The sequence below is a fragment of the Bacillus sp. UNC41MFS5 genome (assembly GCF_000686805.1).
The window spans coordinates 229646-344988 of record NZ_JMLP01000010.1 but is presented as its reverse complement, the minus strand read 5'-3'; the positions used below and the strand labels follow the sequence as shown (position 1 = coordinate 344988).

The following is a 115343-nucleotide window of genomic DNA, read 5'->3' as shown; positions in this document are numbered from 1 at the left end:
AACTTCCATTAAGAGAGACATTTGCTGACCTTGGTGCAACTGTTGCAGACAATTTCAAAGTCAAATTACCTAACTACGGAAAAAGCTTTTTAAATGAATTGAAATAAAAAGGGGTATTAAAGATGAATATTGAAAAAATTCAAAATGCTTCAAGCTTTTTAAAACAGAAATATGCAAATACACCTAAGATAGGGCTTATTCTAGGCTCTGGACTAGGGGTACTAGCAGATGAAATTGAGAACCCAGTAAAAATTCCTTACAATGAGATTCCTGACTTCCCTATTTCAACTGTGGAGGGCCATGCAGGTCAACTAGTGTTTGGATTATTAAGTGGTGTAGAAGTTGTCGCCATGCAAGGGCGTTTCCATTTCTATGAAGGTTATAGTATGGAGAAAGTAACCTTCCCTGTTCGCGTCATGAAAGAGTTAGGCGTAGACATGTTAATCGTGACCAATGCTGCAGGCGGAGTTAATGAAAGTTTCTCTGCAGGTGATTTAATGATTATTTCAGATCATATTAATAATATGGGAACAAATCCATTAATCGGACCAAATGATTCTAAGCTAGGTGTTCGTTTCCCTGATATGTCAGAGGCGTATACGAAAGATTTACGGGTTGCGGCAAGAGAAATTGCGAGCCGACTAAATATCAATGTCAAAGAAGGAGTTTATTTCGGTAATCCAGGACCTGTTTATGAAACACCAGCTGAAATTCGGATGGTACGAGCGATGGGCGGAGATGCAGTCGGAATGTCCACTGTCCCTGAGGTAATCGTTGCCCGTCATAGTGGCATGAAGGTACTTGGTATTTCATGTATTTCAAATATGGCGGCGGGTATTCTTGACCAGCCACTTACCCATGATGAGGTGATTGAAACAACTGAAAGAGTTAAAGCTGACTTCCTTCAGTATATAAAAGAGATTGTGAAAACAATTGCTAAGTAAATATTTTTCGTAAAGTGGTGATTTAGATGAGAATGGTTGACTTAATAGAGAAAAAAAGAGATGGACAAGAACTATCCGCAGATGAAATAAAATTTATTATAAAGGGATATACCGACGGATCAATTCCAGATTACCAAGTCAGCGCCTTAACTATGGCTATCTTTTTTAAAGGGATGACTGAACAGGAAAGAGCCGACTTGACCATGGCAATGGTTGAATCAGGTGACCAAATTGATTTATCGCAAATTGAGGGAATTAAAGTGGACAAACATTCTACCGGCGGTGTGGGTGACACAACAACGCTAGTGCTCGGACCACTTGTTGCGGCACTTGATGTGCCTGTTGCCAAAATGTCAGGGCGCGGCTTAGGTCACACCGGAGGTACAATCGATAAATTAGAAGCGGTAACAGGCTTCCATGTTGAAATTGAAAATGAAGAATTTATTGACCTTGTCAATAGAAACAAGATAGCAGTAATTGGGCAAAGTGGAAATTTAACTCCTGCAGATAAAAAACTCTACGCACTGAGAGATGTGACGGCAACAGTCGATAGTATTCCACTAATCGCAAGTTCAATCATGAGTAAAAAAATTGCAGCTGGTGCTGATGCGATTGTTCTTGATGTAAAAACCGGTGCAGGTGCATTTATGAAGACACTAGAAGATTCTCGCGAACTTGCAAGAGCAATGGTGCGAATTGGAAATAATGTCGGCAGAAGAACAATGGCTGTTATTTCTGACATGAGCCAACCGCTAGGTTTTGCGATTGGGAATGCCCTTGAAGTGAAGGAAGCTATTGATACATTAAAAGGTGAAGGTCCTGAAGATTTAACGGAATTATGTTTAACTCTTGGCAGCCATATGGTTTATTTAGCGGAGAAGGCGGACTCATTAGCAGAAGCGCGGACCAAGCTTGAAGGCGTAATTAAAGACGGTTCAGCGCTTGAAAAGTTAAAAGTATTTTTAAGCTCACAAGGCGGGGATGCGTCCATTGTTGATGATCCTTCGAAAATGCCCCAAGCAAAGTTTATCATTGAACTTGAAGCTAAAGAGGATGGCTATGTATCTGAAATCGTGGCAGATGAAGTCGGAACAGCTGCGATGATTCTTGGTGCTGGAAGAGCAACTAAGGAATCTATCATTGATTTAGCTGTGGGTCTAGTTTTAAGAAAGAAAATCGGTGACCAAGTGAAGAAAGGTGAATCCTTAGTAACCATTTACAGCAATTTCGAAAATGTCGAAGAAGTAAAAACAAAACTCTATAACAACATCAAAATTTCAGCAACAAAAATAGACGCACCAATTCTGATTCATGGGGAAATAACCGAATAAATCGACCCTAAAGGGTGTCAGGCACCATGTGAAAAATTCACATGGTGCCTGACACCCTATTTTTATTTTGTTTACAAGGGAATAACTGTATAAAGTTATTAATTTTGGAAAAAATGGATGCTATAAAGAATGGAGGGTTATGCGAATGAAACGATTTGTCTCTTTGATAGTGACAATTTTTTTACTTACAAGTTTATTTAGTACATCAGCGTTTGCTGCTGAAGAAAAAAAGAATGCTGATATCGTCAACAATGTAAAATCCGCTATTTTAATTGAACGTGATACAGGAAAAGTGATTTATGAGAAAAACGGGAATGAAGAGTTACCGCCGGCGAGTATGACCAAAATTATGACCATGCTTTTAATCATGGAAGCCGTTGATAAAGGAAAACTGTCTTGGAATGAAAAAATCCGTGCAAGTGAGTATGCAGCATCGATGGGTGGTTCACAAATTTTTCTTGAACCTGGTGAAGAAATGACCACCAAGGAAATGCTAAGAGGAATTGCAATTGGTTCTGGAAATGATGCATCTGTGGCTATGGCTGAAAGAATTGCTGGCTCAGAAGAAGCGTTTGTTGACATGATGAATAACAAAGTGAAAGAACTTGGTTTAAAACATACTTTCTTTAAAAATACAACGGGACTTCCAGTTAGTGGTCATTTCAGCACTGCAAATGATATGGCTATGATGGCGAAAGAACTATTAAAATATGAGGACATTACGAAATTTACTGGTATGTATGAAGCATACCTTCGTGAGAATACAGACAAAAAATTCTGGCTTGTTAATACTAATAAATTGGTGCGATTTTACCCTGGTGTAGACGGACTTAAAACAGGCTTTACTGCGGAAGCAAAATACTGCTTAACAGCCACAGCTCAAAAGAATGGGATGCGTGTCATTGCGGTTGTGTTCGGAGCACCTACTTCAAAGGAAAGAAATGCCCAAGTAACCAAAATGCTTAATTATGCTTTTAACCAATATCAAACACATCCAATGTATAAACGAAACCAGATAATCGCCAAAGCAAGATTAAGTAAAGGACAGGAGAAGACGATTGAGGCTGTAACAAGTGAGCCGATTTCACTGCTTACAAAAAAAGGTGAAAAAACCGAGGAAGTCAAACAAAAAATAAAGATTAATAAAAATCTCCAAGCTCCCATTAATAAAGGCGATAAGATAGGAACCATTCAATTAATAAAAGACGGAAAAGTCTTTGTAGAAAGTCCTTTATTAGCAAGGGGAACCGTAAAAGAAGCAGGATGGTGGACCCTATATAAACGTTCATTTGGGATGTTCACAAAGGCCGGTAAATAGAAAAGCGAAAGCGCCAAGGCACTAGAGCGATAGTTATCTAAGTTACCTAGGTTGTGTCGAATCTTCCGAATAAATCACTTCTTTTAGCGAATTGCAACTAGTTTTGTATTTACAGAAGGATATTAACAGCCCGAAAGAGAATTGTCTCACTATACCAGATTAAGGAGGACGGGATAGTGAGTCTTAATATTGATATGGAAACAAAGCATGACGTTCTGTGTATTCGTTTAAGCGGTGAATTAGACCATCACACCGCGGATGAACTTCGCGAAAAAGCGATAACTGTGATTGAAAAAAATGAAATTCGTCATATTGTCTTAAATCTGGAACATCTCGCGTTTATGGACAGCTCTGGATTAGGTGTAATCTTAGGCAGATACAAACAAATTAAACAGGTCCACGGTGAAATGGTGGTATGTGCGATTTCCCCAGCGATACAAAGATTATTCGATATGTCAGGTTTATTTAAAATCATCAAAATGGAACCGACAGAAGAATTTGCATTGCAAAGATTGGGGGTGGCCTGAATGAAGAACGAAATGAATCTTCAATTCAGTGCACTAAGTCAAAATGAGTCATTTGCCCGAGTAACCGTTGCCGCATTTATCGCCCAGTTAGACCCTAATATGGATGAGTTGACTGAAATTAAAACAGTTGTATCAGAGGCAGTGACCAATGCGATTATTCACGGATATGAGAATGATCCTAATGGAATTGTTTATATTCAAGTAATCATAGAAGATAGTTTAATTGATCTAACTATTAAAGATGTTGGATTGGGAATTGTAGATGTGGAAGAAGCTCGTCAGCCATTATTTACAACAAAGCCGGATTTAGAGCGATCCGGAATGGGTTTTACTATCATGGAAAATTTCATGGATGAGGTAGAGGTTCATTCACAGCCAGGTCGAGGAACCGAAGTTAGATTACGAAAGCATTTACAAAACCGCAAAATGCTTTGCAATTAAGGAGACTTGCCAATGGATGTGGAGGTTAAGAATGATAAAGGTCAAACATATTTAAAGGATCATGAAGTAAAAGAGCTCATTAAAAAGAGCCAAGATGGAGACCAAGAATCAAGGGATCTAATTGTTGAAAAAAATATGCGTCTTGTTTGGTCTGTTGTCCAACGGTTTCTTAATCGAGGGTATGACCCTGATGACCTGTTCCAGATTGGGTGTATTGGATTATTAAAATCAGTGGATAAATTTGACCTTTCCTATGATGTAAAGTTTTCGACTTATGCGGTCCCTATGATTATTGGTGAGATTCAGCGATTTATCCGTGACGATGGAACGGTTAAGGTTAGCCGATCATTAAAAGAAATGGGAAACAAAATCCGAAAAGCAAAAGACGAATTATCAAAAGTGCTTGGCAGAATACCAACGGTTAACGAGATATCAGCCCATCTTGAACTCACACCAGAGGATGTCATTCTCGCACAAGAAGCCAGCAGAACACCTTCTTCGATTCATGAAACTGTATATGAAAATGATGGAGATCCAATTACTCTACTGGACCAAATTGATGATGGTAATGAAGGAAAATGGTTTGATAAAATTGCGTTGAAGGAAGCTATCCGGGAATTAGATGAGCGCGAAAGACTCATTGTCTATTTGAGGTATTATAAGGACCAAACACAATCTGAGGTCGCTCTTAGGCTTGGAATATCCCAAGTGCAAGTATCACGACTTGAAAAAAAAATATTGCAGCAAATGAAAGGCCGTATGGATCTCTGATTCATACGGTTTTTTTGTGGTGATAACCTGGTATTTTTTGGATTTAATGAAAAAGGTGCTTATTACTCATACTATTTATACAGGAAATCATTGTTTGGGAAGTGAATGTTTTGGAAGAAACAATATATATCCGTATGCGGAATCGTGTTCAGGCTCCGCCCCAAGAAAAGGTATTGTTAAATGATATTGCCCAAGTCATTGCACCAGACGAAGTTCTTTCACGACTACAAACAATGATCATTCATCAATTAACAGTTACAGATCAGAATATCGTCATTATCGATGTCATGAAAGTCATCCACTTAATTAAAAATGAATTTGAAAGAATGGAAGTTCAAACGATTGGACCCGCCCAAACCATCATTGAAGTCATGAATAAGAAAAAGGGAGTTCACTTGCCTTTTTTCCTTTTAATTTGGTTTCTCTTATTTTTCGGCTCAGCCTTGGCAATAATGAATTTTCATGATGATGTAAGTATGAAAAGTGTCCATGAAAAAATATATACGATTATCACTGGAAAAAAAGATTCAAAACCATTACTGTTTCAAATTCCCTATTCAATTGGATTAGGCATGGGAATGATTCTTTTTTTTAATCATGTCTTTAAGAAACGTATAAATGAAGAGCCCAGTCCCCTTGAGGTAGAAATGTTTAATTATCAAATGGATTTAGATAATTACGTAATTATCCACGAAAATAAAGAAAGTATAAAAAAAATCAGTGACGATTAAGATAATAGCCATCCTTTTTTTAGGTGTAGCGAGTGGACTGGCAGTAGGTTCTGGTTTTGTGGCTTTTCTAACGGTATTAGGGGTTATCCCGAGACTGACGCAACTAAGTAAAACAATGAAAATGATTCAGCACTATGAATGGGCAGTTGTGTTAGGCGCACTCGCTGGGGTAGGCGCAAGTTTGAGAGATCCTATTTTACATATTCCTTCTATTTCATTAATTCTTCTCGGAATTACAGGTGGAATATTTTATGGGATGCTCGCTGCAGCCCTCACCGAGGTATTAAACGTTTTGCCTATTCTTGCCAAAAGAATCCGCTTGGATGGTGAGATTGTTATATTAATCATGGCAATCGTATTAGGAAAAATTGCGGGGTCAATTTTTCAATGGGTTTATTTTGTACATCATTAACCCTTTGGGGAAGAGTTTTCAACTTGGGCCAAGAAAGGACATCACACAATGAGCATTCGGAGGCGTGTTATTTTAATTACTGACGGTGATGAATATGCTAAGAAAGCAGTCCAGCATGTTGCCAAAGAAATAGGAGGCAGATGTATTTCTAGTTCCCAAGGGAATCCGTCAACCTTAACCGGCGAGAAAATAGTCCAGTTAATAAAAAAGACCCTTCACGATCCTGTATTAGTGATGTTTGATGATAGTGGCATAGTTGGAGAAGGTGCTGGTGAGAATGCTTTGAAATATGTAGCCGGGCATGAAGACATTGAAGTTCTAGGCATTATTGCGGTAGCCGCGAAATCAAGACATGAAGAATGGTCAAGGGTGGATGTAAGTATCGATCGTGATGGAAATTTAACTCCATATGGAGTAGATAAATTTGGTATACCTGAGCTTGAAATCGGGAGAATAAATGGTGATACAGTATACTGCCTTGATGAATTGGAGGTTCCTGTCATCGTAGGAATTGGTGATATTGGCAAGATGGCTAGACATGACTCCTACAAAAATGGTTCCCCGATAACGAAAAAAGCAGTGGAGCTTATACTTGAAAGGAGTGGCTTCCATGTCAAGAAGTAACGAACAAAAATGGCCAATCCCTGAATCAGTAACTGAAGTTGAAAACTATATGAAACAACGGGTTGGTCTTGGGAAAAGCTTTGATTTTGGTGTGAGGAAATTAAAAATCCTCAAAAAAGACGTACATATCTACTATGTAAATGGCTTATGTGATTCCCGCTTCGTAATTGAATTAATTGAAGAATTAGTTGAAATCAATGACCATGAAAAATTATCATCAGATTTCTTTAAGGTAATTGAAAATAGGCTAATTAATCAATCGGTTGAACAAGCCACCACACTTGATTACATTGTTGATAAGGTTTTGTCCGGATTAGTTGCTGTAGTAATGGAAGGGGAAAATACAGCTTTTGTCGTGGATGTCAGAAGTTATCCAGGAAGGCAGCCTCAAGAACCTGATACAGAAAAGGTGGTTAGAGGGTCCCGAGATGGGTTTGTTGAAAATATTATTTTGAATACTGCCTTAACGAGGCGGAGAATTCGAGATGAACGTCTTCGCTTTGAAATGCTAAAGGTAGGAGAACGGTCAAAGACGGATGTGGCTTTAGGCTATTTAGAGGATGTTGCAGATCCGGATATGGTAAATGTGATCCGTAAAGAAATACAAGGGATTAAAACAGATGGTATTCCTATGGCCGATAAAACGATAGAAGAATTCATCCTGAAACAGGGATGGAATCCATTTCCGCTGGTTAGATATACAGAGCGTGCGGATGTTGCTGCTACACATATTCTTGAAGGGCATGTTGTGATTTATGTCGACACTTCTCCAAGTGTTATTATTACTCCTACAACATATTTTCATCATGTACAGCATGCAGAAGAGTTTCGTGAATCTCCAGCAATGGGAACGTTTGTACGCTGGACACGTTTTTTGGGTATCATAACATCTATTTTACTACTTCCTTTATGGATGTTATTTGTATTAGAACCTTCTTTATTGCCTGAAAAACTTTCATTTATTGGACCGAATGAACAGACAAATATACCCATAATCGTTCAAATATTTTTAGCGGATTTTGGGATTGAATTTTTACGATTAGCGGCAATTCATACACCCACACCGCTTTCAACAGCAATGGGCTTAATCGCATCAATATTGATTGGGCAAATTGCGATTAGTGTAGGTCTATTTGTTCCAGAGGTAATCTTGTATGTCGCCGTTTCGGGGATTGGCACTTTTACAACTCCTAGTTATGAATTAAGCGTAGCAAACAAAATTGGCCGATTAACATTGTTGATTTTTGTTTCGTTATTTCATCTGCCAGGATTTGTCATTGGAGCGACAGTATTTTTTCTCTTCATTGTTAAAATACGTGCCCTTAATACACCATACCTATGGCCTTTCCTACCTTTTGAGCCAAAAGGATTTTTGCAAATTATTGTACGCAGAGCGATACCAGGTTCTATCCTTAGACCAAGTATTGTTCATCCTAGAAACCGTTACCGTCAACCGCCTAAAGCTAACGAGAAATAATTGCACTTTTCTAACAGGTATGCTAAAGTATTTTTAATTAAATAAAGGGATAAAGCATGAAAAATAGGCAGTATCTTTTGTAGATTCTGTCTATTTATTATTATCTTTTATGATTGTCCGCATAAACTATAGTGAGTGATTGGGAGAGAGGGAAGGGTATGTATTTTTACGGGACAACAGGCGTAAACAAAAACGGAAATTTAGAAATAGGCGGGGTCGATTCTATTGAGTTGGCGAAAGAATATGGAACTCCTCTATATGTATATGATGTAGCATTAATGCGTGAAAGGGCCCAATCCTTTAAACGGGCATTTGAAGAACAAGGAATCAAGGCGCAGGTTGCCTATGCTAGTAAAGCCTTTTCAACCATTGCAATGATTCAGCTCGCCGAGGAAGAGGGATTGTCACTAGATGTAGTATCTGGCGGCGAATTGTATACTGCTATCGCTGCAGGGTTCCCTGTCGAGAGAATTCATTTTCACGGCAACAACAAAAGCAGAGAAGAATTAGAAATGGCATTGGAACATGAAATTGGCTGCATCGTTGTGGATAATTTTTCAGAATTGGAGCTTTTGAAAACCATTACTAAAGAGAAAAATGCTCATGTTAGCATCCTGCTGCGAGTGACCCCTGGTATCGAAGCCCATACGCATGATTACATTTTAACTGGGCAGGAAGATTCTAAATTTGGGTTTGATCTTCAAAATGGACAAGCGGAAGAAGCACTAATAATGGCACTAAAAAATGATAACTTTGAAGTCCTTGGTCTCCATTGCCATATTGGATCACAAATTTTTGAAACAACTGGCTTTTTATTAGCAGCTAAAAAGATTGTCGGAAAAATGGAAGCATGGAAAAGAGAGCATTCCTTCGAAGCAAAAGTATTAAATTTGGGCGGGGGCTTTGGAATCCGCTATACAAAAGAAGATGAACCCATTCAACCTTCTCAATACGTGAGTGAAATTATTCGGGAAGTAAAAATATTAACTGATAGCTATTCTTTAAAAATGCCGGAAATCTGGATTGAGCCAGGGCGTTCGCTTGTTGGGGATGCCGGAATTACTCTTTATAAAGTGGGTTCATCCAAAGAGGTTCCTGGTGTTCGAAAGTATTTAGCAGTGGATGGTGGAATGAGTGACAATATTCGACCAGCCCTTTATCAGGCGAAATATGAGGCTGTTCTTGCGAATAAACCATTAACGAAAGCGAAAGAAACTGTATCAATAGCTGGGAAATGCTGTGAATCAGGTGACATGTTGATTTGGGATTTACCGTTACCAGATGTAGGGGAAGAAGATATTCTCGCCGTTTTTTGTACAGGTGCCTACGGCTATTCAATGTCGAATAACTATAACCGCATCCCGCGTCCAGCAGTGGTATTCGTAGAAAACGGAATAGCAACCCTTGTGGTTAAGAGAGAGACATATGAGGATTTAATAAAACACGATTTGCCGCTTAAATAAGAAAAGCGCAAGCGCCCTGGTCAGCGGCGTATGGCCTGGAGCGCTCCAACTGAGATAAAGGAAACACGAAGAGCCGGAGGCGCATTCGTGCTTGACTTATCGTAGGGCGGAGAGCGAAGGACACTAGCCGCTAGGGCGCTGGAGCTAGACAGTAATCTAAGTTCAAAAACTTATACTTTCTTATCATTTAAAAAGCTGCCGCAGAATTTTCTGCGGCAGCTTTTCTATTAAGAGAATATCGACTTAATCGTATCAATCAGCCAGTTGAAAAATTGTTTTAACTTATCTAAAAAACCTTGCCCTTCTTCTGACTTAAGAAAATTAGAAATTTGATCCTTAGCTTTATTTAGTTGGTCGCTAACTTGATTCCAGTCAATGTTTAAATCCTTTAGCTTGTTAAAAAAGTCTATTAACCGCTGCATTTCTTCATCTGTAAGCTTTACATTTAATTCCTTCGCGGCTTGTTCGATAATATTTTGTAATTCTTGTTCATTTTTTGGTTTATTCTTTGCAATTTCTTCTTTAATTTTTGCAATTAATGCGGCCGCATTCTCATCACCAATGGAGTCACCTAGTTTCGCAGTTTCAACCATTTCTTGATTTGCTGCCTGTTTCACTTCTTCCGGAATGGTCTTATCAGCAGATATCTCGTAGGCTTTTATAATCCCTGTTAATGCTGCAGTTCCAGAAACCGTAATCGGGGCCGTTATATAAATTTTTGCATCCTTTACCCCGGCAGTTATTAGGGCATTGATGTACATCTCGTCCGTAACCCAATTAATATTCTTCGTTTCAACCGTGACACCCGCACCTTTCGGTTGGATGGTTATCGCCGATGATGAAATAGCTTTTGTCCCGATAAGCGATTTTGATACATATTTCCCTAAATACTGGTGTTCTTCCTCGTTTGTGACAGTGACAATCTGAACATCATCAGGAGCACCCATTTCTAATAAAAGTGCCTTCTTCTGACTTTCAGTTAAATTTTGACCTAATGTAACAATCATGTCACCTTCTGCTACATCAGCAAAGGTGCGAATTGGATTGAAAATTAAAAAAGCCAACATGAAGTAAATAATCGTTTTTTTCATAGTTTCCTCCTTGGAAGTTACAGGTAATCATGAAAGTGTAGAGACTCTGTTATTATAATATAACCGAATTCAATAATAATAACGAAAATAACAAGCTTGAAGTTTCATAGAAAGTAGAATTTGCTCGGAAAAATGTAGAATATGTAAGTAGAATAGCTTATTTTTGTAAAATAGTGTAGAATGTAGGTCAGTACAACATCTTCAATATTCTTTTGGAGGAAATATTTTAATGAAGAAAAGCAACTGGGTTATATTTTGTATTCTTATTGGTGTGTCGATTTTATGGGGAGTTATCTATTGGATTTTTATCGGACCGAAACACTAATAATAATTTTCATTGATGATTGACCATTTATTATGTATCATGGTGATTGATGAAACATAATAATTTTCAATACATATAATGGATAGTGTTTAATATTCAGTTACTTGGTAAAAATATACTATTGTTAAACCATCAAGTTTATCGGTTTATTTAATATAATGAGGGATCAAAATGTTAATTCGTTATAAGAAAGCTTTCGAAAAAATAGCCATGGGATTATTGTCTTTTATGCCCACCGAAAAGGACTTAAAAAAGCTTCAGCAAACAATGAAGGAATATGAAACCGAAGAGCAATTGCAGCTATTTCTTTGGAAAGAAGAAGATATCATCGGTCTGTTAGGCGTCTTAATTCATAATGATACCAATTCTTTAGAGATTTTACACATCTCCGTTAATCCCTCACATCGGTTTCAGGGAATCGGTAAAAAGATGGTTAAAGCTCTAAACGAAATGTATGCTGAAAAAGAAATTACTGCTAATGAAAATACAGCCGCTTTTATCGAAAAATGTGAATTTTGCTAGTCTTACCTTCAAAAAGGCAGTGAATAATAATTTATTCGCTGCCTTTTCGCGTCTTTAATGACTGCAATCTTTCTTCGATTATGCTGGTTCTGTCGCGTAATTTATGACGGTCAATAATGAATTTATTTGTCATATCACTTTGGTTTCCCCAAATAAACCCTTTTTGTTCACATGTTTTTATTGCTAATTCAGTTAAGGAAGTGTCACAAATCGGGATTGAAATGCTTCGATATGATTCACCATTCTGAAGTGACAATAATTTTTCATGTAATAAATGGATAAGCCCCACGGGGTTTACTCCAAGTTTAGTAATAGAATCTGGCTGTAATTCAAAAATTTTAATTGCTTTAGCTAACGTCCGCTTTGCACCGCTAAAATTTTTTCGGCGATGATGATAAAGAGAAACGGATAATAATATGAAACCAACCCAGATGGAATCTTTGTTTCTCGAATCTGTCTTTTTCCAATAGTCTTCAAGAAGTTCATGGCATTCGAAATAATCACGGTCTCCATGAAAATGGGCTAAAAAATGGATATACTCGCTAGGGTACAAGCAATTTCCCCCTTACACAATAATTATGTATAGTTTATCACAGTTGTATGCTGTCGCGGGTAAATAAAAAAACCCGTCATGGAAGACGGGTCCAGTAGGTCTAACGTTAATGGCTGTCTTAATGAACTGGTTTTGTGGTAGTTCCTTCAGCCTTCCTGTTTAATTAATAAACCCAGGAAGCACCAACGATAATTAACAAGATAAATAGAACTACAATTAAAGCAAATCCGGATCCAAATCCATGTTCAGACATATTCACTACCTCCTAAAAATGATGTTTTGTTCTTTTCCTTGTCATCATATGTAGGATATTTGTCCATTGTTATGGGCAAACATCATGATTTGATAATATTCCCTCGCGGAGTTATTTTTCTATTGGATAACCTCGTTTAATCCTCTATACTATTAATAGTCGAAGTGGATAATCAACAACTTATTTTTAAAGAATTTTGGTGAAGTACAATGCCATACCAGGTGAAAATTGATGCATTTGAAGGACCGTTAGATTTGTTGCTCCATTTAATCAATGGGCTTGAAATTGACATATATGATATTCCAGTTGCCCAAATAACCGAGCAGTACTTAATGTATATTAAGACAATGAATGAACTTAAGTTAGATGTAGCAAGCGAGTTTTTGGTGATGGCAGCGACATTACTTGTAATAAAGAGTAAAATGCTTTTGCCCAAGCATGAGGAAGTTCTTGATCATGAGGATCCTGACATGTTATATGAAGAGGATCCAAGAGACGAACTTGTTGAGCGTTTAATCGAATATCGAAAGTTTAAAGAAGCAGCTCATGACTTAAAATCTATGGAAGTAGAGCGTGGGCTTATGTATACAAAGCCGCCAAGTGATCTCTCCGAGTACACAAAAGAGAGCCAGCCTGAAAAAGCAGAGCTAAATGTTTCATTATATGATATGCTGGCGGCTTTTCAAAAATTAATGCGACGGAAGAAGCTTCAGCGCCCAATGGCTACGAAGATTGCTCGCCAAGAAATATCGATTGATACCAGAATTACAGAAATTATGGCTGAATTAAAGCAGCTAAAGGGTCGGAAAAACTTTAATGATTTATTTCCTTATCGAACTAAAGACCACATTGTAGTTACTTTTTTGGCGATTTTAGAGCTAATAAAAAGAAAAGAAATCGATGCACAGCAACAAGAGAACTTTGGAGATATTTATATTGAAGCGGTAAAGGAAGGGGCAGAAATGATTGGACATCATTAATTGGAACAGCATTCTAGAGAGCCTTTTGTTTGCTGCTGGAGATGAAGGTCTTTCATTAAAACAACTAGTAGAGGTCCTTGAAGTAAGTGAATTAAAAGCAAATGAAATCATCGATGATTTGAAAAAACAATATGACCATGATACTAATAGGGGAATTATGATCGTTCAGCTAGCGGGAACATACCAGCTTGCCACGAAAAAAGAAAATGCTGCCTATTTAAAAAAGCTAGTTGATTCCCCGCATACGTCTACATTGTCACAAGCAGCATTAGAAACGTTAGCAATCATTGCCTATAAACAGCCAATAACTCGGGCTGAAATCGAGGAAATACGTGGTGTCAAAACAGAGAGACCGTTGCATACCCTGATGGCAAAAGCATTGATCAAAGAGGTTGGTCGTGCGGAAGGGACTGGAAGAGCCTATTTATATGGGACGACAAAAGAGTTTCTTGATTACTTTGGTCTAAAGAGTATTGAAGAACTTCCAAAGCTTCCCGAAAAGGGAGAAGAGGAATTTATTCAAGAAGAGGCAGATCTATTTTTTGAGAGATTTCAGGACACGATTAATTCTTAATTTTCAAATACTTATCCGAATTTATGATAAAATGAATCTAAGTAAATTATTCAATTCTTTCTCAGGTGAGTTGAATAGATTTATTTGCCATATTTTCATTGGCCAAGGAGTGAAATTAATTTGATAATTAAAGAGTGTAAAGGGTTTGAATTAGAAAAAGAAAAATCAAATACTTCTGAGGATTTTTTTAACAGAAGCATCGTTACCTTTTATGAAGATGGAGAGGAAAAAACACTTCATGTTCTATACGTAAGGTATTTTGATGAAATTCGTCATGAATTTACACCATACCAGCAAGACCCAATTTTTGTTCAGCAAGATGATGAAATTGCCTTTAAAGATATTGTAGCGCTAGTCTGTCTCGTGAAAAACCCAGGCCTGCGCAGCCGGAAACGACTTTATATTAATTCTAAGCAGGAATTTGCTTCGTATTTTCAAGATATCAATTATAATAAAATACCTGAAATTTTTCTTTCTTTAAATCAAAAGAAAGAATATGAGCTTCGTTCTCCGCTTGAATTCATTATGCAGCAACAATAAGTATAATAAACGAAGTAAAAAACTAGGGGGTACACAATGGGTAATACATTGGTAAAAACACAATTAAATGATGTAAAGATTTTTCTAGGAAAATCCATTTCAACATTAGAGAATTTTTTAAATGAAGCAACTATTTCACAATTAAACTTAGAAAATGAAGAAGATCTTAACTATAATAAATTGATCTTCGCAAATTTACGAAAATTAGTAGTTTATAGCGAGGAAGGGTTAGATGCATGCTCCGTTATTTTGCAGGGCAGCCCTTTTCAAAAAGCTGCAGCGGAAAAGACTCTTTATAAAATTTATCATCAATGTATTGAAGAGTTCTTCTCACCGAAGAATGATGCTTGGTATGAGGACAGCAGGTCAGCTTACACTGGAAGAAATTCCATTAAGTTTTATCGCCCTGTATCAGAAAATATCGTTCAGTTGGTTAAAAGTTTAGAAGGTGACTTTCAACGAATCAGGGAAGAACTTGAGTATTATGAAACAGACTACAGAACAAAAATGATTCAATCAAAATAACCATGATCTCTTAAAGGCTGCCCTTACTAGGGCAGCTTTGTTTTTTGTTCTTATTAAACCGTATCACTCATACCATTTAGGTAGATTACATATTAACAAGTCAGGAATGAGGGATGGTATGGTATGGATAAATTTAGTCAGTATGTAAACGAAATGTTTGAGTGGAATGAGCAAATGAAGCAGTTTCTTCAATCGGAAAAAGAGGGCAGTAGCTCAGAGTTATGGGAACAACTGGATAGTTTTACTGAGTTAATCGAAAGCACAAGAACGCAGTTATCCAATGAAGAACTACTAACATTACAAGCTAAGGCTGAAAATATCCATGAGCAAATGGAACATTACTTTAAAAGAAAACAAGCGAGCGGTGACATTTGGGTGGCAGAGAAAAGAGTTCCTCTAGGTGGGCATATACTGCCCAACCTCCCCTATCCCTACAATGCTTTGGAACCATATATTTCAGAAGAAATTATGAAACTCCATCATGACAAGCATCACCAATCATATGTTGATGGATTAAATAAAGCAGAACTTAATCTTAAAAAAGCAAGGGAAACGAATGACTTTTCATTAATTAAACACTGGTCAAGAGAACTTGCCTTTCACGGCTCAGGGCATTATCTTCATTCGATTTTTTGGAAAAACATGAGCCCGCATGGAGGCGGGAGTCCACAAGGACCGTTGAAAAGTGAAATAGAAAAATACTTTGGCAGTTTTTCGGCATTTAAGAAGCAATTTACTGAAGCGGCTAAACAAGTTGAAGGGGTAGGCTGGGCCATATTGGTTTGGTCACCTCAAGCAAGACATTTGGAGATTTTACAATCTGAACGACATATGCTTTTGACCCAATGGGATACCATTCCACTCTTGGTATTAGATGTTTGGGAGCATGCATATTATCTTCAGTACAAGAACAAAAGACCTGAATATGTAGACAATTGGTGGAACATAGTCAATTGGCATGATGTAGAAATGCGCTTTGAAAAAGCAGCAGACATGAAATGGACAGCAATGTAATTAGGGAAATGATTATTGAGCAGACGGCACATTGTCGTCTGCTTTCGTTTTTATTCAGCAAGTTGTCATAACAAGCCTTGTCCTGCATAAACTTGTACAAGAAAAATGAAAAGCAAAAAGCGCATTGACTCAGGGAGAAGATAACTTTACAAGGGGACGAGGTAAATCTAATGAGAATGATTTGGAAGCTAGTTATGTATTCCCTCATAGTCTTACTATTCATTGCTAACATTCCTCAAAAGGTGGAAGCTTCTGTTTCCGTAAGTGCAGCAAGTGCTGTTTTGATAGAGCAGAAATCAGGGCGAATCCTTTTTGAGAAAGATGCCCACACAAAAAGAAGAATCGCGAGTATTACGAAAATAATGACTGCGAAGCTAGCAATTGAATCGGGGAAAATGAATGAATATGTAAAAGTAAGTGAACAAGCAACTCGTGCGGAAGGATCATCTGTTTATTTAAAACCAGGTGAAAAAATTAAACTTAAAGATTTAGTCTATGGATTGATGCTCAGGTCTGGAAATGACACTGCTGTAGCAATCGCCGAATATGTGGGTGGAAGTGTAGAGGGTTTTGCCTATCTAATGAATCAAAAGGCAAAGCAAATCGGGATGTTAAATACCCATTTTTCCAATCCTCATGGCCTTGATGATCATGAAAATCATTACTCCACAGCCTATGACATGGCTGTGTTAATGCGTTATGCCATGCAGGATAAAACCTTTAAAAAAATCTCTGGAACAAAGGTTTATCGAGCACCAAATCCTACGGAAGATTGGGACCGTGTTTGGAAAAATAAAAACCGTTTGCTAACAAAATATAAATATACCACAGGTGGAAAAACAGGGTACACCAAACGGGCAAAACGAACCTTGGTAACAACGGCAACAAAAGGGGATATGAGTTTAATTGCAGTCACTTTAAACAGTCCAGACGATTGGAATGACCATATTTCTATGTATGAAAGTGGTTTTAAAGGGTTTGATATGGCTGAGGTATTAGCTGAGGGGAAAATTGATGGTATTAAGAATAAGGTTTATAAGAATCACCTTTATGTAAAGAAAACAATTGTCTATCCGGTTACAAGCGAGGAAATGGATTTATTTTCTATAAAATATAAGCTTAATAAACCGACCCAAAAATTTGATGATGATAAGAAGAATGATGTAGTCGTGGGTAAGGCTGCAGTTTACTTAGACGGTCGAGTTGTCCAAGAAACCCCCATTTACTATCAAAGAGTGCCTGAAAAGAAAGAAGGATTGTTTGAATTCGTAAAGAAAATTTTTCTTATCTTCTGTGGTGTGAAGGACAATGGTTAATTATATCTGGGTGTTTATGTTCATTGTTGGTTTTATTTTCGCACTAATCAATGGAACAATGGCTGAAGTGAACAAAGCAATCTTTGATGGGGCGAAAGAAGCGGTGACACTTTGTATCGGACTTATTAGTGTCCTGGTCTTTTGGCTTGGAATGATGCGGATTGCGGAGGAGTCGGGCCTTCTGGAACGTCTATCTAGATTTTTTCGACCGCTTGTTAAACGACTTTTCCCGGAGGTACCAGTTAACCATCCAGCGATGGGATATATATTATCCAATATGATTTCTAACATGTTTGGATTAGGGAATGCCGCCACCCCCTTAGGAATTAAGGCGATGGAAGAATTAAAAAAATTAAATGGAGGAAAGGATTCAGCTAGCAGATCCATGGTCACCTTTTTAGCAATTAATACGGCAAGTATTACGATTATTCCCACTACTGTCATTGCGATTAGAATGAACTATCATTCAGCATCTCCTACGGAGATTGTCATTCCAACAATCATTGCAACTATTATTTCCGCACTAGGTGCGATCCTAATTGATCGTTATTTCTATTATCGCAGAAACAGAAAAGGATGAAGATGCATGGAACTCATTTCGGTAATTTCATTAACATTTATTCCATTACTCATTGGGTTAATTCTATTATATGGTACGATCAAACGAGTCTCTACTTATGAAAGTTTTGTTGAGGGCGGAAAGGAAGGCATTAAAATTGCCGTATCCATTATTCCCTTTCTTGTTGGTATGCTTGTGGCTATTTCCGTCTTCCGAGCATCTGGTGCACTAGAGGCTTTAATGAATTGGATTCGTCCACTCATGAAAACAATGGGAGTACCTGCTGAAATTGTGCCTTTACTCATCATAAGGCCAATTTCTGGGAATGCAGCACTTGGGATGACAAGTGATTTAATTGCTGTTTATGGTCCTGATTCATTTATTGGCCGTCTAGCATCTGTTTTGCAAGGGAGTACTGACACGACTTTTTATGTGTTAACCGTTTATTTTGGAGCCGTTGGTATTAAAAAAATGGGGGATGCTTTAAAAGTAGGACTTCTCGCGGACGTTGTCGGCATTATAGCGGCGATTGCAGTTGTTGCATTAATCTTTGGTAGTACAAAATAAATTTACATGAATGTAGCATGTTCTTTGGACATGCTATTTTATTTTTCTGTAATAATGTCCGTTACTTTGAAAAGTGAAGGAATTGTGTCATAATTCATAAGGATAGGATGCAGTTTGCTGCTGTCAAATCGTTTTATATAGATAAATTCGAGGTGGAATAATGGAAAGATTACAAAAAGTAATTGCTCGGGCGGGCATTGCTTCTAGAAGAAAAGCGGAGGACCTAATAAAAGAAGGGCGCGTAAAGGTTAATGGAAAGGTTGTTACAGAACTTGGCCTGAAAGTTTCTACATCTGATAGGGTAGAAGTAGATGGAATTCAGATTGAGAAAGAAGAACCTGTTTATTTCCTTTTATATAAACCAAGAGGAGTCATCTCAAGTGTTAATGATGATAAGGGCAGAAAAGTAGTCACGGATTTCTTTCCGCATTTAAAAGAAAGAATATATCCCGTTGGCCGTCTTGATTACGATACATCCGGTTTATTAGTGTTAACCAATGACGGGGAGTTTGCTAATTTACTGATGCATCCTAAAAATGAAATTGATAAGGTTTATGTAGCAAAAGTAAAAGGAATTCCCTTAAAGGAGAATTTAAGGAAACTAGAAAGGGGTATCCGTCTAGAAGATGGAAAAACAGCCCCTGCAAGAGTGAAATTGCTCTCGGCAGATAGTAAAAAACAAGCTGCAATCGTTGAAATAACCATCCATGAAGGTAGAAACCGTCAGGTTAGAAGGATGTTCGAAGCGATTGGCCATGAAGTGTTGAAATTAAAGCGTGAACGCTACGGTTTCTTAACATTAAGTGGCTTAAGAACAGGTGACGCTCGAGAACTGACACCACATGAAGTAAAGCAACTTAGAGCAATCGGGATGGGATCAGCCAAAAAAAATTCATAAAACCGTCACAAATTTTGTTCTGTGTAAACACTGTGAATATATTGGAAAATGCTATAATTAGACAAACTGTGTCAAGTGGTTATGGGAGGGTTTTTTTATGAAAAAACGGCGATTAGTTATGAGATCCATCATCTTACTTTTACTAGGTGCTGCCGTTGTTTATACGTTATATGCAAATTTTACAAAAGATACTAAGCAAAAAGTTGCGGTGGGTGCACAGGCTCCTGATTTTGCATTGGTCGATATGCAAGGAAAAAAGCATCAGCTTTCAGATTATCGTGGACAAGGGGTATTCCTGAATTTCTGGGGAACATGGTGCCCGCCATGTAAAAAGGAAATGCCTTATATTAATAATCAGTATCATCAGTATAAAGACAAAGGTGTTCAAGTCTTGACAGTAGATATTCAAGAATCTGAACTCGCAGTTAATCAATTTGCAGAGCGTCTAAAACTGGATTTTCCGATTATGATTGATACGGATAAAGAAGTCATGAGTACTTATGGAATTGATCCGCTTCCAGCTACATTTTTGATTGATAAGAATGGCGAGGTCGTAGAGTATTATACAGGTGAACTTACGGAAGAAAAAGTAAGGGAGTTTATGGAGAAAATTAAACCTTAAGGTTGTAGGGAGTTTTTTCGAATGAATGATGTTAAATGTGAATGTGGGCATGTGAATCCCCATGGAACCGTTTTATGTGAAGCATGTGGAAAAGAGCTGATCATTCAAACTAATACAGATCAGCTTATTGATATGCGCTATGAAGGGAGTGCACGCCGTTCACAAACATACAATAAAACGATTATTGATAAAATATGGAACTTTTTTTCATCAGTAAAAGTTGGAGTTTGGTTGATTATTATTACCTTAATTGCCTCATCTCTTGGTACCATTTTGCCTCAAGAAATGTATATCGATTTACCTGCAGATGTATACTACGAGCAAGAATATGGCTGGTTTGGTAAATTATATTACCAATTGGGATTTAATAACCTATATAGTTCTTGGTGGTACTTAGTCTTGATTGCGATGATTGGAATATCACTAGTCATTTGTAGTCTTGATCGAGTTGTACCATTATATAAGGCCCTGAAGGCCCAAAGAGTAACTCGACATGAAGGCTTTTTAAAACGCCAGCGTGTTTTCGGTGTGAACGAAGTAGCGAGTGAAAGTGATTTTTCGACCGTTAAGAAACATTTACAAGCACGGCGATACCATATTCGTGAAGAAAATGGCGATATTTTAGCGGAAAAGGGTCGGTTTTCTCGCTGGGGTCCATATGTAAACCATGTTGGATTAATTATTTTCTTATTCGGTGGTATGCTGCGCTTTATTCCTGGTATGTATGTAAATGAAGACCTTTGGGTGCGGGAAGGTGAAACAGCTGTTGTTCCAGAGACGGATGGACAGTTCTATCTTCAAAATAACAAGTTCATTCTGGAGCATTACGATAAAAATAAAGATAAGACCTTTGAAAAGGCGATTGATAAGGCCGGGGAAGTTGTAAAAAATTATCAATCTAACGTTGTTCTATATAAACGGGTTGGACAAAATCTCCCTGGTGAGAAACCAACACTTAAGAAGATTGAAGATTATAAGGTACGTGTAAATTTACCACTCACATATGAAGGCTATTCGGTTTTCCAAGCTTCATTCAGGAATGAATTAAATAAAATGTCATTTGGTTTGACAAATAAAAAGACAAATAAATCCATGGGCGAACTTACAATTGACCTAAGAGACCCAAAGATGAAGTATGACCTCGGAAATGGCAATTCGGTGGAAATACTAAACTATTTTCCTGACTTTGAATTTGCAGACAATGGCGAGCCAACCACTAAATCACGTGTACCCAACAACCCTGCTTTTGTCTTTCGAATGGTGACTCCTGATAAGCCAAAAGGAGAAACAAGTTTTGTAGCCATCAAGCAAACAATTGAACCATTTGGTGCTAACCAATATAAGATGTCTTTCAAAGGAATCGAAACAACAAATGTTTCAGGCTTTATTGTTCGTAAAGATTCAACCCTATGGGTAATTATTATAGGCGGAATCATCTTTATGATTGGTGTTATTCAAGGTGCCTATTGGAATCATCGCCGCATTTGGCTTCAAAACAAAAACGGCGAAGTCTGGATTGCTGCGCACACAAATAAAAATTGGTATGGACTAAAACGAGAAATTGAAGGTGTATTGGCAGGTACGAATCTTAAAATGCCAAGCGATCAAGCGCAATTAGAAGAAACGGATAAGGGGGGAGTCTAATTGGCAACATTAAGTAGTAATTTATTATTTATATCTTTTATTCTTTATTTAGTTGCAACCCTATTTTTCGGAGGGTCGATTAAATCAAAGAAGCCAGGTAATGAAAAGGAAGGAACCAATAGATGGGGCAAAATTGCTGTCCTGTTAACGATTGTTGGTTTTATTTCACAACTGGGTTACTTTATTACTAGATGGATTGCTGCGGGACACGCTCCCGTGAGTAATATGTTTGAGTTCACGACATTCTTTGGAATGGCTCTTGTGGGTGCATTTATCGTTATTTATTTTATTTATCGGACCACCTTACTGGGATTATTTACAATGCCAGTAGCTATACTGGTTATTGCTTATGCTAGTATGTTTCCAAAGGATATTACACCATTAATACCGGCTTTACAAAGTTATTGGCTGCATATTCATGTAACTACCGCGGCGATTGGGGAAGCTATTTTATCCATTAGCTTTGCGGCAGGACTTATTTATCTTGTAAAGGCAATTGATCAAACAAAATCCAGCAGACAAACATTTTGGCTTGAAATGGTGATGTTTGCATTAGTGACCGTTCTCGGTTTTGTTGCCGTAGCTTCGATTTTTTCTGGTTTGGGTTTTCATGAGAAATTTAATTGGATCGATAAACATGATAATGTGGCAAATGTTGAATATACGATGCCTGCCCTTTCCGGACCACATGAAGGGGAACTATTAACTAAAGATGGATTCAAACCATTGTTTGAGGTTCCTGCCTTCATTAATGCAAAAAAATTAAATACTGTCATTTGGTCATTGATGGCGGGACTTGTTATTTACGGATTAATTAGATTAATTTTAAGAAAGCGAATTGCTGCAGCCCTGAAACCGATTGTTAAAAACATTAAACTAGACTTTGTTGATGAGATTAGCTACCGGTCTGTATTAATTGGTTTTCCGGTTTTTACTCTTGGCGCACTCATTTTTGCTATGATTTGGGCACAAATGGCTTGGTCTAGATTCTGGGGATGGGACCCAAAAGAAGTATGGGCATTAATTACCTTTTTATTCTATGCAGCATTTTTACATCTCCGTCTTTCAAAAGGGTGGCATGGAGAAAAGTCTGCATGGCTTGCAGTAATTGGCTTCATAATAATAATGTTTAACCTTGTTGCTGTTAATCTTATTATTGCTGGACTTCATTCATATGCTGGTTCTTAATTTAATAATTGATAACTAGAAATTTTATAGCCTTCACTTTTAAAAAAGTGGGGGCCTTTTTAAAACTTTAAATGTTTTTATGGTTTGTCAAAATATTGTCACTTTTTAAACGGGAAATTAGCAGGAAAATATAGCATAAAACAATAGTGTTTTGTAAAATAAACTCCATGGGGGGATTAATAATGGATAAAGACGTAAAAATTTTAGTGGTAGATGATGAGGAAAGAATTCGTCGCTTATTAAAGATGTACTTAGAGCGAGAAGATTATATAATTGATGAAGCAGAAGATGGGAATGAGGCATTAGCGAAAGCATTTGCTAATGATTACGATGCCATTCTCCTCGACCTAATGATGCCCGGCAAGGATGGAATTGAAGTATGTCGAGAATTAAGAGAAAAAAAGGCAACGCCAGTAATCATGCTGACCGCAAAAGGTGAAGAAATCAATCGAGTTCAAGGATTCGAAGTGGGAACAGACGATTATATTGTTAAACCATTCAGTCCTCGAGAAGTTGTCTTACGGGTTAAGGCCTTGTTAAGAAGATCATCACAAACTAGTTACCTGCAAACGGAAACAACAACGAAGGACGTCATTGTATTTCCGCACTTAACAATTGATAATGATGCACACAGAGTAACAGCTGATGGAAAAGAAGTTAGTTTAACTCCAAAAGAATATGAATTACTTTATTTCTTATCGAAAGCACCAGATAAAGTTTTTGACCGTGAACAATTACTTAAAGAAGTCTGGCATTACGAGTTTTTCGGAGATCTACGTACAGTAGATACGCATGTAAAGCGTCTCCGTGAAAAATTAAATAAAGTTTCCGAGCAAGCAGCAAGAATGATTGTTACAGTATGGGGTGTAGGCTATAAATTTGAGGTTATTAATGAATGACCTTTTTAAGAAGTGTTGTAGGAAAGCTATGGTTAACGATCCTTTTATTAGTTTCAGTTGTGCTATTCATCTTAACAATCATGCTTCTCGAATTTTTCCAAAACTACAATACTCTTGGAATGAAAGAGGATTTAACCAACACAGCCGAGAAGATTGCTAACGTTTTAGAAGGACATACTAATGGAGAATTATCACTTGGATTAGAGATATCATGGGAAATTATCGATAAAGTGAATAATGTAGTCATCATCAAAAATGATAATGAAATCTACTACTCTCCAAACACAGAAAAGACGAAAAGATTATCATTGACAGATATTAAGAATGACCCCAATTTATCACAAGTCTTTAAAAGAGACGTTAATGTAGAAAAGGTTTCCACACTTACGTTCAATGAAAATGATGATGATGATAAGGGAACTAAGTTTTCAATTATCGGTGTACCTTTGCATCTTCCTGGGGAAGAGCATAGTGCCGTCTTCATTTATCAATCAACGGAAGTCATGCAGGAAACAACTCATGAAACAACCAAATTTATTCTACTTGTGGCAGGCGTCGCAATTATTCTTACAACCATTTTTGCATTCTTTTTATCTACAAGAATTGCTGCTCCGTTAAGAAAGATGAAGGAAGCAGCATTTGAAGTGGCTAGAGGGAAGTTTGATACCAAAGTTCCCATCCTTACTCATGATGAAATTGGTGAATTAGCAACTGCGTTTAACCAAATGGGCAGACAATTGAAATTCAATATGAGTGCACTGAGCCAAGAAAAAGAACAGCTATCAAGTATCTTAAGTAGTATGGCAGATGGAGTTATTACTTTTAATCGGGACGGTACAATCTTAATTACTAATCCCCCAGCTGACCGTTTTCTACAATATTGGTATTATGAAATGGGTGGATTTAGTTCTGATTCTGAGGCTATCCCAACAGAGGTAATGGATCTTTTTCAACAAGCAGTAGATACTGAGTCAGAACAAGTTGGTGAAATTTCGTTTCAAGGCAGGCATTGGGTCATCCTAGTAAGCCCATTATATAGTAACCGATTTATCCGCGGTGCTGTTGCTGTTTTAAGGGATATGACAGAGGAACGGCAGTTAGATAAAATGAGACAAGACTTTATTGCGAATGTTTCACATGAACTTAGAACTCCTATATCGATGTTACAAGGGTATAGTGAGGCGATTGTAGATGATATTGCTGAATCCCAGGAAGAGAAAAAGGAAATGGCAAAGGTCATTTACGATGAATCATTGCGGATGGGCCGGCTTGTAAATGAGTTGCTGGACCTGGCGCGAATGGAAGCGGGTCATCTCCAATTAACAATGGAAGAAATTAATATTTCTTCATTTATTAATCGTATAATCCATAAGTTTCAGGGATTAGCTAAAGATAATGAAATTCAATTGTATACTGAAATTGAAAATGGAATCACCTCTATTTCTATTGATCCTGATCGAATCGAACAGGTACTCACTAATTTAATTGATAATGCAATCAGACATACACCTAAAGGCGGAGCAGTTAAATTAAGAGTCACATCAGACGAAAAGGGAATCATGATTAGAGTACAGGATTCTGGCTCTGGTATTCCCGAAGAAGACTTGCCGTTCGTTTTTGAACGCTTTTATAAAGCCGATAAAGCCAGAACTAGAGGAAGAGCAGGGACAGGCCTTGGACTAGCCATAGTTAAAAATATTATTGATGCACACCATGGTCATATTTCGGTTCAGAGTAAACTCGGACATGGGACGACATTTTCCTTCTTAGTACCTCGAAAATAGTAAAATGAACAAGTTTTTTGCCGATTGTTCTTGATACACGGGAAACATTTAAAAGCGGAAGCGACCGTTTAGCGCACGACAGGATTGGAACCGCTCCGCATGAGATAAAGGAAACACGAAGAGCGCCAGCGATTCGATGTTGACTTATCGCAAGGAGGAGAGAGCCAATCCACTAGTCGTTGGTCGCTGGAGCTAGATATCATAAAACTCATCCATTAAACTGGATGAGTTTTTTTATCAAACCTTTAGGAAATCAATTCCAAATTATACCTTTCATTTTGTCACAAAAAAGTCTATATTTATAAGGTGAAACTTTTTATACATATAAATCGACTAATATTTTGAACGGGGAGGGGAATGGATGGACTCCGTTTTCGATGATCTTTATCAAAAATACCATCACGACGTTTTTCAATTTCTTTTTTATATGGTTAGAAACAAAGAACAAGCAGAGGATCTTGTCCAAGAGGTTTATATAAGGGTATTTAAATCCTATCGTCGTTTTGAAGGGAAAAGCAGTGAGAAAACATGGCTGTTTTCAATCGCTAGAAATGTAGCTATTGACTTTTTCCGAAAACAAAAAGGATGGAAAGGAAGATTACTGGAAAAATTCGATTGGTCAACTGATCAACTGAAAGACGGATATCCAATTCCAGAAGATATTGCAGTACAAAGGGAAGAAATCAGATGGGTATACAATTGCCTGGAATATTGCACACTGGATCAAAGAGCTGTAATAATTTTACGTTATATACAAGATTTATCTATTGTTGAAACAGCCCAAGCATTAGGATGGACTGAAAGTAAGGTAAAAACTACACAACACCGTTCATTAAAGGTATTGAAGAAGCATATGGAATTTTCTTATGAAAAGGAGGGATTAACTAGTGAAAAAGTCAGAGTGGAGCGATAAGCAGCTCGAAGAATTATTAAGGCAGATGCCTAAAATACAAGATGATCGCAATCCTCGTGACATTTATCAAAATCTTCCAATAAGAAAAACAAAACCAAAACAATGGCTGGTACCTGGTCTTGCTACTGTTGCTGCCTTGCTCATATTCTTTATCTTAATTCCTAAATTAATGGTCGGTCCACAATACTCAGAGGAACATGCTAGTCAAGAAAAATCGTCTGTAGAGCGAGATATACAAACGGCAGATAAAAATTCAGCCATTGCTTTGAAAAAGGATGATACAAGTTCAAAAGCAAGGACATTTACAGGAGCGGATAAAACTCAAACTTTGAAAACGGCTATTTATGATGAAGAAGTGGACGGAGGAAAAGTGTTAACCTACTGGATTCCTGACCCACAAATACAAATACTTGTACCCGTTTCAACCATAATTAATGATTCAAATGAGAAAACATGGCTGGAGTTATTTAATGAAAATATGGTGAATTTAAAGGAGCAGGAATGGGGATTAAGTGAATTCTATCCTCTTAATGCTGCATTGAAACTTGATAATAAAAATAAAGCAATCTTAGTGGATGTGCCATTATACCATCAGTACGGACAAGGTTCTGCGACAGAAACAAATTTTATTAATGTACTGCAAAAAGATTTCTCCTCCAATAGTGATTTAAAAAAGATAAGATTTTCAACCAATGGTGAACCAGGCATTGAATTGGGGAATTATGGTCATCAGGAAAAAATAAGCATACAGCAACAAAAGAATCATGCCTTCTTCTTTTACTATTCCGAGGGTAATGAAATACCCTTCTTAGTCCCATCTATAGAAAAATATAAAGATATTAAGATGGCTGTAGAGGATATGAAAAAGGATCAACCCACATTAGGATTAAAAAGTTCGCTTTTACCTGCACTGCCGATAAATGAGGTGTCTATTCAAGAGAAAACATTAATTGTATCAATGAAGGAAGATACGATCCTTCAAGATGATCAAGCAACAATAAACGCTTATGAGTCACTGTTATTAACTGCAAAAGAATTCGGATTAGATAAAGTCTTTATTACGAACCCGCCAATTAAGAATATTGGTCCATTTGACCTCTCAAAAGAGAACAAAGTACCGTTGGCCCCGAATCAACGGACATTACAATAATTTTATTTAATCAACCGTTAAAGGTTGATTTTTTTATGAATATTATTTACCGTTTCTCCAAATTATAACAAGTATGCCTAATCACTCCACAGATAAGGAATATGTTCTAAAGGTGAAAAAAACTACATATTGTGTGGAGGAGGAAAAGAATTAAGGAGAGTGACTAAAGGAAATGCGAGATTACATAAAAAGGGTTTTAATAGCCCTAATTATGGCGCTATGTGTCAGTTTGTTATTTTTAGGAGGAAAGCATTCCGAAGCTAGTATAAAGGTTGATAAAAAGATTAGGGATGGGTGGATATGGCCTGCGGATGGTATAGTTTCTGATATATATGGAACAAGGATGGGTAAGCATAAGGGGATTGATATCGCTGGAAAAATAAATACACCTGTACTTGCCGTGGCTGACGGACAAGTGGTGAAATCTTATTATTCTAATACATATGGAAATGTAGTGTTTATTAAACACCCAAGTCATTTAGTGACTGTCTACGCACACTTAAACAAGCGAAACGTATTTCAAGGGCAAAAGATTAAGCAAGGTACAGTAATAGGAAAAATGGGGGAAACTGGACAAGCTACCGGGATACATCTCCATTTTGAAACGCATCAGCAAGAATGGAGATATGATAAGAAGTTTGCCTTGGATCCAGAAACGATATTAGGAAAAGCTAAAACCGGGGAGACTGTACGCGGAGGGATTGCGGCAGGTAATGATGATGTATTAGAAGCGAGCTCACATATTAAATTCCATCATGAGGATAAAATCAAGGTGACTAACCAGCAATATATCGTCAAACACGGTGATACACTGTATTCGATTTCGAAGAAAAAAAACATCTCGGTTACCCGGATTAAAGAATTAAACCATCTTTCCACCAATCTGATTAAACCTAAACAAATATTAAATGTAAATTAATTTCGAGCAATAAAACCCGCAGGCTATTGACTGCGGGTTTTATTGCTGAAACCTTTTACTTAACAAAAGATAAGTTCTACAGTATAATTAGAAATGTAATTTAATATCGATCTATCTTCGGGGCAGGGTGAAATTCCCGATCGGCGGTATTTGAGTAAAACTCATAAGCCCGCGAGCCGTTTTATGGCAGGATTTGGTGAGATTCCAAAGCCGACAGTATAGTCTGGATGGGAGAAGATGGAGGTTCTGCAGACGTTCAAAAATAATATTTTAAAGAACGTTTATTAAGCGTGCCTTTGTAAACTCCCTCAAGCAATTATTGCTGAGGGAGTTTTTATTTACATTGGTCTCGTCTGTTTGCTGAACCTCTCTTCCTTAACGCGATGGATCAAAAAAAGGAGAGAGGAAGATGAAGAAAATGCAGAAAAAGAGGAAAATGAATGTTAGGGCTTATGTGTCAATAGGAATGCTGAGTAGTATTGCTTTTCTGCTAATGCTCATACAATTTCCATTGCCGCTATTCCCAAATTTCTTGTTTGTCGATTTCAGTGACATTCCAGCATTAATTGCCACATTGATTTTTGGACCGATTGCAGGAATTTTAGTTGAGTTTTTTAAAAATGTCCTTAATTATATTCAGACTGGTAGCCAAACGGGAATTCCTGTGGGGCAGATAGCCAATTTCGTTGCGGGTATTGTGTTTATTCTGCCAACTTATTTTGTATATAATAGACTTAAGACTAGAAAAGGTATGACGCTAGCATTAATTAGTGGGACGGCAATCATGGCAGTATTGATGAGTATTTTAAACTACTTGGTTATTTTACCTGCTTATACCGTTCTAATGGGCTTTCCAGATATGCGGAATTTAGTATTGCCAGCAATCTTACCATTTAACCTTTTAAAAGGTGTTATGATGTCCGCCATCTTCATGCTTCTGTTCATTCGGATGCAAGCATGGATCAATAAATATACGACTATTAAAAGCGCCTAAGTAGTTGAACAACAGGGGGAATCATTCCTCCTGTTTTTTATTTTGTATACAAAAATAAAAGCCCCTCACCTAAAAAAGAGAGAGGCAGTAGCTTAAACATATTATCCTAAATATTATTCAAATTTAGTCGGATTGCCATCAAAAGCTTCGTCTGCTACTTTAATGGAATCTGTAGGACAGCCTTCGAAAGCATCCATCATGTCATCGATTAATACATCAGGAATTTCAACAATTCCTTCATTATCATCAAGAGTTACGAATGCGATACCTTCATCATCGTAATCATAGATATCTGGTGCTGCTGCGCCGCAAGCTCCACATGCAATGCATGTTTCCTTATCAACAATTGTGTACTTTGCCATGAAAAAAACCTCCCAGTAAATTTAAAAAATAAGACTCATTTCCATTATAAATATGAAAACGGATAACTCATATCTATTGTAAAACTGTATCGTCAACTTTTCAATAGAAAAATGCCTTTATCCCTTTAGTTTATCCAAGTGTTTTTCTAAATCTTCCACATTTTTGGGCATCAAGATCCTTTATTTCATGGTAGAATAAAGAAGGAAAATGCAGTTTTTGGTCGAATATGTGCGAAATAAGTGATGGGAGGTTCGTATGCTCCAAATTGAATCCATCATTCTTTATAGTATAAAACAATTAAATAGGGAACGGACCATTTATTCGGTCTATCACCTTCTTAATGGAAAAAAGTCATCGCAAACTATCCAAGATGCCCATTTATTTTCGTTGAAAAGTTTTTTTGGGATTTACGAACAGTTATCTAGGGAATCTTTTGAAGAGATCATTCAATCGATGAGTGAAAAAAAGTGGATAAAAAATATCGGGGAACAGCGATTTATTTTGACTCCACTTGGAAAAGAACTCCTAGAAAAAAATCAATTGCCAAAGTATATTAATGGCTGGCTCTATCATCAAATGACAACCTTATTTTGGGAAAGATTGTCCTTATTAGTTCAGGTGATATCCAATTTAATGTTCGGAGAAACAAGATATATTCCCATCCAAAAAAACAAAGAGGTTCATAGTTGGTTAAAATCAACTCTAAAAAGTATTAACCTGCCTAGAATGGAAATGGGGACAACCGTTTATTCAGAACTAGAAAATTGTTTTGATGCAGGACATGAATTGGACCCCGCGTTTGTAATATTTCGGTTAACAGGTTTTCAACAAATTGGCTTGACCTCTCTTCAAACAGCCAAACAGTTAAATATAGATTTCCACGATTACCAAATTGGGTTTACAAATACACTGCATTATTTATTACAAAAAATTGAGGAAGATAGTAGTGAGTTTAAAATTTTGCCATTTTTAGTCAAAGGGTTAATGGAAAATGATGAATTAACAATATCAACTAGGAAAACACAGAGATTATTAAATCAAGGATATACACTTGATATGATTGCAAATATAAGGCACTTGAAATTAAGTACAATAGAAGACCATCTGGTTGAATTATCCCTAAATTCAGAAAATTTCTCTATTGATGCTTACGTAGATAGAGAGTTACAAAATAAAATCTTAGTAATTTCACGTCAAATGGCAACCAAACAGTTAAAGTTAATTCGAGAAAAGATAGTAACCGCAACATATTTTCAAATAAGGCTGGTATTGGCGAAATATGGTGATAGATAATGGAACTAGAAAAAGTATTAATAGAACATTTTGGTTATCCAAGTTTTAAGACAGGACAAAAAGAGGTCATCACATCAATCTTATCTGGTCAACATACATTGGCCATGCTCCCGACAGGAACAGGAAAATCATTGTGTTACCAACTGCCAGGGTTACTGTTAAAAGGGCAAATTTTAATAATATCTCCGCTCCTTTCACTGATGCAAGACCAAGTGGAACATTTTAAGAAATTTGGTGAAAAGAGAGTAATTGCATTAAACTCCTTTCTTAGTGCAGATGAAAGGCAAAATGCCCTTCATCAACTTAAACAGTATAAGTATATCTTCATATCACCTGAAATGTTAATGGTTCCTTTTATCCTCCGCAAACTACAAGAACTTACAATTTCATTGTTTGTGGTCGATGAAGCCCATTGTATTTCCCAATGGGGCTTTGACTTTCGACCAGATTATTCAAAACTAGGTGAAATTAGAAAAAAGTTTGGCGATCCGCTCACACTTGCGCTGACTGCAACTGCTACTAGAAAAGTAAGAGAGGACATCATTCGTTCACTTGATTTGGATGAAATTAAAAAAATAGAGTCTACCATTGACAGGCCCAATATCGGTTTTTATGTTAAAAAATTATTAGACTTCCGCGAAAAGCAAGGGGTTGTCCATGAGCTTGTTGCCAGTTTGAAAAAGCCAGGGATCATTTATTTTTCAAGTAAAAAAATGGCGGAACAAATGGCTTCCTTTTTAACAGAAAAAGGAATCTGCCGTGCGATGGCCTATCATAGCGGTTTGGACCAATCCACTAGAATACTGATTCAGCAGCAGTTTCTTTATGGACAATTAGATGTTATATGTGCAACAAGTGCCTTTGGCATGGGAATAAATAAGGAAAATATCCGGTTTATAATCCATTATCATATGCCGATGCAGATAGAATCGTATCTTCAAGAAATTGGAAGGGCGGGTCGAGATGGCAAACCAAGTATTGCCGTCCTTCTTTATACGCCTGGGGATGAACAACTGCCGATTCAGCTTGCTGAGAGTGAATTACCATCTGAGCAGCAAATAGACTGGTTGTTTAATAAGCTGGATGAGAAACGGATGTTAAAAGATGGAAAGATTACTTTAGATATCAAGCTAATGGATCTTGGCGGTTTCTCGGAAATTCAATGGCGGATTGTTGAGGACTTTGTCATAAATACGCCTCTTGAAACAATAAGTCTTAAACAATTACGAATTATTATTAAAGAGTTTATTCAGGAAAGATTAACAATTAAAAAGAATAATATTTATCGAATGAAAAAATGGGCTGAGTCTAGATTATGCAGACGTCAAAATATTTTACAATATTTTGATGAAACACTATTAAACACAGTAAACAAATGCTGTGACATATGCGGACTTCAAATAATTGACTACCAAACAAGTCATTCTAGTGATTTTCCTTTGGTGAAAAAAACGGAACAAAACTGGAAAGAATATCTTGCCAAAATTCTAATCAATAGTGAGTTGAGGGAATGAAAAAGAAGTATTTTGAATTAATAAATGGATTAACGGATAGAGATTTGCTTTTTCATCTGTATATGACACAAATAATTCTCTGTGTCATCTCATTACTATTGGGGTTTATATTTTTTGACCATTTCTCCTATTTAGAAAATATTATTCTGGATGACTCTCACATTTTTACAATTGGGATTCCTGCAGGATTAATAGTTGTGATGTTAGATGTTCTCTTAATGAAATGGCTGCCTTCTTCCTTTTATGATGATGGGGGTTTAAATGAAAGAATCTTTAGAAATAGAAACATTTGTCACATCGTACTGATTGCTTTTTTTGTAGCGTTTAGTGAGGAATTATTGTTTAGAGGAATCATACAAACAAAAGTAGGACTGGTTTTCGCGAGCATTATTTTTGCAATTATTCACTATCGATATCTTTTTAATTGGTTTTTATTTGTAAATATTGTTGTATTAAGCTTTTTGATTGGACTAATTTTTGAATGGACCAATAATTTAGCTATTACAATTGTTATGCATTTTGTTATTGATTTTTTATTAGGTGTTTATATAAAATGTAAAAGTCCAACCAGAGAAAATGAACGGGGAGAAGTGCGGTTATGAATAGCGAAGAGCCTTACAGGGACCAGGCGGAACGTTTAAAACAAAGAATAGAAAAAATTAATGAGAAAGTGGACACCAAAGACGACTTGCCGCCTCGTGAGCATATACATCGGCAAAAGAAGAAAAAAATAAAGTGGAAGTTAAAGTACCCAGTTATACGTTTATTAGTTTTGTTCTTTATCCTCCTGCCAATCATTATTTTTAGTGCAATTTCGTACCGTGATGGTGCTAAAAAAGTTAATGGAGTTCCTAAAACCACTGAGGATTCTGTTGGCTATGAAACCATTAATTTAGAAACGCCAAATGAGGAAGAAGAAACAAAAGCCGAAGATTTGGATCAATCGAAGGAAACGAATCCTGAGGATCATGAAACAGAACAAACTAGCAACGAGGTAAAACAGTCTGAAACTACAGTACCCCCAAAAAAACCAACAAAAAACTCGACAGAATCACAAATTAATTCTACTGTAACGCATACAGTTAAACCAAACGAAAACCTATATAGAATAGCCTTGAAGTACTACCATTCTCCAAAGGGGATGGACATCATTATGAAAGCCAATCATCTTCGGAGCAAACAAGTTAATGCAGGACAGGTTTTGAAAATACCAATAAACAATTAGCCGATCCCTTAGTGATCGGTTTTTTCATGAAAAAAACATAATAGAAAGGACAAGTTCATATGTATATATAGAGAAATGGAGGGTGATAAAATGGATTCTCCAATCCAATTACTTGAAAATACGGATCAAGCAACCAAACAAGCACTTGAAAATGTAAGAAAAAGGAAAGAGAAGTTTGATCGGTTTAAAAAGCGGCATATCCTTTCAATCTGGGCAACAATAATATTGGCCGCGAGTTTTTTTGTCTATTTATATCTAACAGTTGCCAGTATTTATTCCTATTCCTTTGCTGCGATGTTTTCTGCCTTTGTTAATGATTCGAATAATTTAACACTGTTAGTCTTTTGTGTGGGCATGTATGGAACCATGAACTTGTTGAAAGAGAAAAAAGACAAAGCAGAAAAAGAATACCATGAATTACGCTGTGAAATTGTTGACCGCAGTAAAGATTATTGGAAGAAAGAAGAGGAATGGAAAAGCCGCCATATTGTCTTTGAAATGATGAAAACAAAATATGACATTAATCTATATCATGAAAAGAAATAAGAAGCAGACAACAACTGCTTCTTATTTGGTATTAAAAGATTGTTTTTTTGCCACGTTCATCTTTTAATATCTCAACCGCTTCACGGAAGCGTTGCGAATGAATGATTTCCCGTTCACGTAAAAAGCGAAGGCTATCATTGATATCAGGATCATCACTTAAATTAATCAACCACTGGTAAGTGGCACGGGCCTTTTCTTCGGCTGCAATATCTTCATATAAATCTGCAATTGGGTCACCCTTTGCAGTTATATAAGTAGCTGTAAATGGAGCTCCTGCGGCATTATGGTAGTATAATGCGCTATCATGGTCGGCGTAATGTTCTGCCAATCCAGCTGCTTTCATTTGCTCTGGAGTGGCATCTTTCGTTAATTTATAAACCATCGTGGCAATCATTTCCAGGTGGGCAAACTCTTCTGTGCCGATGTCTGTCAATAGCCCAATTACTTTATCAGGAATCGTGTATCTTTGGTTTAAATATCGGAGTGCTGCCGCGAGTTCTCCGTCTGCACCGCCATACTGCTCAATTAAATATTTTGCTAACGTCGGGTTACACGTACTGACTCGAACAGGATATTGTAGTTTCTTTTCATATATCCACATTTACCTCACCCTCCTTTTTAAACTTGCCATGGCCAAGGGGTGTCATCCCAATTCCAAGGATAACTGGAGTAACTATTACCATATTGCAATAATGGACCAAATTGGCTTTCAAATGCCTTTTTTAAATGTTTTCTTTCTTTTACGTAATGATTAAATTGATTGATGGCTTCAAGATCATCATTATGTGTATCAAGGTAAAGGGTTAGTTCAACTAAAACAAAGTCGACAGCTTGGAGCTGTTCCATTAATTGATAATATTCGGCGGGAACCTGTTTCATGTGGGCAGTCCCCCTTTGGCCTTCTCAAATGTGTTAAAGTAAGGATCATAAAAGTCTTTCCATAAAGTGCCGGCTCTCAGTGCCTCAAGTGGTGTAAATTGTTGCAGGTTTGGTGGTTGAAATCCCATATATAAATGTGGTGGGGTAGAGTAAGTTTTTTCAAGGATTGGCTGGCAAGGGTCAAACGGACTCGCATACGGATGAAAGGTTTTGATATGTGTATTCATTTTAGCCCTCCCTTTATTCAACATCATTTAATAATATGAAATGTTCCTTTTTCTATGACATAATCTTAAATGCAAAAGGGTTTTTTCCAAGCCTTATAGAAGTATACTAAATAAAGCATGATTATATTTCGAGGTGATGGGAATTGTTCGTAAAAAATATTATGATTCCAAAGCATGAATGCTTTACTGCCCAGGAAAATACTTCACTGAAAGAGGCTTTAGAAAGCTTGGAAAGACATCAGATTGATGGGCTCCCGGTATTAAGTGGGGAAAAGTATGTGGGCGTAGCAACAAGATATAACATTTATGAGAGTTACTTTCAGTCTAATCATCAAAAGGATGAGTATTTAACTTCAACTTTTGTAAAAGATATTGTTACACATCATGATAAGTTTCTAGAAGGCGGAGAATTATTTGAGAAAACACTTCTTGATTTAAAGGATTTCCCTTTATTAGCGGTTGTTGATGCGAACAAAAACTTCCTTGGAGTAGTGACACGCTCGGATGTAATTAGTTCTTTCGAAAGTGCATTTGGGGTAAATCGTCCTGGTGTGAGGATTGCCTTTACATCAGTTGAAACCGAAGGACGGATTGCACGCCTGTCTGAAATCGCACATCAATTCCACGAGCATATTATTTCTCTGGTAACCTTTGATGAAACAGATAAACTTGTCCGAAGAATCGTTATGAAGATTGAGAAAAAAGACAACATCGATAAATTCACTAAGCGGCTGGAAGACCATGGCTTCAGAATATTGAGTATCCAAGAAGACGATTAACTAGCAGTAGGTAAGTTTTTAAATCCTTCTCATACATTGTATGGGAGGGGTTTTTTATGTTCATTAAAGTGATTAAGTATTTTGTGATTTTTTTATGTGGGTATATACTCATCAAATGGATTTCAATACCACATCCTTTTGTGATATCTGATTTCTTTATAAGTCTTGTCATAAATCCTTTAAAATTTTTTGCAGCAACTTTGGTTTTTTTTATCGGATTTCTCTTAACTGGAAGAGTCCTATCAGAACTTATTGTTGGAACAAAAATAGCTTGGCAAAAACGAAAAGTAATTGGTGTTGACCTTCTCATTGAGTACCTATATCTTCTGATTGTTTTTTGCCTTCTCTTTTATTTAGGCTTGGTACAAACAATTGTATTTTTTAGTTTAAGTCTTTTTTATGGTATGATTTCCATTGAACGTTAGTTAAGAAATGGGGAAAAGAGAAATGGTTATAACATTAGTTTTCTTGTTCATCATGGGCGGATGCCTTCTTATATATATGGTACGAGAAGCTTTTTTGAATAAAATCATAGAACATGAATTCAGCTTTCCTGACTTTCCTAAATCACTTGGCAGTGTTTCGATTTTTTTCATTTCCGATATACATAGGCGAACGATCGCTGATAAAGTGGTAAATCCAGCTATGGGGAAAGCGGATATTGTTGTAATCGGTGGTGATTTAACTGAAAAAGGAGTATCTTTTGAAAAAGTAAAGGCAAACTTAATGAAATTAAAACAAATTGGCCCAGTTTATTTTGTTTGGGGAAATAATGATTATGAAGTGGATTATCATAAATTGGATGCCATACTCCTAGAATTGGGTATAAAAGTATTAGCTAATACAGCAGTTACCTTTGAATCTACTGAAGGAGAAAAATTTTGTTTACTAGGTGTAGATGATTTAAGCCAAGAACGAGATCGCCTTGATTTGGCCATATTAGATGCGGAAGAAAGTGGTTTTAAGATATTAGCCAGTCATTATCCTAATATTACAGATAAGATTCTTCCAGAGCATAAAATACGCTTGGTGTTAAGCGGGCATACACACGGTGGGCAGATCCATATTTTAGGATATAGCCCCCATGAGCGGGGAAAAATAAAAAAGCTGGATAATACAGTCCTTCTTATAAGTAATGGTTATGGTACCACTTCCATTCCACTCCGGTTAGGTGCACCAGCTGAATGTCACCTGATTACACTTAATGGGAATTCTGAAAAGGAAGGATAAATATAGACAATTCACCAACAGAACCCTGGGGCATACACTGAAAACAAGAGTTATGTCACGGCAGGGGGCAAAATCATGCGCTTAGAACGCTTAACAGCCAATAAAATAAAGATTTTTCTAACCTCTGATGATTTATTTGACAGAGGACTCTCCAAAGAAGATATTTGGAAGGACTCCATTAAATGGAATCAGCTTTTCCATGATATGCTGGAAGAGGCAAGTGAGGAATTTGATGTTGATATTCAAGGTTCTGTTGCGGTAGAGGTGTTCTCCCTCCAAGCTCAAGGGATGATATTGATTATTACCGTTGATGATGTGATAGAAGATGATGAAATTTTGTATGATGGTTTTATCGAGATGCAAGTAAGAGTTGAAGGCTATGAGGATCTCTTGTATGAGTTTGATGAATTTGAAGATATTATCGGCCTTGCCAAAAGACTGTCCTCTGTGAATATTTTCGGCGGGAGCCTCTATGTTTGGAACAACCGCTACTATTTAATAATGGATAATCTAGATTCGGAAAAAAATATGAAAGCAGCCTGCGTTTTATCCGAATTTGGCAATGCATCTATTCTTAGTCCATATGTTCTAGCTGAGTACGGTAAACGAATAATCGAACAACAAGCGGTGGAAACCATTCTTCATTTTTTTAAGTAAAATTACTTGATTTTATAGATAAAAAAGGGCGTCCACCGCCCTTAAATGGGAAAATGATATTGAACAATAATATTTAGCCATTGCATTTGTAACTTCTTTATAAATGCTGATGGCAGCGTTTACATAAATGATTTTTTTTATACTTTTCTTCTTGCATAAATGAATGAAAGGTGTATACTTGTGTCTGAAAGATGACAACATTCGCAGCATTTTTTTAGGGAGGATTACAAATGGTAGCCGAAAGAGAAAATGAAAAGACTAATCAAGAGGAAAAGCATGATGTGTTGAAATCGACGCAAACAGTTATACATAAGGCCCTTGAAAAGTTAGGTTATCCTGAAGAGGTTTACGAGCTCTTGAAAGAGCCATTACGTTTAATGACCGTTAAAATTCCAATAAGAATGGATGATGGTTCCATAAAAATTTTTACTGGATACCGTGCACAACATAATGATGCAGTAGGGCCAACAAAGGGTGGGATTCGTTTCCATCCAGGTGTAACAGAAACGGAAGTGAAAGCCCTTTCAATTTGGATGAGCTTGAAATGTGGAATTGTTGACCTGCCGTATGGTGGTGGTAAAGGCGGTATCGTTTGCGACCCTCGAGATATGTCCTTTAGAGAGCTTGAGAGATTAAGCCGAGGTTACGTTAGAGCAATTAGTCAAATTGTAGGACCAACTAAAGATATTCCAGCTCCAGACGTATTTACAAATTCGCAAATCATGGCATGGATGATGGATGAATATAGTCGAATAGATGAATTCAATTCACCTGGTTTTATTACAGGAAAACCGCTTGTTCTGGGTGGGTCGCATGGGCGTGAATCTGCCACTGCAAAAGGTGTGACGATCTGCATCCAAGAGGCTGCCAAGAAGAAAGGCATCCAAATTGAGGATGCGCGAGTAGTTATACAAGGTTTTGGTAATGCGGGAAGCTTTTTAGCTAAATTTATGCATGATGCGGGAGCAAAAGTAATTGGGATTTCTGATGCATATGGTGCCCTTCATGATCCTAATGGCTTAGATATTGATTATCTCCTAGATAGACGGGACAGCTTCGGAACAGTTACAAAGTTATTTAATAACACGATAACTAATAAGGAATTGCTGGAACTTGAGTGTGATATTCTGGTACCAGCCGCGATAGAAAATCAAATTACTGAAGAAAATGCTCATAATATTCGTGCGAGCATCGTTGTTGAAGCAGCAAATGGTCCAACAACACTCGAAGCAACGGAAATTTTAACTGAGCGTGGGATTCTCCTTGTACCAGATGTTTTAGCTTCAGCCGGAGGAGTAACAGTTTCTTATTTTGAGTGGGTTCAAAATAACCAAGGTTACTATTGGTCGGAAGAAGAAGTGGAAGAAAAGCTTGAAAAAGTAATGGTAAAATCCTTTAATAATATTTACGATACTGCCCAGACCCGTCGAGTAGATATGCGTCTTTCTGCATATATGGTTGGGGTTAGAAAAATGGCAGAAGCGAGCCGCTTTAGAGGCTGGATTTAATCACGAGCTGCGGCTAAATATTATAGTTACCCATTGAAACATAGTTTAAAAACTCCTATCATAGACGATAGGAGTTTTTTGTCATCCATGTTACTGTATTAAGGAGTGTACCTATGATGCAAATAGAAGATATCATAATTGTTGGTGGTGGCCCCTGTGGCTTAGCAGCAGCCATCGCCATTCAGGATAAAGGAAAAAATCCATTAATCATTGAAAAGGGAAATGTGGTAAATTCCATTTATCACTATCCAACCCATCAAACATTTTTTAGCACGGCAGAAAAGTTAGAAATTGGTGAAGTGCCATTTATTACTGAGAGTTACAAACCAAAAAGAAATCAAGCTCTTGTCTATTATAGAGAAGTCGCTAAACGAAAACAGCTGCGTATAAACTCTTTCGAACAAGTAAATAAAGTTCTTAAAAAGGATGAGACGTTTCAAGTCTTTACTAATAAGAATACGTATTGTGCACGCCATGTAATCATCGCAACCGGTTATTATGATCATCCAAATTATATGAATGTTCCGGGCGAAAATTTACCAAAGGTATTCCACTATTTTAAAGAGGCCCATCCATATTTCGATAAAGATGTTTGTGTGGTTGGCGGAAAAAACTCAAGTGTTGATGCGGCCCTAGAACTTGTTAAAGCAGGTGCGAGAGTGACCGTTTTATATCGTGGTGATAAATATTCACCAAGTATTAAGCCTTGGATTCTCCCCGAGTTTGAGTCGTTAGTTCGAACAGGAACCATTTTAATGGAATTTAACGCCTGCGTTAAAGAAATAACAGAGAATCAAATTATTTATACAAAAGACGCTGAAGATAAGACGATAAGTAATGATTTTGTATTTGCCATGACCGGATACCATCCAGACCATCAATTTTTAAAAAATATGGGTGTGAACATTGATGAAGAATCAGGAAGGCCATTCTTTAGTCCGGATTCGATGGAGACAAATATAGAGGGAATATATATTGCAGGTGTTATCGCAGCTGGAAATAACGCAAATGAAATATTTATTGAAAATGGCAGATTCCACGGAGAGTCAATCTCTCGCTCGATTATAGAAAAAGATGCAAAAAGGGTGGTTAAATAATGAAAAAGGTAGTTTTATTAACGACAGGTGGGACTATTGCAAGTAAGACAAATAAAGATTCAGGAAAATTAGCTTCAGGAGCGATAACGGGTGAAGAATTGGCAAGTATGTGTAATTTGCCAAAGGACATCGAAGTAGTTGTTGAATCTGTTTTTCAGAAAGCAAGTATTCATATTACCTTCGATGATTTATTATTATTGAAGGATAAAATAGAAAACTATTTTAAGGATGAAGATGTTTCAGGGGTTGTTGTCACACATGGAACAGACACGATGGAAGAAACCTCCTATTTTCTCGATTTAACAATTAATGACTCCAGGACTGTGGTCGTGACAGGGTCACAGCGCTCGCCAGAGGATTTAGGAAGCGATGTATATATTAATTTACGTCATGCCATTTATTGTGCTTGTTCTGATGATTTAAGGAATGCTGGAACAGTTGTTGTTTTTAATGAACGAATATTTGCAGCACGTTATGTGAAAAAAGAACATGCATCTAATATTCAAGGCTTTAACTCATTTGGGTTTGGATACCTTGGCATTATAGATAATGATCAAGTTCATGTTTTCCAAAAACCAATTAAAAGAGAGTATTTTGAGATTAAATCTTCCATCCCTCAAGTTGAAATCATTAAATGCTATATGGGAGCGGATGGGAAATTTATTAAGGCAGCGCGGGAGTCTGGGATTACTGGAATTATCTTAGAGGGAGTGGGACGTGGTCAAGTTGCACCTAAAATGATGACAGAAATCGAAAAAGCCATTGCCCAAGGAATGAAACTGGTTATAACTACGAGCGCGGAAGAAGGTTCAGTTTATACAACCTATGATTATGAAGGAAGTGCCTTTGACCTATTTAATAAAGGCGTAATTCTTGGGAGTGATAATGACTCTAAAAAAGCAAGAATCAAATTGGCAGTTGCCCTTGCAAGTAATTTGAATGAAATTAGATTTTAAGTTTGAACTAACCAAAATATAAATACCTATTAGGAATTGGAATGAATCTTTCATTTTCTTTATTGAGAAACCATGTTACGATTAAGAAAATGGATTTGAAAAGAGGTTCATCATGCTGGGAATATTATCAGCCGGACTTGCCCCCGGACTGGCATTACTAAGTTACTTTTATTTAAAAGATGAATATGAACCAGAGCCAATTTCTTTCGTTTTAAGGACTTTTATGTACGGAGCACTTCTTGTGTTTCCAATTATGTTTATCCAGCATGTCCTTGAAACAGAACATATAGTAAAATCTGAACTATTCCATGCATTTCTTAGCTCAGGCCTGTTTGAAGAGTTCTTTAAATGGTTTATACTCTTTTATGTTGTTTATCAGCATGTAGAGTTTGATGAACCCTTTGATGGAATTGTTTACGGAGTAGCTGTTTCACTTGGTTTTGCTACAGTCGAAAATATCTTTTATTTAATAGCGAATGGAATCGAACACGCCATGACGCGTGCATTGTTACCTGTTTCCAGTCACGCCCTATTTGGTGTAATTATGGGCTTTTATATTGGAAAGGCAAAATTTACAGAAGGAAATAAAGCGAAGTGGGTCATTCTTTCCTTGCTTTTGCCATTTATTCTCCATGGAGCATACGATTATATCTTAATCTCACAAGAAAATTGGCTTTTGATTATTTTTCCGTTTATGATTTTTCTTTGGTGGTTTGGTCTAAGAAAAGTTAAGAAAGCGAAAATCTTAAGTGCCAATCATTTGAAAAAACAATATTCTGTCCAAAAAACCCTTCAATCATAAAGAAGGGTTTTTTATTTATTTAAATGGAATAAAAAACCCATTAAAACAAAAAATAGGTTTACTGCTAAAAAGATTTACAATGGGGGTTAAAATTCCATGAAAAAGAAGAAAATCCTAATTAAGTTATTTATACTAATCCTTCTGATCGTGACATCATCGATTTCTGAAAGCAAGGAGGTGCGTGCTTTCTCTAATCAGGTAATTGAAAAGGGTGCGGTTGGAGATGATGTCATTGAGCTTCAATCGAGGCTCCAGTATTTGGGTTTTTATAACGGTAAGATTGATGGGGTTTTTGGCTGGAGCACATATTGGGCGTTAAGGAATTTTCAATATGAATTTGGCTTACCGATTGATGGATTGGCGGGGTGGCCAACAAAATTGAAATTAGCAAAAGCTAGTGAATACGATGAACAGTTTGTAAAAAAACATATAAACTCTGGCAAAAGGTTTACACATTATGGCGGGGTAGATAAAAGTAAACAGAGCGAGCCTAGTCCTGCAAATAAGGCTCCTGATAACCAAGCACCAGTGAAACAGGCACCAGCAAAATCAGGACAACCAGCAAAGCAAGCACCAGCAAAACAGGCACCTAAACAAGCGGTACCACAGAATAACACAGCACCAAAAAAAGCAGCACCTAAAAAACCAACGGCGGCGAACACACCAAATGGTTTTTCTCAAAATGATATCCAGTTGATGGCTAATGCTGTTTATGGAGAATCCAGGGGAGAGCCTTATACAGGGCAAGTTGCTGTTGCAGCTGTTATTCTCAATAGGGTAAATAGTGCCACATTCCCAAATACAGTTTCAGGAGTGATTTTTGAGCCAGGTGCATTCACAGCCGTGGCAGATGGACAAATATGGCTTACCCCAAATGAAAACGCAAAGAAAGCAGTGTTGGATGCGATTAATGGTTGGGACCCAACTGGAGAAGCGCTTTATTATTTTAACCCAGATACCGCTACAAGCGGGTGGATTTGGGGACGACCACAGATCAAACGAATCGGGAAACATATTTTTTGCAAGTAGAGAGGTGAATGAAATTGATAAGAGGAATATTAATTGGAGTTCTTGCTGTCGGTGTTGCGGGAACAGCCTACTGGGGCTATCAAGAACATCAGGAGAAAAATGCCGTTCTATTAAATGCGGAAAACACGTATCAACGGGCATTTCATGACCTTTCCTATCAAGTAGATTTATTACACGATAAGATTGGTACAACCCTTGCCATGAATTCGAGACAATCATTGTCTCCTTCCTTAATTGAAGTATGGAGGCTTACCTCGGAAGCACATAGTGATGTTGGGCAATTGCCGTTAACATTGCTTCCGTTTAACAAGACTGAGGAATTCTTATCTAAAATTGGGAACTTTAGTTACCGTACTGCTGTTAGAGATTTAGACAAGGAACCACTGACAAAGGATGAATACAACACATTAAAGGTACTGTATAAGCAATCTGGTGATATTCAGAATGATCTCAGAAAAGTCCAGCATATGGTTTTAAAAAATAATCTTCGGTGGATGGATGTTGAACTTGCGTTGGCATCTGGAAAAGAATCAACAGATAATACGATTATCGATGGTTTTAAAGCCGTAGAAAAAACAGTAAGCGGCTACACTGAATCGAATATGGGTCCTACTTTTGCAAACTTGCAACAAAAGGATGAAAATTTTAACAAAATAGAAGGAAAAACTATTTCTAAGCAAGAGGCAATCAAAATTGCAAAGAAATACATCAAGATTGACGGGAATTCAGAGGTAAAGGTTACAGAGAATGGTAAAGGTTCCGACTATGGTTTTTATAGCGTTTCTATCAAAGATAAGAAAACCGGTGAGGAAGGCAGTATGGATATTACGAAAAAAGCCGGCCGTCCGATTTGGTTTATTAATCAACGTGATGTAAAAAAACAAGTTCTTAGTTTAAATGATGCTGATAATAAAGCGGCAGCATTTTTAAAAGAAACTGGCTTTAAGGGCTTAGAAATCTTTGAAAGCACACAATATGACAATATTGGAGTATTCAATTTCGTTTCATCCATTAACGGAGTTAGGATTTATCCCGAATCCATTAAGGTAAAGGTAGCACTGGATAACGGAGATATTATTGGTGTGTCAGCAGAAGAATATTTAAAATCTTATCAGACAAGAACTATTGAAAAACCAGCCATCTCTGTGAAACAAGCTCGAGCAAAAGTAAATCCGAACACTAAAATCATGGAAGACCGTCAGGCAGTTATTATAAATGACCTTAACAAAGAAGTTCTTTGTTATGAATTTCTAGGAACAATCGATGATGATACGTATCGAATTTTTATTAATGCCAAAAGTGGTGTTGAGGAAAAAGTTGAAAAGCTAAAAAATGCTGAGGCTGTTTATGAAGACGTGTTATAAGGAAAAGCATATGCTTTTCCTTATATTTTTTTCAAAAAACTCCAATAATAAGGATATAAATCGGTGGAGTGGATGTTATGAAAAAGGTAGAAAGAGTCTTAATAAAAATTGTCATCGTCCAATTTATTTTTCTATTTCTAACACAACTTTTTTTTCATCAGCTAAATGTACTTCCTCAGGTAAAACAATTGACAAAATACGAAGGAGTAAATGAAAATACATATACTGAAATTCTTGAAACCTTTCAGGGTAAATGAGAAAGCAGGCCAGCCTGCTTTCTTTTGATTGGGCTAATATTAACTAATAAGATCGTTAAAAATTTCATATTTTATCATGGTAAAAAAAGAGGCAATCCAATATCTTGTGGTAAAATAAAAATAGACAACATCTAAGAAACCCATGATGACAAATAGGAGGATTTATGGACAAAAAAATATCAATCGCAATAGACGGCCCTGCTGCAGCCGGTAAAAGTACAGTTGCAAAAATAGTGGCAGAAAAACTTTCATATATTTATATCGATACTGGTGCTATGTACCGAGCTTTAACATATAAGGCAATCGTAAATCAACTGAATTTAGAAGATGAAGATGCATTATTGGAAACATTATTATCAACAGATATTAGATTACAGCCATCTGATAAAGGTCAGTTAGTATACGTAGATGAGCAAAATGTTTCAAATGAAATTCGATTTGCTGAGGTTACCAATTCGACTTCGTATGTTGCTAAACACCAAAAGGTCCGTGAAGAAATGGTTAAAAGACAGCAGGCCTTTGCCACAGAAGGCGGCGTTGTGATGGATGGAAGGGACATCGGCACACATGTATTGCCTAATGCCGAGGTAAAAGTATTTTTACTTGCTAGTGTTGAGGAAAGAGCAGAAAGGCGCCATATGGAAAATATCCAAAAAGGCTTCCCGTCTGACTTAGAAAAATTAAAAGAAGAAATTGCTCGTAGAGATAAAATTGATTCGGAGAGAGAAGTAGCACCATTGAAAAAAGCGGATGATGCAGTGGAAATCGATACAACCTCTTTATCAATTTCAGATGTTGTAGAAAAAATAATGGTGTTGGTGCACGAAAGGATTGGATAAGTGTGACGTTTTATGCGTTTGCAAGATCAGTGGTTTCAGGAGTTTTTAAACCATTGTATCGGGTTGAGGCGATAGGATTAGAGCATTTTCCTAAAGAAGGTGGTGTCCTTCTTTGTGCGAATCATATCCATAATTTTGATCCCATTATTGTTGGAATAATGGCCCCTCGTCCTGTTCATTACATGGCAAAAGAAGAGCTCTTTTCAGTTCCTGTTTTGGGTAATATCGTTAGAAAATGTAATGCTTTTCCAGTGAAAAGGGGATTTAATGATCGTGAAGCGCTAAGAACTGGCTTGAAAATCCTAAAGGATGGTCATGTTTTTGGTCTTTTTCCAGAGGGAACAAGAAGTAAGACTGGCGAACTAGGTAAGGGACTTTCTGGAGCAGGTTTTTTTGCTTTAAGGTCCCAAGCATCGGTTGTCCCTTGCGCCATCATTGGTCCCTATCGAAGTTTCCGAAAATTAAAGGTGGTCTATGGAGAGCCCATTGATTTGGAGGAAATGAGAAAAGAGAAAGCGTCAGCAGAACAAGTTACTGAATTTATAATGTCAAAAATTGATAAACTTAGAAAAGAACATCAATAGGTTCTGCTTGACAAAATAGTCTATTTGTAAGAAGTTAGTGGAAAGAGTTTTTTTTGAAAATTCACTGCTTTTATATTATTTATATGTGTTGTATGCTGCGTGGCATCCACCAGTTCATATATAGAATTTTGAAGTAAATGGATTAAGGAGGAATACATATGTCGGAAGAATTAAATCAAGTAGAAGTGAAAAGCTTTGAAATCGGGGATAAAGTAACTGGACAAGTTACCAAAGTAGAAGAAAAGCAGGTGCTAGTCGATATCCAAGGCAGCAAACTAGATGGAATCATTCCAATCAGTGAACTTTCAAGTCTGCATATTGAAAAGGCATCTGATGCAGTTGCAGAGGGTGATGAATTAGAATTAGAAGTGTTGAAGGTTGAGGAAGAAGCAATCATCCTTTCAAAAAGAAAAGTTGATGCAGAAAAGGCTTGGGATCACTTGGAAAATCAATTCCAAAGCGGAGAAATTATTGAAACTGAAGTAAAGGACGTTGTAAAAGGCGGTCTGGTAGTAGATTTAGGTGTTCGTGGGTTTGTACCTGCATCATTAGTTGAAGCTCATTTTGTTGAAGATTTTAGTGATTATAAAGGTCGTAGTCTTACTTTTAAAATTGTTGAACTTGAAAAGGAAAAGAACCGTTTAATCCTTTCTCATCGAGCAGTGGTAGAACAAGAAAAAGGTAAGCAAAAACAAAATCGACTTAGTGCCGTACAAGTAGGTCAAATTATTGATGGAACCGTTCAAAGAATCACTGATTTTGGCGCTTTTGTTGATATTGGCGGCATTGACGGTCTTGTTCATATTTCTCAATTATCCTATGATCATGTTGATAAACCATCAGATGTGGTTCATGAAGGTCAACAAGTTCAAGTTAAGGTTTTAAGTGTTGACCGTGATAATGAGAGAATTTCTCTATCGATTAAAGAAACACTCCCTGGACCATGGTCAAATCTATCCGAAAAAGCACCTAAAGGCAGCATCTTAAAAGGTAAAGTAAAAAGATTGGTCTCTTATGGTGCGTTTGTCGAGGTATTCCCTGGTGTGGAAGGTCTTGTCCATATTTCTCAAATCGCACATAAGCATATTGGTACTCCACATGAAGTATTAAAAGAAGGACAAGAAGTGGAAGTCAAAGTCCTTGATGCAAATGAGTCTGATCAACGTCTATCTTTAAGCATTAAGGAACTACTTGAAAAAGAGTATGAGGAAAACCAAGACTATGAACTTCCTGAAGAGTCAAAAGGCTTTCAGTTAGGAGAAGTTATTGGTGATAAATTAAAGAATTTAGGAAAATAATGGTGATGTAAGTGTCTAGATCTGAACGAAAATGGGACCATATTCGTTTTGCCCTTGAAAATCGGCAAAATCATTCTTCAGCTTTCGATGATATTAAATTTATTCACCAGGGCTTACCCAATATTGGTGTGTTCGATGTTGGATTAAACCATGAAATAGGCGGACTTTATTTAAGTTCGCCTATTTTTATCAATGCCATGACTGGTGGTGGTGGTGATAAAACATATCGTATTAATAAAGAGCTGGCCATCGTCGCTAAAAATACCGGTTTAACAATGGCCGTTGGGTCACAAATGGCTGCTTTAAAAGATAATGCTCAAAAATACACATATGAAGTTGTCCGTAAGGAGAATCCCTCAGGAGTTATCATTGCAAATTTAGGGAGCGAAGCATCCGCCGAAGATGCTAAAGCCGCGATTGAAATGATAGAAGCAGACGCGCTGCAAATACATTTAAATGTTATTCAAGAACTAACCATGCCCGAAGGAGATCGCGATTTTTCTGGTGCACTTAAAAGGATTGAAACAATTGTAAAAGAGACAAATGTGCCTGTAATTGTAAAGGAAGTTGGTTTCGGGATGGGAGTGGAGACTGTCAGAGAGTTATCATCCGTAGGTGTTAAAGTGGTTGATGTAGGCGGCTCTGGCGGGACAAACTTTGCTGAAATTGAAAATAAACGCCGAGATAGAGCATTTTCATTTTTTAATCATTGGGGGATTCCCACTGGTGTTTCTATTCTTGAAGCATCATCTGTTTCGAAGCATCTTTCAGTTATTGGTTCAGGAGGATTTAAGTCAGGACATGATATTGCAAAAGGATTAGCACTTGGGGCGAATGCAATTGGCATGGCAGGCTATTTCTTGTCAATACTGATTAAGGAAGGGATAGATGTCTTACAACAAGAAATTGAAGCCCTTCATAATGAATTGACCATTATTATGACTGCATTAGGTGCTAAAACGATTTCAGATTTAAAACAAGCACCATTAATTATCTCAGGAGAAACCTATCATTGGTTACATCAACGTGGCATCGATACCAAACCATTTGCCCAGCGTTCCATAAAATAAAAGCTCCCGCAATTTTGCGAGAGCTTTTTTCGTCATCTCTTACCGTCGTTTAATCCCCGTGCTTCCTCAGGTCCAGATAGCTTCGTGGCACCAGGATAATGCAATGCTTGATCGCGATCTGATTCCACTCTTTTACTCGCCTTTAATTTCTTTTCTTGTCTGTCTTTTCCCATTCAAACACACCTCCTCTTAATAAGATGATTCACACAGGAAATATTATTCAAGGAAGTATGAAAGTACATAAAGATTACCAATAATGAAAATAATAGGAGGTGTATGAGTTGGAAGGAGCAATCTTTTATTGGGTCTTTTGGGGTTTTTGGATTTACTTGACCTTTATTCTGGAAAAGCAAAACCCATATCGGTTAAAACTGGCTGCAATAATATTAATAGTACTAATATTAACTAATGTCCGGTTTGCTGCAGGAGAGTTTGATATACAGGCAAGCGGGTTATTTATGTTAGGCATTTGTTATTTTTTTATTAGCCAAGAAAAACGAGGAGCACTCATTTATTTTTTCATTTGTTCATTTACTGTTTCAATTGCCTACGTGACCTTCCATTTATTTGAGATATTTGATCCGATTTGGATTATTTTTAAAAAGGAATGGATGATGGGAATAACGTTGTGGTATTTAGCCTTATTATTGCAGAAAACTTTAAAAGGGAGATTACTCATCATTTTTGCTGGTACCATGCAAGGGGACATTTTATATGCATTTATATTAAATAAATTCGAATTTCCGTATGTAATAGGGACCTTTGCATTCCTGGATGTTTGCTCATTAACAGCGCTACTGCTTACAGGTTGGACCGCGTTAGAAAATCTAGGACCTATCCTCCAAAACCATTTTCATTTTTTTGAAAAAGGGAAGCAAAAATCATCTTAAAAGAGATTCAATAAAATGGATTGCAGGTTTTCAGTAATCCACTTTTAGGTTTTTTCCATTGCGGGAAAGGATTAACATTGTTAAAATAACATAGTTAGGCCCTTCTAGATCACAGAAGGGTTTCTTTACTTCATAAGGACTAAAGGGAATGACCCCGCATTATCTGGGATGATGCCCCCACTGATGTAATTTTCACTCTATGCTAACATACTAATACGTATTTAATTATAAGAAAGAAAGGATGGCGATTGTAATTGGTTAAACCTGTTATTGCCATTGTAGGACGGCCCAACGTAGGAAAATCAACGATTTTTAATCGGATTGTCGGTGAAAGAATTTCTATTGTGGAGGACATTCCTGGAGTTACAAGAGATCGTATCTATAGTTCTGGTGAGTGGTTAACACATGACTTCAACCTTATCGATACAGGTGGAATTGATATCGGTGATGAACCGTTTTTGGAACAAATTCGACAGCAGGCTGAAATAGCCATTGATGAAGCAGATGTAATTATCTTCTTAACAAACGGACGTGAAGGGGTTACAGCAGCTGATGAGGAAGTGGCTAAAATATTATATCGGTCTAAAAAGCCTGTAGTATTAGCTGTTAATAAAATAGATAACCCTGAAATGCGTGATCAAATCTATGATTTTTATTCATTGGGATTCGGTGAGCCGATTCCAATTTCAGGCTCACATGGGCTTGGTTTAGGTGACCTTTTAGATGAGGCTGCAAAACATTTCCCCAAAAATAAGTCAGTTGAGTATGGAGAAGATGTAGTGAAGTTTTCCTTAATTGGACGCCCCAATGTAGGGAAATCATCATTAGTCAATGCTATTTTAGGCGAGGAACGTGTAATCGTCAGTAATATTGCCGGTACCACTCGTGATGCTGTCGATTCTCCATATACATATAATGGGGGAAAATATGTCATAATTGATACAGCGGGAATAAGGAAAAAAGGAAAAGTTTATGAAAGTACAGAAAAATATAGTGTACTTCGTGCTTTAAGGGCAATTGAACGTTCTGACGTTGTTCTTGTTGTAATTAATGCCGAAGAAGGAATCATTGAACAGGACAAAAAGATTGCTGGGTATGCACATGAAGCGGGTAGGGCTGTCGTAATCGTGGTCAATAAGTGGGATGCGATTGAAAAAGACGAAAAAACTATGAAAGAACTCGAACAAAAGATAAGAGAACATTTCTTATTTCTTAGTTATGCTCCAATTGTGTTTTTATCTGCAAAAACAAAAAAACGGGTTCACACGTTGCTCCCAATGATCAATACTGCTAGTGAAAACCATTCAATGAGAGTTGAAACCAGCGTGCTTAATGATGTGATCATGGATGCAGTTGCGATGAATCCAACACCAACAGACAATGGCAGACGCTTAAAAATATATTACACTACACAAGTGGCAGTTAAACCGCCGACCTTCGTTGTATTTGTTAATGAACCTGAATTATTACACTTTTCATATGAACGGTTCTTAGAGAACAGAATCAGAGAGGCTTTTGGATTTGAAGGAACCCCTATCAAAATTTATGCAAGAGAAAGAAAATAAAGATAAGGTGGGTGTGATGTAAAGTGAAGGATATTAAATCAGCAATAGCCGTTATTGGAGCTGGGAGCTGGGGAACCGCTTTGGCAATCGTGCTAGCAGACAATCGACATGAAGTTCGTCTTTGGAGCCATAATGATGAGCAGATCAAAGAAATTAATGAAAAGCATACCAACAAGAAATACCTTCCAGAGATAGACCTTTCAGAATTGATTGTTGGATACTCATCATTAAGTGATGCTTTAGCAGGTGTGGATACACTTATATTAGCCGTTCCGACAAAGGCAATACGTGAAGTAATCGGTAAAATTCGTGCGGTACATGCAGAACCATTGACAATAGCGCATGTTAGCAAAGGGATTGAACCTGATTCATTACTGCGCATCTCTGAAATTATTAAAGAGGAAATGCCAAAAGAGTTATTAAAGGATGTTGTTGTTTTATCCGGTCCAAGTCACGCAGAAGAAGTAAGCCTTCGCCACCCAACAACGGTAGCAGTTACTTCTGAAAATATGGAAGCTGCAGAAAAAGTACAGGATTTATTTATCAACAATAATTTTCGTGTTTATACTAATTCAGATGTCATTGGTGTTGAAATTGGTGGTGCTTTAAAAAATATTATTGCACTTGCTGCGGGTATTACTGATGGCTTGGGTTATGGTGATAATGCTAAAGCAGCATTAATGACACGAGGGTTAGCAGAAATAGCTCGACTTGGTACGAAAATGGGAGCTAACCCATTAACGTTCTCTGGACTTGCAGGCATCGGTGATTTAATTGTGACATGTACAAGCGTCCATTCAAGGAACTGGAGAGCAGGAAACCTATTGGGTAAAGGGAACACCCTAAATGAGGTTTTAGACAATATGGGGATGGTAGTTGAAGGTGTTCGAACTACCAAGGCTGCTTATCAGTTGGCCCAAAAGTATGATGTGAACATGCCGATTACCTTTGCCCTATATGATGTCTTATTTAATGGGAAAAGAGCAGCGGATGCTGTAGATGTTTTAATGGCCCGTGGCAAGACGCATGAAATGGAAGATTTGGTTAATGTCTTAGAGGAACGAAATATTGAAGATTAAAAAATGTAGCAAAGTGGAGAAATAGACGCTTTATGCTTTGAAAAGTTTTTCTTAAAAAATGGGCGTTCGGTGAAACGCTTTGTGTCTAGATTGCATACAATGCAACGAAGCAACCTAGTAGTTATACGCAGGTATGGGTTATTTAGTCGTTAAAGCTGAAGTAAAGAATTCGCCCCTCTTTACTTCAGTTTTTTTCTTTCGTTCAAAATTTTTCTGGAAAAGTTATCGCTTGTGATATAATTAATCTTCGAAAAAGGGGGAGTTAAGGTTGTCGCCAGCTATGTTTAAAATGTGGGTCTCGATTGCAGGAATGGGTTTTATGTTCCTGGCAATTATCACAATTTATCTAAGTAGATATAAGCTAAAAGGAGTATTCAGAATTGTTACTGCAATTATTGCTTACTTATTAATGATTATTGCCGGAATAACGCTTCTAATTGTTTTTTTAACATAATGGGAGTAAATACATAATAAAAGGTGATTGTATGAAATGGAACGTACTCGGTTGTTTTCTAGTATTTACTGTTCTTTTCCTAACAGGCTGCATGTATCCCGAAGAGGAATTAGCAAAAAATCAAATCCCATATAAGGATCAAATTATTGCTGTTCAAACAGCAGTAGATACCTTTAAGGAGGATAATGGCGGGATTCTTCCGATAAAAACAAAAGAGGCAGAAACCCCGATTTATCAAAAATATCCTATTGATTTTAAAAAAATAACACCAAAATATATCGCGGAGCCTCCTGGTAATGCATATGAAAGCGGCGGGATCTTCCAGTATGTCCTTGTGGATGTTGAAACCCAGCCAACTGTAAAATTATTTGATTTAAGAATAACAGAAGCGATCCGTGATATTAAATTAAGAATTAAAACAAAGGGGTACCCTCCCTATAAAGAGCAACTTGCAAAAAATGTTTTTACTCTTGATTATAAACAATTAGGGTACAAAAAAGCCCCTTATGTAACAAGTCCGTTTTCAAATCAAAATTTATCTTTTGTCATTACAGGCAGTGCCGAGGTGTATGTAGATTATCGCCCTGATTTATATCAAGCCATGGAAAAAAAGGATGCGAAGGTAAATCCGGGTGAAGATATTCGCCCAATTTTAGTGAAGGATTCCATGTTTGTGCCTGCATATTCCTTACCATATACCTGGGATTCTAAGACCAAAGAACCAGTTTTTTTAGAAGAATAAATAGTCATAACCCTTTTCCGAAGAAATATATTGTAGGAGAAGGGTTTTTTTTGGCTATTCCCAAAAGAACACATAATTTGAAACCCTCCATAATATCAAATGTTCAGACACTACAGATACAAGAGAAACCTAGTGAATTTTTAATAAGGGGGTAAAAAATTTTTAGAAAAGTGTCATAACATTGTAGGACAACATCATAAACATATATTGTCCAAAAATACCTAAAATGGATGTTTAATCCCACTTTACTCTATGATCGGGAGGGGATCACTTGGAAAAGGTTGATATTTTTAAAGATATTGCCGAGAGAACAGGCGGTGATATTTATTTAGGCGTAGTAGGAGCAGTACGGACTGGGAAATCAACATTTATTAAAAAATTTATGGAGCTTGTTGTTTTACCGAATATAAGCAGTGAAGCTGAGAGGTCACGTGCACTTGATGAGTTACCTCAAAGTGCTGCAGGAAAAACAATTATGACAACTGAGCCGAAATTCGTACCAAATCAAGCAGCAACTGTTCATGTTGATGATGGATTAAATGTCAATATCAGGCTAGTTGATTGTGTAGGTTATACGGTTCCAGGTGCAAAAGGCTATGAGGATGAAAATGGTCCAAGAATGATTACCACCCCTTGGTATGAGGAACCAATTCCATTTCATGAAGCTGCTGAAATTGGCACAAGGAAAGTGATTCAAGAGCATTCAACTATTGGGGTCGTTGTAACGACAGATGGGACGATTGGAGAGATTCCAAGAAGTAACTATATTGAAGCAGAAGAAAGAGTGATTAACGAGCTGAAGGAAGTTGGTAAGCCGTTTATCATGGTGGTTAACAGTGCGCAGCCATACCATCCAAGCACTGAAACACTAAGATCGAGTTTAGCAGACAAATATGACATTCCAGTCCTTGCGATGAGTGTTGAAAGTATGCGTGACAGCGACGTTCACAATGTGCTCCGTGAAGCACTTTACGAATTCCCTGTCCTTGAAGTCAATGTGAATCTGCCGAGTTGGGTAATGGTCCTAAGAGAAAATCACTGGCTACGTGAAAGCTATCAAGATGCTGTCAAGGATACTGTAAAAGATATCAAGAGATTAAGAGATGTTGATCGGGTCGTCCAACACTTTAGCGAGTTTGAATTCATTGAACGAGCTGGTTTAGCTGGAATTGAAATGGGCTCGGGCGTCGCTGAAATCGATTTATATGCACCAGATGAATTATATGATGATATATTAAAAGAAATCGTTGGAGTCGAAATACGCGGAAAAGATCATCTTCTTGAATTAATGCAGGATTTTGCTCATGCAAAAGCAGAGTATGACCACATTGCCGATGCACTAAAAATGGTTAAACAAACGGGTTACGGTATTGCCTCTCCAACCCTTTCAGATATGAGCCTTGAAGAACCAGAAATTATTCGTCAAGGTGCACGATTTGGTGTAAGACTGCGGGCTGTAGCACCGTCCATCCATATGATAAAAGTGGATGTGGAATCGGAATTCGCGCCAATCATTGGTACCGAAAAACAAAGTGAGGAACTAGTGAGATACCTAATGCAGGATTTTGAAGATGATCCGTTATCCATCTGGAATTCAGATATCTTTGGCCGCAGCTTAAGTTCCATTGTTCGAGAAGGTATCCAAGCAAAGCTTTCATTAATGCCAGAAAATGCAAGATATAAATTAAAAGAAACATTAGAGAGAATTATTAACGAAGGTTCAGGTGGCTTAATTGCCATTATACTTTAAGCTATGGACTCCAATTCGGAGTCTTTTTTTATTGAAAAGAGAGACAGAATTAGGGGGCAAACTGCCATTATTTTAAAATATCTACCAAATAGGATCAAATTAAGTAGAATTTTGTTGAAACAAAGAAAAGATTACCATTATTTCTTGAATTCTTCTTGATAAGCTGTTTTGATTATGATAATCTTTTAACTGAATTACATTATAGCGTTTGAACCCTTGTTTTATAAGGGTTTTTCCTGGAAAAATAGATTTGAGTTACCAATTTAGTCATTTATGGGTAAATTGGTAATAAAACCGCGCTATGACGTATAGAAATTAGAAAAATTGTTTAGAAATGTAGATAAGTAATCTTATTTACGAATCTTGATAATTTCTTTGGGAGGAGGTGAATGGCATGAACAAGACAGAACTTATTAATGCAGTTGCTGAAGCTAGCGAACTTTCTAAAAAGGACGCAACTAAAGCAGTTGATGCTGTTTTTGATGCGATTTTAGATGCTTTAAAAAATGGTGATAAAGTACAATTAATTGGTTTTGGAAACTTTGAAGTACGTGAGCGTGCAGCTCGTAAAGGTCGTAACCCTCAAACAGGTGAAGAAATCGATATCGCTGCTAGCAAAGTTCCAGCTTTTAAACCAGGTAAAGCGCTTAAAGACGCAGTAAAATAATTACATAAATTTATTGCTATAAGCGTATGCTTAAGCAAAAAGGTCATGGTGATGTCCATGGCCTTTTTTCTATTTTTTTTGCTTGAACTTTAATGATTGTGCTAATATGTATTTGTCATATATACTTGACTGAACATTAGGAGGAATTTTTATATGTCACAAGTGAATCGTGCCCAAATTGAAGATGCGGTACGTTTAATATTAGAAGCAATCGGGGAAGACCCAAATCGTGAAGGTCTCCTAGACACACCAAAACGAGTGGCAAAAATGTATGAAGAAGTTTTTAGCGGGTTAAACGAGGATCCTAAAAAGCATTTTGAAACAATCTTTAGTGAAGACCATGAAGAGTTGGTATTGGTTAAAGATATACCGTTTTATTCCATGTGTGAACATCATCTTGTACCTTTCTTTGGAAAAGCGCATGTAGCATACATTCCAAAAAATGGTCGGGTGACCGGATTGAGTAAATTAGCAAGGGCAGTAGAAGCAGTAGCAAAGAGACCTCAACTTCAAGAACGGATTACTTCCACGATTGCGGACAGTATGATGGAGAAATTAGAGCCACATGGGGTAATGGTAGTCGTTGAAGCAGAACATATGTGTATGACCATGCGTGGAGTTAAAAAGCCTGGCTCTAAAACAGTAACCACGGCTGTCCGCGGTATTCTATCGGATGATGCGGTTGCACGGTCTGAAGTGCTCTCGTTAATTAAATATTAGTCCTATTCCTAAGAATATTTGAGGTGTATAAATGGAGAAGCGAGAAAACCAAAACAGTGAGTATGTAGTAATTAAGGCAATCGAAGATGGAGTTAATGTTATCGGCTTAACAAGGGGTTCTGATACCAAATTTCATCATTCAGAGAAGCTTGATAAAGGAGAAGTCCTAATTGCTCAATTTACAGAGCATACTTCGGCTATAAAAATTAGGGGAAATGCTAAAATACTTACACACCTTGGTGAAATAGAAAGTGAAATAAAAAAATAATTCTAATCACACTGTTTTCATCTTATTTAATATTAGCTAAAATGATTATTTTGTGAATTCCTGCCTTAAGAATACCTTTTATGTTATAATGGTGTCTGCCTTGTTTTTAGAATCAATGATTAGTTTTTTTCATTATTCAAGGCTAAACGGGGCATGAATTTTACTATGCAAATAGGAAATAAGAATACATAAAGACATTACTAGGGGAAGCAAGGGTGATTTAATTGCTGGACATTCGACAAAAATTCACAAATATTCGAGAGCAGGTCGAACAAAGAGTTTGTGATACATACCTGCTCAAATATATTGAGACTCCAATTATTGATGAGGATAAACTTCTTATCTTAGTCTCAATTATGGAACGCCTCGAATTGTCATTCAGCGATATGCAAAACTACGCCTTATCAACAATGTTAATACAAATCGCCCTTGATACCCATGAACATATTTCAGATGCATCTGTTGACGAAAAAAATCGTCAATTAACTGTTCTTGCTGGGGATTATTTCAGCGGCCTTTATTATAAACTTCTTGCAGAAGCAGAGGATATTTTGATGATTAAGGCACTTTCTAAAGGAATAAAAGATGTAAATGAAAATAAAATTTCTGTTTATCACCATGAATTTGTTTCTGTAGATGAGTTAATGACCAGCATTAAGAGGATAGAAACTTCCTTACTTGCTCGTCTATCTGAGTATTTTAAAGTAGACTTCTGGAACGAATTTCTTGAAAATTTGATGTTGTATAAACGGTTATTGGATGAAAAGAATCAATTTATTAAAACAGAAAGATCTGTTTTATTCGAAGCCTTGACATCAATTGTTTTCCCAATCCATAACTTTAAATTGAAAAAATTATCTAGTGATCAGAAAAGTCATTTGTTTCAATATTGTGACCAGTATCTTGAAAATTCAAAAAAAGTAATTGAAAAAGGATTAGAGCAACTTCCTTACTTAAATGAACTGCTTGAAATTAGAATTATTTCGCTCTTAAACCAATACCAGCCATATGCAAAAACTTTTGTGGAAGAAGGGTAATAAAAACATGCAGGAATCGAAAGAACAGCGGGTTCACAATGTGTTTGAAAAGATTTCCGATAACTATGATAAAATGAATTCTGTTATCAGTTTTCAACAACACATCAAGTGGCGGAAAGACACAATGAAAAGAATGGATGTAAAGCCGGGTTCACGAGCTCTCGATGTTTGCTGCGGCACCGCTGATTGGACCATAGCATTAGCTGAGGCAGTGGGGCAGGCAGGGGCCGTTACAGGTTTGGATTTTAGCCAAAACATGCTTAATGTGGGGATTGAAAAGGTTAAGGACCTAGGATTAAAACAGGTGAAATTAGTACACGGTAATGCAATGGAACTCCCTTTTCCAGATAATAGTTTTGATTATGTAACGATTGGTTTTGGCTTAAGGAATGTCCCTGACTACCTGCAAGTATTAAAAGAGATGCATCGTGTTGTAAAACCTGGCGGTATTGCGGTCTGCTTAGAGACCTCACAACCTACTTTAATCGGCTATAAACAGCTCTATTATTTTTACTTTCGCTATATTATGCCGATGTTTGGTAAATTATTGGCTAAAAGTTATCGTGAATATGCATGGCTGCATGAGTCAGCACGTGAGTTTCCAGGGATGAAGGAACTTGCTAAAATGTTTGAACAAGCCGGCTTTAAAGATGTAAAATATAAACCATATAGCGGCGGCGCAGCAGCTGTTCATATTGGCAGGAAAAATTAATTTATTGTACTTGAAGACAGGATGAAAAGCTGGGTGAATACAAATGAAATTAAAAATGATGTATTCATTTTTGAATTCGGATATTAACTTGATTGAAAAAAAGTTAGAAGAGACCATACATGCCGAGTCCCTTCTGCTTAAACAAGCTTCTATGCATACATTACAAGCCGGAGGAAAAAGAATTCGTCCTGTTTTTGTTTTGCTTGCTGGTAAATTTGGAAATTATGATATACATGTGATGAAAAATGTTGCTGTTGCACTTGAATTAATTCATATGGCATCACTTGTTCATGATGATGTGATTGACGATGCGGATCTTCGTCGAGGGCAGCCAACCGTGAAATCTAAATGGGATAACAAAATCGCTATGTATACTGGTGACTTTGTTTTTGCTCTAGCGATAGAATTAATGACTAACATTGAAAATCCAATTGCTCATAAAATTTTATCTAATACCATTGTTGAAGTGTCACTAGGGGAAATTGAGCAAATAAAAGATAAATATCGCTTTAATCAAAATCTCCGGGATTATCTTCGTAGAATTAAGAGAAAGACTGCCCTATTAATTGCTGTAAGTTGTCAATTAGGTGCAATTGCAGCTGATGTAGAGGAATCAGTTCATAAAAAACTATACCGTTTTGGTTACTACGTTGGTATGTCTTATCAAATTATCGACGATATTTTAGATTTTACTTCTACTGAGAAGGAACTAGGAAAGCCGGCAGGTGGAGACTTGCTGCAAGGAAATATTACTGCACCTGCTCTTTTTGCAATGGAAAAGGCTGAAATACGTGCAGAAATTGAAAAGGTGCATGAATCCATGGCTCCTTCAGAGATTAAGAAGATTATCACCCTTATTAAAAAATCAGACGCCATTGAAAAATCAATCGCTCTTAGTGATCTTTACCTTAAAAAAGCTTTGGCAGAATTAGAAGGGTTACCTGCAAATAGAACAAAAAAAACCCTTCATGACTTAGCAAGATTCATTGGGAAACGAAAATTTTAAATCAACTTGTTAAATTTTCGAAAAAATGATAATATTTTTCATGGATTGTTTTCTAAAAAACATTCAATATACATAATAATTTATTTTTAGGAGTGGAATTCATGGAAAAAACATTTTTAATGGTAAAACCTGATGGTGTACAACGTAACCTAATTGGAGAAATCGTCTCACGTTTTGAAAGAAAGGGCTTTCAATTAGTAGGGGCTAAATTAATGAGTATTCCTAATGAACTAGCTGAAGAACATTATGGTGAACATAAAGAGCGTCCATTCTTCGGAGAATTAGTAGATTTTATTACTTCAGGACCAGTTTTTGCAATGGTTTGGCAAGGAGAGAATGTGATTGCTACTGCTCGCCAAATGATGGGTTCTACCAATCCAAAGGATGCTGCACCTGGAACTATCCGCGGTGATTTTGGATTAACAGTTGGAAAAAATGTTATCCATGGGTCTGATTCACCTGCAAGTGCTGAGCGTGAAATTGGCTTATTCTTTAAAGATTCTGGGGTAGTAGAGTACAATAAACTAGTAAACGAATGGATCTACTAATTGAAATAAAAGAGAGGCATTTGTATAAGAAATTATACAAATGCCTTTTTTGATATGGAAAATTAATTCTCTCTTTTCTGAATAGTTATACTATGTTTATTGCGCAGTATATGGTATATTGATACAAAACTTTAATGAGTTGAAGGGGGAAAGTGATATGGGAATGAGATATTTAACAGCAGGAGAATCCCATGGGCCGCAATTAACAACGATTATAGAAGGCCTCCCTGCAGGTATGCCATTATTATTGGAAGATATAAATGAAGAATTATCTAGGCGTCAGAAAGGTTATGGGCGTGGAAGAAGAATGCAAATTGAAAAGGATACAGCTCAAATTGTTTCAGGTGTCCGTCACGGGTACACTCTCGGCTCACCCGTTGCATTAGTAGTTCAGAACAATGACTGGAAGCATTGGACAAAGATTATGGGAGCAGAACCGCTAGAAGAAGGACAAGAAGATGAGGTAAAACGGAAGGTAACACGTGCTCGTCCGGGTCATGCGGATTTAAACGGTGCCATTAAATATGGACACAGGGATATGAGAAATGTCCTTGAACGTTCTTCTGCACGAGAGACAACCGTGAGAGTTGCCGCAGGTTCCGTAGCCAAAAAGCTTTTATCATTAGTGGGTGTTGAAATAGTGTCCCATGTGGTTGAAATAGGCGGAATTAAAGCTAGTATTGATCGCTCCATTTCTATTAATGAATTGAAGGAAAAGACAGAAATATCGCCTGTACGATGTGCTGATTCTACCGTGGAAAGTGATATGATGGCTGCGATTGATGAAGCAAAGAAAAATGGGGATTCAATAGGCGGAGTTGTAGAAGTAATCGCTACGGGTATGCCAGCAGGTGTAGGAAGTTATGTACATTATGATCGGAAATTGGATGGAAAATTGGCAGCCGCTATTATGAGTATAAATGCCTTTAAAGGAGTAGAAATTGGCATTGGCTTTGAGGCTGCAAGGAAACCTGGAAGTGAAGTTCATGATGAAATTGCATGGGACCAGGAAAAAGGTTATTACCGGAAGTCTAATCGCCTGGGTGGATTTGAAGGTGGTATGACAACAGGAATGCCGGTTGTGGTCAGGGGTGTAATGAAACCCATCCCAACATTATATAAACCTTTAATGAGCGTTGATATTGATACAAAAGAGCCGTTTGCAGCAAGTGTCGAGCGTTCAGACAGTTGTGCAGTGCCTGCTGCAGCTGTTGTTGCAGAACATGCGGTTGCATGGGAACTTGCAAATGCTTTGGTTGAACAATTTTATAGTGACCGTTTTGAGACTTTTGCAGAGGAAATTAAAAGACAGCGGGAATATGCGAGGGAATTTTAATGGAAACCATTCAAATCCATACAGATTCCAAAAACTATGATGTCTATGTTGGAGAAGGGGTAAGGAAAGAAATTGGCCCTTTTTTAGCGAACCATTTTGACGGTCTAACTCGAATATTAATTATAACCGATGAAACGGTAGCTGAGCTTCATCTGGAACATTTATTGTTTGAGTTGAAATCTTTAAATCCTGTAATTTTTACTGCTCCTAGTGGGGAAAAAGCAAAAACATTTGAAGTTTACTATGATGCGCTTTCAACAGCACTTGAAAACAAACTAGACCGGAAGTCTGTCATTCTCTCCTTTGGAGGCGGGGCTGTTGGGGATTTGTCAGGATTTGTTGCGGCATCCTTTATGAGGGGCATTCCATTTATACAAGTGCCAACTACTATATTAGCTCATGACAGTGCAGTTGGCGGCAAGGTAGCCATTAATCATCCACTCGGGAAAAATATGATTGGGGCCTTCCATCAGCCAGAAGCAGTATTTTATGATTTAGACTTCCTTAAAACACTACCAGTTCATGAAATTCGTTCTGGTTTTGCTGAGGTTATTAAACATGCACTTATTGATGATGTCGATTTCTATAATTGGTTAAAAGATAATGTGCAAGACCTACAAAACTTACCAATGGAGATGTTATCTGAATCTTTAATAAAAGGTATAAGGGTAAAAGGTAAAATTGTTGGTCAAGATGAACGGGAAACGGGGATTAGGGCTTACTTGAATTTTGGTCACACACTAGGGCATGCCATTGAATCAGAGATGGGTTATGGGAACTTTACACATGGGGAAGCAGTGATGATAGGAATGATTTATGCCCTAAGGCTAAGTAACCAATTACTAGGTCTTACATTCGATATAGAGGAATTTACAAACTGGATAGAAAGACTAGGTTATGAATCGAAAATTCCGGGAAATCTATCCCATGAAAAATTAATCAACAAAATGAAGCAGGATAAAAAGTCAGTTAGGGATGCAATTCACTTTGTTCTACTTGAACAATTGGGTCAGCCCACAGTTAAGGAAATATCGGAAAAGGTATTATACGAACAATTAATCAGTAATTAAATAAGGGGGGCTTTTCTTGATTAGAGGGGTAAGAGGAGCAATTACGATTGACCAGAATTCCGAGGAGGAAATCATCTCTGCAACAGAAGAACTGTTTGCGAGGTTAATTGAAGAAAATCATATTCAACCAGATCAAGTTGGGTCAATTTTCATTTCAACAACCGATGATGTTAACGCAGCATTCCCGGCAAAGGCACTTCGTAAATTTGAGGGGTGGACTTACGTCCCTGTGATGTGTATGCAGGAAATACCAGTTCCGAATTCTTTAAAGAAGTGTGTCAGGGTCATGATGCATGTTAATACGAACAAACCACAAGAAGAAATTATTCATGTATACTTAAAAGGTGCAACAGTTCTGAGGCCCGACCTCGGCGGCAGCCTAGCAAAATAAGCAAAAACGGTAAAGCTGTAATAGAATAACTTATTACGAACGGAGTGACTAAATATGAGATGGAAAGAGCAGTTATTACAACTGACTCCTTATCAACCAGGGAAATCAATCGAAGCAGTTAAGAGGCAATATAAACTTGACAAGATAGTGAAGCTAGCATCAAATGAAAATCCTTTTGGATGCTCATCTCAAGCCTTGGATGCACTTCAATCAAATCAAACAAGTTTGGCTATATATCCAGATGGCTATGCAACTACATTACGAGAGACACTTTCAGCCTTTTTGCAGATTGATGAAGAAGAATTAATCTTTGGAAATGGCTCCGATAATTTAATTCAAATCATTTCAAGGGCACTGTTACATCCGAATGCCAACACAATTATGGCCACACCTAGCTTTTCACAATATAAGCATAACGCAGTGATTGAAGGGGCGATTTGTAAGGAAATTCCGCTTGTAAACGGAAACCATGATTTAGATGCTATGTTGGCAGCCGTTGATGATCAGACCAATGTCATTTGGCTATGCAGCCCTAATAATCCTACAGGTACATATATACCTGAAGCTAAGTTAAACGCTTTTCTAGAAAAAGTTCCTGCTGATATTCTGGTCGTACTAGATGAAGCTTATTATGAATATGTAGTTGCGGAAGATTACTATGATTCCATTAAATTAGCTCAAAAGTATGAAAATTTAATTGTCCTGAGAACTTTTTCAAAAATATATGGTCTCGCTGCTTTAAGAATTGGCTATGGGGTTGCCAATCCTTCAATTATTAAAGCACTTGAACCTGCTCGGGAGCCATTTAATGTAAGTTCTTTAGGTCAATTAGCGGCATCTGCAGCCATAAAAGATCAGCAATTTATTAACATTTGCAAAGAAAAAAATAGGCAGGGACTAGAACAGTTCTATGAATTCTGTGGGAAGTATGAACTCGACTATTACCCATCACAAACCAATTTTATTTTAATTGATTGTAAAACAGATGGGGACGTGGTGTTCCAAAATCTAATGCAAAGAGGCTATATTGTTCGTTCCGGGAAAGCTCTTGGTTTTCCTACCGGGGTTAGAATTACAGTGGGATCATTTGAACAAAATGAAGGTGTTCTCAATGCATTAGGAGAATTTTTATCACAAAAGTAAAACAGTTCTGCTTTGTTTTTAGGGGGAGTTATCATTGAAAGGCCGTGTTTTTGTTATAGGCTTAGGATTAATTGGCGGTTCTCTAGCCCTATGTATAAAAAAGGAACATGAGGATGCAACGATTGTAGGATTTGATATTAATAGTGAACAGGCAAGACTAGCAAAAATGCTTGGGGTCATTGATGAAATAGCTGAAGATATCCAAAGTGGCGCAATTGATGCTAATTTAATTATTATTTCTGCACCTGTAAATGAAACAGAGGAAATTATCCAGTTCCTTGCGGGTCTCCCTCTTCATCCAGAGGTAATCGTGACAGATACAGGCAGTACAAAAAGCAAGATTGTTGGAAGTGCCAAAAGCCTTAAAGAGCGAGGAATCACGTTTATCGGCGGGCATCCAATGGCGGGATCACATAAAAGTGGTGTTTCTGCTGCCAAAGAAATTCTATTTGAAAATGCATTTTACCTGTTAACGCCAAAGGATCATATAGAAGATTCAAAAGTAAAAATATTAAAATCATGGTTAATGGGAACTAAAGCCAAGTTCTTAACCATCACACCAGAAAATCACGATTATCTTACCGGGATTGTCAGTCATTTTCCTCATATCATTGCTGCCTCAATTGTACGCCAAACTGAAAAGCTAGCTGAAGCAGAGAGTTTAATTCCGCGACTTGCAGCAGGCGGGTTTAGAGATATTACCCGGATTGCCTCAAGCAGTCCGAAGATGTGGAAGGATATTCTCCTCCACAATCGTGAGATATTAATTGAATTGCTCAATCAGTGGCAAGAAGAGATGAATGGTGTCAAAATGCTGCTTGAAGATGAAAACAGTACGGCAATATATGACTATTTTCACCAAGCAAAACAATTCCGCGATGGTCTGCCTCAAAAAGATAAGGGTGCGATTCCGGCATTTTATGATTTATTTGTTGATGTACCGGACTACCCAGGGGTGGTTTCCGAAATTACCGGATATTTAGCGAAGGAAGAAATTAGTATCACAAATATTCGAATTTTAGAAACACGTGAAGATATAAATGGTGTCTTAGTAATTAGTTTTCAAACAGAAGAGGACCGTCAAAAAGCGGAACGATGTATCGGATCCTATTCTAGTTATGCTACATCTATTGGTTCTTAAAATGATAAATAAAAAAGGTGATTTTTCATGACGTCTCTTAAACTGAAGACAAACATAACACACTTAAACGGAGAAATAACGATTCCAGGGGATAAATCAATTTCGCATCGGTCAGTTATGTTTGGTTCGATTGCTCACGGTGAAACCAAAGTATCCAATTTCTTACCTGGGGAAGATTGCTTAAGCACGATTTCGTGCTTTCGAAAACTTGGAGTTACCATAGAAGAATCTGATGGTCAGCTTCGCATTATTGGAAAAGGATTTGAAGGGTTAACCGAACCCAATGAAGTATTAGACGTTGGTAACTCTGGAACAACGATTCGTTTATTAATGGGAATATTGGCAGGTAGACCATTTTTCTCCTCCCTTGTTGGTGATGAGTCAATCGGGAAACGCCCAATGACGAGGGTAACAAACCCATTATCGGAATTAGGTGCAAGAATAGACGGTCGTAACAACGGTTCCTACACACCCATTTCTATTCGTGGCGGTGAATTAAAACCTGTAAATTATCAACTTCCGGTTGCAAGCGCACAGGTTAAATCTGCATTAATTCTTGCAGGACTGCAAGCAGAAGGACAAAGTGTGATTATTGAGCCGGAAGAAACACGTGATCATACAGAAAGAATGATCATTAAATTTGGCGGGGAGATCCACAAGGATAACCAAATGATTATCGTCAATGGTGGTCAAAAACTAACCGGAACGCATGTACACGTTCCTGGGGATATATCGTCTGCAGCCTTCTTTTTAGTTGCAGGTGCCATAATTCCTGAAAGTGAAGTTGTCTTGAAAAATGTCGGGCTGAACCCAACAAGAACGGGAATTATCGAAGTAATGAAAAAAATGGGTGCGGACTTAGAAATTGTTCAAAACGAGGAAACATCATTTGAACCAATGGGGGATCTTATTATTAAGACTTCCAGTCTCAAAGGTACCGTTATTGAAGGAGATTTAATTCCAAAATTAATTGATGAAATCCCAATAATTGCCCTATTAGCCACACAGGCTGAAGGTACAACAATTATCAAGGATGCCGAGGAATTAAAAGTTAAAGAAACAAATCGAATTGATACAGTTGTTCATGAACTTAAAACTTTAGGTGCTAAAATCGAAGCAACTGAAGATGGTATGATTATTCATGGAAAAACCAAATTAGGTGGTGGAACTGTTTCAAGTCATGGCGATCATCGAATTGGAATGATGCTGGCCATAGCTGCACTCCTTTGTGAAGAAAAAGCAGAGCTAGAAAACCCAGAAGCCATTTCTGTTTCATATCCGAACTTCTTTGATCATTTAAATAGTCTTATTAAGTAAAGCTGCAATTTAATGCAGCCAGATTGTCGAGAAAGAGTATTCTTCTCGGCAATTTTTTTATTTTGTCCTAGCCATATAACCGACTTTTATGGAGTTGAAAGTCTTTATGAAAACACTCTGTTGATTGGAGCGGAAGGCACGAAGACTCCTGCGGGAGTACGGGGCAGGGGAGACCCCGCAGAAGCGCAGCGACGAGGAGGCTCCCCGGCACGCCCGCGGAAAGCGAAGTGCCTGGAGCGCAAATCAACAGACATGTTGCAAAGCCTATATATTAATTTTATATATGTTATATTTCCGAAATAGAACGGCATAGTTTTTGGAATTTTCGCATAGCTTGTCTTAAAGGGAAAAGTGAAAGATGAAAATAGGACACAATGAAAAGGGTGGTGGATAATGTATATCATTGAAAATGCCAATCTCCTGAAAGACAAGCAATTAAAAACATGTTCACTATTAATTAGTAACAAACGAATAGAGAAGATTGACTCGCATTTCAATTATTATCGGTTAATAAAAATGAATGCCAATCCATATATTATGGCCCCTACTTATGTTCTATTTAATTCAAATATTCCACAAATAAGGGCCTTTCAAGAATTAAAAAAGTGTTTGATTGAAGATTTTTTGTTGAAAGGTTGCACCACCTTGTTCACAAATGTTAATGTTTCCTACGAAAATGAATTATCCACAAAGATATCTGCGTTGAAAACGGCTCTCTTAAGCAGCCCAATTGACTATCTCATCGGGGTAAGAATACCTGTTCGTTTGATTACTCAATCGTTTATTAGGAAATGTAAGAAGGAAAAAGTACCAGCTATTTTTGTTGACCTTCAATCACATCAAGAATTAGAGCAAATTCCCTGGGGTTGGATTAAAGAAGCAATGTTTCCCTTTAACAGTCCGTTAATCCCAATAATTTCTTCCGTTCACAAGAAGGAAGTGAAGAGTGTTTTGTCGAAATGGAAAGGTATCATGAATAGAGAGAATATCCCCGCTCTTTATGAAGAAATTGAAGAAAATAGCCCATTGGCTGTTTCTGTATTAAATAAAATTGGTGTATATCCGCAAAAAGCTAGTTTAATGTCTGGTACAGAAGTGCGTTATAATTTGTATACAAAAATAAATGAAGGCCAGAATGTTGATGATGTGAATTTATTTCTTTATCATAGTGATAGACTCGTAGTAACCGTCCACAAGGGGGATGTTCTACGAGCAGGTGGTGACGTGATATTTAAACCTGGAAATGGAGAACATGTTAGGGTGCGAATCCCGTCTTATTTTTCTCTGTCAATCTAGGAGAACGAGAGGTAAGTGTCAATGGAACGAGTTAATAAAATTATTACCATGTTAGAAAATGGTCAACATAATGAGGCCTTAACTGAATATAATTATGTATTACAAAATGGCATGCCAGATGAAAAGTTCATTCTTGGCGAAGAAATGTATCAATATGGTTTTTTAGAAGAGGCAAAGTCATTAATAGAAAATTTATTAGAAACCTTCCCTGAGGAAGGTGAGCTTCTTGTTCTGTTAGGTGAAATATTAGTTGAAGCCGGGGAAGACGAAGAAGCCATTCTTGTACTTGAAAAGATATCAGAACATGATGCAAATTTTGGACAATCCTTACTTTTATTAGCGGACCTTTATCAGGTTCAAGGTTTATATGAAGTTTGTGAAAGAAAACTTCTGAAGGCAAAGGAAATGTTGCCAGATGAAATCATCATAGATTTTGCATTAGGTGAACTTTACAGTGACCAAGGTGAAGTGACCAAGGCACTGGAAGCATATGAAAAGGTTTTAAAAGAAGAAAATGAAATAGCCGGTGTAAATATAGATCAACGGATTGCAGATCTCTTAAGTGTATCTGGAATGTTTGAGGAAGCATTGGTTTATTATGAAAAGGCAATTAATGAAAAATTAGAGATTAACACTTTATTCGGCTATGGTTTTACGGCACTTCAGGCAGGATATTACAAGACTGCTATAGCAAAATTCACTGAATTAAAAGAGCTGGATCCAGAATATCATTCGCTATATTTACACCTTGCTTTAGCATATGAAAGGGAGGGGGAACTTGAAAATAGTTTAATTACCATTCAAGAAGGCATAAAACAAGATGAATTTAATAAGGAGTTATTTTTCTTTGGAGGGAAAATAGCCACCCAAATTGGAAAAGTGGAAGAAGGAGAACAGTATTTCCGCGAAGCACTTGCCTTAGACCCAGGATTTATTGAAGCAGCACTCACATTAAATAAACTCTTTTTACTTCAAGAAAGATATGAGGACATCATTGATTTAATTACTGAACTTGATATTAAAGAAGATGAAGAGCCTCAACTTTTATGGGATGCTGCAGTAAGTTATCAGAAGTTAGAAAAATTTTCTTTCGCATTAGACAAATATGAAAGTGCATATACTTTCTTTAAGAAAAATGAAACATTTTTACAGGATTACGGTTATTTTCTAATTGAAGAAGGAAAAAGTGACACCGCCGCCGAAATTTTTAAACAGTTGCTAAATGAAGATCCAACAAACGGGGAGTATATGGATTTACTTGAACGTCTTACAGGGTTGAAAGATTAAAAAAAAGCTGAATTTGCAGAGGAGGGAAACTATCATGGCAACCCCTGTTTCTGTCAACGAGAAGAAGGACTTTATTCGTTGGTTTTTAAATCATTATCAATTAAAGAGAAGAGAATGTGTTTGGATTCTTAACTATCTAATGAGCCACGATCAACTAATGGAGAAAGTCCATTTTGTGGAGCAAGCACAGTATTGTCCGAGAGGTTTAATTATGTCTACACATTGCGTGGATAAGGTACCATTTAGATTCTATAAAGAAAATGTGATGACTACTGATGCTGAAAAGTCCTTTCACGATATTCGCTTAAATCGTGATGAGGATATTTTTATCCAATTAAACTTTCATGCTGCTAATCAGGCACACCAGTATGCTGCGGTTCTCGAAGAAAATTTATACGTTCCCAAACACCTGCAAGTGAATGAGAAGGATGGCATCATTGCAGAACAACTACTGCAGCGGAGTATCGAACACTTTCAACGTGAGAAAATCCTTCAATTAATCGATGAGGCCCTAGATAATCAAGATCGAAAGACATTTCAAATCCTGACACAAAAACTTAATACATTAACAATGACTGAACAAAAAGGAAGCGTGCGATAAGCAGCTTCCTTTTTGTTTGGAATTTTTCTAATTATTGCCCTATATCTTTTATTGTTTCTGTAGAAAATGATATTATAATAATAGTGAAATCAAAAGGTTGGTGCATAGATATGAAATGGACACCTCAAGATATTGAGACGTATTTGAATGCAAAGGAGTATGTAGACACAGCTGTTGTACCGTTACTGGCCGTTTCTGTTGGGGGGGAGATGAAACAGTCTGCGACCGGTGTAGAATTTATCACATTGCTAACAGGCCATTTAGAAAGGCAATTTACAGGAAGATTATTATTATTGCCTCCATATACATATTTGAAGTCCAAAAATGGTGAAAATACTATTAGTGATTTGAAGGATTGGGAGGATAGCCTTAAAAAGGGGGAGTTTAAACACATATTTTACATAACATCCGAAATTGAATGGAGAACACGAGAAGAACTATCTGGAACAGTTATATGGCTTCCATCAATCCCGCTGGAACATATGAATGATTCACAGAAAATGGCAGTTGTCGATAGTCAAGTAAAACAATTATTAGATCTATTTACGCAAAAATGGCATGAAAATGAGTAAAACCATCTTTTAAGCATGTTTTTAAAATAGTATGATATTGACCTAACATGAAGATTGATATATCATTGTTATGTCCTAGTTTTATATGTGTTTAAATTTTGTCCGTTGGACTTAACTTCGTGAATAGAGGGGGGGATATAAGCATGAGTAAGCAACGCGTTTCAAGACGTCAATTTTTAAGCTACACATTAACAGGGGTAGGCGGCTTCATGGCAGCTGGTATGTTAATGCCTATGGTAAGATTTGCAGTTGATCCTGTTTTAAAGGCTGAAGAAGGCGGAGATTTCATCGCAACAAAGCAAAAGATTTCTGAAATAACGGACGAACCGGTTCGGGTTGACTTTACCTTTAAGCAAAAGGATGCATGGTACGAGTCAGAGGTAACAAATACTGCTTGGGTTTATAAGAATGATGCAGGTAAAATTGTAGCCCTTTCACCAACGTGTAAACATTTGGGCTGTACGGTTAACTGGAATACAGACAAGGAACATCCAAACCAGTTCTTCTGTCCATGCCATTATGGCCGTTATACAAAGGATGGAACCAACGTTCCAGGTACACCACCACTTCACCCGCTTGATGTATATCCATTCAAGGAAAAAGACGGTTTTCTTTATTTAGGTAAAGCTGAACCACGGAAGGAGGCGTAACATGTTAAACAAGATTTACGATTGGGTAGATGAACGTTTAGATATTACGCCTTTGTGGCGCGATATCGCAGACCATGAAGTACCTGAGCATGTTAATCCAGCGCATCACTTTTCAGCGTTTGTATACTGCTTTGGAGGTCTTACATTCTTCGTTACAGTCATTCAAATTCTCTCTGGTATGTTTTTAACCATGTACTATGTACCAGATATTAAAAACGCATGGGAATCGGTTTATTATCTTCAAAATGAAGTTGCTTTTGGACAAATTGTCCGTGGTATGCATCACTGGGGCGCAAGTTTAGTACTTGTAATGATGTTCTTACATACACTACGTGTTTTCTTCCAAGGTGCATATAAAAAACCTCGTGAATTAAACTGGGTAGTCGGAGTGCTTATTTTCTTCGTAATGCTTGGCTTAGGCTTTACAGGTTACTTATTACCATGGGATATGAAAGCGTTATTTGCAACAAAGGTAGGTCTGCAGATCGCCGAAGCAACACCATTTATAGGCACACAGGTTAAGGTTTTACTTGCAGGACATGAACATATTGTTGGTGCACAAACATTAACCCGCTTCTTTGCGATTCATGTATTCTTCCTGCCAGGTGCATTGCTTGGATTAATGGGAGCCCACTTCTTAATGATTCGTAAACAAGGTATTTCTGGACCACTATAAAAAAACGGCTTTTTTTTACAATCGATGTTTTTCTACTAACTACGGAAAAAGGAGGGGGATTGCTCGATGCATCGCGGTAAAGGATTAAAGTTCGTTGGTGATTCACGTGTTTTAGCACCTTCTGAACGAAAAAAAATGATTCCGAAAGATTACTCTGAATACCCTGGTAAAACAGAGGCGTTCTGGCCTAACTTCCTTTTGAAAGAATGGATGATAGGAGCCGTATTTCTTGTCGGCTTTTTATGTTTAACTGTTGCCCATCCGGCTCCGCTTGAAAGGATAGCGGACCCTACTGATACTGGGTACATTCCATTGCCAGACTGGTATTTCTTATTTTTGTATCAATTACTAAAATATTCATATGCATCCGGACCGTATACGGTTATCGGGGCAATGATTATGCCAGGACTTGCTTTTGGAGGCTTACTATTAGCTCCGTTCCTGGATAATGGTCCGGAACGACGTCCAATGAAGCGTCCAGTTGCAACTGCAGCTATGCTTTTGGCGTTAGCTGCCACCGTGTATTTAACTTGGGAATCTGTTGCGACACATGACTGGGCACAGGCTGAACGTCAAGGTAAAATTGTTGCAAAGGTTGATATTGATAAGTCAAGTGCCGGCTATAAAATAGCAAGTGCTAATACATGTATTACATGTCACGGTGAAAATCTTTCAGGTGGTGCCGGTGCTCCTGCATTAGTAGGTACTGGCTTGAAACCAGAAGAAATTGCCACAATTGCTAAAGAAGGTAAAGGCGGAAAGATGCCGGCCGGAATCTTCAAAGGTACTGATGAAGAACTTAAAACACTTTCTGAATTTATCTCAGGTCTTGGTAAGTAATAATCGAATTGTTGAAAAGCTGACGAACGATCGTCAGCTTTTTTCTTCATGAAAAAATAGTGAAAGGAGCTTGCTTGTGAGTTGGATTTATCCTCTCTTGGCCAATCGGTCAATTATGAAGTTGTTATTATTTATCAATATAGCAGGAACCGTATATGGATATTACTGGTATGGATGGCAACTAAAAGAAACACCTGCAATTTTCCTGCCATTCGTTCCTGACAGCCCAACTGCTAGTCTATTTTTTGTTTTCGTTCTGATTGCCTTTCTATTACGAAAAAACTGGCCTTTAATAGAGGCTCTGGCGATTGTAACACTTTTTAAATATGGAATTTGGGCAGTGGTAATGAACATTTTAGTCTACTTTGTCCAAGGAGAACTTGATGCAGTTGGCTATATGCTGATATTTTCCCATTTCGCAATGGCTGTCCAAGGTGTTTTATATGCTCCATTTTACCGTTTTAAATGGTGGCATTTAATCATCACAGCTATCTGGACATTACATAATGATGTGATTGATTATGTTTTTTTTATGTTGCCAAGCTATCATATGCTTGACCGCTACACCCCGCAAATTGGCTATTTTACTTTCTGGCTCTCGATTCTTTCCATCGCGCTTGCCTATTATTTTTCCATTCGGCCAAATCGGTATAAACTTGAAATAAAATAATCCAATATGGTCTAACCTTGTCCACCCATACATACATTTTATTAGTAATGAAAGGGGGGACAAGGATTGAAAATCAAATGGTTATTTTTATTTGTAATTATCATGATGCTTACTCCCACAACTATTTATGCAGAACAACAATCGCCAATGGAGAAGCTGGATGATATTTCAGATGAAGCACTCCAAATGGTGAAGTTTCATAGATATGAAGATGCAAAAAGACTCCTTGATTATTTTTCAAATCAGTTCACTAGTATTACTGGTACGGATCCACCATTAACCATGGATGAGGTGAGAATAATTAACACCTCCCATGATGAAGCAATGGAAGCGGCGGTTAGTTCCAACATGAAGTATGAGGAACGAATTAATAAATTAGTCAAATTTCGACTTGTTATTGATGCGATAGCTACAAGTCATCAACCCTTATGGGTTGAAATGGAAGATCAAATTATGACTGCTTTTCATCAAGCAAAAGATGCCGCTAAAAAAGGTGATTCTGGAAACTTTCATACAAACTTCAACTCATTTTTATCTTTGTACAATGTCATCTATCCAAGTATGAAAATTGATGTGTCCGTAGAAAATGTACAAAGATTAGATGCACGGATTGATTTTATAAATGAATACCGTTCCTTAGTAGTAAGTGATACGAAAAGTCAGCAGGAATTAGATAAACTAGATACGGACTTAGTCAAACTCTTTTCCAACATGGAAGAGGATGAGGCAGATCCTAACATTTGGTGGGTTATTATATCCACTGGAAGCATTATTATCATGACATTATCCTACGTGGGCTGGAGAAAATATCAAGGTGACAAGAACCATAAAAAAGACCGATCGAGAGATTTAAAATAAAAAAGCAATGTCCATGGACATTGCTTTTTAATCTACTAACGGCATTTTATTTTCATCTAGGGTAAATCCTTCTCCATGAACATCATGGACTATGGTAATGGAAACAAAGGCATGAGGATCGACCGAGGTGATTACATTTTTTAACCGAACGATTTCATTTTTAGCCACAACACAATATAAGACCTCACGTTCACTTTTTGTATATGATCCATAACCTTTTAAGGCAGTAACTCCTCGGTCCATTTCCTCCATAATTTTTGCGGCAATTTGTTCGTTTTTTTCCGAAATAATCATCGCCCCTCTTGCAGAATACGCACCTTCTAAGATAAAATCGATGACTCTTGCACCGATAAAAACAGCTACAAGTGTATACATTGCCTGTTTATAATTTAAATATGTAACTAGTGATAAGGCGATAACACATGCATCAAATAAGAACATCGTTTTCCCCATATTCCAGCCTGCATATTTTTGGACGAGCCTTGCAATAATATCGACTCCGCCCGTTGTTCCACCATAACGAAAGATTACTCCTAAACCAATGCCTGTTAAAACTCCAGCAAATAATGCAGCTAATGTTAAATCACTTTCAAGTGGCATCTCAATGGCATAGCGTTGAAATATCCATAAAAAAATCGATACTCCTACCGTGCCTATTATGGTATATAAAAATGTATTCCGTCCTAACAATTTCCACCCAATAAAAAAAAGTGGAATATTTAAAAATAAATTTGAATAGGACGGATCCCACTTGAACAAGAAATAAAATAAGAGCGCAATCCCAGTGAAACCACCCTCAGCCAACTTGTTTTGCATATTAAAATTGACAAGTCCAAACGACATGATTGCAGCCCCTAAAAGGATGAACAATATGTTTTTAAATTTAAGTCCTGTTAACATTCATAATCCCCCCTCTGCCATAAATTCTCTTATATGGCGGTTTTTATTATATCGAATTAAAAATGCTAGAGCAATGAGTAGTGAAAAAGACTAAATATAAATGAAAACATTTGTAAAACCCAGATAATTTAGCTAACATAAACAATGAATAAGAAAATGGACATAAGTATCAGTCATAATAACGAGGTGAAGACAAATTGGCCAATGAAAAGACGATGAAAGACCTTCAGCAAGAAGTAGATTTGTACATTAGTCAATTTAAAGAGGGGTATTTCAGTCCACTGGCAATGCTGGCGCGACTTACAGAGGAACTAGGGGAGTTTGCTAGAGAAGTAAATCATTACTATGGGGAGAAACCCAAAAAAACTAGTGAAACTGAAAAAGCGATTGAGGAAGAATTGGGGGATCTTTTATTTGTATTAATTTGCTTTGCTAATTCTTTAAATATTAGCCTCGAAGATGCACATGATTATGTCATGGCAAAATTTAAGACAAGAGACAAAGATCGTTGGACAAGAATAAATGAAGGAAAAATGGAGTGAATGTTATGGAAAAAGTAAAAATTATCATCGCTGGGCCGCGTGGCAAAATGGGGAGCGAAGCAGTTAAGTTGGTCACTAATACCGAACACTTTGAACTAGTTGCAGCTGTGGATCATAAGTATGATGGAATCATGTTAAGCGATTTAGAAGGTTTTCATTCAATACATAATGTGCAAGTTTATTCAAATGTTGAAACATGCCTGCAAAATGTTCAAGCAGATGTGTTAATTGATCTAACCACTCCTGAAGTGGGTATGCACCATGCAAAAACTGCGCTTACTTACAATGTACGCCCAGTTGTAGGTACGACAGGATTTACCACTAGTGATTTAGAGGAATTAGAACGTATTTGTCAGGAAAAGGATCTGGGTTGTATCATCGCACCGAATTTTGCCATTGGTGCTGTGTTAATGATGAAATTTTCCCAAATGGCTGGAAAATATTTTGATGATGTAGAAATTATTGAGTTGCACCACGACCAGAAGTTGGACGCACCGTCTGGAACTGCGGTAAAAACTGCTGAAATGATTTCTACAGTTCGAGAGTCAAAAAATCAAGGCCACCCTAATGAAAAAGAAACAATAGAAGGTGCACGGGGAGCGAATTTTGATGGAATGCATATTCACTCGGTCCGCTTGCCTGGATTGGTCGCGCATCAACAGGTTTTATTCGGCTCAGATGGTCAGACTTTAACAATCAGGCACGATTCCTACAACCGAGAATCGTTTATGTCTGGGGTAAAAGTGGCAGTGGAGTCTGTGATGTCACATAATACCTTTGTTTATGGCCTTGAAAATATTTTAGGGTAGGAGGAATTTTAATGAATATTGCTTTAATTGCTCATGATAATAAGAAAAATGATTTGGTGCAGTTCGCGATAGCTTATCAGAATATTTTTTCGAAGCACTCTTTATTTGCTACTGGGACAACTGGGCAAAGAATTAGTGATGCAACAGGATTGAGTATTACACGGTTCCAATCCGGACCGCTTGGCGGTGACCAGCAAATTGGTGCCATGATTGCCCAAAATGATATGGATGCTGTTTTCTTTTTCCGAGATCCATTAACCGCTCAGCCGCATGAACCAGATGTTACTGCATTAGTAAGGCTATGTGATGTTTACTCCATACCACTTGCAACCAATATGGGAACTGCAGAATTGCTAATAAGAGGTTTAGAACTGGGGCTTATTGAATGGAGAAATATAATTAAAGAGAATGGTGGAATTAATGATTAATCAACACCTTGAAGTCCTTGCATTTGGTGCCCATGCGGATGATGTCGAGATAGGCATGGCGGGGACTATTGCAAAATTTACATCTGAAGGAAAACGTGTGGGTATCTGTGATCTAACAGATGCCGACCTCTCTTCAAATGGGAACGTAGAATTAAGAAAGTTAGAGGCAGCGAAAGCAGCTGAAGTGCTAAAAGTTTCATGTAGAACCTCCTTAGGTTTTCCAGATAGGGGGTTATTTCTTAAAGAAGAAAACATAAGAGAAATTGCAAGGGTCATAAGAAAAAATAAGCCTCAAATTGTGTTTGCGCCTTATTTTGAAGACCGCCATCCAGACCATGGAAATTGTGCTAGTTTAGTGGAGGAGGCAGTTTTTTCTGCTGGAATACGAAAATATGTAACAGAAGGAAATGAACCAGCCCACCGAGTAGAAAGAGTTTATTTTTATATGATTAATGGTTTTCATAAACCAGATTTTGTTATCGATATTTCTCAATACATAGATAAAAAACTCCAAGCATTAAGGGAGTATAAGAGCCAATTCCAGCAAACAGAAGAAACCTACAATACCCCGCTTGTAAATGGGTATATTGAAACAGTAGAGGCAAGGGAAAGAATGTTTGGCAAGCTCGTTGGGGTTACATTTGCTGAAGGGTTCAAAACGAAAGTTCCCATTCTTTTGAATCGAGATTTGATAGGAGAATAACCATGAGGAAACTAAAAATTGGAATTACTTGCTATCCAACAGTAGGCGGTTCAGGGGTGGTAGCAACGGAATTAGGAAAAATGCTGGCTGAAAAAGGTCATGAAATTCATTTCATTTCATCAAGCATCCCTTTTAGGTTGAACAAAATTTACCATAATATCTATTATCATCAAGTTGAAGTGAATCAATATTCCTTATTTCAGTACCCACCTTACGATATTGCTTTAGCAAGTAAAATGGCGGAAGTAGCTAATCGGGAAAAATTAGATCTGCTTCATGTTCACTATGCTATTCCTCACGCGGTTTGTGCTATATTAGCCAAGCAAATGAGTCACCGAGATTTTAAAATCGTCACTACCTTGCACGGAACAGACATAACCGTTTTAGGGTATGATCCTTCGTTGACAGATGCGATTAAATTTGGAATAGAAAAATCTGATGTGGTAACTGCTGTTTCGAAGGCGCTTGTTGATCAAACTTATGACCTCATCAATCCGGATAAAACAATTGAAACAGTCTATAATTTTATTGATGACCGTATCTATAAAAAAACAGATTCACTTGCTTTAAAGTCAGATTTTGAGATAAGGGAAGAAGAGAAAGTGATCATTCATGTTTCCAATTTCCGTCCAGTAAAACGAGTAAAAGATGTAGTGAAATCTTTTGCCAAGATTGCATCAGCAATGCCTGCGAAATTACTGTTGGTCGGTGATGGTCCCGAAATGACCATCGTTTGTAAGCTTGTCAGAGAGTTGGGCTTAGAAGATCAAGTCATTTTTCTAGGAAAACAAGAGAGTTTAGAGGAATTGTACTCGATTAGTGATTTAATGTTGTTATTATCAGAGAAAGAAAGCTTTGGCCTTGTTGCCTTAGAGGCGATGGCATGTGGTGTCCCTTGTATTGGGACGAATGTTGGCGGTGTACCAGAGGTTATAAATCATGGTGCCAATGGATTTATTTGTGAAGTAGGAGATATCGAGGCTATTTCCAGTAGAGCATTGTCAGTTTTAAATGATGCAGCACTTCATCAGCAATTTTCTAAACAGTCCATTTACACAGCAAAAACCAAATTTAAAGCGGATCAAATCGTTGAACAATATGAACAAATATATTTTAATTTACTGAATTAAGGTGAAGGAAATGACAGACCCATTTCAAACTGCAATTCCTGTCTTAGAAAAGTTGGAGGATGCCGGTTATGAAGCCTACTTTGTTGGCGGATCAGTTAGAGATTTTCTTTTAAAAAGAGAGATAAATGACGTGGATATTGCGACTAGTGCAACGCCAGATGAAGTGAAAAAAATTTTTCCGAAAACAGTGGATATTGGAATAGAACATGGCACGGTTCTGGTCTTGGTTAATAATGGGGCATATGAAATTACTACCTTCCGAACAGAATCGGAGTATGAAGATTATCGTAGACCGAAAGAGGTTACCTTTATTCGAAATCTAAAGGATGACTTGCAGCGCAGGGATTTTACAATGAATGCCATTGCAATGGACAGGAATAAAAAACTGATTGATCCATTTAACGGATATTTAGCAATTCAGAATCAAATAATTCAAACCGTCGGAAGTCCAAATGACAGATTCCAAGAAGATGCCTTAAGAATGATGAGAGCCGTACGGTTTGTCAGTCAACTTTCATTTCAAATTGAAGCAGGAACTGTCACCGCATTATCCAGTCTGGTTCATTTACTTGAGAAGATTGCTGTTGAGAGAAAAAGAACAGAGTTTGAAAAACTGTTAATCGGAAAAAATAAGCCAACCGCACTAAATATCCTACTCGATACAAATATTTATTTATATTTGCCTGGTTTAAAAGGAATGAGGCAGTCTTTAGATAAAATGATTGGCTTTGAAAGTAACACTCTTAATATTAATGAAATGTGGTCATTATTAATTTATTGTTTACAGTTAAAAGAAAAAGAGATCGAGGTATTTCTAAAAGACTGGCGGCTAGCAATTAAGGAAATAAGAGAGATTGGACGAACGGTCCATTACTTATATAAAAGACTTGAACAAGAATGGTCTATTTATGACCTCTATTCTGCCGGCCGTGACACGATCCTTTCAACAGAAAGACTCTACCTTGTGATTAACCGAATTAAGGATGTACGATCGATTGAACATTGGGTAAAAATGTATGATTCTCTTCCGATTAAAGAACGTGCAGAAATAAATGTCTCAGGGAATGACTTAATGGATTGGTACAATAAAAGGGGCGGACCATGGCTAAAGGAAACGCTATTAAACATTGAAAACAAAATCTTAACTTGTCAGCTAGAAAATAACAAAGAAAAAATCAAGGAGTGGCTACTGAAGTGCAATCAGAAATAAGAAAAGAATTACTTGATGCCTTTACAAATGCCGGTGATGACTTTTTGTCAGGTCAACGTCTAGCTGAACTCATTGGCTGCTCTAGGACGGCAGTTTGGAAGCACATAGAGGAACTTAGAAAAGAAGGCTTTGAATTAGATGCAGTTAGAAATAAGGGATATCGAATTTTAAAGACCCCAGAAAAAATAACTGCGGATGAAATAAGACTTGGTTTAACAACTCACTTCATGGGAAGAAATATCCATTATGAGGAGACTGTTGAGTCTACTCAGAAGATTGCCCATCGCATGGCTTCTGAAGATGCCCCAGAAGGAACGGTTATTATCGCCGAAGAGCAGTTGTCAGGCAGGGGCAGAATGGCCCGTAAATGGCATTCTCCGAAATATACAGGGATTTGGATGAGCATGATCCTGCGTCCAAATATACCTCTTAGTAATGCGCCACAATTAACATTATTAGCAGCGGTTGCAATTGTTCAAGCTATTGAAGAAATGACAGACTTAATCCCAGATATCAAATGGCCTAATGATGTTCTAATTAGTGGAAAAAAGGTCACTGGAATATTAACTGAGCTGCAGGCTGAAGCCGATCGAATTCATTCGATAATTATTGGAATAGGTATCAATGTGAATCAAAAGGCAGAAGATTTCCCAGCAGAAATTCAAGAAATTGCCACGTCCCTTTTTATTGAGCAAAAAGAAACTGTCTCGAGGGCGGAATTAATTAAAAGTATCCTCAAGAACTTTGAAAATTTGTATACAATGTATTTGGAACAGGGCTTCTTACCAATAAAGCTTTTATGGGAGGGCTATGCCAGCAGTATCGGTAAGTACATTAAAGCGAGAACATTAACGAAGACCATTGAAGGTAGAGCACTCGGAATCACAGATGATGGAGTGTTGAAACTAGAGGATCAGACTGGTTTCATTCACCAAATTTATTCAGCGGATATTGAGTTATAAGGCTTGAACTTTTCGAGAAATTTGCTATAATTCATTCCAATGGGCAGTATCCATGGTGAACTGCACCTTTGTGTAATAAACAACAATTTAAAAGGTTTCTGCCTAGATCCGTTTAACGGACCGGGACAGAGGGATGAAGCATGTAATTGAGTAATAGGGATCCTCTGCCTTCAGAAGGATCTTTTTATTTGCTCTTGGAAATCTTCTAATCCCCTCTCCCAACTAAAAGGAGGGAAAAATGGATGAAACAAGCAACAGATTTTTTGAAAATGAAGGAAAATAACGAAAAAATTGTCATGTTAACTGCGTATGATTACCCCTCTGCTAAACAAGCAGAAGAAGGTGGAGTTGACATTATTTTGGTGGGAGATTCCCTTGGTATGGTTGTCTTAGGGTATGATTCAACCATACCGGTGACGCTTGAAGACATGATCCATCATACGAAAGCAGTAAAACGAGGTGCTAAAGATACATTTATTCTCGCGGACCTGCCATTTTTAACCTATCATTTATCTGTCCGGGATACTCTAATGAATGCAGGCAGACTCATCCAAGAAACAGGCGCTCATGCGGTAAAGCTTGAAGGTGCAGATGATGTATTAGAAAAAATAACTGCTCTTACGAAAGCAGGCATCCCAGTGTGTGCACATTTGGGGTTAACTCCACAATCAGTTGGGGTATTAGGCGGGTATAAAGTACAAGGGAAAGATGCCGAGGCAGCAAGAAAATTAATAGATGATGCGAAGAAATGTGAAGAAGCAGGCGCGTTCGCCATCGTTCTTGAATGTGTCCCAAAACAATTGGCTGAGGAAATTACACAAAGTCTTTCTATACCTATTATTGGTATTGGTGCTGGGATTGAGGTAGACGGTCAAGTGCTTGTCTATCATGATATCCTTGGTTATGGTGTTGAGCGTGTACCGAAGTTCGTGAAACAATACCATTCCGTAAATCCATTTATGGTCGAATCTATTCAAGCATATGCAGCAGATGTTAAAAACAAACGGTTTCCTGAAGATAAGCATTCATTCACAATGAAAGAGCAGGAACTGAAAGGGCTTTATGGAGGTATAAAATGAGGGTAATCACCACAATTAAGGAAATGCAGGAGTTAATGTTGAAAGAAAAGTCCCAAGGAAAATCGATTGGCTTTGTTCCAACGATGGGTTTTCTGCATGAAGGACATTTAACACTGTTAAATAGAGCTAGACAAGAAAATGATACCGTCGTCCTCAGTATATTTGTGAATCCATTACAGTTTGGTCCGAAAGAGGATTATGCGGAATATCCGCGTGACTTTGAGCGTGATCGTGCCTTGGCTGAAAGTGAAATGGTCGATTTTCTGTTTTATCCAAGTGTAGAAGAAATGTATCCAACCGACCTTTCAGTCAAAGTTACCGTACAGGAGCGCACAGATGTTTTATGTGGGAGTTCACGCCCTGGGCATTTTGATGGAGTTGCTACAGTCATTACAAAGTTCTTTAACATCGTTATGCCAACACGTGCTTATTTTGGGAAAAAAGATGCCCAGCAAGTTGCGGTTATTGAAGGGCTAATTTCAGATTTTAATATTCCTGTAAATCTTGTAGCAGTAGATATTGTCCGGGAAAATGATGGACTGGCTAAGAGTTCCCGTAATGTTAATCTTATGCCGGAGGAAAGACAAGAAGCACCTATTCTTTATCAAAGTCTTCAAGCAGCACTTGCCGCTATTGATAAAGGTGAGAGAGATCCTATTAAATTAATTGATATGATTCGTGAAGTGATTGGTAATGAATCATCTGGTGTAATTGATTATGTCCAAATCTACTCCTATCCACAATTAAAGCCATTGGAAAAATTAGAGGGTACCATTATTATTGCACTCGCTGTAAAATTTACAAAGGTTCGTTTAATAGACAATTTCATTACAAAAATAGATTGATAGGACTAAGGGAAATGGAGGAATAGGATATGTTTCGCAACATGATGAACGGAAAGATTCACCGTGCCACTGTTACTGAAGCTAATTTAAATTATGTGGGCAGTATCACAATTGATGAAGATATTTTAGATGCAGTTGGAATGATTGCCAATGAAAAGGTTCAAATTGTTAACAATAATAATGGTGCACGCCTAGAGACTTATATTATTCCAGGTGAAAGAGGCAGTGGAGTCATTTGTTTAAATGGTGCAGCCGCCCGTCTTGTTCAAAAAGGTGATATCGTCATTATCATCTCCTATGCGCTTATTGCTGAAGAAAAAGTAGCAGCACATAAACCAAAAGTGGCTATCATGGATGAAGATAATCGGATTAAAGAAATGATCCATGCTGAACCTGCACTAACGATTATGTAATCCCCGTTCAGGGGATTTTTCTTTTTTAACGAGAGTTTTATATAATATACATATTAATTATAATCGAAAAGTTAGTGGTAGAATCAAAAGCTCCTAGTAGTGTATACTTTTTCTTTTAAAGATTATGTGATACCGTTTTAATGAACGAAGGTTTGGGGTGTTAATAAATGTTAAATAAATTCGTCGTAATCGACTTGGAAACAACGGGAAACATTCCAAAAAAGGGTGATAAAATCATTCAATTTGCAGCTGTGGTCATTGAAAATGGGAAAATCACAGAAAAGTTTTCATCATTAATTAATCCCAAAAAATCCATCCCCATATTTATTGAGGAATTAACTGGTTTAAATAATGATATGGTGAAAGATGCGCCGCTTTTTTCGGAAATCTCAGAAAAAGTCATGACTTTACTGGAAGGGGCCTATTTTGTTGCACATAATGTTTTGTTTGATTTGTCCTTTCTACAGGAAGAATTAATCCAATCAGGCCAAGAAGGGTTCTTCGGTCCTGTCCTAGATACGGTTGAAATGGCGAGAATTCTATATCCTACAGCAGATGGTTATAAGCTATCTGATTTAGCGGAGAGAGAAAAATTGAATCATGATCGCCCCCATCAAGCAGATAGTGATGCACAGGTCACAGCTGAACTTTTACTGATTCTTTTAGAACGATTGGCTTCATTACCAATCACAACATTAAAACAGCTTGCTCATTTATCAGGTGGATTGAAAAGCGACCTTCAACAGTTCCTTGATGAATTACTTGTTAATAAAGAAAAAACGGTCGAAAGCTTATCTGAGACAATTGAGATATTTAGGGAACTTGCTTTAAAAAGAATTCCAGACCATATAAGGCGACTTGAAGAAGATAAAGAATATCATTTCCCTGCATCAGAGGCTGAAAAAATCGGATTGGTCAGTCAGGCATTTGAAGCTTTCGAGAAGAGAACGGGCCAATTTACTATGATGGATACTGTCTACCAGGCTTTTCAAAGTGAAAATCATGCTGTGATTGAGGCTGGTACAGGTGTTGGAAAATCCCTGGGCTATTTGCTGCCAAGTGCTTACTTTTCTAGGAAGAATAGGCTTCCAATCGTTGTAAGTACACATACTATCCATTTGCAAGAACAGATTTTAAAAAATGAAATACCGCTCTTGGCTAAACTTTTGCCCTTTCCTTTAAACACTGTATTGCTAAAGGGGCGAAATCATTATATTAGTTTAGAAAAGTTTCACCGGACGCTAGCAGATGATAACGATAATTACGATACAGGTTTAACAAAAATGCAAATTCTTGTTTGGCTGATTGAAACTGAAACCGGTGACCGGGATGAGTTAAACCTTTCAAGTGGCGGGCAAATTTTTTGGAATAAAATAAAGAATGAACCAGCAATTTTTTTACAGGACGAAGCATGGCAAGAAAGAGATTTTTATTTAAGAGCAAAAAGAAAAGCGGAAGTTGCTGATATTATTATTACAAATCACTCTTTATTATTAAGTGATATTAAAGGTGAAGTAGCTATCCTGCCTGAATTTTCTTATGCTGTTATTGATGAAGGGCATCATTTTGAAAAAGCTGCTTGTCAGTTTTTCGGACATACATTAGATTATTTATCGACCCGTCTCCTATTAGGTCAATTTGGAATGTATGAACAAAAACAGCTCTTTTATGATTTGGAAAAGCTAATTGATTCTGTACAAAGAAAAAATGAAATCAGGCCCACCTCAACTAAATTAAATCAACTTATGGCTGATCTTACGTTTGAAATGGACGAATTTTTTCAATTGATTGCTCTTTTTGCGAGAGCCAAGATGGCGAATAAAAAAGGAGTAAATCGTGCCAAAATTCGCTTTTCACCCAATGACGAAGGAAAAGAAAAAAAGGCACTAGTTCACAGTGCTGAGAGATTTGCCTTTTTACTAAAAGACCTTGATTCAGAAATCAGTGAACGTCTTGAATGGGTTAAAAATGAGAGTAATTCTTTTTCGCGTATAGAAGAAAATAAATTGGAAGAAATTCTTTTATTTCAAATCGAATTAACAGAACTTAGAGATACGGTTATCAATTCCTTTCTTAAAATAACGAATGATGTAAAATGGGTTGAAATAGATATACGCTCACCGCAAAATGTGACTACCTTTATGGTTCAGCCAACTTCCGTTGCAGGGAAGCTAAATGAACAATTCTTTCAATTAAAAAAAGCAGTAGTATTTACTTCGGCAACGTTGACGGTAAATAAATCATTTGATTATTTTATAAAGGAAATGGGTCTGGACCCTGTATCCACAGTACAATTAAATATTCCATCTCCATTTGCATATAATCAACAAGTGCAGCTTTTAATTCCTGAGGACTTACCAGAAATTAATACAGTATCTTTAGATGATTATGTGATTTCAATTACGGAGCATATTATTACAATAGCTGAAGCAACTAAGGGGAGAATGCTGCTTCTATTTACGGCCTATGACATGCTAAAGAAAACCTATGAATTAATCAAAGAAAGTGGTTTTTTACATGACTACGCAATGATTGCACAAGGGATAACCAGTGGAAGCAGAACAAGGCTAACCCGAAACTTTCAACGCTATGATAAGGCTTTATTATTGGGGACAAGCAGTTTCTGGGAAGGGGTTGATATACCTGGTGAGGACTTATCCTGCCTTGTTATTGTCAGACTTCCATTCAGCCCGCCAGATGATCCTTTAACAGAGGCGAAATGCCAGTTAATCGAAAAACGCGGGGGAAATTCCTTTTCAGAATACTCCCTTCCAGAAGCAATTCTCCGTTTTAAACAAGGTTTTGGGCGCCTTATTCGAACAGAAAGTGATCGAGGTATCATAGTGGTGTTTGATAGAAGAATTGTAACCACGAAATATGGGAAGGCCTTTTTGAAATCTATTCCTCCTGTTCCTATTAATCGAGGAAAGATAGATGAATTAGTTGAAATTATCCACTCATGGTTATGATTTGAGAGACATTAATCAATGTTAATCTGGATAAAAATTGGTAAATAAACACATCCTTAATATAGGAGGTGTGTCATGAGAACCTTACTAATTATCTTGTCATTATTTATTCCAACGACACTCATGGTAGAGGCATCAGAGCCTTCATTAAATAATATTGAAAATATAAATTTAAATATTAAGGACCATGAAGTTGCAGTCACTTTTCTGGGTTTGTCGGCAGGGGAAGCAACACTGATCCAAGGCGCAAATAATGAGAATACCTTGATCAATACCGGAGGGAAAGAAACAGCTGCGGAATTAGAAGGGTGGCTTTTCCTTTATGATGTGAAGGAGATTTCTAAATTAATCCTTACACATAACGGAACAGAACTCTCTAAACAACAATTAAATCGTCTAATCTCGAAATATAATATCAAAGAAATTATTTCAACACCTAAATTTTCTGCTCAAATCAAAAAAGAGCTAGATTCATCAAATAAGCCTGCAGTTGTCTCATGGGGGCAGGGGACAAAGAGATCCATCCTGCCTGAGATGACTGCTGAAGTTCAATTTGTGGGAAATGATGCGAATGAAGGTATGGATTTAACACTTGATTTTTTTAATCATCGAATTTTCCTTATGACTTCATTTACACCACGGGCAGAGGAAACGCTCATGGAGAAGAATCTGGAGAATATTAATGTTTTTAAAATACCTAATGGTACGCCGAAAGACTCTTTATCTGAGAAATTAATTCAATATTTAAATCCGCAAATTTCAGTCCTTTCTGCACCAGAAGAAGAGGAGCATGACCCAGATATACTAGTCGATCTTCACGAAACTTGGTCAGAAATTTATTCAACGAAAAAACATGGAACCATAACAATAAAATTCACAGATTCAAATTATGAGATCATAACCATTCCAATTGAAACGGATGAATAAAATTTTATTAGAAAAATCTTAGCTTCTTTGACCCGATTTTTGCTTCCACCTGTTATAATAATGGATAAGATTTATCAAAAAATGTAGATAAATAGGAAAAATATTGGAGGATAACGGATGGAGAGTAAAATAGAAGTTTTATCAACAGTGAAAATCCAACACAGTCCGGATTTGTATAAAATTGTTGACGCCCTTAATCGAACCTTGAAACAGGAAGACCTTATGTTTGGACTTGCACTGGATCAAGAGAATCAAAATACAGCGATTTTTACGATTTATCGTACATAAAGAAGTGAATTAGTAATGAAAAAGTGGATTATTGCTCTATCAATAATAGTAGTAGCCTTTTGTGGGTTATTGATAAAAGTTTATTTATCAGCATTGGATCCTGTGAAAGCAGCAGAGACAAAAGCTGTCTCACGTGCTCAAAAGGAAATCTCATTAAAAGAAGTAGAGGATTTTCATATTTATAATGGTATTGAAACGGTTAATGTCATTGAGGGAAAAAGTAAGAATGGCGACAAAATTATCGTTTGGATGCCTGAGAAAAATAAGGAAATTTTCGTAAGAAAAGCTAAGAATGGGTTAACCAGGGAAGAAGCCATTCAAAAACTTCAACAAGAAAAAAGCCCGAAAAAGATCATATCTGTTCGTCTCGGTATGGAAAAAAATATCCCATTGTGGGAAATTTATTACCGTTCTAATAATAATTTAATAAATTATTACTATGTTCACTTTGATACAGGTGAATGGCTAAAAAAAATTGAAAACCTATAAATATATGGAGAGCGGAGGAATTGAAATGGTAGTGGAATTAGCAAATCGTGTAAAAGCACTTACACCTTCAACGACATTAGCGATTACGGCAAAGGCAAAAGAACTTAAAGAACAAGGGGAAGATGTCATCGGTCTGGGTGCCGGTGAGCCTGACTTTAATACTCCACAACATATTTTAGATGCTGCATTTCAATCCATGAATGAGGGTCATACGAAGTACACGCCTTCAGCTGGCTTGCCAGCTTTAAAAAAGGCAATTATCAAGAAATTTGAAGAGGACCAGGGTTTAGCTTTTAATCCTAATGAAATCATTGTTGGAAATGGTGCGAAACACGTCCTTTATACATTGTTTCAAGTGGTCTTAAATGATGGTGATGAGGTCATAATCCCAACACCATATTGGGTCAGTTACCCAGAACAAGTAAAATTAGCTGGAGGCGTACCAGTTTATATTGAGGGATTTGAGGAAAATCAATTTAAAGTCACACCAGAACAATTAAAAAAGGCAATTACCAAGAATACAAAAGCTGTTATTATTAATTCACCTAGTAACCCTACGGGGGTCCTGTATACAGCTGAAGAACTTTTGGAAATAGGCAAAGTTTGCCTTGAGGAGAACATTCTCGTTGTTTCAGATGAAATATATGAAAAGCTAGTTTATGGTGAAAATAAACATTTTTCAATTGCTCAACTTTCTCCTGAATTAAAAGAGCAAACAATTGTTATTAATGGCGTTTCCAAGTCACATTCGATGACTGGTTGGAGAATAGGGTATGCAGCTGGTAATAAAAAAATTATTGAAGCGATGACAAATCTTGCAAGCCATAGTACATCTAATCCAACAACAACTGCCCAATATGCAGCAATTGCTGCTTACACAGGCTCACAACAGCCAGTTGAAGAAATGAGGAAGGCATTTGAAGAAAGATTAGAAATAATTTTTAATAAACTTGTCGCCATTCCAGGTGTGACATGTGTAAAACCACAAGGAGCTTTTTATCTTTATCCAAATGTAAAGAAAGCAGCAGAAATGACAGGTTACCAGAATGTGGATGCTTTTGTAGAAGCCCTACTTGTGGACGCTAAAGTTGCAGTTATTCCTGGGTCAGGTTTTGGAACGCCTGATAATATTCGCCTTTCCTACGCAACCTCTTTAACCTTGTTAGAAAAGGCAGTTGAGAGAATCCACCAATTTGTTGTTTCAAAATCAAGCATGGTCAATCATTAATTACTGTAAAAAGTCTGCGAATAGCTGCAGGCTTTTTGCTTTTAGTTACCAAAGATGGATGCCGTATACTCTTACTCGGATAGATTGTTCATGATATACTTAACAGGAGGTGTCCTGAATATGAAAACAAACTTATTAGCATGGATTCAAGAAGGGAACATTACTGTTCCTACATTATTATTTTCTGAATATCGCAATTTAAATTTAAATGAATATGAACTTGTTCTATTATTAAATATTCTCACCTATTTAGAAAAAGGACATGAATTCCCTACTCCAGATGAGCTTTCAGCAAGAATGACGATAACTATTTCAGAATGTAATGAAATGCTCAGAAGACTGATTCAAAGAGGCTTCATTCAAATCACAGATGGATATAATAACGAGGGCATTCGGTATGAGAAGTATTCAGTTGAGCCTTTATGGGAAAGACTGATAGAACAGTTCTTAAAAAATAATAAAATGAATAAAGAATCGGATAAGAAAGCTGATGAAGCAGATCTTTATACGTGTTTTGAAAAGGAATTCGGACGTCCACTTTCTCCGTTTGAATGTGAATCACTGGCAATGTGGATGGATGATGACCATCATGACCCAATGATTATCAAAGCAGCTTTACGTGAAGCCGTAATGTCGGGGAAATTGAATTTCCGCTATATTGATAGAATTCTCTTTGAGTGGAAAAAGAATGGTATAAAAACAATTGAGCAGGCCAAAAACCATGGTCTTAAATTTCGTCAAAAGCAAACACAAAAGGGAAATATCAAAGAAGAACCGCATCAACCAACTGTCCCTTTCTACAACTGGTTAGAACAATAAATTCGACGAGCGAGAGATATTTCTCTCGTTTTATTTCATTTAATAAAAGTAGGTGATAGATATGCTAAATAACACCCAAATCCGTTATTGCCTTGATCAAATGGGCGAAATGTTTCCCGATGCCCACTGTGAGCTTAACCATTCGAATCCATTCGAACTAGTCATTGCTGTAGCTCTATCAGCACAATGTACCGATGTGCTTGTTAATAAAGTAACCAAATCATTATTTGAAAAATACAAAACACCCGAGGATTACCTAGCAGTTCCTCTTGAAGAATTGCAAAACGACATTCGTTCAATCGGCCTCTACCGGAATAAAGCCAAGAATATTCAGAGCCTTTGTCGAATTGTATTAGATGAATATAACGGTGAAATCCCAACGGACCGTGATGAGTTAACAAAACTGCCTGGTGTTGGCAGGAAAACAGCAAATGTTGTGGTTTCGGTTGCTTATAATATACCTGCAATTGCAGTAGACACACATGTGGAGAGAGTTAGTAAACGATTAGGTATTTGCAGGTGGAAGGATTCTGTCCTTGAAGTGGAAAAAACATTAATGAGGAAGATTCCAAAAGAAGAGTGGTCACAAACGCACCACAGACTTATTTTTTTTGGACGATACCATTGCAAAGCACAGAATCCACAATGTCCAAGCTGCCCTTTATTAGAGCTCTGCAGGGAAGGTAAAAAGAGAATGAAAGGGCAGGTCCAGGTCAATGGATAAAAAGGAAGTAGAGATTTCCAACCTTCTGACAGAATGGAAAAATGGTAAAGGTCAATTGGAAGTATTATTTCGTGAACGTGAGTATAAAAATGCAAAGGTGTTAATGGAAAAGGGGATTCAGTTGTTTATTCAATTTCTGGCCTGGTCAAATGGTCTACCAGTTCCCTTGAATGAATCGCTTAATTTTAAACAGTTAGAGTATAAGCCTGTTAATGTGGAGGAACGATTGGCCTTCATTACCTCAAGGCCAGCATTATATCATTCTTATCGGCAACTATCAGAGTTGATGATGGAACAAGAAAAATTGTTTGTAAAAAGAAACATACTAAAAAAAGCGTCTAAACCAAATGGTTAGACGCTTTTTACTGTTTTTTGATTGCTAGGTTTAGCCAGGAGTTCCTACAGCAGGCTGCTCTCCTGTCCCATTGTCAACAGGGGTATCCGGCGGCGTGGTTCCTTCACCATTTCCTTGATCCCCGCCGTTGACACCAGTGCCATCACCAGTACCGGTACCAGTACCAGCACCATTGCCGGTACCGTTACCAGTACCAGTACCGTTACCAGTACCAGTACCAGTACCAGTACCAGTACCAGTACCATTGCCGTTACCAGTGCCACTACCGTTACCAGTGCCGGTGCCAGTACCATTACCGTTACCGTTTCCGTTTCCAGGTGGAGTACCTGGCTCAGTGCCTGGCTCAGTACCAGTGCCTGGCTCAGTACCAGTGCCTGGGTTGGTTTCTTGGATTGGAATTTCAAGGGTTGTTGTTACGGGATCACTTTGTCTATCTCCACTAATCGCAATGATGGTGAAGGTATACTTCGCACCCGGTGCAGCAGGAATGGTTAATGACGTTTCTGCTTGAGTATATTGTTTTTGTTCTGTACCACTATCCACTGTAACTGAGAAAGTAACATTGGATTTTTTTGAGTGCTTCCATGTTATTCCAATAGTATTACTTGCTTGATCATAAGTTGCTTTTAGATTTTTTGGAGCAGCCAGTTTGTCATACTTTGTGGAAACTCGATTAGGTGAATGACCCTTCACAGCATACTCTGTAATAATCTGACTTGATGGTGTGTATTCACTTGCTAAAACTGGAGGCATTGAGCCTCTCTCAATCCTTACTCTTTGAACGCTGCTAGGCATTTTAAAGTCAGGTGTATCGATATCCTTTGATACATGTTCCATGACGTTTTTAAAAATTAATTGCGCTAAACGTTGATTATTTCCAACTGCATTAATAGGGGTACTCCGGTTTTTATAACCAGTCCAAATAGATGCGGTGTAATTGGTGGTATAACCGGTAAACCATGCATCAGGAACGGATCTACTACTTGGAATATCCCATTTTTGAATTTCTTCATCTGTATAGTTAGTTGTACCTGTCTTACCGGCAATATCAAGTCCAGGAACATCTGCTCTTGTGCCCGTACCAGGATAATCGAGGACACTTTCCATCATACTTGTAATCATAAAAGCAGTAGAGTCTTTCATTACCACTTTCGGTTCTGGTGCAGTGCTTATCACAGTACCGTCACGGAGTTTGATTTTCCTAATCGCATGTGGTTTTGTATAAATGCCTTTATTACCAAATGCACTGTAGGCACCTGCCATTTGCAGCGGTGATACACCCGTTTTAAAACCACCAATCGCATAGGATTCAAAAATTTCCTTTAAAGGGATACCTAAATCCACAGCAAAGTCTTTTGCTTTATCAAGACCAACTTGTTGCAAGGCTTGAACAGCAGGTGAATTTCGAGATAATTGCAATGCCGTTCTGATGGTCATAGCTCCCTTATAGCTTTGGTCCCAGTTCCCAAACTTTTTCCCAGAAGAATAAGTAATGGGCTTATCTTCAATCATTTCATAGGTTCCCCAGTTTAAATACTCAATTGCAGGTGCATAATCAAGAACGGGTTTAATAGTTGACCCAGGTTGACGCTGGGTATCAATTGCATAGTTAAATCCCCGTTTGACTTTTTGATTTCTGCCGCCCCCAATGGCACGGATTTCACTCGTTTTCGTATCCAGGAGAGCCACTCCGGCTTGGAAATCATCATCCGGATAGTCGATCACATCCTCTTTATTAAGGATGTCCTCTACATAAGATTGTGCATTTGGATCAAGTGTTGTATGAATCGTTAAGCCATCAGTAAAAATATCAAAATCAGACGTTTCGTTCACTTCATCAATTACTGCATCGACAAATGAATCAAAAGGTTTCTCTTTAACCTCTCGCTCTTTTTCATTTAATACAGTATCTTTAACTGACACTTTTTTCGCATCTTCCATCGCTTGTTTAGAAATATATCCATGCTGATGCATTAACGTTAAGACGATGTTTCGTCTTTTTTCAGCTAAATCAGGATGATCGAAAGGGTTATAATTATTTGGACTTTGCGGCATCCCAGCAATTTGGGCCGCTTCTGCAAGAGTTAAGTCCTTTAATTCTTTTCCATAGAAAATTTTTGCAGCCGTAGCAATCCCATGACTATTTTCAGAAACATACACCTTATTTACATACATTTCGAAAATTTGGTGCTTTGTATATTGCTGTTCCAATTGATAGGAAAGCCAGGCTTCTTCAACCTTCCGCTTTAAGGTTTTTTCAGGTGTTAAAAATGAGTTTTTAACCACTTGTTGAGTAATGGTGCTGGCACCCTCAGAACCAAAGCCATGTTGGATATTTGCTAGGATAGCCCCTCCTAATCGAATCGGGTCAATTCCATGGTGCTTGTAAAAACGATAATCTTCTGTTGCTAAGATCGCATTTTCGACTACCTGCGGAATATCTTTATAGTTTACATATTCCCGATTAACAGCGCCCACTTCCGTTACAAGTTTGTCATCTTTATCTAAAATTTTCGAAGGGATTGGATCTTTTAATAATTTCGGGTCAAGTACGGGAGCATCCTTAACTAAGTACGCGAAAGTACCCACACCAGCCAGTATACCAATAATACCAAGGGCTACTAATGTAAGAAAAATTTTCTTTACAAGTCCTCCAGATTTTTTCTTGGCTTTTGGTTCACTTTTGGATTGGAGTTTCTTTCTGCGCTCCTCTCTTGATTGGTATTGTTCAGACATTGTAATATTCCTTCCTTTCGAGCCTTTTCTCAATTGTAAAGCTTATCTATAATTTTAATATAGTCAATTCGGGGTTGAAAACCAAGCGGGATTAGATATCCCTTTTGTTCCACTTCTTCTTTCGTGATTGATTTTCTACCTCCATTTGTCATTCGCTCCCAAAAAGTCAACAAGTGTTTTGCTTCAAGTAAGAAAACTTGTTCAAACTTTGTAAAACGTAGAATGACAAAACATATTCCTCCTTGATTTAGAACTTCTTCCATATGCTGTATTTGGTGTTGATGAAAATTCTTTAATGGAAAAGAGGTAGGATTCTGTGTTTCCTTTGCTTCAAAGTCTATATACCTTCCTTTATAAACACCATTGTAATCCGTTGTTGATGCTAATTTGAAATAAGCCTCTTTAATCACAGCTGCACTCCGATTTGGATAATCAACTTGGACTATTTGCACAGGTGTTGGTTTCTTATGAATAACTGCTACCTTTCTCACCCGGTAATATTCATTTGTATCATTTAAATCTTCTTCTAGCGTCATACCTCTGTTACTATAAGAACCATTTTTCCTTTTTTGACTGGTACTTTCTGTCTCTGTACCATGTTCTTTAGGTATGTACCTTTTTCCATTTGGATAGTTAAAATTCATCCTTTTACACCTCTCAAGCTATTCCTTATCATATCAAATCTTAGCGAGATTGGGGTGTATAAAATACTTTTGCATACACAGGCTAATAACAATTGTATCGTTAATGCCAAATTTATACATGATGAATTTTTCATAAAAGAAACCAAACGCTTAAATAGTACTAATAATCTATTAAAAAACTCAAGGGAAGATGAATATGAATCATCTTACAATACAGGAACAAACAATCATTCGTCAAATACAAGCAGAAACGAATAAGAAAAATGTCGATAATATCTCAAGGACAGAGGCTTATTTATCTTTTTTTAAAAAAAATCCTGATATCATTTGGGCTTTCTTAGCAAGCATGGTTTCAAGAAATGGTGGATGGAATATGTGTGACTTGCAAGGGTCCACCTTTTCTCAATTGATCACAGACTTGACGAGAAAACAGCTTTTTCTAACCTATGAACGGTCGAATTGGCTTATTTTTCATGATGTTTATCCCCAGTTGTTGATCTATCAATATTCGACGAAAATGAATCGACAAATGTTTCATTTACTTCCTTATTTTCATGTTTCATCGTTTATCCAAAAGGAATGGTATCGGTATTGGAAAGAAAACGATAAGAATAGACTAACCACTTGTTTAATTATTAATGAGCAAAATGTCATTCAAACGCCTGTAATTGATCACCCTGTTTATAAAAAAAAAGTTTTCCAAACAAAGCTTTTTTCTTTTCAGGATTGGCTTCATTTCAGCTGCGTTTTGTTTCCAACATGTGGAGGAGAAGTATACGGTGCTAGTGTCAATGGCTTCAAATCACTTTCGAAACGAATTAATTTAGGTAAACGACTTGCCAATATACTTTTCCACCCGAGACTATTTCCTTATTTTTATGAGTTCGCAGAGAAAACGCCACATACTGGTTCAAGATATGATTATGAACAATATTTTAAAATAAAATCAGGTCAAAAAACACCGATTTTACGAGCAACCTTTCCAATTATAGAGCATAATCAACATAAATTTGAAGATTGGAGTTTGCATCGAAGGGTCTCCCCTATGTGGTTGTACCTTCCCGTACGTCATCGTCACCCTATTCATCTGACAGATTGGTATTTTACAAAATCCAACCAACTTCAATTAATGCTAGCACTCCAAAAGACTTTGCAGTTAAAAAAGTGGAAATAGAAAAAGCAAGGGAAGTCTCCCCTTGCTTTTTTTGGGTATTATTCGGCCGGTCGGTTTTCACCGACAAGCTTTTTATCACCGTAGCCTGTCTTTTTTGCTTCATCAGCTGGTCTTGATTGTTGCTTTTTGTTTTGATTATTATTTTTTGGCATTAATAGCACCTCCAATAATAGAATGTGCGCTTTTTAATTTTTCATGCAAGTTAAGTTGGTGTCGAAACCTTAAGGGAAAAATGCCATTTTACCACTACCTTTGGCGAATAGAAACTAGTTTTGTCAAGGTAGAAGGAAGCAAAAAAAAGAAAGAGAATTATACTAAATAGAAAATGCTGGGAGGGGATTGATCGATGAATAAACCATTGTCCGATAAAGAACAGTTGATTTCAATGCTTACGGAAATATATGATCAATTAGAAGACTTGGAAGTGGTGCTAGAAGCATCCTTCTCAGACCTGCGTAAAAGTTTAAATCAGGAAGAACAGGATAAAATAATGGATTCCAAACAAAAACTATTTGGAATACAACAAACAATGGAAAAAGTTAACCCTATTTCAAACATAGAATTAGCCGGTGAACCTTACAACTTGAATTGGGCGTTTAATTGCCGTTAAAATAACAATATCAATTAAAGTAGCATGGAATAAAATTTCATGCTGCTTTTTTATTTTTGGGGAGGAAGGTTTTTTTTGTGATGTCTGAAGAAATTATTGATCTAACAGAAAAACTATTAGCTTTTAATAGCTTATTCATGAAATATTATCAAGAGGGGCGAACAGCAGGGATTAAGCATGATTTTCATGAAGTCATAAAGCCATTTGCAAATGAAGTAAAGGATATAAATGACCGATGGAAACTGGCTATGAAGAAATGGCTTTCAGACTCAAACCATAAACATCTTCATTTAAAGCAAATTGACACCACTTCTGAACATATTGATCAACTTTCAATCCAAGCCTTTTTCCCAGAGACCAGTAAAACAAGGTTTATTAATGCAAATCGCACGGTTGAATATTTCCTTTTAGAAATATTAAAAGAGTTAAAAAAATAGCAAAAGAGATGCTGCTGCATCTCTTTTATCTGAATTAAGAATGTTCGATGAGGGAGTTTTCATTATCCGTTTCAGGTATTACCGCGCCTTGTTTTTCAAGTTCACGGACAAGAAGACGATATTCCTTTATATTAATATCGTTATGAATATACGCTTTCTTAGCAAAATCCATTAATGCATTTACATCATCAGTTGTATAATCCCTGCTTTGAATAAATTTGCTTTTTAATTCGCGAATGTCCATGTCTATTAGCTCCTCCTTCATCCTTTTTTCTATCGTATCACGAAAGTAATGGATTTCTAGTTTTTAAAATATTTAAAATTTAGACAAAATTCTTGTCATTATGACATTGGGAATCTTTCCAGGAGGAATCACCATTCCTTCCTTATCTTCATAAAGTGTAGTAGATAAAATGCGGAGGAGATGTTTGCCCATGTTTGGAAAGAAAAGACCAACCAATTACTTCAATAATGGTTATCCGGGGCAAATGATGCACCAAGGTCCAGTTGGTCAGCATAGAAATCAGCAGCACTTTACTAGTAATCCACCATACTTATATCAAAGTCCACCTCAAAACTTTGATTGGACATTATACCAACAACAAAATCAACAAAACCCATATTATCAGCAAGCCTACCCGCCCTACATGCAAAACTATCAACCTGGTCATGTTTCTCAAGGTTCTTCGTACAATAGCCAGCCATTTTCACAAACGGATTCGCAATTCCTTTTCCAGAATCCATTACAACCGCAAGAAAAGATGGTACAAAAACCACAGTACGCTCCAATGAATGGTTATCCAGCGATGAACCCATATCCTAAACAAAGTGCAATCCCCAAACAGCCGGGAGGGGTCCAGTCCTTTATGAACTCTTTTAAATCCCAGGATGGTTCGGTAGATATTAATAAAATGGTGAACACAGCAGGACAGATGATGAATGCTGTTAATCAGGTGAGCTCGCTTGTCAAAGGATTTGGTGGAATATTTAAAGCGTAAAGAAAAAGACGGCTGCTGGTAAGCCGTCTTTTCATTTGGAGATATATAGTTGTTTACTCCTCAATTTCAATCATTTTCCCTTTTTCCTGTGGAATTCGGACTTTTAATAAACCATCACGATAGGAAGCTTTCACATTTTTTTCGTTAATTGTGTGAGGAAGGGAAATGGTTCTGGTTGATTTTTGTTGTAAGTATTTTCGGCGATAAATCTGGTTATTCTCATCTGCGGCTGTTTCAAGTTCTCTATTTTCCACAGAAATAGTTAAATAATTACCTGAGATATTTAATTGAATCTGCTCCCGTTTAATCCCAGGTAGCTCAGCTGAGATGATATATTCGTTACCTGTTTCAATTGTGTCAACATGGAAGTTTTCCCCTGGCGGAAATGGACTTTTGAAAAAATCATCGATTGACTGTAAAAAGCCCTTAATCGGTTTTTCATGGAAAAATTCGTTCATCGTTTTCATTAAATCACCAAAAGAATCAGTTCTAGGCTTTTTTGAATTCTTATCATTCGGCACCATAGATGACATATGGATTCCCTCGCTTTCCAGTTTTTCACTTGCCAGTATATGCGAATAAAACTGGGTATGTGCCGCCATAAAATACCGATAATTTTTTGAACGATTTATTACAATTGCTTCAGATGTGACATATATCACATTTAAGGTGTGAGTTGATTAGTATAGTAAAGCAGAAAAGAATGGAAAGCGAGGAAATAAAATGTTCTGTTATCAATGTGAACAAACTCCAACTGGCGGCTGTAATGTAATTGGAGTATGTGGAAAAGACGAGACCATTGCTAGTTTACAAGACACAATTATCTTTGCTTTAAAAGGAATTGCAGCATATCGGACACACGCAAATCAATTAGGGTATACAGATTCCTTTGTAGATGCGACCACACATGAAGCTTTATACATGACCCTAACGAATTCCAATTTTAATGTTCAAGAACATATTGACATGGCGATGAAGGTCGGCAAGTCAGCGGTTCGTGTAATGGAGCTGCTAGATGAAGCCCATACAAAACGACTTGGAATTCCTGAACCAATCCGGGTCAGCCAAAACAAGATTGAAGGTAAATGCATAGTCGTTACTGGCCACAACTTATTTGCTTTGGAGGAATTATTAAAGCAGACAGAAGGAATGGAGATCAATATTTATACCCACTCGGAAATGCTGCCTGCTCACGGTTATCCAGCCTTGAAAAAATATGCCCATTTAAAAGGTAACATCGGGAAAGCTTGGTATGATCAGCGTCGGCTGTTTGAAAAATTTCCAGGAGCCATCCTAGCGACAACAAACTGTGTTATGCCCATCAAAGGAAGCTACGCTGACAGAATGTTTACATATGAAGTGGCTGGACTTGAAAATGTAGAGAAGATTATCAATGATGATTTTGCCCCATTAATTAACAGAGCCTTAGAACTTCCTGCTGCTGCCATTGAATCTGATGAAACATTACTTACCGGTTTCCATCATGAAACGGTCCTAGGCTTAGCACCAGAAGTAATCGATGCAGTTAAAGCAGGTCAAATCAAACGTTTCTTTGTCATCGCAGGCTGTGATGCCCCAGGTCCTGGCGGTAATTATTACCGGGAGCTTGCTACATCACTCCCACCGGAGACTGTTATTTTAACAACCTCATGTGGAAAATTCCGCTTCAATGATGTCGACTATGGGGTTGTGCCAGGGACGAATATTCCAAGGTATATCGATTTAGGCCAATGCAATAACTCTGGATCAACAGTAAAAATTGCGCTCTCGCTTGCAGATGCATTTGGATGCGAAGTGAATGAACTTCCAGTCAGCATTGTTTTGTCATGGTTTGAGCAAAAAGCCGTCGCGATTTTACTAGGTCTATTTAGTCTAGGGATTCAGGATATTCGAATTGGTCCAAAACCGCCTGAATTTATATCTGAAGGTGTGTTACAGGTCCTTCAGGATATCTTTAATCTAAAATTGATTGGTACAGCACAAGAAGATATGAAAGATATGCTTCAGTTATCATTAACATAAAGAAAACAAAACCGCAGCATCGATTGGCTGCGGTTTTTTGTTATATTAAGTTGATCTCTTCCATGAGAATTTCAACATCTACAATCATGTCGCCTTCATCATTTACTTCAATTAATTCATCTTTTTTCATTTTTGTCAGCGTTCTGCTAATGGTTTCCCTAGTTGTCCCAATCATATTAGCAAGATCCTTGTTCGTAAATTCCGATTTTAAGAGGATTGTCCCATCTTCTTGTTCTTTTCCATGTTTTTGGGCAAGGCGGATCAGAAGTTTTACAATTTGCTCATACGTATTATTGAGAATTTGCTCTTCTAAACGGTTTTGTAAATCAACAATTTTTTCTCCCAGCACTTTAAACACTTTAATACATAACTCGGGGTTTTCAATTAAAACCGTTTCAAATTTTGAGATTGGAATAGCAATTAGTGTTGATGGCTCAAGTACTTCTGCATAGGCAGGATAATCACCTTTTCTGAAAAAGCCAACATGGGGAAACATCTCGCCTTTTTTTGCAATTGCGACAATTTGTTCTTTGCCATTAATGTCACTTTTGTAGATTTTGATTCTTCCATTATAAATAAAATAGACATTTTCAAGCGGGTCACCTTGGAGAAATACATGGCTCTGTTTTTTCCATTCTCTGGAGATGGCGATATCAGTGATTTTTGTTAGTTCAAAATCATTTAATTCTCGAAAAAGAGTAAAATCAGCGAGAACCTTTTTAATTTCTTCAATTTTCATTCGATTCACCTTCACAGTCATAGTCAGTTATTATCTATTGTAACAAAAATTTTAGAAATAGTTTATGGGAATAGATTAAACATTTTATAGTAGAGGAAAAAGATACCACTGGAATAAAAGCATAAATTAATCATTTTTACTTTTGTTGCGAACGCTCATTCGGTTAGAATAGAAGTAATGAGGTGAGAGGGCATGAAGTTAAGAAAAAACCTACAAGAAATATTAACTGACTTAAAAATAAATGATCAATTTAAGGAAAATATCGTCACTTGGCATACACTCGAAGAAAAGCAGGCTCAGACAGTTCCGCTTCCTAATGACCTTCATCCAGTCTTAAAATCTGCTTTAAGTGGCAGGGGAATAGAACAACTGTATACACACCAAAATGCAGCCTATGAAAAAATTAGGGACAGAGAGAGTATTGTTGCAGTTACTCCGACAGCTTCAGGGAAAACTCTATGCTATAATCTGCCAGTCTTGCAAACCATCCTAGAAAATCCAAGCGCACGCGCCCTTTACATGTTTCCAACTAAGGCACTAGCACAAGATCAAAAGAGTGAAATCAATGAAATTATCCAAGCAGCCGGTGTAGACATCAATAGTTATACGTACGATGGGGATACGCCAGCAAATATTCGTCAAAGAGTGAGACAAGCAGGACACGTGGTGATTACTAACCCAGATATGCTCCATTCAGCGATTCTGCCGCATCATACAAAATGGGTTTCCTTGTTTGAAAATCTTGAATTTGTTGTCATAGATGAACTTCATACGTATCGCGGTGTGTTTGGCAGCCATGTAGCCAATGTAATTAGAAGGCTAAAACGCATTTGTAAATATTATGGGAGTAACCCTGTGTTCATTTGTACATCCGCAACGATTGCGAACCCACTAGAATTAGCCGAAACACTTACAGAAGAAAAAATGCATCTGATTGATAACAATGGGGCCCCGAGTGGTACAAAGCATTTTCTCTTCTATAACCCGCCTATCGTAAACAAGCCGTTAAACATTAGGAGAAGCGCCACGCTAGAGGTGCGGAAAATTGCAGGGGAACTTTTAAAAAATAAAATTCAAACAATTGTCTTTGCGAGAAGCAGAGTAAGAGTCGAAATTATTCTAACCTATTTACAAGAATTAGTGAAAAACCAATTGGGTGCAAAGTCTATTATGGGCTACCGAGGTGGATATCTCCCAACCGAACGAAGGAAGATTGAAAAAGGTCTTCGTTCTGGTGAGATTTACGGTGTAGTCAGCACTAATGCTCTAGAACTAGGGGTGGATATTGGACAGTTGCAAGTTTGTATTATGACCGGCTATCCAGGTACCATTTCCAGTGCTTGGCAGCAAGCGGGAAGAGCCGGCAGAAGGCATAGTGAAGCATTGGTTATTATGGTAGCGAGTTCTAGTCCGCTTGACCAATATATCATCCAGAATCCTGATTACTTTTTTAATAAAAGCCCTGAAACAGCAAGAATAAATCCAGACAATCTTATTATCTTAATTGATCATATGAAATGTGCTGCCTATGAACTTCCGTTTAAAACAGGAGAGCAATTTGGAAGAGTGGAAACAGAGGAATTACTAGAATACTTAACCGAGGAACGTGTTCTTTATCATAATAGTGGAAAGTGGTATTGGATGAATGATTCCTTCCCAGCACATAACATTAGTTTACGATCGGCATCACAGGAAAATGTCATCATTGTTGACCAATCAGATGTGGCCAATGTCAAAGTTATTGGTGAGATGGACCGCTTTTCTGCGATGACGCTTCTCCATGATGAAGCCATTTATTTACATCAAGGTACCCAATTCCAGGTAGAAAAACTCGATTGGGAAGAGAAAAAAGCGTTCGTAAGGGAAGTTGATGTAGACTATTTTACTGATGCAAATTTAGCCGTTCAATTAAAAGTGCTGGAAGTAGACAAACTTCATTCATTAGATGAGGCAGAATTTGGCTATGGGGATGTAAGTGTTAGAGCGATGGCAACCATTTTTAAAAAAATAAAATTTGAAACACACGAAAATATTGGGTCCGGACCAATCCATTTGCCTGAAGAGGAACTGCACACCAATGCTGCTTGGATTTCTTTAAACCAGCCTTTGTCAGAATTGGGTCATGAGCGACTTGAACAGGGGCTTGTTGGGACGGCCCATGCACTAAATCATATTGCCCCCTTATTCGTAATGGCGGATCCACAGGATATTCATGTCATACCACAGGTGAAGGCAGATCATAATGAAAAGCCAACCATTTTCTTTTATGACCGCTACCCAGGTGGGATTGGCTTAAGTGAAAAAATACACACGGGGATGTCAGAAGTATTTGTGGAAACGAAGAAAATGATTACCGGATGTCAGTGTGAATATGGCTGCCCATCCTGTATTGGTACGGATACGGTTAGTGAAGCAGCTAAAACGGATGTCTTAAAAATAATTGAAGCATTTTTAAAATCCTCAATATAGGAGAAGGAAGATTAGCGATGTCGTTAAAAAATAAATTAAATCGTCTAAAACCACATCTTTCTGTTGAGGGATCATCAGATAAAATGAATACTTTTCCTCAAAAAACTAACATTGAGGTTCCCTTCAAGGAAAAATGGGAACAAGCAAATGTGTTCCCATATTTTTTAGACGAGGATTATTGTTTAATCAGAGAAGTGAAATATCCACTCTCACATCAGCATGGGCATTATTGCTTTCGTGATTTCCTCACTGCTGTCGACATTTGGAACAAACAACCCGTCAATCATCCATTATCAGCCGAAGGACATCAAGCGGAGGAATTATTCTTTTTTGATACCGAAACAACGGGGCTTGGTGGTGGAGTAGGTAACACCATTTTCCTTCTCGGCTATGCAAGCGTTTCGGGCGATTCCCTCATCTTAAGACAACATATTTTACCTAATCCGGGATCCGAAATCCCTTTATATCAAAGCTTTCTAGAGAAAGTCAATTATAAAACGCTCGTGACTTACAATGGTAAGTCATTTGATTGGCCGCAGGTAAAGACCAGGCATACCCTTGTTAGAGAACATGTGCCAAAGCTGCCACAGTTTGGTCATTTTGATTTGTTCCATGCGGCGAGGAGACTTTGGAAGCATAAATTAGAGCGTTTGAAGTTAGCTGTCGTTGAGAAAGAGGTACTTGGTGTGGAAAGAGTCGATGATATTCCTGGCTTTTTAGCCCCAATGATTTATTTTGATTTCATTGATAGTAAACAACCAGATGGGATGATGGGTATTCTAAAGCATAATGAAATTGATATTTTATCGCTTGTTACCTTATACACACATATCACGTTTCAGCTTTGCGGAATTGATACAGATCAAACAAGGTCGGAGTCTTTTGAGGTCGGGCGCTGGTTCGCATCTTTAGGAGAAAAAAATCAAGCCGAGAAAGTATTAAGCAAACTTGTAAATGGCAGTGATATGACATCCTTTCAAGCAAAATTTTCTTTGGCTTTTCAACGCAAAAAAGAACAAGATTGGGTAAAAGCGAGGGAGCTCTATTCAGATGTCGCGGATTCTGGTGATAAACGGCTGATGTTGGAAGCCTGCTTAGAACTTGCAAAAATTCATGAACATAGAATAAAAGATTATGAACTTGCAATAGATTACTGTCAGAAAGCGATTTTGCTCGTGTCTCAATGGGAACAAACTCCCGTAATTTCAGGTCAATTCAGCCTAGAACAACTTCAGTTTAGGCTTAAGCGGTTAGAGCGGAAAAGGGCAAAATAACTGTAAAAACGATTGATTTTTATAAAGTTCACTTTTTTGTCAAAAATCTTTGTAATTTGTTTGTAAAACCAGCATTTCCATATTGTTAAACAAAGCTAAAAGTTGTAAAATTTGAAATTGGATTGAAAAAAATGAAATACAAAACATTTGGAGCTGGTACTATGTATAAAGCAATATTATTTTTATTTTTCGTCGTCGTATGTTTGACTGCAGTTATTTTTACAAGTTTAAAAGATAGCTTTTATTCTTTTCTATAAAAAACATATGCCTAGTAAATTTAGTTAAAAGCTAGGCATTTTTACATATCTAAATAGAAATCATGGAAATGGACTGTTCTCAAAGAAAAATAGGTATTTTCATTAGTACAAGAGTAATCCCTTCAACATAGGCTGTAATGTAAACAAAATTCTGAAGGGAGATTATCATATGTATCTTGGAACTAATTTTACGCCGCCTGTTATTCATCCGACTCAACAATTTGTGAACCATACGTTTTCAACAACAGTGGTTCCCCATATTCACCCTGTCCACACAACTACGGTGAATCATCATCTGTTTCAACACAAACATTTTTGCCCGCAAACTGCATCATGTGCTGAAGAGGTATGCAACCAGCAAATTAACTGCTGTAACCCATGTGCACCAATTGCTCCTCTGCCAGCGACTTTGCCTGCTGCAAATGCTTTACCAAATGTTTTGCCAGGAGGTCCAGGATTTGGCCCAGGTGTCGGTCCAGGAGGTCCAGGATTTGGCCCAGGAATCGGAGGCCCAGGAGGTCCAGGATTTGGTCCAGGAATGGGAGGCCCAGGATTTGGTCCAGGAATGGGTGGTCCAGGATTTGGTCCAGGAATGGGTGGTCCAGGAGGCCCGGGATTTGCACCAGGACCATTCATGGGACCTAGACGCTAATAGGGAAACGGCGATTACAGGGGCTTTTTAGCCCTTGTTTTTTATTTATTATTACTACATGATATGCTATTCTTGTCCAAATGTTTGTCCATTTTTAACAAAATTTCTTGATTGAGGAGAACATTTTTAGATGAAAGTTCTAGCCATATCAGGTTATAAACCGTTTGAATTAGGGATTTTTAAGAACGACCACCCATCAGTTCTATTTATTAAGGCTGCCATAAAGAAATCATTAATCCCAATGGTGGAAGAAGGATTAGAGTGGGTGCTGATTAGTGGTCAGTTAGGTGTGGAGCTGTGGGCTGCTGAGGTTGTTTTTGAATTACAAATGGAATTTCCTGATTTAAAACTAGCGGTAATTACTCCATTTCTAGACCAGCAAGCATCATGGAAGGAAAATAACCAGGAATGGTATGAATCGATCCTTGCACAAGCAGATTTCATTGATTCTGTTACCAAAAAGGGATATGAAAAACCATGGCAATTTCGGTTGAAAAATCAATTTTTTATTGAAAAAAGTGAAGGTCTCCTCCTTCTTTACGATCAGGAAAAGGAAGGTAGTCCAAAATATCTTTATGAAATGGCTTTGGAATACCGAAAAAAATATCCATATTCGATTGAACTTATAACATTTTATGATTTACAGATGATTGTGGAAGAAGAACAGATGAAGATGTCAGATTTTTAAGTTTTAGTCATTTTTACAGTTGTTATTCCATATATTGAATTGTTTTAACTTACAATATAAATGAAAATTGACAAAACTACATATTTTTGAAAAAATAATAGGTAGTGATTGGCGAATACCGAGGTGAATAGAATGCTGTCAGATAAAGTGAAATTAACAGCTAAGGATATCTTAGAAAAAGAGTTTAAATCTGGAGTACGCGGCTATAAACAAGAAGATGTTGATAAGTTTTTAGATCTTATCATTAAAGATTATGGAACTTTTCATCAGGAGATTGAAGATCTTCAACAGGAAAATCTACGACTCCGGAAACAGCTTGAGGAAACTTCAAAAAGGCAGCCAGCGGCTCAACCTGCAGGAACAACAAATTTTGATATCTTGAAGCGTTTATCCAATCTTGAAAAACATGTTTTTGGTAACAAGCTTTACGATTAACAAAAAATAGGAAGATTTCCTGTTAATAACCATTGAATTACCAGCGTGAAATACATATAATAAATTGTATTCATTAATAACGTTCGGGTAATCGCTGTAAGATGCATTTGCATTCTTGCAGAGGAAAGTCCATGCTCGCACGAGCTGAGATGCTCGTAGTGTTCGTGCCTAGTGAATTCATAAGCTAGGGCAGTTGGGGCTAGCATCCAACTGACGGCCGGGAAAATACCTAAGTCCTCCTTGGATATGGTATGAATACCTATAAAAGTGCCACAGTGACGTAGCCTTTCCAGAAATGGAAAGGGTGGAACGGGTAAACCCCACGAGCGAGAAACCCAAATAATGGTAGGGGCACTTTCTCTGAGGAATTGAACAAGGAGAAGGACAGGCTCAAATTTGAACCTGTAGATAGATGATTACCACCTAAGTACGAGACACACCCGTGTCGTTTGTAGTACACTGGTACAGAACATGGCTTACAGAACGTTATTAATGGGAATGTATGCTGGATATAAACGGCTCTCCTAATAAGGAGAGCTTTTTATTATGATAGATAAACATAAATTGCATTCAATAACTAGTTTTTGTCCATAATGAAAGCGAAAGAAAGATAATCATATTAAACACAACCATACATACTAATGAAATGAATTAAGGGTGAAAAAATGGGAAAATATCAAATAATTGCTACTGCGGCCATGGGGCTGGAGGCTTTAGTTGCCAAAGAAGTCCGGGCATTGGGATATGACTGTGAAGTTGAAAATAGTAAGGTCACCTACATAGGAGATGAATCTGCAATCGCTCGCAGTAACTTATGGCTGCGAACAGCAGATAGAATAAAGATAAAGGTCGGAGAATTTAAGGCGTACACCTTTGATGAACTATTTGAAAAAACTAAGGCACTTCCATGGGAGAAATTCTTACCTGAGGATGCAGAATTTCCTGTGGTTGGTAAATCTGTTAAGTCAAAGCTATTCAGTGTTTCTGATTGCCAGGCAATTGTTAAAAAAGCTGTTGTGGAACGGATGAAACAGCACTATAAGCGTAGTACATGGTTTGAAGAAAACGGTGCTTATTTTCGCATCGAAGTAGCATTACTAAAAGACGTTGCTACCATTACCATTGACACGAGTGGTCAAGGGCTGCATAAACGCGGCTATCGAGTGGATCAAGGTGAGGCACCACTAAAGGAAACCCTTGCAGCTGCCTTGGTTCTACTCACTAATTGGAAAGCAGACCGTCCCTTTATGGACCCTTTCTGTGGCTCTGGAACAATTCCGATTGAAGCGGCAATGATCGGGCAAAATATTGCTCCAGGCTTTAACAGGGAATTTGTATCGGAGCGTTGGAATTGGATTCCAGCGCAAGTTTGGGATGACGCTAGAAATGAAGCAGAGGACTTAGCGAATTATGATCAGCCCTTAGATATTTTAGGAACAGATATCGACCATAGAATGGTGAAAATTGCCCAAGACAATGCTTTCGAGGCTGGATTTGGGGATTTGATTCAATTTAAACAAATGCAGGTTAGAGACATTTCTACAAATAAGCAATACGGTGTCATTGTTGGGAATCCCCCTTATGGTGAAAGACTTGGGGAGAAAAAAGCAGTTGAACAGATGTATAAAGAAATGGGAGAGGCATTCAACGCACTTGATACATGGTCTAAATATATCTTAACTTCAAACGAGCAGTTCGAACAATTTTATGGTAAACCTGCGACAAAAAAGCGAAAACTCTTTAACGGCTTTATTCGTACGGATCTTTATCAATATTGGGGAAAGAGACCTCCTCGTCAAGATGATTTAAGTCAAGACAAGTAATTCGAATGAATCATTATTTTTGTTGGAACAAATGAAAGTTTCTTAGGGGAGGATACCATGCAAAAACGCATGCCATTTGAGATTGCAAAAACGGAGTCCTTTTATGAAAAATTGGGTGAGTGGATCGGTGACTTATTCTATGATATATTGCCCGAAGCAGGATTCGAATTAAGAGATGAACAGATATATATGGCTTTTCAACTTGAAAATGCCTTCAAAGATAAAAAAGTAATGTTTGCCGAAGCAGGAGTTGGAACGGGGAAAACAATTGTTTACTTGCTTTATGCCATCATGTATGCACGCTATACGAATCGCCCGGCAATCATAGCATGTGCAGATGAGACTTTAATTGAGCAGTTGGTGAAAAAAGAGGGAGATATCGCAAAGTTAGAGAAGGTTCTTGGACTAGATATCGATGTCCGCTTGGCTAAATCTCGAGATCAGTATCTTTGTTTAAAAAAGCTAGATCAAACGAAGAACAATGATTTTTCCGATGAGATTGCAAGTATATATGAGAACCTGCCTGATTTCGTACATTCTGTTGGCTCCATGCAAACCTTTGAAAAATATGGCGACAGAAGAGACTATCCAACTTTATCTGATGAAAAGTGGAGTGAAGTTAGCTGGGATGCTGTCCAGGATTGTTTTTCATGTGAGAAGCGTCACCGTTGTGGGCTGACATTGCATCGAGAGTATTACCGTCACTCTGAGGATTTAATTATCTGTTCCCATGATTTTTATATGGAGCATATTTGGACAAAAGAATCGAGAAAACGTGAAGGACAGCTGCCGTTATTACCCGAACATTCTTCTGTTGTTTTTGATGAAGGGCACCTTCTTGAATATGCGGCACAGAAAGCGTTAAGCTACCGTTTTACTGATTATACCTTAGAAACCCTGCTCACAAGACTAATGGAAAATGAAGTCCGAGAAAAGACGTTATATAAGATAGAAGAGGCTTTATTAGATAATGAAGCATTTTTCGATGGTATTTCACAATTCTCCTCACTTTCACAGGGGTCTGAAAAACAAATGATTACTAAGCATCCATTAGTATTGAAGACATGCAGGAAGCTTCTGTCCACTCTTCAATTCTTAGAAGAGGAATTGGTATTTGAAAGTGAGCTATATGTTATTAATGAATACGATTTGAAAATTGTTGAGGAATACTTGGAACAAATCACTTATTCTTTATCGCTTTTTCTTCAGGAGTTAAATGGAATTACTTGGTTCGAAGAAAAAGGGGGAGAACGGACACTAGTTATTATGCCGAAAATGGTTGAAGAAGTAATGCGGGAAGAAGTGTTCACACAGAAAAAACCGTTTATTTTCTCGTCTGCAACGCTCGCAAATCAAAAATCCTTCGATTATATTTCAGCGAGTCTTGGTGTTGATGAGTACCTCTCGTTTTCAGTGACATCTCCTTTTGATTATGATGATAAGATGGACCTTTACCTGCCAACATTTAAACAGGAAGACCTAGACGGGAAAATGGCCTATATTCTAAAGGAAATTCGTAAATCAGAGGGACGTGCATTAATTCTTCTCAATAATAAAGAGGAGTTAGCGTATCTTAAGAAAAATCTTTCTGGAGAAGTTCCATACCCTATTTATTTTGAAGGCGATGAAGAAATAAGCACACTTGTTTCTAAATTTCAAAATGAAGAACATGCGATTCTTTGTTCAATCCATCTGTGGGAAGGTTTAGATATTCCAGGAAGATCGCTTGAAAATGTGATGATCTTTTCGCTTCCATTTCCACCGAATGATCCGGTCTTTACGGCAAAAAAAGCAGGTGTGGATAACCCGTTTGCTGAGGTTGAACTACCGTATATGCTCCTTCGCTTACGTCAAGGTGTGGGACGCTTGATTCGGAGTGAAAAGGATCAAGGGGCAGTTCATATTTGTGTAAATGAAAATATCGACCCAAATGTATTAGAGAAGGTTAAAGAAGTTTTGCCTACTGAAGCTAAAGTATTATAAAAAACGGAAGCACCGTAAAGGGTGCTTCCGTTTTTTATATATTATCTACCTAATACCTTGAGTCCTTCAGGGGTCATTTTATCCGGAGACCATGCTGGTTCCCAAACCAGATAAACATCTACTTTTTTTGTTTCTTCAATTCCCTCAACACTGTATCGCACCCCGCTTGTTATGCTGTCATGGAGTGGGCAGCCTGGTGTCGTTAACGTCATCGTAATAGTAACATCATTGGATTCTGTAATCTCAATATTATAAATTAAGCCAAGGTCGACTACATTTATGTTTAATTCAGGGTCGTAAACACTTTCTAACGCACTTATAATTTTTTCTTTAATATTCATCATAAACACCTCGCTATTTTTTTAAAACTTGCAGGATACTGAATGAAATAATAATAAATACAATCGACAGGATGGACTGACCGAAATTAAACAATACAGTTATATGAAAAGTTAAGGCACAAAATACTGCCAGAATCGCTACAATAAATATTGAAAATAGGGGGGTAACGATTTTTTCATTCATCATTTCTTTTAATGAAGGGACCTTGCTTTTTCCGATTTCTTTACTATATTTATATGTCCACCAAAGAAATGGAACGATTTTATATAAATAACTAACGATACTTAAGACGATCCAGAGTAATAAATAGGCGTAAACAAGCGCTCCTATAAGGGTAGTGAATTGGTGATTCCATAGCATGATAAATGCTGCCAAATGAATCAAATTCCCTAATCCAATCGCAACTAGTGCGAACGTAAATGGTTTATCTAACGTTTTTTTTAATCGTTTGTTGATAATAAGGCTAATATGCCAGCTAAAAATAGTAAAACCGACTAAGAGTAATAAGAATCCTATTTTCAATAGAAGACTGTTATTGGTTAAGAATGAAATCAGCGATAGTACAAGACCAGAAATATAAAAAGCAAATACATATTTTGCTTGGACCATTGGAAAACCATGGGATAAGGAAAACATCGGCACCATCTTGTAAGAGAATCCGAAAATTAACAGTGTAAACCAGCCTGTAGTGCCCAGTAGTAAATGAGCTTTAAAGATGGATTGATAATATGCCCCTGCAAAACCTGTTTTTAAGCAATAAATTAGGGTAATTCCTAATGAAATCGTTATGAATAAACAAACTAGCGCCGAACCTACAAAAGCAGTAAGAATAGTTGGTTTTTCTTGTGTTCTAAGGGTCATAAACATTTGAAATAAGAACATTAAGATTCCAAGCAGCATGAGGATTCCGGGCAGCATCGCATTTTGCGGCGACCAATATAACATCCCTGAAAATGAAACAATTCCAACGGCTGTTACGAAGAATTGAATAAATCCGAATTTTTCATTCCATATTTTAGTTAGGAAGGCAACTGGTACCAATTGATACATCGATCCCATGGCCGCCATCAATGACCAGCCTAATACTAATAAATGGGCTGAAGACCAGATGACAGGAATTCTAAAAGTCCCTGAAGCCATTAATTGACCATTGATTAATAGTAGAATTTGCGAAAGTACTAATGCAATTAAACTAAACAAAATAAATGAAAATGGAAGTTTAATATTTGTTTCACTTCCCATATTTTGAGGAAGCATGATCATTCACCCCGCTTACCGGAAGATTTCAATTTTAAAACTTCCGTCACTTTGTTGTTCTGTTCGTTGTTGATAACCCAATTCCTCAAGTTGCTCATAGAGAAACATGGGCCTTCTATCATTAATTATTGTTAATGTTTCATTTTCTCCGAGGGTTTCCAAGGAAGCTAAGGTTCTCATCATTGGTTGTGGCGGTTCTAAACCGCGATTATCTAAAATCATACAATTTCCCCTTCTTCCTTAAGCTTTTTTTGTGAATGTTACTTTCCAATGCTTATGATCAATTTCTTCTTCCTCGTGAGTGAAGCCTTTTGCTTTTAATACTGCGAATAGTGGTACGGGTTTAAAAGGGGCATGAAGGATAAAGAGATCATTTCCCTTTAACTCCTTAATAGCCTCCATAATTTTTTGAAAGGGCTCTATTTTATTCTTTAAATCTTCTCGTACATCTAGTTCAATAATTCGCTGTTCCATAGTATTTACGACTCCTTTTTATATAATCGAAATCTATTTATTAATAGAACAATTCCTGTTGAAGTGATTCCCGATCGATTAGGTAATACCCCTCTTCGTCGAGTGTAATAAAGTTTTTCTTTTTCACTTGATTAATCGTCCTGCTTACCGTTTCTCTTGAGGTACCAATCATATTAGCTAATTCACGATTGGTGAACTGTGTGGTGAGTCTATAACGACCATCAACCATCAACCATTTCTCCATTCGATTTACAAAGCCTAACCAGCAGTAAAATAATTTGTTCAAAAGTATTATGGAGTACTTGTGCTTCTAATCTTCCTTGCAAATCTACTATTTTTTCTCCCAATACTTTAAAGAGTTTAATGCAAAGTTCTGGATAGGTAATGAGAATTTCTTCAAACTTATTAATCGGAATGATAATGAGATTAGCATCCTCCATTACTTCAGCATGGGCTGGAAAATTGCCCTTTCTGAAAAATCCTGCATGTGGAAACATTTCACCAGGCTCAAGGACGGAAATTAGTTGTTCTTTACCTGATAGGTCTGTTTTGCAAATCTTAATCTTTCCACTATGAATAAAAAAAACGCGATCAAGTGGATCATCCTGCATAAAAACATACATCTTATGTTTATAAAAACGAGTTTGTGCAATCTTCACGATTGGCTCCAGTTCTTCTGCCGACAATTCTTTAAAGACAGGGACAACGGATAATCTTTTAATTATGTCCTCTTGCTTCATTAACATCACCTTCGTATTAGTAATTATGATTTAGTTAGATTGTAGCAATGTTTTACAAGTAATAATGTGACCTCCGTCATAGGTACCTAGTTTTTATGAAAATTATTCTCAGTCTACCAGGAGTGTGGCAAATATCACAGGAAAAGGATGAAATGCTTCACTTTGTGTCAGACTTGTGAAAGTTACAATACGAAAGGTAATGAAACACGAAAGGATGAGGGGTTATGGAAATACAGCGAGGAACACCACCAAAAAAAGTGGTGAAGACGAATAAAAATGCATTACTTAAATCAGTATTAGTGATCACGATTTTACTCAGCTTCACTGTTTTACTAGTAGGGGGATATTGGATTTTTAAAGAGCAGGCACCAAGACCTGTCGAAGTAACCAATGAAAAAGGTGAAGTTTTATTTACAAAAGATTCCATAATGGGTGGACAGGCCGTTTTTCAGAAGTATGGATTAATGGATTATGGTACTGTTTTAGGTCACGGTTCATATATGGGTCCTGACTATACAGCTGAAGCTTTAAAGCTATATACAGAGGGAATGCAAGACTTTAAGGCAAATGAACAATATAGTAAAGACTTTGCTTCTTTAAATGATGATGAAAAATCAGCAATTAAAAATAAAGTAATCAAAGAAATGCGGAAAAACCGGTATGACTCAAGCAGCGATACCATGAAGTTAACAAATGCACAGGCGTTTGGACTTGAAAGAGTTAGAGAGTACTATAAAGAGGTATTCACTAAAGGTGACGGCTGGGGATTAAAGCCAAACTTAATTAAAGAAGGCGACATGCCTAAAACGGATCGTGCTTATGTTGCAAAAGGCGACCAAATCACTCAAATATCAGATTTCTTCTTTTGGACTGCATGGCTTTCAAGTACAGTCCGTGAAGGTGATAAAATTACTTATACGAATAATTGGCCATATTATGAAGACGCGGGCAACCATTTATCCTTTTCAGCAGTTTGGTGGAGCGGGGCCAGCATTACATTATTTGTATTAATGGTAGGAATTATCCTATTCGTGTTCTACCGTTATAATTTTGGTATGCAGGAAGCGTATAAAGAAGGCAATTTCCCGCAGATTGATCTACGGAAAATGCCAGTGACAAGTTCACAAGTGAAAACAGGGAAATACTTCGTGATTGTTGCTGCTTTATTCTTTGTACAGTGTATGTTTGGGGCTTTACTTGCCCACTATTATATCGAACCAGATAGTTTCTTCGGAATAAAGTGGATTCATGATATTCTTCCATTTAATATTTCAAAAGGTTACCACCTGCAGCTGGCTATCTTCTGGATTGCTACGGCATGGCTCGGAATGGGAATTTACGTTGCACCGCTTGTTGGTGGATATGAACCTAAGAAACAAGGTCTATTAGTAGATATTTTATTCTGGGCACTGGTTGTACTTGTAGCGGGAAGTATGGTTGGAGAATGGCTTGGTGCAAATGGTTATTTAGGAAACAAGTGGTTCTTGTTTGGACATACAGGTTGGGAATATATTGAACTAGGACGTGTTTGGCAGCTCATTCTCATTGTGGGGATGCTTATCTGGCTGTTTATCGTTTATCGTGGAGTCAGGGCAGGTCTTAAGCGAGAAACAGATAAAGGTGGACTGATTCACCTATTATTCTACTCAGCTATTGCTGTACCAGCTTTCTATATTTTTGCCTTATTTATCAACCCGGGTACCAGCTTTACATTTGCGGATTACTGGCGCTGGTGGATTATCCACTTATGGGTAGAAGGTATTTTTGAAGTGTTTGCAGTTGTTGTTATTGGTTTCTTATTAGTTCAACTTGGCTTAGTAACGAAAAAATCTACCGTAAGACAACTTTATTTCCAATTGATCCTGCTCTTGGGTAGTGGGGTAATCGGAATCGGACACCATTATTACTACAATGGTTCTGCAGAAATTTGGCTGGCTCTTGGTGCTGTCTTCTCTGCATTAGAAGTTATTCCGTTAACATTGTTAATCCTTGAAGCATATGAGCAATACAAAATGATGCGTGAGGGTGGAGTAAATTTCCCTTATAAAGGAACATTCTGGTTCTTAATCTCAGTTGCCATTTGGAACTTAGTTGGTG

128 protein-coding genes, 1 other RNA gene, 1 pseudogene and 1 riboswitch (2 of these 131 running past the window's edge) are annotated in these 115343 nt (G+C 37.3%); of the genes and pseudogenes, 111 read left to right on the top strand and 19 right to left on the bottom strand.

Annotated elements, in window-relative coordinates:
* From deoB to lysA, 12 genes are all read left to right on the top strand, one after another.
* Positions 1–107: the 3' portion of a phosphopentomutase gene (gene deoB, locus BR30_RS0104620; protein WP_026563994.1), read on the top strand. It extends 1078 nt beyond the left edge of the window; 107 of the gene's 1185 nt are visible here — the last part of the coding sequence; its start codon lies beyond the left edge, outside the window; the stop codon is at positions 105–107.
* Positions 108–122: 15 nt separating this feature from the next.
* Positions 123–944: a purine-nucleoside phosphorylase gene (locus BR30_RS0104615; RefSeq protein ID WP_026563993.1), complete on the top strand. Its 822-nt coding sequence runs from the start codon at positions 123–125 to the stop codon at positions 942–944.
* Positions 945–970: 26 nt separating this feature from the next.
* Positions 971–2275, top strand: coding sequence for a pyrimidine-nucleoside phosphorylase (locus BR30_RS0104610; protein WP_026563992.1), 1305 nt, complete (start codon positions 971–973; stop codon positions 2273–2275).
* 145 nt (positions 2276–2420) lie between these two features.
* Positions 2421–3593 carry a D-alanyl-D-alanine carboxypeptidase family protein gene (locus BR30_RS0104605; protein ID WP_026563991.1) on the top strand — a complete coding sequence of 391 codons (1173 nt, stop codon included), beginning with the start codon at positions 2421–2423 and terminating at the stop codon, positions 3591–3593.
* A gap of 176 nt (positions 3594–3769) precedes the next feature.
* Positions 3770–4120, top strand: coding sequence for an anti-sigma F factor antagonist (spoIIAA, locus tag BR30_RS0104600; protein WP_026563990.1), 351 nt, complete (start codon positions 3770–3772; stop codon positions 4118–4120).
* On the top strand, positions 4121–4561 hold the full coding sequence (gene spoIIAB / locus BR30_RS0104595; RefSeq protein ID WP_026563989.1) for an anti-sigma F factor: 441 nt from the start codon (positions 4121–4123) through the stop codon (positions 4559–4561).
* A gap of 12 nt (positions 4562–4573) precedes the next feature.
* Positions 4574–5332: an RNA polymerase sporulation sigma factor SigF gene (gene sigF / locus BR30_RS0104590; RefSeq protein WP_026563988.1), complete on the top strand. Its 759-nt coding sequence runs from the start codon at positions 4574–4576 to the stop codon at positions 5330–5332.
* A 110-nt stretch (positions 5333–5442) separates the two neighbouring features.
* Positions 5443–6063: a stage V sporulation protein AA gene (locus BR30_RS0104585; RefSeq protein ID WP_026563987.1), complete on the top strand. Its 621-nt coding sequence runs from the start codon at positions 5443–5445 to the stop codon at positions 6061–6063.
* The gene (locus tag BR30_RS0104580) at positions 6053–6475 is read left to right on the top strand and encodes a stage V sporulation protein AB (RefSeq protein ID WP_026563986.1); all 423 of its coding nucleotides are present in this window, start codon (positions 6053–6055) and stop codon (positions 6473–6475) included. Before BR30_RS0104585 ends, BR30_RS0104580 begins: the two co-directional genes overlap by 11 nt.
* Positions 6476–6523: 48 nt before the next feature.
* A complete protein-coding gene (locus BR30_RS0104575) occupies positions 6524–7099 on the top strand; it encodes a stage V sporulation protein SpoVABEA (protein ID WP_035445027.1) in 576 nt (191 codons plus the stop codon).
* Positions 7086–8576: a spore germination protein gene (locus tag BR30_RS0104570; RefSeq protein ID WP_026563984.1), complete on the top strand. Its 1491-nt coding sequence runs from the start codon at positions 7086–7088 to the stop codon at positions 8574–8576. The genes BR30_RS0104575 and BR30_RS0104570 overlap by 14 nt, the downstream gene beginning before the upstream one ends.
* A 158-nt stretch (positions 8577–8734) precedes the next feature.
* Positions 8735–10039, top strand: coding sequence for a diaminopimelate decarboxylase (gene lysA, locus BR30_RS0104565; protein ID WP_026563983.1), 1305 nt, complete (start codon positions 8735–8737; stop codon positions 10037–10039).
* A 227-nt stretch (positions 10040–10266) separates the two neighbouring features.
* On the opposite strand, the gene BR30_RS0104560 is transcribed toward lysA, so the two are convergent.
* Positions 10267–11130 carry a DUF1002 domain-containing protein gene (locus BR30_RS0104560; RefSeq protein WP_026563982.1) on the bottom strand — a complete coding sequence of 288 codons (864 nt, stop codon included), beginning with the start codon at positions 11128–11130 and terminating at the stop codon, positions 10267–10269.
* A gap of 496 nt (positions 11131–11626) precedes the next feature.
* Here BR30_RS0104560 and BR30_RS0104555 point away from each other — a divergent pair, with 496 nt between their 5' ends.
* Complete coding sequence (locus BR30_RS0104555) at positions 11627–11977, top strand: GNAT family N-acetyltransferase (protein ID WP_026563981.1); 351 nt, start codon at positions 11627–11629, stop codon at positions 11975–11977.
* 31 nt (positions 11978–12008) lie between these two features.
* On the opposite strand, the gene BR30_RS0104550 is transcribed toward BR30_RS0104555, so the two are convergent.
* Together BR30_RS0104550 and BR30_RS35665 are read right to left on the bottom strand one after the other, a co-directional pair.
* Positions 12009–12530, bottom strand: coding sequence for a DUF309 domain-containing protein (locus BR30_RS0104550; protein WP_026563980.1), 522 nt, complete (start codon positions 12528–12530; stop codon positions 12009–12011).
* 163 nt (positions 12531–12693) lie between these two features.
* A complete protein-coding gene (locus tag BR30_RS35665; RefSeq protein WP_066363308.1) occupies positions 12694–12783 on the bottom strand; it encodes a YjcZ family sporulation protein in 90 nt (29 codons plus the stop codon).
* 209 nt (positions 12784–12992) lie between these two features.
* Between BR30_RS35665 and BR30_RS0104540 the strand changes: the two genes are divergently transcribed.
* The 18 genes from BR30_RS0104540 to BR30_RS0104455 all read left to right on the top strand — a co-directional run bounded on the left by BR30_RS0104540 (position 12993) and on the right by BR30_RS0104455 (position 29869).
* A complete protein-coding gene (locus BR30_RS0104540; protein ID WP_026563979.1) occupies positions 12993–13763 on the top strand; it encodes a segregation/condensation protein A in 771 nt (256 codons plus the stop codon).
* Positions 13750–14337, top strand: coding sequence for an SMC-Scp complex subunit ScpB (gene scpB / locus BR30_RS0104535; RefSeq protein ID WP_026563978.1), 588 nt, complete (start codon positions 13750–13752; stop codon positions 14335–14337). The genes BR30_RS0104540 and scpB overlap by 14 nt, the downstream gene beginning before the upstream one ends.
* Positions 14338–14457: 120 nt before the next feature.
* On the top strand, positions 14458–14877 hold the full coding sequence (locus BR30_RS0104530; RefSeq protein WP_026563977.1) for a hypothetical protein: 420 nt from the start codon (positions 14458–14460) through the stop codon (positions 14875–14877).
* A 36-nt stretch (positions 14878–14913) separates the two neighbouring features.
* Entirely contained in the window at positions 14914–15402 is a 489-nt protein-coding gene (locus BR30_RS0104525) for a YpuI family protein (protein ID WP_026563976.1), read from the top strand.
* 123 nt (positions 15403–15525) lie between these two features.
* Positions 15526–16416 carry a superoxide dismutase gene (locus BR30_RS0104520; protein ID WP_026563975.1) on the top strand — a complete coding sequence of 297 codons (891 nt, stop codon included), beginning with the start codon at positions 15526–15528 and terminating at the stop codon, positions 16414–16416.
* Positions 16417–16586: 170 nt separating this feature from the next.
* A complete protein-coding gene (locus BR30_RS0104515) occupies positions 16587–17732 on the top strand; it encodes a D-alanyl-D-alanine carboxypeptidase family protein (protein ID WP_026563974.1) in 1146 nt (381 codons plus the stop codon).
* Entirely contained in the window at positions 17725–18312 is a 588-nt protein-coding gene (locus BR30_RS0104510) for a nucleoside recognition domain-containing protein (RefSeq protein ID WP_026563973.1), read from the top strand. Before BR30_RS0104515 ends, BR30_RS0104510 begins: the two co-directional genes overlap by 8 nt.
* A 6-nt stretch (positions 18313–18318) precedes the next feature.
* A complete protein-coding gene (locus tag BR30_RS0104505) occupies positions 18319–18858 on the top strand; it encodes a spore maturation protein (RefSeq protein WP_026563972.1) in 540 nt (179 codons plus the stop codon).
* A 160-nt stretch (positions 18859–19018) separates the two neighbouring features.
* A complete protein-coding gene (gene rluB / locus BR30_RS0104500) occupies positions 19019–19756 on the top strand; it encodes a 23S rRNA pseudouridine(2605) synthase RluB (RefSeq protein WP_026563971.1) in 738 nt (245 codons plus the stop codon).
* A gap of 97 nt (positions 19757–19853) precedes the next feature.
* Positions 19854–20378, top strand: coding sequence for a thiol-disulfide oxidoreductase ResA (resA, locus tag BR30_RS0104495; protein ID WP_026563970.1), 525 nt, complete (start codon positions 19854–19856; stop codon positions 20376–20378).
* A 21-nt stretch (positions 20379–20399) separates the two neighbouring features.
* On the top strand, positions 20400–22022 hold the full coding sequence (gene resB / locus BR30_RS0104490) for a cytochrome c biogenesis protein ResB (RefSeq protein WP_026563969.1): 1623 nt from the start codon (positions 20400–20402) through the stop codon (positions 22020–22022).
* Positions 22023–23210 carry a c-type cytochrome biogenesis protein CcsB gene (ccsB, locus tag BR30_RS0104485; protein ID WP_026563968.1) on the top strand — a complete coding sequence of 396 codons (1188 nt, stop codon included), beginning with the start codon at positions 22023–22025 and terminating at the stop codon, positions 23208–23210. It begins immediately after the preceding gene.
* Positions 23211–23392: 182 nt separating this feature from the next.
* Positions 23393–24109: a response regulator transcription factor gene (locus BR30_RS0104480; protein WP_026563967.1), complete on the top strand. Its 717-nt coding sequence runs from the start codon at positions 23393–23395 to the stop codon at positions 24107–24109.
* Entirely contained in the window at positions 24106–25893 is a 1788-nt protein-coding gene (locus BR30_RS0104475; protein WP_026563966.1) for an ATP-binding protein, read from the top strand. Before BR30_RS0104480 ends, BR30_RS0104475 begins: the two co-directional genes overlap by 4 nt.
* Before the next feature lie 361 nt (positions 25894–26254).
* Positions 26255–26806, top strand: a complete 552-nt coding sequence (sigX, locus tag BR30_RS0104470; protein WP_026563965.1) for an RNA polymerase sigma factor SigX — start codon at positions 26255–26257, stop codon at positions 26804–26806.
* Positions 26781–27956 (top strand): hypothetical protein, encoded by a 1176-nt coding sequence (locus BR30_RS0104465; RefSeq protein WP_026563964.1) that lies wholly within the window; start codon positions 26781–26783, stop codon positions 27954–27956. The genes sigX and BR30_RS0104465 overlap by 26 nt, the downstream gene beginning before the upstream one ends.
* 172 nt (positions 27957–28128) lie before the next feature.
* Positions 28129–28875, top strand: coding sequence for a peptidoglycan DD-metalloendopeptidase family protein (locus BR30_RS0104460; RefSeq protein ID WP_026563963.1), 747 nt, complete (start codon positions 28129–28131; stop codon positions 28873–28875).
* Between the two features lie 109 nt (positions 28876–28984).
* A riboswitch (FMN riboswitch) is annotated at positions 28985–29118 on the top strand.
* Positions 29119–29284: 166 nt separating this feature from the next.
* Positions 29285–29869, top strand: coding sequence for an ECF transporter S component (locus BR30_RS0104455; protein WP_026563962.1), 585 nt, complete (start codon positions 29285–29287; stop codon positions 29867–29869).
* A gap of 113 nt (positions 29870–29982) precedes the next feature.
* Here BR30_RS0104455 and BR30_RS0104450 read toward each other — a convergent pair whose 3' ends face one another.
* Positions 29983–30231, bottom strand: coding sequence for a ferredoxin (locus BR30_RS0104450; RefSeq protein WP_024030326.1), 249 nt, complete (start codon positions 30229–30231; stop codon positions 29983–29985).
* Positions 30232–30487: 256 nt separating this feature from the next.
* On the opposite strand from BR30_RS0104450, the gene BR30_RS0104445 reads away from it, so the two are divergent.
* The 5 genes from BR30_RS0104445 to BR30_RS0104425 all read left to right on the top strand — a co-directional run bounded on the left by BR30_RS0104445 (position 30488) and on the right by BR30_RS0104425 (position 34810).
* Positions 30488–31525 (top strand): YpbB family protein, encoded by a 1038-nt coding sequence (locus tag BR30_RS0104445; protein WP_026563961.1) that lies wholly within the window; start codon positions 30488–30490, stop codon positions 31523–31525.
* Positions 31525–33039: a RecQ family ATP-dependent DNA helicase gene (locus BR30_RS0104440; RefSeq protein ID WP_026563960.1), complete on the top strand. Its 1515-nt coding sequence runs from the start codon at positions 31525–31527 to the stop codon at positions 33037–33039. The genes BR30_RS0104445 and BR30_RS0104440 overlap by 1 nt, the downstream gene beginning before the upstream one ends.
* Positions 33036–33641 carry a CPBP family intramembrane glutamic endopeptidase gene (locus tag BR30_RS0104435; protein ID WP_026563959.1) on the top strand — a complete coding sequence of 202 codons (606 nt, stop codon included), beginning with the start codon at positions 33036–33038 and terminating at the stop codon, positions 33639–33641. Before BR30_RS0104440 ends, BR30_RS0104435 begins: the two co-directional genes overlap by 4 nt.
* Positions 33638–34264, top strand: coding sequence for a LysM peptidoglycan-binding domain-containing protein (locus BR30_RS0104430; protein WP_026563958.1), 627 nt, complete (start codon positions 33638–33640; stop codon positions 34262–34264). Before BR30_RS0104435 ends, BR30_RS0104430 begins: the two co-directional genes overlap by 4 nt.
* A 90-nt stretch (positions 34265–34354) precedes the next feature.
* Complete coding sequence (locus tag BR30_RS0104425) at positions 34355–34810, top strand: YpbF family protein (protein WP_026563957.1); 456 nt, start codon at positions 34355–34357, stop codon at positions 34808–34810.
* A gap of 31 nt (positions 34811–34841) precedes the next feature.
* Here the strand turns inward: BR30_RS0104425 and cotJC are convergent, their stop codons facing one another.
* The 3 genes from cotJC to BR30_RS0104410 are packed head-to-tail and all read right to left on the bottom strand — an operon-like array spanning position 34842 to position 35916.
* Positions 34842–35411, bottom strand: coding sequence for a spore coat protein CotJC (cotJC, locus tag BR30_RS0104420; protein WP_026563956.1), 570 nt, complete (start codon positions 35409–35411; stop codon positions 34842–34844).
* 17 nt (positions 35412–35428) lie between these two features.
* A complete protein-coding gene (locus BR30_RS0104415) occupies positions 35429–35689 on the bottom strand; it encodes a spore coat protein CotJB (RefSeq protein WP_026563955.1) in 261 nt (86 codons plus the stop codon).
* A complete protein-coding gene (locus BR30_RS0104410; RefSeq protein WP_026563954.1) occupies positions 35686–35916 on the bottom strand; it encodes a spore coat associated protein CotJA in 231 nt (76 codons plus the stop codon). The genes BR30_RS0104415 and BR30_RS0104410 overlap by 4 nt, the downstream gene beginning before the upstream one ends.
* Positions 35917–36059: 143 nt before the next feature.
* On the opposite strand from BR30_RS0104410, the gene BR30_RS0104405 reads away from it, so the two are divergent.
* The 15 genes from BR30_RS0104405 to fni all read left to right on the top strand — a co-directional run bounded on the left by BR30_RS0104405 (position 36060) and on the right by fni (position 49386).
* Positions 36060–36695, top strand: a complete 636-nt coding sequence (locus BR30_RS0104405; RefSeq protein WP_026563953.1) for a CBS domain-containing protein — start codon at positions 36060–36062, stop codon at positions 36693–36695.
* Between the two features lie 56 nt (positions 36696–36751).
* On the top strand, positions 36752–37120 hold the full coding sequence (locus BR30_RS0104400; protein ID WP_026563952.1) for a hypothetical protein: 369 nt from the start codon (positions 36752–36754) through the stop codon (positions 37118–37120).
* Positions 37121–37142: 22 nt separating this feature from the next.
* Positions 37143–37925, top strand: a complete 783-nt coding sequence (locus tag BR30_RS0104395; protein ID WP_026563951.1) for a metallophosphoesterase — start codon at positions 37143–37145, stop codon at positions 37923–37925.
* A gap of 75 nt (positions 37926–38000) precedes the next feature.
* A complete protein-coding gene (locus BR30_RS0104390; protein WP_026563950.1) occupies positions 38001–38582 on the top strand; it encodes a genetic competence negative regulator in 582 nt (193 codons plus the stop codon).
* Between the two features lie 230 nt (positions 38583–38812).
* Positions 38813–40090, top strand: coding sequence for a Glu/Leu/Phe/Val family dehydrogenase (locus BR30_RS0104385; RefSeq protein WP_026563949.1), 1278 nt, complete (start codon positions 38813–38815; stop codon positions 40088–40090).
* A 116-nt stretch (positions 40091–40206) separates the two neighbouring features.
* Entirely contained in the window at positions 40207–41187 is a 981-nt protein-coding gene (locus BR30_RS0104380) for a YpdA family putative bacillithiol disulfide reductase (RefSeq protein WP_026563948.1), read from the top strand.
* Entirely contained in the window at positions 41187–42143 is a 957-nt protein-coding gene (locus tag BR30_RS0104375) for an asparaginase (RefSeq protein WP_026563947.1), read from the top strand. Before BR30_RS0104380 ends, BR30_RS0104375 begins: the two co-directional genes overlap by 1 nt.
* Before the next feature lie 112 nt (positions 42144–42255).
* Positions 42256–42945: a glutamic-type intramembrane protease PrsW gene (gene prsW / locus BR30_RS0104370; RefSeq protein ID WP_026563946.1), complete on the top strand. Its 690-nt coding sequence runs from the start codon at positions 42256–42258 to the stop codon at positions 42943–42945.
* Positions 42946–43041: 96 nt separating this feature from the next.
* On the top strand, positions 43042–43974 hold the full coding sequence (sleB, locus tag BR30_RS0104365) for a spore cortex-lytic enzyme (protein ID WP_026563945.1): 933 nt from the start codon (positions 43042–43044) through the stop codon (positions 43972–43974).
* Positions 43975–43988: 14 nt separating this feature from the next.
* The gene (gene ypeB, locus BR30_RS0104360) at positions 43989–45338 is read left to right on the top strand and encodes a germination protein YpeB (protein ID WP_026563944.1); all 1350 of its coding nucleotides are present in this window, start codon (positions 43989–43991) and stop codon (positions 45336–45338) included.
* Positions 45339–45415: 77 nt separating this feature from the next.
* Complete coding sequence (locus BR30_RS0104355) at positions 45416–45595, top strand: YpfB family protein (RefSeq protein ID WP_026563943.1); 180 nt, start codon at positions 45416–45418, stop codon at positions 45593–45595.
* Positions 45596–45759: 164 nt separating this feature from the next.
* On the top strand, positions 45760–46434 hold the full coding sequence (gene cmk / locus BR30_RS0104350) for a (d)CMP kinase (RefSeq protein ID WP_026563942.1): 675 nt from the start codon (positions 45760–45762) through the stop codon (positions 46432–46434).
* Between the two features lie 2 nt (positions 46435–46436).
* A complete protein-coding gene (locus tag BR30_RS0104345) occupies positions 46437–47018 on the top strand; it encodes a lysophospholipid acyltransferase family protein (protein WP_026563941.1) in 582 nt (193 codons plus the stop codon).
* 158 nt (positions 47019–47176) lie between these two features.
* Positions 47177–48316 (top strand): 30S ribosomal protein S1, encoded by a 1140-nt coding sequence (rpsA, locus tag BR30_RS0104340; RefSeq protein WP_026563940.1) that lies wholly within the window; start codon positions 47177–47179, stop codon positions 48314–48316.
* Between the two features lie 11 nt (positions 48317–48327).
* Complete coding sequence (gene fni / locus BR30_RS0104335) at positions 48328–49386, top strand: type 2 isopentenyl-diphosphate Delta-isomerase (RefSeq protein WP_026563939.1); 1059 nt, start codon at positions 48328–48330, stop codon at positions 49384–49386.
* A gap of 32 nt (positions 49387–49418) precedes the next feature.
* Here fni and BR30_RS35660 read toward each other — a convergent pair whose 3' ends face one another.
* Complete coding sequence (locus BR30_RS35660; RefSeq protein WP_081825342.1) at positions 49419–49559, bottom strand: YpzI family protein; 141 nt, start codon at positions 49557–49559, stop codon at positions 49419–49421.
* A 108-nt stretch (positions 49560–49667) separates the two neighbouring features.
* Here BR30_RS35660 and BR30_RS0104325 point away from each other — a divergent pair, with 108 nt between their 5' ends.
* From BR30_RS0104325 to ypjB, 28 genes are all read left to right on the top strand, one after another.
* Entirely contained in the window at positions 49668–50276 is a 609-nt protein-coding gene (locus BR30_RS0104325; RefSeq protein WP_026563938.1) for a YphA family membrane protein, read from the top strand.
* 254 nt (positions 50277–50530) lie between these two features.
* Positions 50531–51841, top strand: coding sequence for a ribosome biogenesis GTPase Der (gene der / locus BR30_RS0104320; protein WP_026563937.1), 1311 nt, complete (start codon positions 50531–50533; stop codon positions 51839–51841).
* Between the two features lie 23 nt (positions 51842–51864).
* Complete coding sequence (locus tag BR30_RS0104315; RefSeq protein ID WP_026563936.1) at positions 51865–52920, top strand: NAD(P)H-dependent glycerol-3-phosphate dehydrogenase; 1056 nt, start codon at positions 51865–51867, stop codon at positions 52918–52920.
* A gap of 268 nt (positions 52921–53188) precedes the next feature.
* Positions 53189–53374 carry a DUF2768 domain-containing protein gene (locus BR30_RS0104310; protein WP_026563935.1) on the top strand — a complete coding sequence of 62 codons (186 nt, stop codon included), beginning with the start codon at positions 53189–53191 and terminating at the stop codon, positions 53372–53374.
* A gap of 31 nt (positions 53375–53405) precedes the next feature.
* A complete protein-coding gene (locus tag BR30_RS0104305) occupies positions 53406–54116 on the top strand; it encodes a hypothetical protein (protein WP_026563934.1) in 711 nt (236 codons plus the stop codon).
* Between the two features lie 271 nt (positions 54117–54387).
* Complete coding sequence (spoIVA, locus tag BR30_RS0104300) at positions 54388–55866, top strand: stage IV sporulation protein A (protein WP_026563933.1); 1479 nt, start codon at positions 54388–54390, stop codon at positions 55864–55866.
* A 394-nt stretch (positions 55867–56260) separates the two neighbouring features.
* The gene (locus BR30_RS0104295) at positions 56261–56533 is read left to right on the top strand and encodes an HU family DNA-binding protein (RefSeq protein WP_026563932.1); all 273 of its coding nucleotides are present in this window, start codon (positions 56261–56263) and stop codon (positions 56531–56533) included.
* A 153-nt stretch (positions 56534–56686) separates the two neighbouring features.
* Entirely contained in the window at positions 56687–57253 is a 567-nt protein-coding gene (folE, locus tag BR30_RS0104290; RefSeq protein WP_026563931.1) for a GTP cyclohydrolase I FolE, read from the top strand.
* A 31-nt stretch (positions 57254–57284) separates the two neighbouring features.
* Positions 57285–57521, top strand: coding sequence for a trp RNA-binding attenuation protein MtrB (gene mtrB, locus BR30_RS0104285; protein ID WP_026563930.1), 237 nt, complete (start codon positions 57285–57287; stop codon positions 57519–57521).
* A 224-nt stretch (positions 57522–57745) separates the two neighbouring features.
* Complete coding sequence (locus tag BR30_RS0104280; RefSeq protein WP_026563929.1) at positions 57746–58558, top strand: heptaprenyl diphosphate synthase component 1; 813 nt, start codon at positions 57746–57748, stop codon at positions 58556–58558.
* 7 nt (positions 58559–58565) lie between these two features.
* Positions 58566–59270, top strand: coding sequence for a demethylmenaquinone methyltransferase (locus BR30_RS0104275; protein ID WP_026563928.1), 705 nt, complete (start codon positions 58566–58568; stop codon positions 59268–59270).
* Between the two features lie 43 nt (positions 59271–59313).
* Positions 59314–60276 (top strand): heptaprenyl diphosphate synthase component II, encoded by a 963-nt coding sequence (gene hepT, locus BR30_RS0104270; RefSeq protein WP_026563927.1) that lies wholly within the window; start codon positions 59314–59316, stop codon positions 60274–60276.
* A 101-nt stretch (positions 60277–60377) separates the two neighbouring features.
* Positions 60378–60824: a nucleoside-diphosphate kinase gene (gene ndk, locus BR30_RS0104265; protein ID WP_026563926.1), complete on the top strand. Its 447-nt coding sequence runs from the start codon at positions 60378–60380 to the stop codon at positions 60822–60824.
* A 163-nt stretch (positions 60825–60987) separates the two neighbouring features.
* Positions 60988–62160 carry a chorismate synthase gene (gene aroC, locus BR30_RS0104260; protein WP_026563925.1) on the top strand — a complete coding sequence of 391 codons (1173 nt, stop codon included), beginning with the start codon at positions 60988–60990 and terminating at the stop codon, positions 62158–62160.
* Positions 62160–63230, top strand: coding sequence for a 3-dehydroquinate synthase (gene aroB, locus BR30_RS0104255; RefSeq protein WP_026563924.1), 1071 nt, complete (start codon positions 62160–62162; stop codon positions 63228–63230). The genes aroC and aroB overlap by 1 nt, the downstream gene beginning before the upstream one ends.
* A 16-nt stretch (positions 63231–63246) precedes the next feature.
* Positions 63247–63621, top strand: a complete 375-nt coding sequence (aroH, locus tag BR30_RS0104250; protein WP_026563923.1) for a chorismate mutase — start codon at positions 63247–63249, stop codon at positions 63619–63621.
* A gap of 54 nt (positions 63622–63675) precedes the next feature.
* Positions 63676–64764, top strand: a complete 1089-nt coding sequence (hisC, locus tag BR30_RS0104245; RefSeq protein ID WP_026563922.1) for a histidinol-phosphate transaminase — start codon at positions 63676–63678, stop codon at positions 64762–64764.
* 34 nt (positions 64765–64798) lie between these two features.
* Complete coding sequence (locus BR30_RS0104240) at positions 64799–65905, top strand: prephenate dehydrogenase (protein ID WP_026563921.1); 1107 nt, start codon at positions 64799–64801, stop codon at positions 65903–65905.
* 27 nt (positions 65906–65932) lie between these two features.
* Positions 65933–67222, top strand: coding sequence for a 3-phosphoshikimate 1-carboxyvinyltransferase (gene aroA / locus BR30_RS0104235; protein WP_026563920.1), 1290 nt, complete (start codon positions 65933–65935; stop codon positions 67220–67222).
* 393 nt (positions 67223–67615) lie between these two features.
* A complete protein-coding gene (locus tag BR30_RS0104230) occupies positions 67616–68518 on the top strand; it encodes a hypothetical protein (protein ID WP_051633454.1) in 903 nt (300 codons plus the stop codon).
* A gap of 21 nt (positions 68519–68539) precedes the next feature.
* Positions 68540–69805, top strand: coding sequence for a tetratricopeptide repeat protein (locus tag BR30_RS0104225; protein WP_026563918.1), 1266 nt, complete (start codon positions 68540–68542; stop codon positions 69803–69805).
* 34 nt (positions 69806–69839) lie between these two features.
* The gene (locus BR30_RS0104220; protein WP_026563917.1) at positions 69840–70406 is read left to right on the top strand and encodes a ReoY family proteolytic degradation factor; all 567 of its coding nucleotides are present in this window, start codon (positions 69840–69842) and stop codon (positions 70404–70406) included.
* A gap of 110 nt (positions 70407–70516) precedes the next feature.
* Positions 70517–70978: a YpiF family protein gene (locus BR30_RS0104215; protein ID WP_026563916.1), complete on the top strand. Its 462-nt coding sequence runs from the start codon at positions 70517–70519 to the stop codon at positions 70976–70978.
* 143 nt (positions 70979–71121) lie between these two features.
* Positions 71122–71628: a QcrA and Rieske domain-containing protein gene (locus BR30_RS0104210; RefSeq protein ID WP_035445024.1), complete on the top strand. Its 507-nt coding sequence runs from the start codon at positions 71122–71124 to the stop codon at positions 71626–71628.
* Position 71629: 1 nt separating this feature from the next.
* A complete protein-coding gene (gene qcrB / locus BR30_RS0104205) occupies positions 71630–72304 on the top strand; it encodes a menaquinol-cytochrome c reductase cytochrome b subunit (protein ID WP_026563914.1) in 675 nt (224 codons plus the stop codon).
* 66 nt (positions 72305–72370) lie between these two features.
* Complete coding sequence (locus tag BR30_RS0104200; RefSeq protein ID WP_026563913.1) at positions 72371–73144, top strand: menaquinol-cytochrome c reductase cytochrome b/c subunit; 774 nt, start codon at positions 72371–72373, stop codon at positions 73142–73144.
* 76 nt (positions 73145–73220) lie between these two features.
* Entirely contained in the window at positions 73221–73814 is a 594-nt protein-coding gene (locus BR30_RS0104195; protein ID WP_026563912.1) for a lipoprotein heptaprenylglyceryl N-acetyltransferase LhaT, read from the top strand.
* A gap of 66 nt (positions 73815–73880) precedes the next feature.
* A complete protein-coding gene (gene ypjB, locus BR30_RS0104190; protein WP_026563911.1) occupies positions 73881–74672 on the top strand; it encodes a sporulation protein YpjB in 792 nt (263 codons plus the stop codon).
* Positions 74673–74699: 27 nt separating this feature from the next.
* Here the strand turns inward: ypjB and BR30_RS0104185 are convergent, their stop codons facing one another.
* Positions 74700–75572: a YitT family protein gene (locus BR30_RS0104185; RefSeq protein ID WP_026563910.1), complete on the bottom strand. Its 873-nt coding sequence runs from the start codon at positions 75570–75572 to the stop codon at positions 74700–74702.
* A 215-nt stretch (positions 75573–75787) separates the two neighbouring features.
* Here BR30_RS0104185 and BR30_RS0104180 point away from each other — a divergent pair, with 215 nt between their 5' ends.
* The 18 genes from BR30_RS0104180 (at position 75788) to BR30_RS32610 (ending at position 91492) form a co-directional block, all read left to right on the top strand.
* Positions 75788–76114: a nucleotide pyrophosphohydrolase gene (locus BR30_RS0104180; protein ID WP_035445060.1), complete on the top strand. Its 327-nt coding sequence runs from the start codon at positions 75788–75790 to the stop codon at positions 76112–76114.
* 5 nt (positions 76115–76119) lie between these two features.
* The gene (gene dapB / locus BR30_RS0104175) at positions 76120–76923 is read left to right on the top strand and encodes a 4-hydroxy-tetrahydrodipicolinate reductase (protein WP_026563908.1); all 804 of its coding nucleotides are present in this window, start codon (positions 76120–76122) and stop codon (positions 76921–76923) included.
* 11 nt (positions 76924–76934) lie between these two features.
* Positions 76935–77351, top strand: coding sequence for a methylglyoxal synthase (gene mgsA / locus BR30_RS0104170; RefSeq protein WP_026563907.1), 417 nt, complete (start codon positions 76935–76937; stop codon positions 77349–77351).
* Complete coding sequence (gene bshB1 / locus BR30_RS0104165; protein WP_026563906.1) at positions 77344–78054, top strand: bacillithiol biosynthesis deacetylase BshB1; 711 nt, start codon at positions 77344–77346, stop codon at positions 78052–78054. The genes mgsA and bshB1 overlap by 8 nt, the downstream gene beginning before the upstream one ends.
* 2 nt (positions 78055–78056) lie before the next feature.
* Positions 78057–79184, top strand: coding sequence for an N-acetyl-alpha-D-glucosaminyl L-malate synthase BshA (bshA, locus tag BR30_RS0104160; RefSeq protein ID WP_026563905.1), 1128 nt, complete (start codon positions 78057–78059; stop codon positions 79182–79184).
* A 10-nt stretch (positions 79185–79194) separates the two neighbouring features.
* On the top strand, positions 79195–80394 hold the full coding sequence (locus BR30_RS0104155) for a CCA tRNA nucleotidyltransferase (RefSeq protein ID WP_026563904.1): 1200 nt from the start codon (positions 79195–79197) through the stop codon (positions 80392–80394).
* Complete coding sequence (locus tag BR30_RS0104150) at positions 80379–81356, top strand: biotin--[acetyl-CoA-carboxylase] ligase (RefSeq protein ID WP_026563903.1); 978 nt, start codon at positions 80379–80381, stop codon at positions 81354–81356. Before BR30_RS0104155 ends, BR30_RS0104150 begins: the two co-directional genes overlap by 16 nt.
* Before the next feature lie 242 nt (positions 81357–81598).
* Positions 81599–82435, top strand: coding sequence for a 3-methyl-2-oxobutanoate hydroxymethyltransferase (gene panB, locus BR30_RS0104145; protein WP_026563902.1), 837 nt, complete (start codon positions 81599–81601; stop codon positions 82433–82435).
* A complete protein-coding gene (gene panC / locus BR30_RS0104140; RefSeq protein WP_026563901.1) occupies positions 82432–83280 on the top strand; it encodes a pantoate--beta-alanine ligase in 849 nt (282 codons plus the stop codon). Before panB ends, panC begins: the two co-directional genes overlap by 4 nt.
* 29 nt (positions 83281–83309) lie before the next feature.
* Complete coding sequence (panD, locus tag BR30_RS0104135; RefSeq protein WP_026563900.1) at positions 83310–83693, top strand: aspartate 1-decarboxylase; 384 nt, start codon at positions 83310–83312, stop codon at positions 83691–83693.
* A 167-nt stretch (positions 83694–83860) separates the two neighbouring features.
* Positions 83861–86662 (top strand): ATP-dependent DNA helicase DinG, encoded by a 2802-nt coding sequence (dinG, locus tag BR30_RS0104130; protein ID WP_026563899.1) that lies wholly within the window; start codon positions 83861–83863, stop codon positions 86660–86662.
* Positions 86663–86737: 75 nt separating this feature from the next.
* Complete coding sequence (locus BR30_RS0104125) at positions 86738–87589, top strand: ComEC/Rec2 family competence protein (protein WP_051633453.1); 852 nt, start codon at positions 86738–86740, stop codon at positions 87587–87589.
* A gap of 117 nt (positions 87590–87706) precedes the next feature.
* A complete protein-coding gene (locus tag BR30_RS35655; RefSeq protein WP_081825341.1) occupies positions 87707–87877 on the top strand; it encodes a YpmA family protein in 171 nt (56 codons plus the stop codon).
* A gap of 15 nt (positions 87878–87892) precedes the next feature.
* The gene (locus BR30_RS0104115) at positions 87893–88366 is read left to right on the top strand and encodes a cell wall elongation regulator TseB-like domain-containing protein (protein ID WP_026563897.1); all 474 of its coding nucleotides are present in this window, start codon (positions 87893–87895) and stop codon (positions 88364–88366) included.
* A gap of 31 nt (positions 88367–88397) precedes the next feature.
* On the top strand, positions 88398–89594 hold the full coding sequence (locus BR30_RS0104110) for a pyridoxal phosphate-dependent aminotransferase (RefSeq protein WP_026563896.1): 1197 nt from the start codon (positions 88398–88400) through the stop codon (positions 89592–89594).
* Positions 89595–89714: 120 nt separating this feature from the next.
* Positions 89715–90413: a DnaD domain-containing protein gene (locus BR30_RS0104105; RefSeq protein WP_026563895.1), complete on the top strand. Its 699-nt coding sequence runs from the start codon at positions 89715–89717 to the stop codon at positions 90411–90413.
* A 61-nt stretch (positions 90414–90474) separates the two neighbouring features.
* Positions 90475–91137 carry an endonuclease III gene (gene nth, locus BR30_RS0104100; RefSeq protein WP_026563894.1) on the top strand — a complete coding sequence of 221 codons (663 nt, stop codon included), beginning with the start codon at positions 90475–90477 and terminating at the stop codon, positions 91135–91137.
* A complete protein-coding gene (locus BR30_RS32610; RefSeq protein ID WP_051633452.1) occupies positions 91130–91492 on the top strand; it encodes a YpoC family protein in 363 nt (120 codons plus the stop codon). The genes nth and BR30_RS32610 overlap by 8 nt, the downstream gene beginning before the upstream one ends.
* A gap of 30 nt (positions 91493–91522) precedes the next feature.
* Here BR30_RS32610 and BR30_RS0104090 read toward each other — a convergent pair whose 3' ends face one another.
* Both BR30_RS0104090 and recU read right to left on the bottom strand, forming a co-directional pair.
* On the bottom strand, positions 91523–94228 hold the full coding sequence (locus tag BR30_RS0104090; RefSeq protein WP_026563893.1) for a PBP1A family penicillin-binding protein: 2706 nt from the start codon (positions 94226–94228) through the stop codon (positions 91523–91525).
* A gap of 29 nt (positions 94229–94257) precedes the next feature.
* Positions 94258–94872 (bottom strand): Holliday junction resolvase RecU, encoded by a 615-nt coding sequence (gene recU, locus BR30_RS0104085; protein ID WP_026563892.1) that lies wholly within the window; start codon positions 94870–94872, stop codon positions 94258–94260.
* Between the two features lie 196 nt (positions 94873–95068).
* Between recU and BR30_RS0104080 the strand changes: the two genes are divergently transcribed.
* The 3 genes from BR30_RS0104080 (at position 95069) to BR30_RS0104065 (ending at position 97093) form a co-directional block, all read left to right on the top strand.
* Entirely contained in the window at positions 95069–96046 is a 978-nt protein-coding gene (locus BR30_RS0104080; RefSeq protein WP_026563891.1) for a DUF2515 domain-containing protein, read from the top strand.
* Between the two features lie 346 nt (positions 96047–96392).
* Complete coding sequence (locus BR30_RS32605; protein WP_051633451.1) at positions 96393–96656, top strand: hypothetical protein; 264 nt, start codon at positions 96393–96395, stop codon at positions 96654–96656.
* An 80-nt stretch (positions 96657–96736) separates the two neighbouring features.
* Positions 96737–97093, top strand: coding sequence for a DUF1798 family protein (locus tag BR30_RS0104065; protein ID WP_026563890.1), 357 nt, complete (start codon positions 96737–96739; stop codon positions 97091–97093).
* A gap of 34 nt (positions 97094–97127) precedes the next feature.
* On the opposite strand, the gene yppF is transcribed toward BR30_RS0104065, so the two are convergent.
* A complete protein-coding gene (gene yppF / locus BR30_RS0104060) occupies positions 97128–97337 on the bottom strand; it encodes a YppF family protein (protein WP_026563889.1) in 210 nt (69 codons plus the stop codon).
* Between the two features lie 190 nt (positions 97338–97527).
* Between yppF and BR30_RS0104055 the strand changes: the two genes are divergently transcribed.
* Positions 97528–98091: a YppG family protein gene (locus tag BR30_RS0104055; RefSeq protein WP_026563888.1), complete on the top strand. Its 564-nt coding sequence runs from the start codon at positions 97528–97530 to the stop codon at positions 98089–98091.
* A gap of 53 nt (positions 98092–98144) precedes the next feature.
* On the opposite strand, the gene BR30_RS0104050 is transcribed toward BR30_RS0104055, so the two are convergent.
* Positions 98145–98624, bottom strand: coding sequence for an Hsp20/alpha crystallin family protein (locus BR30_RS0104050; RefSeq protein ID WP_026563887.1), 480 nt, complete (start codon positions 98622–98624; stop codon positions 98145–98147).
* Between the two features lie 190 nt (positions 98625–98814).
* Between BR30_RS0104050 and hcp the strand changes: the two genes are divergently transcribed.
* The gene (hcp, locus tag BR30_RS0104045; protein WP_026563886.1) at positions 98815–100113 is read left to right on the top strand and encodes a hydroxylamine reductase; all 1299 of its coding nucleotides are present in this window, start codon (positions 98815–98817) and stop codon (positions 100111–100113) included.
* A 40-nt stretch (positions 100114–100153) separates the two neighbouring features.
* On the opposite strand, the gene BR30_RS0104040 is transcribed toward hcp, so the two are convergent.
* Positions 100154–100852 carry a Crp/Fnr family transcriptional regulator gene (locus BR30_RS0104040; RefSeq protein WP_026563885.1) on the bottom strand — a complete coding sequence of 233 codons (699 nt, stop codon included), beginning with the start codon at positions 100850–100852 and terminating at the stop codon, positions 100154–100156.
* Between the two features lie 192 nt (positions 100853–101044).
* Between BR30_RS0104040 and BR30_RS0104035 the strand changes: the two genes are divergently transcribed.
* The 8 genes from BR30_RS0104035 (at position 101045) to BR30_RS0104000 (ending at position 110433) form a co-directional block, all read left to right on the top strand.
* Positions 101045–103321, top strand: a complete 2277-nt coding sequence (locus BR30_RS0104035) for a DEAD/DEAH box helicase (RefSeq protein WP_026563884.1) — start codon at positions 101045–101047, stop codon at positions 103319–103321.
* Positions 103322–103338: 17 nt separating this feature from the next.
* Positions 103339–104595 carry a ribonuclease H-like domain-containing protein gene (locus BR30_RS0104030; protein WP_026563883.1) on the top strand — a complete coding sequence of 419 codons (1257 nt, stop codon included), beginning with the start codon at positions 103339–103341 and terminating at the stop codon, positions 104593–104595.
* 426 nt (positions 104596–105021) lie between these two features.
* The gene (locus tag BR30_RS32600; RefSeq protein WP_051633450.1) at positions 105022–105504 is read left to right on the top strand and encodes a CotD family spore coat protein; all 483 of its coding nucleotides are present in this window, start codon (positions 105022–105024) and stop codon (positions 105502–105504) included.
* Positions 105505–105634: 130 nt separating this feature from the next.
* Complete coding sequence (locus BR30_RS0104020; protein WP_026563882.1) at positions 105635–106192, top strand: SLOG family protein; 558 nt, start codon at positions 105635–105637, stop codon at positions 106190–106192.
* Between the two features lie 132 nt (positions 106193–106324).
* Positions 106325–106627 (top strand): cell division regulator GpsB, encoded by a 303-nt coding sequence (gene gpsB, locus BR30_RS0104015; RefSeq protein ID WP_026563881.1) that lies wholly within the window; start codon positions 106325–106327, stop codon positions 106625–106627.
* Between the two features lie 79 nt (positions 106628–106706).
* Positions 106707–107111: RNase P RNA component class B (rnpB, locus tag BR30_RS35650), an RNA gene on the top strand.
* Positions 107112–107292: 181 nt separating this feature from the next.
* Positions 107293–108450, top strand: coding sequence for a THUMP domain-containing class I SAM-dependent RNA methyltransferase (locus BR30_RS0104005; RefSeq protein WP_026563879.1), 1158 nt, complete (start codon positions 107293–107295; stop codon positions 108448–108450).
* Between the two features lie 57 nt (positions 108451–108507).
* A complete protein-coding gene (locus BR30_RS0104000; protein ID WP_026563878.1) occupies positions 108508–110433 on the top strand; it encodes an ATP-dependent DNA helicase in 1926 nt (641 codons plus the stop codon).
* A 41-nt stretch (positions 110434–110474) separates the two neighbouring features.
* On the opposite strand, the gene BR30_RS0103995 is transcribed toward BR30_RS0104000, so the two are convergent.
* The 5 genes and pseudogenes from BR30_RS0103995 to BR30_RS32595 form a co-directional block, all read right to left on the bottom strand.
* Entirely contained in the window at positions 110475–110774 is a 300-nt protein-coding gene (locus tag BR30_RS0103995) for a metal-sulfur cluster assembly factor (protein WP_026563877.1), read from the bottom strand.
* Positions 110775–110787: 13 nt separating this feature from the next.
* Positions 110788–112032 (bottom strand): hypothetical protein, encoded by a 1245-nt coding sequence (locus BR30_RS0103990; protein WP_026563876.1) that lies wholly within the window; start codon positions 112030–112032, stop codon positions 110788–110790.
* A gap of 15 nt (positions 112033–112047) precedes the next feature.
* Positions 112048–112254, bottom strand: coding sequence for a DUF2249 domain-containing protein (locus tag BR30_RS0103985; RefSeq protein WP_026563875.1), 207 nt, complete (start codon positions 112252–112254; stop codon positions 112048–112050).
* Between the two features lie 18 nt (positions 112255–112272).
* A complete protein-coding gene (locus tag BR30_RS0103980; RefSeq protein WP_026563874.1) occupies positions 112273–112506 on the bottom strand; it encodes a DUF2249 domain-containing protein in 234 nt (77 codons plus the stop codon).
* 40 nt (positions 112507–112546) lie between these two features.
* A pseudogene (locus BR30_RS32595) lies at positions 112547–113246 on the bottom strand (Crp/Fnr family transcriptional regulator).
* A gap of 224 nt (positions 113247–113470) precedes the next feature.
* Here BR30_RS32595 and BR30_RS0103970 point away from each other — a divergent pair.
* Positions 113471–115343, top strand: the 5' portion of a protein-coding gene (locus BR30_RS0103970) for a nitric-oxide reductase large subunit (RefSeq protein ID WP_026563873.1). Its footprint extends 491 nt past the window's final position; 1873 of the gene's 2364 nt are visible here — the first part of the coding sequence; its start codon is at positions 113471–113473; the stop codon falls past the right edge of the window.

Coding starts and splice junctions, on each gene's coding strand:
- BR30_RS0104615 (WP_026563993.1), top strand. CDS start 123: ATGAATATTGAAAAAATTCAAAATGCTTCAAGCTTTTTAAAACAGAAA.
- BR30_RS0104610 (WP_026563992.1), top strand. CDS start 971: ATGAGAATGGTTGACTTAATAGAGAAAAAAAGAGATGGACAAGAACTA.
- BR30_RS0104605 (WP_026563991.1), top strand. CDS start 2,421: ATGAAACGATTTGTCTCTTTGATAGTGACAATTTTTTTACTTACAAGT.
- spoIIAB (WP_026563989.1), top strand. CDS start 4,121: ATGAAGAACGAAATGAATCTTCAATTCAGTGCACTAAGTCAAAATGAG.
- sigF (WP_026563988.1), top strand. CDS start 4,574: ATGGATGTGGAGGTTAAGAATGATAAAGGTCAAACATATTTAAAGGAT.
- BR30_RS0104575 (WP_035445027.1), top strand. CDS start 6,524: ATGAGCATTCGGAGGCGTGTTATTTTAATTACTGACGGTGATGAATAT.
- BR30_RS0104570 (WP_026563984.1), top strand. CDS start 7,086: ATGTCAAGAAGTAACGAACAAAAATGGCCAATCCCTGAATCAGTAACT.
- lysA (WP_026563983.1), top strand. CDS start 8,735: ATGTATTTTTACGGGACAACAGGCGTAAACAAAAACGGAAATTTAGAA.
- BR30_RS0104560 (WP_026563982.1), bottom strand. CDS start 11,130: ATGAAAAAAACGATTATTTACTTCATGTTGGCTTTTTTAATTTTCAAT.
- BR30_RS0104555 (WP_026563981.1), top strand. CDS start 11,627: ATGTTAATTCGTTATAAGAAAGCTTTCGAAAAAATAGCCATGGGATTA.
- BR30_RS35665 (WP_066363308.1), bottom strand. CDS start 12,783: ATGTCTGAACATGGATTTGGATCCGGATTTGCTTTAATTGTAGTTCTA.
- BR30_RS0104540 (WP_026563979.1), top strand. CDS start 12,993: ATGCCATACCAGGTGAAAATTGATGCATTTGAAGGACCGTTAGATTTG.
- BR30_RS0104525 (WP_026563976.1), top strand. CDS start 14,914: ATGGGTAATACATTGGTAAAAACACAATTAAATGATGTAAAGATTTTT.
- BR30_RS0104520 (WP_026563975.1), top strand. CDS start 15,526: ATGGATAAATTTAGTCAGTATGTAAACGAAATGTTTGAGTGGAATGAG.
- BR30_RS0104515 (WP_026563974.1), top strand. CDS start 16,587: ATGAGAATGATTTGGAAGCTAGTTATGTATTCCCTCATAGTCTTACTA.
- BR30_RS0104510 (WP_026563973.1), top strand. CDS start 17,725: ATGGTTAATTATATCTGGGTGTTTATGTTCATTGTTGGTTTTATTTTC.
- BR30_RS0104505 (WP_026563972.1), top strand. CDS start 18,319: ATGGAACTCATTTCGGTAATTTCATTAACATTTATTCCATTACTCATT.
- rluB (WP_026563971.1), top strand. CDS start 19,019: ATGGAAAGATTACAAAAAGTAATTGCTCGGGCGGGCATTGCTTCTAGA.
- resA (WP_026563970.1), top strand. CDS start 19,854: ATGAAAAAACGGCGATTAGTTATGAGATCCATCATCTTACTTTTACTA.
- resB (WP_026563969.1), top strand. CDS start 20,400: ATGAATGATGTTAAATGTGAATGTGGGCATGTGAATCCCCATGGAACC.
- BR30_RS0104480 (WP_026563967.1), top strand. CDS start 23,393: ATGGATAAAGACGTAAAAATTTTAGTGGTAGATGATGAGGAAAGAATT.
- BR30_RS0104475 (WP_026563966.1), top strand. CDS start 24,106: ATGACCTTTTTAAGAAGTGTTGTAGGAAAGCTATGGTTAACGATCCTT.
- sigX (WP_026563965.1), top strand. CDS start 26,255: ATGGACTCCGTTTTCGATGATCTTTATCAAAAATACCATCACGACGTT.
- BR30_RS0104460 (WP_026563963.1), top strand. CDS start 28,129: ATGCGAGATTACATAAAAAGGGTTTTAATAGCCCTAATTATGGCGCTA.
- BR30_RS0104455 (WP_026563962.1), top strand. CDS start 29,285: ATGAAGAAAATGCAGAAAAAGAGGAAAATGAATGTTAGGGCTTATGTG.
- BR30_RS0104450 (WP_024030326.1), bottom strand. CDS start 30,231: ATGGCAAAGTACACAATTGTTGATAAGGAAACATGCATTGCATGTGGA.
- BR30_RS0104445 (WP_026563961.1), top strand. CDS start 30,488: ATGCTCCAAATTGAATCCATCATTCTTTATAGTATAAAACAATTAAAT.
- BR30_RS0104440 (WP_026563960.1), top strand. CDS start 31,525: ATGGAACTAGAAAAAGTATTAATAGAACATTTTGGTTATCCAAGTTTT.
- BR30_RS0104435 (WP_026563959.1), top strand. CDS start 33,036: ATGAAAAAGAAGTATTTTGAATTAATAAATGGATTAACGGATAGAGAT.
- BR30_RS0104430 (WP_026563958.1), top strand. CDS start 33,638: ATGAATAGCGAAGAGCCTTACAGGGACCAGGCGGAACGTTTAAAACAA.
- BR30_RS0104425 (WP_026563957.1), top strand. CDS start 34,355: ATGGATTCTCCAATCCAATTACTTGAAAATACGGATCAAGCAACCAAA.
- cotJC (WP_026563956.1), bottom strand. CDS start 35,411: ATGTGGATATATGAAAAGAAACTACAATATCCTGTTCGAGTCAGTACG.
- BR30_RS0104415 (WP_026563955.1), bottom strand. CDS start 35,689: ATGAAACAGGTTCCCGCCGAATATTATCAATTAATGGAACAGCTCCAA.
- BR30_RS0104410 (WP_026563954.1), bottom strand. CDS start 35,916: ATGAATACACATATCAAAACCTTTCATCCGTATGCGAGTCCGTTTGAC.
- BR30_RS0104400 (WP_026563952.1), top strand. CDS start 36,752: ATGTTCATTAAAGTGATTAAGTATTTTGTGATTTTTTTATGTGGGTAT.
- BR30_RS0104395 (WP_026563951.1), top strand. CDS start 37,143: ATGGTTATAACATTAGTTTTCTTGTTCATCATGGGCGGATGCCTTCTT.
- BR30_RS0104390 (WP_026563950.1), top strand. CDS start 38,001: ATGCGCTTAGAACGCTTAACAGCCAATAAAATAAAGATTTTTCTAACC.
- BR30_RS0104385 (WP_026563949.1), top strand. CDS start 38,813: ATGGTAGCCGAAAGAGAAAATGAAAAGACTAATCAAGAGGAAAAGCAT.
- BR30_RS0104380 (WP_026563948.1), top strand. CDS start 40,207: ATGCAAATAGAAGATATCATAATTGTTGGTGGTGGCCCCTGTGGCTTA.
- BR30_RS0104375 (WP_026563947.1), top strand. CDS start 41,187: ATGAAAAAGGTAGTTTTATTAACGACAGGTGGGACTATTGCAAGTAAG.
- prsW (WP_026563946.1), top strand. CDS start 42,256: ATGCTGGGAATATTATCAGCCGGACTTGCCCCCGGACTGGCATTACTA.
- sleB (WP_026563945.1), top strand. CDS start 43,042: ATGAAAAAGAAGAAAATCCTAATTAAGTTATTTATACTAATCCTTCTG.
- BR30_RS0104355 (WP_026563943.1), top strand. CDS start 45,416: ATGAAAAAGGTAGAAAGAGTCTTAATAAAAATTGTCATCGTCCAATTT.
- cmk (WP_026563942.1), top strand. CDS start 45,760: ATGGACAAAAAAATATCAATCGCAATAGACGGCCCTGCTGCAGCCGGT.
- rpsA (WP_026563940.1), top strand. CDS start 47,177: ATGTCGGAAGAATTAAATCAAGTAGAAGTGAAAAGCTTTGAAATCGGG.
- BR30_RS35660 (WP_081825342.1), bottom strand. CDS start 49,559: ATGGGAAAAGACAGACAAGAAAAGAAATTAAAGGCGAGTAAAAGAGTG.
- BR30_RS0104305 (WP_026563934.1), top strand. CDS start 53,406: ATGAAATGGAACGTACTCGGTTGTTTTCTAGTATTTACTGTTCTTTTC.
- BR30_RS0104295 (WP_026563932.1), top strand. CDS start 56,261: ATGAACAAGACAGAACTTATTAATGCAGTTGCTGAAGCTAGCGAACTT.
- folE (WP_026563931.1), top strand. CDS start 56,687: ATGTCACAAGTGAATCGTGCCCAAATTGAAGATGCGGTACGTTTAATA.
- mtrB (WP_026563930.1), top strand. CDS start 57,285: ATGGAGAAGCGAGAAAACCAAAACAGTGAGTATGTAGTAATTAAGGCA.
- BR30_RS0104275 (WP_026563928.1), top strand. CDS start 58,566: ATGCAGGAATCGAAAGAACAGCGGGTTCACAATGTGTTTGAAAAGATT.
- hepT (WP_026563927.1), top strand. CDS start 59,314: ATGAAATTAAAAATGATGTATTCATTTTTGAATTCGGATATTAACTTG.
- ndk (WP_026563926.1), top strand. CDS start 60,378: ATGGAAAAAACATTTTTAATGGTAAAACCTGATGGTGTACAACGTAAC.
- aroC (WP_026563925.1), top strand. CDS start 60,988: ATGAGATATTTAACAGCAGGAGAATCCCATGGGCCGCAATTAACAACG.
- aroB (WP_026563924.1), top strand. CDS start 62,160: ATGGAAACCATTCAAATCCATACAGATTCCAAAAACTATGATGTCTAT.
- hisC (WP_026563922.1), top strand. CDS start 63,676: ATGAGATGGAAAGAGCAGTTATTACAACTGACTCCTTATCAACCAGGG.
- aroA (WP_026563920.1), top strand. CDS start 65,933: ATGACGTCTCTTAAACTGAAGACAAACATAACACACTTAAACGGAGAA.
- BR30_RS0104230 (WP_051633454.1), top strand. CDS start 67,616: ATGTATATCATTGAAAATGCCAATCTCCTGAAAGACAAGCAATTAAAA.
- BR30_RS0104225 (WP_026563918.1), top strand. CDS start 68,540: ATGGAACGAGTTAATAAAATTATTACCATGTTAGAAAATGGTCAACAT.
- BR30_RS0104220 (WP_026563917.1), top strand. CDS start 69,840: ATGGCAACCCCTGTTTCTGTCAACGAGAAGAAGGACTTTATTCGTTGG.
- BR30_RS0104215 (WP_026563916.1), top strand. CDS start 70,517: ATGAAATGGACACCTCAAGATATTGAGACGTATTTGAATGCAAAGGAG.
- BR30_RS0104210 (WP_035445024.1), top strand. CDS start 71,122: ATGAGTAAGCAACGCGTTTCAAGACGTCAATTTTTAAGCTACACATTA.
- qcrB (WP_026563914.1), top strand. CDS start 71,630: ATGTTAAACAAGATTTACGATTGGGTAGATGAACGTTTAGATATTACG.
- BR30_RS0104200 (WP_026563913.1), top strand. CDS start 72,371: ATGCATCGCGGTAAAGGATTAAAGTTCGTTGGTGATTCACGTGTTTTA.
- BR30_RS0104185 (WP_026563910.1), bottom strand. CDS start 75,572: ATGTTAACAGGACTTAAATTTAAAAACATATTGTTCATCCTTTTAGGG.
- BR30_RS0104180 (WP_035445060.1), top strand. CDS start 75,788: ATGAAAGACCTTCAGCAAGAAGTAGATTTGTACATTAGTCAATTTAAA.
- dapB (WP_026563908.1), top strand. CDS start 76,120: ATGGAAAAAGTAAAAATTATCATCGCTGGGCCGCGTGGCAAAATGGGG.
- mgsA (WP_026563907.1), top strand. CDS start 76,935: ATGAATATTGCTTTAATTGCTCATGATAATAAGAAAAATGATTTGGTG.
- bshB1 (WP_026563906.1), top strand. CDS start 77,344: ATGATTAATCAACACCTTGAAGTCCTTGCATTTGGTGCCCATGCGGAT.
- bshA (WP_026563905.1), top strand. CDS start 78,057: ATGAGGAAACTAAAAATTGGAATTACTTGCTATCCAACAGTAGGCGGT.
- BR30_RS0104155 (WP_026563904.1), top strand. CDS start 79,195: ATGACAGACCCATTTCAAACTGCAATTCCTGTCTTAGAAAAGTTGGAG.
- panB (WP_026563902.1), top strand. CDS start 81,599: ATGAAACAAGCAACAGATTTTTTGAAAATGAAGGAAAATAACGAAAAA.
- panC (WP_026563901.1), top strand. CDS start 82,432: ATGAGGGTAATCACCACAATTAAGGAAATGCAGGAGTTAATGTTGAAA.
- panD (WP_026563900.1), top strand. CDS start 83,310: ATGTTTCGCAACATGATGAACGGAAAGATTCACCGTGCCACTGTTACT.
- dinG (WP_026563899.1), top strand. CDS start 83,861: ATGTTAAATAAATTCGTCGTAATCGACTTGGAAACAACGGGAAACATT.
- BR30_RS0104125 (WP_051633453.1), top strand. CDS start 86,738: ATGAGAACCTTACTAATTATCTTGTCATTATTTATTCCAACGACACTC.
- BR30_RS35655 (WP_081825341.1), top strand. CDS start 87,707: ATGGAGAGTAAAATAGAAGTTTTATCAACAGTGAAAATCCAACACAGT.
- BR30_RS0104115 (WP_026563897.1), top strand. CDS start 87,893: ATGAAAAAGTGGATTATTGCTCTATCAATAATAGTAGTAGCCTTTTGT.
- BR30_RS0104105 (WP_026563895.1), top strand. CDS start 89,715: ATGAAAACAAACTTATTAGCATGGATTCAAGAAGGGAACATTACTGTT.
- nth (WP_026563894.1), top strand. CDS start 90,475: ATGCTAAATAACACCCAAATCCGTTATTGCCTTGATCAAATGGGCGAA.
- BR30_RS32610 (WP_051633452.1), top strand. CDS start 91,130: ATGGATAAAAAGGAAGTAGAGATTTCCAACCTTCTGACAGAATGGAAA.
- BR30_RS0104090 (WP_026563893.1), bottom strand. CDS start 94,228: ATGTCTGAACAATACCAATCAAGAGAGGAGCGCAGAAAGAAACTCCAA.
- recU (WP_026563892.1), bottom strand. CDS start 94,872: ATGAATTTTAACTATCCAAATGGAAAAAGGTACATACCTAAAGAACAT.
- BR30_RS0104080 (WP_026563891.1), top strand. CDS start 95,069: ATGAATCATCTTACAATACAGGAACAAACAATCATTCGTCAAATACAA.
- BR30_RS32605 (WP_051633451.1), top strand. CDS start 96,393: ATGAATAAACCATTGTCCGATAAAGAACAGTTGATTTCAATGCTTACG.
- BR30_RS0104065 (WP_026563890.1), top strand. CDS start 96,737: ATGTCTGAAGAAATTATTGATCTAACAGAAAAACTATTAGCTTTTAAT.
- yppF (WP_026563889.1), bottom strand. CDS start 97,337: ATGGACATTCGCGAATTAAAAAGCAAATTTATTCAAAGCAGGGATTAT.
- BR30_RS0104055 (WP_026563888.1), top strand. CDS start 97,528: ATGTTTGGAAAGAAAAGACCAACCAATTACTTCAATAATGGTTATCCG.
- BR30_RS0104050 (WP_026563887.1), bottom strand. CDS start 98,624: ATGTCATCTATGGTGCCGAATGATAAGAATTCAAAAAAGCCTAGAACT.
- hcp (WP_026563886.1), top strand. CDS start 98,815: ATGTTCTGTTATCAATGTGAACAAACTCCAACTGGCGGCTGTAATGTA.
- BR30_RS0104040 (WP_026563885.1), bottom strand. CDS start 100,852: ATGAAAATTGAAGAAATTAAAAAGGTTCTCGCTGATTTTACTCTTTTT.
- BR30_RS0104035 (WP_026563884.1), top strand. CDS start 101,045: ATGAAGTTAAGAAAAAACCTACAAGAAATATTAACTGACTTAAAAATA.
- BR30_RS0104030 (WP_026563883.1), top strand. CDS start 103,339: ATGTCGTTAAAAAATAAATTAAATCGTCTAAAACCACATCTTTCTGTT.
- BR30_RS32600 (WP_051633450.1), top strand. CDS start 105,022: ATGTATCTTGGAACTAATTTTACGCCGCCTGTTATTCATCCGACTCAA.
- BR30_RS0104020 (WP_026563882.1), top strand. CDS start 105,635: ATGAAAGTTCTAGCCATATCAGGTTATAAACCGTTTGAATTAGGGATT.
- gpsB (WP_026563881.1), top strand. CDS start 106,325: ATGCTGTCAGATAAAGTGAAATTAACAGCTAAGGATATCTTAGAAAAA.
- BR30_RS0104005 (WP_026563879.1), top strand. CDS start 107,293: ATGGGAAAATATCAAATAATTGCTACTGCGGCCATGGGGCTGGAGGCT.
- BR30_RS0104000 (WP_026563878.1), top strand. CDS start 108,508: ATGCAAAAACGCATGCCATTTGAGATTGCAAAAACGGAGTCCTTTTAT.
- BR30_RS0103995 (WP_026563877.1), bottom strand. CDS start 110,774: ATGAATATTAAAGAAAAAATTATAAGTGCGTTAGAAAGTGTTTACGAC.
- BR30_RS0103990 (WP_026563876.1), bottom strand. CDS start 112,032: ATGCTTCCTCAAAATATGGGAAGTGAAACAAATATTAAACTTCCATTT.
- BR30_RS0103985 (WP_026563875.1), bottom strand. CDS start 112,254: ATGATTTTAGATAATCGCGGTTTAGAACCGCCACAACCAATGATGAGA.
- BR30_RS0103980 (WP_026563874.1), bottom strand. CDS start 112,506: ATGGAACAGCGAATTATTGAACTAGATGTACGAGAAGATTTAAAGAAT.